This is a genomic window from Streptomyces sp. 35G-GA-8 (assembly GCF_023534745.1).
Classification (GTDB): Bacteria; Actinomycetota; Actinomycetes; order Streptomycetales; family Streptomycetaceae; genus Streptomyces.
Window position 1 is genome coordinate 57,672 of the sequence record NZ_JAMHJQ010000013.1, and the last position, 115,343, is coordinate 173,014.

The following is a 115,343-nucleotide window of genomic DNA, read 5'->3' on the forward strand; positions in this document are numbered from 1 at the left end:
CTGCTGGCCAGTCCATGGGGCGAGCCCGGTGGCGCGGCCGGGGCACCGGGACCGGGAGGCGCGGCTGGGGCACCGGGACCGGGAGGCGTGGGCGGGGCGCAGCCGCTCTTCCGGGTGCCGCTGCTGGTGGAGGACCGTGACGCGGCGATCGCCGCGCTCGCCGCGCACCGCGTCACCACCGGCTATCTCTACGATCCGCCGCTCGACGACTACGCGGGCGAGGTCTTCACCGATCCGTCGCCCGCGCCGGAACCGGCCGCCTGGTTCGCGCGGCACGCCCTGCCCGTCGACCCGTGCGGGGCGGATCAGGTGATCGCCGTACTCGACGCGCTGGGCGCCCGGCCCGCGCGCCGGGCGGAAAGCGGCGTGGGGCACGGCGGCGGTGGCTGACACCGCCCGGTTGCACGGGCCCGCCACCACCGGCCCAGGCAAGGCCGACGGCGACTCCCTGTTCCGTAACGCCTATGCCCTGATGCTCTCCACCGGTGTCTCCGCCGCCCTGGGCCTGGGCTTCTGGCTGGTCGCCGCGCGCTACTACACCGAGGAGGCGGTCGGCCAGGGCTCGGCCGCCATCGCCGCGATGCGGCTGCTCGCCTCGCTCACCGCCACCACCATGATCGGCGCGGTGGTGCGTTACGTACCGCGCGCGGGCCGCGCCACCGGCGCGTTGGTGTGGCGCGCGTACGCGGTCAGTTCGCTGGTGGTCTGCGCCGCCTGCGTGGTGTTCCTCGCGACGCTCGATCTGTGGGGTCCCTCGTACGCGCCGCTCGACGGGGTCATGGCCGGAGTCGTGTTCACCTCGGCCTGTGTCGCCTGGGCGCTGCTCACCCTCCAGGACGGGGTGCTGACCGGGCTGCGCAAGGCGTTCTGGGTGCCCGTCGGCAACGCCGCGTTCTCCCTCGGCAAGCTGCTGCTGCTCGCCGCGTTCGCCACGGCGATGCCGGTCCTCGGGGTCTTCGTCTCCTGGGCGGCGGCCATCGCCCTGTCCGTCCTGCCGCTCGGCTGGCTGATCTTCCGCAGACTGATCCCGCGTCAGGCCGCCGCCGACCACGACCGGGAGCCGCCCGGGGCGCGCGACATCGGGCGGTTCCTGGCAGGGGACTCGGTCGGGGCGCTGTTCAGTCTGGCGATGATCAATCTGCTGCCGGTGCTGGTCGCGGTCCGCTTCGACGCCGCGCACAACGCCTTCTTCTACACCGCCTACACCGTCGGCGGCACGATGGAGTTCATGGCCATCAACATGGCCTCCTCGCTCACCGCCCACGCCTCGCACAGCCCGGACCGGCTCGCCGAAGGGGTGCGGGGGGCGCTGCGCCGGATGACGGTGCTGCTCGTGCCGGTGGTGCTGGTGCTGGTGGTCTTCGCACCGCAGGTCCTCGCGCCGTTCGGCGCGGACTACGCCCGGCACGGCTCCACGGTCCTGCGGCTGCTCGCCGCCGCCGCGCTCCCCCGGGTCGTCGTGGAGCTGTACATCGGGGTGCTGCGGGTCCAGGGGCGTACGGGCATGCTGGCCGCGCTCCAGGGTGCCATGTGTGTGCTCGTACTCGGCAGCGCCCTGTTCCTGCTCGGTCCGGCGGGGATCTCCGGCGCGGGACTGGCGATGCTGCTGTCCATGACGGTGATGGCGCTGATCGCGGCGCCGGGGCTGCGCGCGGCTCTGCGGAAGCGCGCGCCACGACAACGGGCGATACGGCGACAGCCGATACGGACACGGGCGCCACGGACACAGGCGCCACGGACACAGGCGATACGCACGAAGGGCGCCGACGCGTACGGGACCAGTTGGGCCCGGGAGGCCGCGCGCCTCCGCGCGGAGGCCGCCGCCGCCCCGGCGCATCACCTGCCCTTGTCCGCGAACTCCCCGGCCTCCGCCGCCTACACCGTGGACGAGAGCCGGGTCATCACCGTGCTCTGGCTGCTTCTCGGACTGGCGGCCGGGCTGTTCTGGCCGCCGCTCGTCCGCCTCGGGGACATCGGCCGCGATCAGCTCACCGGCGGCCAACTGCTCTCCGTACTGCCTCCGTTGACCCTTGTCGGGGGCATCCTGCTGATCGTCGTGCAGTGCGCCGCCGTCTCCCTCGTACGGCCGGGCCCGGCGCTGCTCACGCTCGGGCCGCCGGCGACCTTCGCCGCGCTGCACAGCGCGCCCGTGCTGCTGGGCGTACGGCCCGACCGGATGTCCGGGCCCTGGCACGAGCCGGTCGCCGGCCTGCTCACCGACTTCCTGAACGGTGTCTCGGGCGGTGTCTCGGGCGGCGCCTGGGACACGGACGGTGTCCTGCGGGCGCTGCCCGTGGTCCTGCAACTGCTCGGGCTGGGGCTCGCCGCCGTCACCCTGTGGGCCCTGGGGACGGACGGACGGGTCACGTCGGGGGCGGTGTGGGTGCTCGCGGTGGCGGGCTGGGCGGCACAGAAGCAGTTCGCGGCGATGGCGCTGCCCGTGTCCCTGGGGGTGTGCGCGGGGGCGGCGATCGCGCTGGTGGTGCTGGTCGTACGGCGGCGTCACCGCGCCGGGACGGATGCGCCGCCGGGCGCCCTCCGTACCGGTCATCGGTCGTGAACGGCGCCGCGTTCGACGTGTTCGACGTGTTCGCCGCGTTCTGCGTGCCGCGCGCGCTTGCTTCGCTTGGTTCGCCTGGGACGACGCTCCACCGCCCCACGGGTCACGGCGGGCAGCGGCAGGGCGGGCAGCGGTGCCACGACCGTGCAGAAGGCCGCGAGCGACACCAGGAACACCGTGGCCGAGAATCCCCGCACCAGAAAGAGCGCGGTGGCGGTCAGCGTCGCGAGGGACAGGCTCAGCGGCGCGGCCAGCGCCAGCGCCTCCAGCCGGGCGGCGGGCCGCGGATCGCGCGGCAGCGGGAGGAGCAGCGCGCAGCCGGGGCCGAGGAGGACGAAGAGCAGGACGGGTATCCAGCGCGGCGGCACGCCATCGGGCAGCTCCGTCGCGGCGAGCGCGAGCCAGCCGGAGAGCGCGAGGGCGCCTCTGAGCCAGGGTTGGGCCGGTGGCTTGGCGTGGCTCACGGCGCTGCCGTTCACCTTGCTGCCGTTCACCTTGCTCCCGTTCACCTTGCTGTCGTTCACCGCGCCGTCGTTCGCTGCGCTGCCGCTCACCGTGGCTTCTCCTCCGTGCGCGTGTCTCGCGGTACGTGTTCCAGTTCGAGCCCGTGCTCGCTCTCCTCCACGACCCGGAAGTACGGCGAGCGCTTCAGCGCCTCGCTCATCCGGTCGTAGCCGCCGGGCGGCAGATACCCCTCGCCGGTGGTGGCCTCCTCCTGGGAAGGGGTGAGGATCACGAACGCGGGGCGTCCGTCCGGGATGCCCGCGTCCAGGTACCCGGCCGGATCCCGGAGCATCTTCAGGTTCTCCGGCACTTCCTGTTCGGTGAAGAACCAGCGCTCGTAGTGGTCGTAGCGGTAGTACGCGCCGGGGAACGACCCGGTGGTGGCGAGGATCAGCGCCCCGTCCGGCGCACGGTCGTAGGCCCGTTTCACGAACGCGGTCTCGGCGGGCGGCGCGTACTGCATGCCCTCCTTGCCGTAGTACGACGGCAGGAAGCCCGCCAGCAGGGCGATCAGCGCCACGGGCAGCGCGACCACCGACATGCCTCGCGCCGCCCTCCGCGCCCTTCCGGTACCGGCGACGGTGGGGACGAGCGCGGCGGCGGCGAAGAAGGCCGTCCCCGGCAGCCCGAACAGATAGACGCGGAACAGCATTTCGCCGCCGTAGTCGTTGACGGCGAACAGCGGGACGGGCGCGGCGGCGGCCAGCAGCAGCGGCAGGGCGCTCCGTACGAGCCGGCGTCTCAGCAGCACGGCCGCGCCCGCGAGCACGGCCAGGATCAGCACCATCAGGATGTTGGCGCGCCCCACCAGCTCCGGTCCCGGGCCGCTCGGTTCACCGGCGAATCCGGCACGGGAGTTGTTCAGCAGATCGCCCGCCGAGTCGCGCAGGGTGCTCAGGGTGTCCAGGAACAGCACCCGCCCCATCGTCAGATCCCAGACGAGCATCAGCACGCCGGTGACCACGAGCAGCCCGAGATTGCGGTACCGGCGGGTCAGACAGAGGGCCAGCAGAGTCATGCAGAGCATCACCGGGGTCAGCTGGTGCGAGGCGTTGACGGCCGCGATGAGCGGCGCCAGTATCGCCACCCCGGCCGCCCGCTGGCGCGTGGTGGTGGGCGGCGGTACGGACGCGGCGGCCGGGTCGAGCAGGGACCGGTCGCGCAGCCGCCCGGCGGATCCCGGCCGTACGAAATGCCGTACGACCACGGCGAACACGGTCAGGAAGAGCAGATAGGCGAAGGCCTGCGGGGACAGATAGTCCTGGCCCACCCAGTTGGCGAGCTGGAAGATCCAGACGGCGGCCCACACAAGCCGCCAGTCGTCGGTGAATGTGCGGTAGATCAGCATCAGGACCGGCAGCGTCAGCAGTCCGAACAGGACCGGCGCCCAGTTGATGAACGAGGCGGCGCCCGGCACCCCGAAGGCCCGGATCAGGGCCGCGTTGAGGGAGAAGAAGCCCGGCCACTGGTCGTACGCGGACATGCCGCCGGACAGTTCGGCGCCCGGGTACACGGTCCCCTCGGCCAGCAGCCTGGCGATCACGGCGTCGTGCTTGGACGCCCAGGCGTAGCGGACGGAGTCGTAGAGGAGGGCGGGCGGCGCCTTGAGCGCCACCAGCATCGCGACACAGTGGGCGAGCGGCCACCAGGGGGCGGTGCCCGCCCGGCGCAGGCTCAGCAGAAAGCCGATCGAGAGCACGATCAGCGAGGCATAGAACGCGATGGGGAAACGGTCGAGGAGACCGAAGTCCCCGATGTCCCGGAACCCGATCCTCGGCAACGACCAGGTCCACAGCGCCGCCGCGACCGCCAACGGAAACCAGGGCAGCAGCCGCTGGGGCCGGAGCACGGCCGATGGGCGGGAGGGGGCGGCGGACGTACGGGAGGGGACCGCGGACGGCCGGGGCGGGGCGGCGGACGGGCGGGGCTCCCCTGTCATGTCCCCCCTATCCGGCGAACTCGGGCCCGCGCACGCGGGCGCGCGCGGTTCGGTACAGCCGCCAGCCCAGCGTGGCCGCCGAGTCGGAGAAGGGAGCGACCTCGACCCGCTCGCCGCGCGCTCCCTCGCCCGCCATCCAGGACTCGATGTCCGCCACGGTGTGGGTACGGCGGACGATGAGCCGGGCGATGCGGTACGGCTCGTCGCGCGCCGAGCTGAGCGCGTGGCGGACGGCGACGGCGGAGGCGTACCCGGCGGCCTCGGCGGCCCGCCGGACCGCGCGGCTGTTGTAGCCGTGCGGATAGGCCAGATGCGCCACCTCATGGCCGAGGGCGTCCTCCAACGCGCTTTTGGACTCACGCAGTTCACGGTGGAGCGCGGGGGCGCGGAGCGTGTCCAGCTGGGGATGGGTGACGGTGTGGGCGCCCACCTCGATGCCGTATCCCTCCAGTGCGGTCGCCTGGGCGAGCGTCATCATCGGGGCGGGCGGCAGCAGGCAGCCGGAGTCGGAGTCGGATCCGGACACGCGTGTGCGCGTGCGCGTGTCCGTGCGCGTGAGGGCGCCGGTGGTCAGAAAAGCGGTGGCGGGCAGCGCGCGGGCGGCGAGCGCCTCGGCCGTGGGGCCGGGCAGATCGGCGAAGCCGTCGTCGAAGGTGAGGACGACGGGCCGGGGCGGCAGGGGCGTGCGGCGGACGAGATGACCGGCCAGCACGCCGACCGGGACCGGCGTACGGCCGCAGGCGACGACCGCGTCCAGCTGGGCCGCGAAGTCCCTTGGGGTGACGGTGAATTCGGCGATCCAGTCGGGCGGGTCGTCCATGACGGCGTGGTAGAGCAGTACGGGGACACGGGCGGCGGCGGGCAGGACCTTCACGCCTGGCTCCTGTCCCTGGCTGTCCGTCTGCGGGCCCTCGCGTAGCCGAGGGGGCCGTAGAGCATGCCTCGGCGTTCCAGCCGGGAGAGGGAGCGCGGCCAGGGGTGGTGCCGGGTGCCGTGCGCGCCGGGTACGCCGAGCACGCCGGGCACGCCGGGCACACTGGGCACCTCTGACACCGACGCCTCTTCGTGCGAGCGGTGGGCGGTGATCGCGCGGGCATGGGCCAGACCGCGCGGCAGCCTCGCCAGCAGGGCGGGCAGCAGCGCGGGACGGCGCACCAGGATCGCGGTCAGATACGCGGTGAGGCCGGCGCCGTATCCGTACGCCTGGTTCTCCAGGTCCTGCCAGGTCTCGCGGTGGTGGTGCCAGACGAGCGCCGATGGCATGTAGCGCAGCCGGTGGCCCGCGGACAGGATCCGGACGAAGGCGTAGAGGTCGTCGCCGCCCCGGGCCGGGGTGCCGGTGCCGGTGGCCGGGTCGAATCCCCCGACGGCCCGCAGCGCGTCGGCGCGGAAGGCCATATTGGCGCCGGAGCCGAAGCTGCCTGCGGCGAACGGGAAGAGCGGTTCGTCGGCGGGCGGCCGGGCCGGGTCGTACACACGCGGCTCGAAACCCTTGGCGAAGCCTCCATGGCTCTCCAGCAGGATCTGGGCGGGGGTGGTGAGCCGGGCGGGCAGGATCAGGCCGGTGACACACCCGAGGCCGGGGTCCGCCGCGAAGGGCGTCGTGAGCGCGGTGAGCCAGTGCGGGTCGGCGATCACGTCGTCATCGGTGAAGGCGACGACCGCGCCGTCCGTGTCGTCGAGACCGCGGTTGTGGGCGAGGGCCAGCCCGGGGCGCGGTTCGTGTACGTAGTCGACGCGGCCCGCGTAGCGGGATGTCACGAGGTCACGGGTGGCGGACGTGACGGGCGCGTTGTCGACGACGAGGACGCGGAAGTCCGGGTGGTCCTGTGCGAGGAGCGAGTCGAGGGCGCGGGCGAGCTGTCCCGCGCGCTCACGGGTCGCGACGACGACGGTGGTGCGGGGCGGGGCGTACGGCTCGCCGGCGGGCGCCGGCTCGCATCGGCCCGGATCCTTCCGCTCGGTCCGGTCTCTCCCGTCGGTTCGGTCTCTCCCTTCAGTCCGGTCGGTCCGGCCCTTCCGCGCGCGGAATGCGGCCGTAAGCACCTCGGCGGGGTCCTCCCCCGTCCCGACCCGGCCGAGCACGGTGGCGGCGGGGCGGCCCCTGAGCCGTACGAGCGCGTAGACATACCCCTCGCCGAGGGGCGACCCGCCGGGCGCGGGGGCGAGGGAGAGGACCGGGCCGCCGGGGCCGTCGAGATCGAGTTCGGCGACGGCGACGGACGCGAACGCGGCTGACGCGAACGCCGCTGTGGATGGATACGTCATCTGCTCCCCCGTGGGTCCTGCCCGCCCTGCCGGTCGCCCCGGCCTGCCATCCAGCCCGTCATCCAGCGCGTCGTCCAGCGCGTCGTCCGGTCCGTTGTCCGGCCCGCAGCCGGCCCAGCCGCTTCAGCGTCCGCTGCGCGTATCCCGCCAGCCTCGGCCTGCTCCGTACGAAGCTGTGCGCCCTGCGGGAGGGCTCCCTGCCCAGCCAGGAGAGCGCCGCCCGCGCGCCCCGGCGCGCCGCGGAACCCTCGTACACCCGTAGCCCGCCCGTCTTCAGCGCGTCCTTGTACTCCGCCGCGCCACGCCCCAGATCCAGCATGCCGATGCCCGCCGCCGCGGCGGCCTCGGCCATGCGCAGATGCAGGATCAGCCCCGGCGAGAACCTGGCGAACTCGGGGTCGTAGGCCGGGAACCAGCAGGACAGCACCGTGCGCGAGCGCAGTCCGAAGTGCGCGGCGACGGGCCGGCCGGCGGCGTACAGCACGGAGAGCACCCCGGAGCAGCCGGGCGTACGGGTGTCCGCGAGCAGCCGTACCAGCCCGCTGATCCACTCCTGGGCGAACCGGTCGCGACGGCCTGTCCTGCGGTACTGCGCCGACTTCCACGCCATGAGCGCGCGCAGGGCGGCCGGATCGCGTTCGTCGAAGACGAAGCGGACCTCGCCCGCCTGCCGGCCGAGCCTGCGCTCCTTCGCGGTGGTCGTACGGAGGAACGTGGGCGACCGCGCGCGCAGACCCGCCTCGTACGCGGCGTACCCCTCCCCGACCTCGATCACCGGCGACTCGAACCCCTCGGCGGCCGACGGCACGAACAGCCCCTGCCCCGCTTCCAGGTTGTCGAACTCCCAGGCCGCGAGCGAGCAGCCGCCGAGCAGTTCGCGCGCGGTCAGCGGCAGACCGGTACGGAGCACCGCGCCCTGGCAGTCGGAGACCCCGAGACCGATCGCCCGCCCGTATCCCAACGGGCCCTTCTCGTAAGGGAAGAAGCCGACGGGCCCGCCGTCCCCCTGTCGCTCCCGCAGGACCGCTACGCGCGACGCCGGTCGCACACGGCCCACCGCGCGGGTGAACTCCGGTTCCATGAACGGGTTGGCAGGCGCGCCGGACGCGGCGCGTAACGCACGCCAGGCCCTGATGTCCGGGTCGGTCAGCTCCCCCGGCGCCACCACCTCGATCTCGACCCGCGTGCGCGCGGCATCACGTAGATCGCTCACTTCGACCCCCCGGTCGCGTCCCCGCCCCGAAAGGACGGTACCCGCCCAAATCACTCCGGGACAACGGGCGGGAACAGGCAGTAACAGGCCGGAAGACGGTGGGAAGAGGCCGGAACAGCTCCTGTGCCGGGCCCCCCGGTCCCTCATAGGATCGGATCGACCCGTGCCGGGAGGGAGTGTCCGATGACCGCGTCATATACGCCACAGCCCGCGTCGCACTCCCCGCACTCGACACACTCCACGCACTCCACGCCCCACCGGATGGACTCGTCCGGCGGCTGCCCGCACGCCGCCAACGCCACGCTGCTGGCGAAGGGCGCCGCGGCCGAGGTGCTGCTCCCCGGGGACGTACCGGCGGCAGCGGTGCTCGGGCACGAAGCGCTCAAAGAGTTCATCGGCCACCCGGACGTCGCCAAGAACGCCCGGCACTTCACCGCGCTGCGCGAGGGGCGGATTCCGGACGGCTGGCCGCTGCGGACCTTCGCGACCGTTCAGGGCATGGTCACCTCGGACGGCGACGACCACCGGCGGCTGCGTTCACTGGTGAGCAAGGCGTTCACGGCCCGGCGGGTGGAGGCGCTGCGACCCGGCATCGAGCGGCTGACCGACGAGCTGCTGGACGGGGTGGAGGCTGCGGCGGCCGGAGCGGATCGCGACGGTGCGGGTAGTGATGGTGCGGACGGCGCCGTGGACGGCGCAGTAGATCTGAGGGCGCTCTTCGCGCTGCCGCTGCCCATGCGCGTCATCAGTGAACTGCTCGGCGTGGACGAGGAGTTCCGGGACCGGCTGCATGTGCTCTCGAACCAGGTGGTCGCGACCGACATCGGCCCCGAGGAAGCGGTGGCCGCGAACCGCGAGATGGTGGCGGTGCTGTCCGCCGTGGCGGCTTCGCGCAAGGCCCGTCCGGGGGATGACCTCACCAGCGCACTGATCGCCACGCGCGAGGAGGACGGCGACCGGCTCGGTGAGGCCGAACTCATCGGCACGATGATCGTGATGATCATCGCCGGTCATGAGACCACGCTCAATCTGATCACCAACGCGGTGCGCGCACTCTGCGCCCACCGGGACCAGTTGGAGCTGATCAGGGCCGGTGGCGCCGACTGGACGGACGCGGTCGAGGAGACGCTGCGCTGGGACAGTCCGGTCAGTTTCTTCCCGTTCCGTTATCCGACCCGGGACCTGACGGTGGACGGCACGCTGATTCCGGCGGGCACTCCTGTGCTGGCCGGCTTCTCCGCCGCCGGCCGTGATCCCGCCGCCCACGGCCCGGACGCGGACCGTTTCGACATCGGGCGCCGTACGCGCTCCACCACGCGACATCTCTCTCTGGGCCACGGTGCGCACTACTGTCTGGGCGCACCGCTGGCGAGGATGGAGACGACGATCGCGCTGCGGCGGTTGTTCAGTCGCTTCCCGGACCTGAGGGTCGCGGTCCCGGAGGAAGAGCTTCCGCGTCATAGGAGCTTTGTGGGCAACAGCGTGCGGGAACTGCCGGTGGTGCTGAGGTAGTTGAGCCCGCCGCAGCCGTGATCGGCGACGAGACGCCTTAAAGGCGCAGCCCGACGGCCAGGGCGATGGTGATCCCCAGCGTGCAGACCGCGACGACGAACCACGCCTGGTGCTTCGCTTCCGGAGTCATGTTCGGTGTCGCCCTTCACGTTCGTGCAAGTAGTCCATGAACGTGCGGCACATACGGGCCAGGGCTCGCATGTGGACCCAGTTCGCCATGGCGCCGTCGCCGGGCCCGCTGCCGGTCAGGTCGTACCAGTCCTTCAGCGCGCCCTTCGCCCGGACCGTGTGCTCGGTCTCGGGGATCCGCTCCACGAACCCGACGAGCAACGCCCCATGGTTGACCAGCCGGTTGGTGAGATCGGTGATCTCCACAGGCGGCGGCATCAGGCGGTGCGGGGCGAGCGCGCGGTCGACGTTCAAGGCTATGACATCGAAGGCGATATCGTCATATGCCAATGCCTTCCTATGAGCGTTTTCCTCTGTGCCTCCGGCTCTGCGGTCTGTCACTGTGGTCACCTTGGCCCCCCGCTCTCTTCGTGTGTTCGGCGTCTACTTGAAGAGAAAACCGCGTTATTACCCTCCCCGGGTACCGTGGAGGGCAGGTCCGAGAATGAAAGCCATGAACGCTTGGGGGAGTTAAAGGCATGGCGAGTAACTCACGTCACTCACGCACACCCAATGCAGGGTTGGCCTCCCTGCTTGAGCAGGCGAAATGGTCCCGTGCGCAGTTCGCGCAGATAGTCAATCGCATCGGCGCGGAAGCCGGGCTCCAGCTGCGCTACGACCAGTCCGCGGTCTCCCACTGGGTCGCGGGCACCACCCCGAAGGAGCAGGTCAGACCACTGATCGTGGAGGCGTTCGCGCGTAAGCTCGGACGTCCGGTCACCCATGCGGAGGCCGGACTGCCGGTCGCCGCCTCCGGGCACCTCCCGGCGGGCTCCGGCCTGCCCGGCTCCTACGGGTACGGCCCCACCGGCACTTCCGGCACTTCCGGCACTTCCGGCGTCAACACGTTCGAAGAACTGGTCGACATGGGAAGGGCCGACATGGACCCGTCGCGTCGCAGTTTGATTGCCGCTGGACTGTTCTCGGCCGCGATCGTGGTGCCGCTGTTCCCGGATTTGGCGCACGCCGCTTCCGCGCCGTCGGCGCCCCCCGGCAAACGGACGGCCCGGATCGGCGCGCCGCAAGTACAGGCCGTACGTACGATGACCGATCGAATAGCGGACATTCTCGATGAACTCGGCGGGGGGCACGCGCGTCCGATGGCGGCCGCGTTTCTGGTGAACACGGTCATGCCGTGGCTCAAGGCCGAGGCCCCGGAGGGCGTTCGGAGCGACATGTTGTCGGCGGCCTCCGATCTGGTCTATCTGACCGGGTGGATGGCGATGTACGAGCGGGCGCACGGACTCGGCCAGCAGTACTACCTCAGGGCACTGGAGCTGGCGGGCGCCGCCGAGGACCACACGACCTACTGCCGCACGCTGCGCGGTATGTCCCTCCAGGCGTCCAATCTCGGGTACGGCAAGCGCGCGCTGGAGCTGGCCGACTCGGCCGCCGAGGCGTCCCCGAAGGCCGGGCCGCGGCTGCGGGCCTTCCTCTCCGGGCAGCAGGCACACTCGGCGGCGATGGTCGGCGACAAGCGGCAGGCGTTCACCCGGCTCCGGGAGACCGAGACGGCGCTGACGAAGGCGGACAACCGGCGTGAGTCGGTCGGCGGCTACGACACGACGGCGTATCTGTTCCACACGTCCCATGTGCTGTACGAGTTCAAGGATCTGCCGGGGTCGATATCCGCGCTCCAGCAGTCCCTGAAGGCGCAGCAGAAGAACGAGCGGCAGGGCAGGGTCCACTTCCTCGCGGTGCTGGCGCAGCGCCAGCTGGAGCTGGGGCATCTGGAGGCCGCGTGCGGGAGTTGGTGGCAGTTCCTGGAGGACTACGAGCATGTCTCGTCGGCACGGGGTGACGAGCACTTCGAGACGATGCGGCGCAGGCTGAAGCCGTACGCGAAGACGCAGGCGGTACGGAGGCTGCGGGCGAAGATCGACGAGGTCGCCGTACTGAAGGGGTAGCGGCGCGGCGGGCCGCCGGGCCGCGAGGGGAGCGGCCCGGCCACGGCGGAGCCTGCTTCGACCGCCCCTGGCTCAGTGGACCCGCTCGCCGGCCCGCCAGACCCCCGTGACCAGGGGGACCCCCGGCCGGTAGGCCAGATGCACATGACTCGGGGCGTCGAGGAGGGCGAGGTCGGCGCGGGCGCCCGGGGTGAGGCGGCCGATGTCCTGGCGGCGCAGGGCCGCCGCACCGCCCGCGGTGGCCGACCAGACCGCCTCGTCCGGGGTCATGCCCATGTCGCGTACGGCGAGGGCGATACAGAACGGCATGGACGAGGTGAACGACGAGCCGGGATTGCAGTCGGTGGAGAGGGCGACGGTCGCGCCCGCGTCGAGGAGGCGGCGGGCGTCGGGCCAGGCGGCGCGGGTGGAGAACTCGGCGCCGGGGAGCAGCGTGGCCACGGTCGCGCCCTGGGCGAGGGCGTCCACGTCCGCGTCGGTCAGATGTGTGCAGTGGTCGGCGGACGCGGCGTCGAGTTCGACGGCGAGCTGGACGCCGGGACCGTACGAGAGCTGGTTGGCGTGGACGCGGGGGTGCAGGCCCTTCGCGGCACCGGCGGTGAGGATCGCGCGGGCCTGGTCGCCGTCGAAGGCGCCCTTCTCGCAGAAGACATCGATCCAACGGGCGTACGGGGCACAGGCGTCCAGCATCTCGCCGGTGACGAGGGCGACATACGCGGCGGGATCGTCGGCGTGGTCGGGCGGGACGATATGCGCGCCGAGGTAGGTGACCTCGTCGGTCTGCGCGCGGGCGATACGGAGGCCGCGGGCCTCGTCCTCGACGGTCAGTCCGTAACCGGACTTGGTCTCCTGGGTGGTGGTGCCCTGGCGGAGCGCCTCGGCCAGATAGCGCGCGACATTGGCGCTCAGCTCGGTGTCGGTGGCGGCGCGGGTCGCGGCGACGGTGGTGCGGATGCCGCCGGCCGAGTAGGCGCGTCCGGACATCCGGGCGTTGAACTCCTGAGTGCGGTCACCCGCGAAGACCAGATGGGAGTGGGAGTCCACGAAGCCCGGGATCACGGCCCGGCCACCGGCGTCGACGGCATTGTCAGTGGCGGGTGCTTTGCTTGATTCACCGACCCAGACCACGCGGTCGCCGTCGATGACGACGGCCGCGTCCTGGATCAGACCGATGGGGGTTCCGTCACCGAGGGAGGGGTCGTTGGTGACCAGACTGGCGATGTTGGTGAGGGCGGTGGTGCCCGCCGTGGTGGTGCTCGTCATCGTGACGCTGTTCTCCTTCGGCGGCGTCCGCGGCGTCAGCCGCGCAGGGCTGCGATCGAATCGGCGAGGGCCTTGGGCACATCCGGTACGAGAGCGTGGACACCGTCCCGTACGATCCGGCGACCGCCGACCACGGTGTGGCGTACATCCGCCGCGGAGGCGGCGAATACGGCTGTCTCCGCTCCGAGCCGGGTGAGCGTGCCGGCTGTTCTGACCGAGTCCAGGGCGATGGTGGTGAGATCGGCGAGCGCGCCTCGCTCGATCCTGCCCGCCTCGTGCCAGCCGAGGGCCGCGTGGCCGTCGGCGGTCGCGGCGCGCAGGAGGGCGGCGGCCGCCCAGTGACCGCGGGTGCGGGTGCGCAGCCGTTCGTCGAGTTCCATCGCGCGGGCCTCTTCGAGGATGTCGATGACGGCGTGGCTGTCGCTGCCGAGCGACAGCGGCGAGCCCGCGCGCTGGAGGCGGGCGGCGGGGCCGATGCCGTCGGCCAGATCGCGTTCCGTGGTGGGGCACATGCAGGTGCCGGTACGGGCGCCGCCCAGCAGGGCGATGTCCTCGTCGGTGAGATGGGTGTTGTGCACGCCGGTGGTACGGGCGCCGAGGACGCCGTGATCGGCGAGCAGACGCGTGGGGGTGCGGCCGTGCGCATCGAGGCAGGCGTCGTTCTCCGCGGTCTGCTCGGAGAGATGCACATGCAGCGGGGCCCGGTGGGCCTCGGCCCAGTCGGCGACGGTGGAGAGCTGTTCGGCGGGTACGGCGCGTACGGAGTGGATCGCCGCGCCGATCCGGGCGTGGGCGCTGTCCTTGTGGGCCGAGGCGAGGTCCGAGGCGCGCTCGGCCCAGTCGGTGGCCGTTCCGTCGGAGAAGCGGAGCTGATGGTGGTCCAGGGGCGCGCCGCCGGGCCGCTTCGTGATGCCGGAGGAGAGATAGGCGGTGTCCAGCAGCGTGATCCGGATCCCGGCCTCGGCCGCCGCCGCGATCAGTGCCTCCCCCATCGCGTTCGGCCGGTCGTACGGAGTGCCGTCCGGGGTGTGGTGGAGGTAGTGGAATTCACCGACGGCGGTGATCCCGGCGAGCGCCATCTCGGCGTACACGGCGCGGGCGAGCGCGTAATAGGAGTCGGGGGTGAGCTTGGCGGCGATCGCGTACATGATCTCGCGCCAGGTCCAGAAGGTGCCGGAGCCGACCTGGACGGTGCCGCGCAGGGCGCGGTGGAAGGCGTGGGAGTGGGCGTTGGCCAGCCCGGGGAGGGTCAGTCCGCGCAGGACCGTGGCCCCGGGCGGCGGGGTCATGACGCCGGTACGGACGTCGGTGATCCGGCCGTCCGTGACGCCGACGGCGACCCCCGGCTCGACGTGCGTGCCGAGCCAGGCGTGCTCCAGCCAGTAGACGAGCTCGGCGGGCGCGCCCGGCACGGCCCGGCCCGGTGCCGCTGTGGGGTGCGTCATGCGTACAGGAGTCCTTCCAGTACGTCGGCGAGTGCCAGGACCCCGGCCACGCAGTCGTCCTCGGCCGCGGATTCGGCCGGGGAGTGGGAGACCCCGGTGGGGTTGCGTACGAACAGCATGGCGGTAGGGATGGAGCCGGACAGAATACCCGCGTCATGCCCGGCGCCGGTGCCGAGGACGGGTACGGGTGCGCCGCCGCCGGGGCGCTGCCCGAGGATCTTGCCCAGCTCGTCCCGCAGTGCGTGCTCGAACTCGACCACGGGGGTGAAGGACTCCCGTACGACAGACAGCTCGATACCGGCCCGGTCCGCGCAGGCGCGGGCGGCGGCCTCGATACCGGCGACCACGGTGTCCAGCGCGGACTGGTCGGCGGCGCGGGAATCCAGCCAGCCGCGGACGAGGGAGGGGATGGCGTTGACGCCGTTGGGCTCGACGGAGATCTTGCCGAACGTGGCGAGGGCTCCGGCGAGTTCGGCCTCGCGGCGGGCGGCGAGCACCGTCTCGGCGTAGGTCAGCATCGGGTCGCGACGGTCGGCGAGACGGGTGGTGCCCGCGTGGTTGGCCTCTCCCCGGAAGTCGAAGCGCCAGCGGCCGTGCGGCCAGATCGCCGAGGCGATCCCGACGGGGTCGCCGGAGAGGTCGAGGGCGCGGCCCTGCTCGACATGCAGCTCGATGAACGCGCCGATCCGGGCGAGGCGTTCGGGGTCGGGTCCGAGGGTGGCCGGGTCGTGGCCGGCGGCCTCCATCGCCCGGGGCAGCGTGATGCCGTCCCCGTCGCGCAGCTCATGGGCCTGCTCGACGGTGAGCTGTCCGGCGGTGAGCCGGGAGCCGACGCAGGCGAGACCGAAGCGGGCGCCTTCCTCGTCACCGAAGTTGGTGATGGCGAGGGGTCTGCCGAACCGCGCGCCTCTGGCGCGGAGTTCATCGAGTGCGGCGAAGGAGGAGACCACACCGAGCGGCCCGTCGAAGGCGCCGCCGTCGGGTACGGAGTCCAGATGCGACCCCGTCACGACGGCGTCCCCGGCGAGCGGATCGCCGAGCCAGGCCCACTGGTTGCCGTTGCGGTCGAGTTCGTAGGCCAGCCCCCGGGCCTCGGCCTGTGCGCGGAACCAGGCGCGGCACTCGGCATCGGCGCCGGTCCAGGCGTATCGCCGGTAGCCGCCGCTGCCGGAGTCACGTCCGAGCGGCGCGAGCTCGCGCCACATCTCCTGGAAGGAGGGGGGTCGGCGGGCGTCACCCGGGGCGCGCCCGACGTCACCGGGGGCGCGCTCGGCGTGCCCCGGCTCGGGAGGGAGCGACGCGGTCACTCGCCCTCCCGCATCGGGACGCGGACGTGACGCTCGTCGGCGACCTCTTCCGCGAGGTCGTAGCCCGCGTCGACATGGCGGATGACGCCCATGCCCGGGTCGTTGGTCAGGACGCGGCGGATCTTCTCGCCCGCGAGCTCGGTGCCGTCGGCCACCGAGACCTGGCCGGCGTGGATGGAGCGGCCCATGCCGACGCCGCCGCCGTGGTGGATGGAGACCCAGGAGGCACCGGAGGCGACATTGACCATGGCGTTGAGGAGCGGCCAGTCGGCGATGGCGTCGGAGCCGTCGAGCATGGCCTCCGTCTCGCGGTACGGGGAGGCGACCGAGCCGCAGTCCAGATGGTCGCGCCCGATGACCAGCGGGGCGGCCAGCTCACCGGAGGCGACCATGTCGTTGAAGCGCTCGCCCGCCTTGTCGCGCTCGCCGTAGCCGAGCCAGCAGATCCGGGCCGGCAGCCCCTGGAAGTGGACGCGCTCGCCGGCCATCTTGATCCAGCGGTGCAGGGATTCGTTCTCCGGGAAGAGGTCGAGGATCGCCTTGTCCGTCTTGTGGATGTCGGACGCCTCGCCGGAGAGCGCGGCCCAGCGGAACGGCCCCTTGCCCTCGCAGAACAGCGGCCGGATATAGGCGGGCACGAAGCCGGGGAAGGCGAAGGCCCTGTCGTATCCGGCGAGTTGGGCCTCGCCGCGGATGGAGTTGCCGTAGTCGAAGACCTCGGCGCCCGCGTCCATGAAGCCGACCATCGCCTCGACGTGCCGGGCCATGGACTCCCGGGCGCGCTGGGTGAAGTCGGCGGGCTTCTCGGCGGCGTACGAGGCCATCTCGTCGAAGTCGACGCCGAGCGGCAGATAGGCCAGCGGGTCATGGGCAGAGGTCTGGTCCGTGACGATGTCGATGGGGGCGCCCTCGGCGAGCATCCGGGGCAGCAGCTCCGCCGCGTTGCCGAGCAGGCCGATGGAGAGCGGACGGCGCGCGTCGCGTGCCTCGGTCGCCAGCTGGAGCGCGTGCTCCAGGCTCTCGGCCCGTACATCGAGATAGCGGTGCTCGATGCGGCGCTCGATGGCGCGCGGGTCGCAGTCGATACAGATCGCGACGCCGTCGTTCATGGTGACGGCCAGCGGCTGGGCGCCGCCCATGCCGCCCAGACCGGCGGTGAGGGTGATGGTCCCGGCGAGCGTCCCGCCGAACCTCTTCGCGGCGACGGCGGCGAACGTCTCGTAGGTGCCCTGGAGGATGCCCTGCGTGCCGATATAGATCCAGGATCCGGCCGTCATCTGCCCGTACATGGTGAGGCCCAGGGCCTCCAGGCGCCGGAACTCCTCCCAGTTCGCCCAGTCGCCGACCAGATTGGAGTTGGCGAGCAGGACGCGCGGCGCCCACTCATGGGTCTGCATCACCCCGACCGGGCGGCCGGACTGAACGAGCATCGTCTCGTCCTGCTTGAGGGTGCGGAGCGTACGCACCATCGCGTCGAAGGAGCGCCAGTCACGGGCGGCCTTGCCGGTGCCGCCGTAGACGACGAGCTTGTCCGGGTGCTCGGCGACCTCCGGGTCCAGGTTGTTCTGGAGCATGCGGAGGGCGGCTTCCTGCTGCCATCCCAGGGCGCTCAGTTCCGTACCGCGCGGAGCCCGTACGGGTCGGGGTCCTGACATGGCGATGCCTCCTCCGTGGTGAATCCGCCGGCTGGTCCGCCGACCGATCTGTTGGCCAATCTATTCACATCCTCGTCGGATGAATACTTGTAGTCAACAGCTGCGTGAGCGGTCGGCGGATGATTGGCTGGCACTCATGGCTTCGGTTCAGCACAACGGTGGCACTACCCCGCACGGCACGGACGGCACCCATGGCTCCGCGGACGGCGGTACGGACGCCGCCCCCGGGGTGACCCCCGTCGTGACCCCCGGAGCAGCCCACGACGTGGCCTCCGACGCGCCCCTCGGTACGGCGGCCCGCCGGGACCTCGCCGTACGGGCCGCCGTGACGCAGGGTCTCATCAGCGAGGCCGAGCCCGTCGTCGCTCTGCTCGACGTGGCCGGAATCCGCGCCTCCGCCGCCGCTCTCCGTGCCGCCTTCGACGAGGTCACCGCCCCCGGCACCGCCGTCCTGCACGCCTTCGCGGTGAAGGCCGCGCCCCTGGTGGCCGTGGTGCGCCTGCTCGGCGAGGAGGGCATCGGCGCCGAGGTCGCGAGCCCCGGCGAGCTGGCCCTCGCCCGGGCGGCGGGCATACGGCCCGGCCACACCGTCCTCGACTCCCCCGCCAAGACCACCGCCGAGCTGCGCGAAGCGCTCGCGCTCGGCATCGCGGTCAACGCCGACAACCCCCAGGAGCTGGCGCGGATCGACGCACTGATCGGCTCCGGCGCGGGCCGGGGCCCAGGTCCGGGCTCCGGACCCGGCTCGGGCCCCCTCGCCTCCCCCCTCGGACTGCGGATCAACGCGCAGGTCGGCGGCGGATCCATCGGCGCCCTGTCCACCGCCACCGCCACCTCCAAGTTCGGGATCGCGCTGCGCGACGAGGGCGCCCGCGCCTGGGTCGTCCAGGCGTATCTGGACCGCCCCTGGCTGACCCGGCTGCACACCCACTCCGGCTCGCAGGGCGTCCCGCTGGAGCGCATGACCGAGGGCGTACGGACGGTGTACGAACTGGCCGAGGAGATCAACGCGGCGGCCGGCCACCGGCAGATCGACACCCTCGACATCGGCGGCGGCCTCCCGGTCAACTTCGGCTCGGACGAGGAGACACCGACGTACGCGGACTACGCCCGGCTGCTGAGCGAGACCGTCCCCGGACTGCTCGACGGCCGCTACGGACTGGTCACCGAATTCGGCCGTTCTCTGCTCGCCAAGCACGGCACGGTCCTCGCGCGCGTCGAATACGCCAAGTCCGCCGGTGGCCGCCCGATCGCGGTGACGCACGCGGGTGCACAGGTCGCCACCCGTACCGTCTACGACCCCGCCTCCTGGCCGCTGCGCATCGCCGCGTACGACGCCGGGGGACGGCCCAAGACAGGCCCCGCCGTGGCCCAGGACATCGCGGGCCCGGCCTGTTTCGCGGGCGATCTGCTCGCCGAGAACCGGCCGGTGCCCCTGCTTGAGCAGGGCGATCTGGTGGCCGCCCTCGACACCGGCGCGTACTACTTCTCCAACCACTACGCGTACAACAGCCTGGCCAGGCCGGGCGTCCACGGTTTCGTGACGACTCCGGGCGCGGCCGGTGGCGGGGTGCGCTTCGCGACCGTGCGGGCCGCGCAGACGGTCGCGGAGATCGTCGGCGAGTCGGGCGGCGGATACGCCGACGCGCTCCTCCTCGACGACTGAGCCACGGCCGGGACAGCCGAGACGGCCGAGAACCACCGGATACGACCGAAGACGGCGGAAGGCGACCGGCGGCGACCGGGGCGGCCGGAAGTGGCCGGTCCCCGGCGGCCCGGCACGCATGTTCCGATGGAAAATGCCAGAACCTCCTCCCCCCGCACCGACGTTGCGTAATCTCACGGTCACTGCCGCACGACAGTGCGCCCGCACGCCCGGCTGGGAGGGGAGTCCGCGTGCCCGGAATCGACGCGTGCCTACAGGAGGCCATGAACCTGCCGGGAGCGCGCGGCGCCGCGATCGTGGACTGGACGAGTGGTCTCGCGCTCGGCACGGCGGGCGAATCACCCAACGGCGACCATGAGGCGACGGCCGCCGAGACGGCCGAACTGGCCAGAGCCGCCGCGGAGTACACGGCCTTCGCGCCCGCCGCCGCGGCCGGCCACAAGGGCCCGCCCGTCGAAGACCTCATCGTCACCACCCGCACCGGCTATCACCTGCTGACCTTCGTCGAGACGACGTTCGACAGCAGCGTCTTCCTCCATCTCTGGCTCGACCGCGACACCGGAAACCTCGCCCTGGCCCGGTTACGGCTGGGGCAGTTGGCGGAACGGCTGGTACTGGGATGACGGCGGCGCCCACGCACTCCACGCACTCCACGGTCTCCCCGATGCTCGTCCGGCTGGCCGGCGAACGCGCCACCGGAGCGCTCCTGCGCGACCACGGCACGCTCTATCTCGCCGACGGCCGTGTCGTACACGCCGAGAGCCCCGCCGCCCCCGGGGTCGACGTCCTGCTCACCGCCGGCGGCCGACTGCCGCGCGCGGGCTGGGAGGAGGCGGTCGACCGGGCCGGCGCCCGCCGCGAGGTGGGCCGTTTCCTGGTCGACAGCGGCCGCATCGGCGGCGGAGAGCTGGAGATCTGCCATCTGGGCGCGCTGTTCGACGCCGCCTACTTCGCGCTCGCCCCCGGCAGCGGGCCCACCCGCTTCCGTTACGGCGTGGCGCACTGGATCGGTCCCGTACGGCCCGTCACCGCCTCCGCCGTCGAGCGCGAGACCCGGCGCAGACGCGAACTCCTCGACCAGGTCTGGCCGTACGCGGCCGTGGACACCGCGCCCGTACGGACGCGCGAGGCGGCGCCGGGCCAGGCGGTCACCCGCCGTCAACGGGCGCTGCTGGAGCTGGCGGACGGGGTACGGACTCCCCTGGCCATCGCCTGGGCACTGGGCAGACCCGCGTTCCACACCCTGCTGGACATCCGCCGGCTGGCCGCGGCCGGACTGGTCGAGACACCCGCGGAACCGGCGGCGGCCACGCCCTCGGCGGTCCCCTCCTGGGTGGCGACGGTCTCGGCCGATCCGGACATCGACCTGTTACGCCGGCTCCGCGACGCCCTGGAGGCAAGCCTGTGACTCCCCGTTCCATCCACCGGGCCAGGACGCGCGCGTCCGATGTCGTGCCGGACCACGCCACGCCGTCATGAGGCGCGCGCTGCGGGCACGTGCCGAGAGGAGACAGCTGATGACGGCGGAAGCCGAGGTACTGGGCGAGCTGAGGCGCCTGCGGGCCCGCCTCCCGCAGCTCACCGGCGCGCTCGCGGCCAGTACCGACGGTCTGGTGCTCGCCCAGGACACGGCCGAGGTGGAGGCGGAGGGCGTGGCCGCGCTCACCGCCGCGGCGCTGGGCGTCGCGCTGCGCCTCACGGACACCACCGGCCAGGGCGGATTCCGGGAACTGCTGATCCGGGGCGAGCTGGGGTACGTCGCGACCTACGCGGCGGGCGCCTCGGCGGTGCTGACGCTGCTGGCGGAGCCCACGATCAATGTGGGCCGGCTCCATCTGGAGGCGCGGCGGTCCAGCACCCGGATCGGCGAACTGGTCGACGGCGCTCTGGAACGCCTGGAGAACGCCTGACCCATGCCAGCCCCCACCTCACGCGGAACACGCGTCACCCGGGCCCCGGGGACCTCCCGGACCACCCGTACCGGACGGAAAGGAAGTGCGACACTCATGGCCAACACCGAAGCCGCCCTCAAGCAGGCCACCACCGTGATCGAAGGCGCCCTCGGAGCCGCCCTCGTCGACTACTCCAGCGGAATGGCTCTCGGCACGGTCGGCGGCGGCAAGGACCTCGATCTGACGGTGGCCGCGGCCGGCAACACCGATGTGGTCCGGGCCAAGTTCCGCACCATGGAAATGCTCGGCATGAAGGACGAGATCGAGGACATACTGATCACCCTCGGCAACCAGTACCACCTGATACGGCTGCTCAAGGGGCGTGGCAACAGCGGTCTGTTCCTCTATCTGGCGCTGGACAAGTCACGGGCGAATCTGGCGATGGCGCGTCATCAGCTGATGAGAATCGAAGCCGAGCTGGAAGTCTGAGAGGCCCGCGCGCGGGACCGCGTCACGCGCGGCCCGCGCCGCCGACCGGCCGCGCCGCTGTTCAGCGGCGGCGCCGTGCCCCGCCGGGCACGGCGTCACCGGCCGCGGTCCCCGTGGTCCGGTAGCCCTTGACCTTCTTGCCCACGGGGTGCCCGGTGCCGACCCAGTCGGTACGCACCCACAGCAGCACATCGTCCCGGCGCTCCCGCCGCCCCAGCCAGCCGGCCTTGAGCCACAGCCCGACACCCACGCCCGCCAGGGCCGGGCCCCCGGCACCGGGCAGCGCGAACGAACTCCCGACCGCGACGAGGAAAGCGGCCAGCAGCCACCAGCGGTTCGCCCGGCGCCAGTTGCGCAGCGTCACGGCACGGTCCTGAAGGAAGTCAAACTTCCCCGCCCGCTCGGCACGGTCCGCCCACTCGGTGTACCGGCGCCGGCGCCCGAACGCGACAACCGCGACGCACACCACGAACAGCGCCGCTCCGGTATAGCCGCCGATCCTGCGCCCGGTCAGTCCGGGAAGCAGGACACCGATCCCGGTGGCGAGAACCCCCAGCCACCACATCGGTACCGCACCGGCCCGTACGATCACGGCCACCCGTGCCAGAGACTGCCCTCCGCGCCCCACGATCCGCCTCCTCAAGCCTGTGTTGTGGCGCGCAGACTAATGAGGTTCTCTGAGCATTTCCTGAGAATCGACGATCTCGGGGCGGCGGCCAGGGGTAGTCGGGGTGGGCCGGAGTCGGTCATGGCGGGTGGGGGCCGCCCCTCAGGTTTCAGTTTCGCGGCTCCGGGTCGGGCGTCAAGGGCGCTCCTTCGTCGCGTCGGCTTCGCCGATTCCGCTTCGCTCCACCCTTGACACCCAACCCTCCACCGCAAGTGCAGCTTTGAGGGGGGCGGCCCGGGGGGAGGGGTCCCGGGGGGCCTGTCTAGTGGACCGGCCCGGTTCCCGGCCTGCGGCCCGGTGGGCCCTGCGGGGCGCGCAGCAGTGGAGTGGGGCGGCCCGGCACCGGCAAAGCGACTGATCCCCGTGGGCGGCGGGGATTCATGCCCCGCTGGTGAGGCTGTGTGGGTGGTGGGGTGGGTGTGACTGATGAGGCGCTGAGTGGGCCGGTCAGAGGCGGTGATGTGTCGTGGGAACGACTTAACCGAACTCAGGACGCATCACCGGCCTGAGAGCCCTGGAACAGCCCGCCAAACTGGGACATAGGGGGTGGGTGGCGGGTCCGTCTGCCTCCGTCGACAGGTGCAGGCGACAACGAGCCCGCACAGCGGGGCATGAGTCTCAACCACCCACTCGCATCAGCTCGCTGAGCCGGGGCCGGGCAACCCCACTCCACTGCCGCGCGCCCCGCAGGGCCCACCCACCCGAAAGCCGGGAGCACACCTTTGGACAAGGGAGCTTCCCCGGGGACCCCTCCCCCCGGGCCGCCCCCCTCAAAGCAGCACTTGCGGTGGAGGGGCGGGAGTCAAGGGTGACCCGAAGCGGAATCGGCGCAGCCGACGCGACGAAGGAGCGCCCTTGACGCCCAACCCGCAACCGCGAAACTGAAACCTAAGGGGCGGCCCCCACCCGCCACCAAACCCCCCGGCCCACCCCGACTACCCCTCGGCCCTGACCCGCACCCACCCAACCACCCACTCACCCAACCCCTACTCCACAAACAACCCCCGCGCCGCCGCCCTCGCGTCGAATTCCTCCAGCCGCGCCTGCGCGTCCGGCAGCCCGTCGCACATCGCCTCCAGCAGCACCCGCCCCAGCAGCATCGGCGCGCATGCCGTGTCGAAGGCGAGACCCGTGCCGACCGCCGCCGGAATCAGCAGGTCGCTGTGTTTGGCCACCGGCGCGAACGCCGAGTCGGCGACCGTCACCACCGTCAGCCCGTTCGACCGGGCGTACGCCAGCGCGTCCACGACCTCCTTCGGGTGGCGCGGCAGCGCGAAGCAGAGCAGCGCGCTCGCGCCCGCGGTCCCGGCCGCGTCGATCCGGTCGGCCAGCATCGTGCCGCCCTCGTCGAGCAGCCGTACGTCCGGATGGACCTTGGCCGCGAAGTAGGCGAAGCCGCGCGCCTGTGAGGAGGCGGCACGCAGGCCGAGGACCGGGAGCGGACGGGAGGCGGCGAGCAGCCGGCCCGCCTGTTCGACCGGGGCCGGATCGGCGAGGAGTTCGGCCAGCTGGCGCAGGTTCTCGATCTCGCCGCGTACGGCCTGCTGGTACTCGTTGTACGTCGACTCGCCCTCTTCCGTGCCGACGGGCGCGACATCGCGCAGATGTCTGCGCAGCGCCGGATAGCCGTCGAAGCCGAGCGCGACCGCGAAGCGGGTGACGGACGGCTGGCTGACCCCCGCCAGCTCCGCCAGCTCGACGCTCGACAGGAAGGGCGCGTCCGCGGGCCGCCGCACCATGCTGTGCGCGATGCGTCGCTGAGTGGGGGTCAGCCGGTGGCCCTCGAAGAGCTGCTGGAGTCGGGCGGCAGGGCTGTCGCTCATGCGATCCCCCTTGTCTGTTCGGTCTGTTCGGTCGGGTCAGTCGGGTCAGTCGGGTCGGTCTGTTCGGTCATCGTCAGGTCGTTCATCGCCAAGCCCATGACCGGATCGGTCATGGCCGGATCGGTCATGACCAGGTCGGTCATGACCAGGTCGGCCACGATCCGCCCGTCGGGGTCCGGCCGGGCGGAGCCGTCGTCGTCGCGTCGTTCGCCGAATCCGTCACCCGGTCCGGCACCCGGTCCGGCACCAGGTCGGTGAACCGGTCGAGCAGCGCGGCGGCGGCTGTCACATCATCGGTCAACGGCCGGTCGGCGGCCTCGTCCTGGAGTACGGTCTCGGCCAGTTCGAAGGCCCTGCCGACCGGAAGCCCCGGATCCGGCCGCAGTCCGCGCTGGCGCAGGGCCCGTACGGCGGCGACCAGTTCACAGCCGACGACCAGCCGGTACGCGCTCCCCAGGCGCAGGGTCTGGCGTGCGGCGAGCGAGGCGAAGCTCGCCTGCTCCTCGACGCCACGGGACAGTACCGCGTGCCCGAGCGAGGCCGGCGCCGAGAACGCCCGCAGATCGCCGAGGGCCGCCCCGGCCGCGTACTCCAGGATCATCACCCCCGAGCTCGCGGGCTCGGCGTCGGCGAGGAAGGGCCGCAGCCGGGTGAAGGCGGGCTCGTTGAGCGCGGAGAGCCGGGAGGTGGAGAGCCGCGCCGTCTGCACCAGCGAGAGCCTCAGGTGGTCGAGCGCCAGCGCGACCTGGGCCAGATAGAAGCCGCCGTGGTGGTACGCGGCGGGGATCGGGTCCGCCTCCGTGCCGGGCCGGATCAGCGGGTTCTCGGCGGCGGCGTTGATCTCGACGGCGAGGGCGTTCTCCAGCGCGTCGGCGGCGTCGCGCGCCGGGCCGTGTATCTGCGGGACACAGCGGAAGCCGTACGGGTCCTGGATCCGGCCGAGCGGCGGTCCCGGCCGTTCGGGGGCGCCGAGGATCGCCCGCATGTTCGCGGCGACGGCGTACGAGCCGGGGTGCGGGCGCGCGGCGTGCACGGGCTCCGCGTACGCCTCGTACGAGCCGTCGACGGCCAGCAGCGAGAGCGCGGCGACCAGTTCGGTGGCGGCGCACAGCCGGCGCAGTTCGTGGAGGGCGAGCGCGGACTGCCCGAGGGTGAGTGCGTTGCTGCTGATCAGGGCGAGGGCGTCGTTGTTGTCGAGGGGCTGCGCCTCGGGCGCCCGGCCGCCCTGCCAGGGGTGTTCACCGGCGAGGGCAAGACCCATCTGGGCGAGGGCCGCGATGTCGCCCGTACCGACCGAGCCGAACTCGTTGACCACGGGGTACGCGCCGGACTCCAGCGCCTCGCAGAGGGCGGTGACGACGGTCGGCCGCAGTCCGGCGCCGCCCGCGAGGAGCTGGTTGGCCCGTATGGCGAGCATGGCGCGGACCTCGCGGGCGGGCAGCGGGTCGCCGATGGCGCCGGCGTGGCTGCGCAGCAGCCGCAGGCCGTGGTCGGCGGCGGCCTCGGTGGGCACGGCCTCGGTGCGGTTGGCGCCGACGCCGGTGGAGCGCCCGTACACCCGGCCGGAGGCGGCCAGCTCGCGCGCGACATGCCAGCTCTGTTCGACACGCTTCATCGCGTCGGTTCCGGGTACCGGACGAGCGGCGCCATCGGCCAGGCGTACGACATCGGTCACCGGGAGGCTCTGTCCGTCCAGTACGACGATGGCCGTGCTCGGGGTGGTGCGTGAGGCCGATGAGTCCATCATGTGGGACGACATCATGCGCGAACGCCTCCTTATCGGACGCTATGTCTTGCCCTGCGGCCATCCGTAACGAGTGATTTACCCGGGGGCATTGACAATCTATTCAGACAACGAGAACTCTGCATGACTATATGCAGCCGGGCAAGGGACGCGGGGCAAGGGACGACTGATGATCAAATTCGACGCGGTGAACAAACGCTTCCCCAACGGCACCACGGCGGTTCACGACCTCACACTGGAGATGCCGGAGGGCGGGATCACCGTCCTGGTCGGCTCCTCGGGCTGCGGCAAGACCACCACCCTCCGCATGATCAACCGGATGGTCGACCCGACGTCCGGGACCATCCGGCTCGGCGGCCGGGATGTGCTCGAACAGGACGCCGCCGAGCTGCGGCGTGGTATCGGCTATGTGATCCAGCAGTCGGGCCTCTTTCCACACCGTACGGTCCTCGACAACATCGCGACCGTGCCGCTGCTGCTGGGCTGGGGACGCAAGAAGGCCCGCGCACGGGCCGCGGAGCTGCTGGAGACGGTCGGGCTGACCGCCGAGGCGGGCAAGCGCTACCCGCACCAGCTCTCGGGCGGCCAGCAGCAGCGCGTGGGGGTGGCCAGGGCGCTGGCGGCCGATCCGCCGGTGCTGCTGATGGACGAGCCGTTCGGCGCGGTCGACCCGGTCGTGAGGACCCAGCTCCAGGACGAGCTGATCCGTCTCCAGCGCGAGCTGAACAAGACCATCGCGTTCGTCACCCACGACATCGACGAGGCGGTACGGCTCGGCGACCGGATCGCCGTCTTCCGGACCGGCGGCCATCTGGTGCAGTGCGCCGCCCCCGCCGAGCTGCTGGCCCGGCCGGCCGACGACTTCGTCGCGGACTTCCTCGGCGCGGAGCGCGAGCTGAAGCTGCTCTCGCTGACGACGCTCGCCGAGGTGCCGCTCCAGCGGGCCACGACGGTACGTGAGGACGCGCCGACGCCCCCGCCCGGTCCGGAACCGCGTCTGGTCGTCTCCGCGAGGAACGAGCCGCTGGGCTGGCTCGACCCGTACGACACGGACGCCGCCCCCGGCGCCCCGCTCACGCCCGTACGGCCGCTGCGCGACACCGACTCCCTGCTCGCCGCGCTGAACGAGTCGATCGCCTCCCCGTCCGGTCTGATAGCCCGGGTCGACGCCGACGGCGTGCTGACCGGTGTCACCTCGCGCGAGGCGATCCATGAGCACGCGGGCCGCAGGCACCAGGAAGCGGCGCGGGCGGCCGTGAGCCTCGCCGAAGCCGCGCCCCTCGCGCCGCTGTCGGAGACCCCGGGCGGGGCCGTATGACCATCGAGTGGGCGTGGATATCCGACCACGCGGGCGATCTCACCTCCCTCACCCTCTCCCATCTCCAGGCCGCCCTGACCGCCGTGCTCCTCGGGCTGCTGATCTCGCTCCCGCTGGCGGTGCTCGCCCATCGCGTCCGGCCGCTGCGCGGCTTCCTCCTCGGGCTCTCCAACGTCCTGTTCACGATCCCGTCCATCGCGGTGTTCGTGCTGCTGCTGCCCGTATCCGGGCTGACCAGGACCACCACCGTCATCGGCCTGACGATCTACACGCTGGTCGTCCTGCTGCGGAACACCGTCGAGGGACTGGACTCCGTCCCGGCCAAGGCGCGCGAGGCCGCCGTCGCCATGGGCACGCGCCCCCTGCGTACGCTCCTCACCGTCGAACTGCCCCTCGCGCTCCCCGTGATCATGGCGGGCGTACGGATCGCCACCGTCATGTCGATCTCACTGGTCAGCGTCGCGACCTATATCGGCGACGGCGGCCTCGGCCAGCTCTTCACCGACGGCTTCCAGCGCAACTTCCCCACCCCGGTGGTCGTCGGCGTCGTGCTGACCCTGCTGCTCGCGCTGGTCGCGGACGCCCTGCTGGTGGCCGTGCAGTACGTGCTCACCCCCTGGACGAGGCAGCGGCAACCGAAGAGTGGGAAGGCCTGACCCGACATGTACGAACTCTTCAAGGACCTCGGCTCCTGGCTGGTGTCGAGCGAGCAGTGGACGGGCCCGGACGGCATCGGGCACCGCCTCGCCGAGCACCTCCAGTACTCGCTGATCGCGACGGTCATCGCCGCGCTGATCGCGCTGCCCCTCGGGCTGCTCATCGGGCACACCGGCCGGGGCGCGTTCCTCGCCATCAACCTCGCCTCGTTCGGCCGCGCCCTGCCCACGGTCGGGCTCGTCGTGCTGGTCTTCCTGGCCAGCGGGCTGTCCATGACGCCGGTGTACGTGGCGCTGGTGGCCCTCGCCATTCCGTCCATCGTGACCAATACGTACGCCGGGATGACCGCGGTCGACCCGGAGGTGAAGGACGCGGCCAAGGGCCAGGGCATGCGCGGCCGTCAGGTGCTGCTCCAGGTCGAGATCCCGCTCGCGCTGCCGCTGATCATGACCGGGCTGCGGCTCGCGCTGATCCAGGTGGTGGCGACGGCGACCATCGCCGCGTACGTCAGTTTCGGCGGGCTCGGCCGGTACGTCTTCGACGGTCTGGCCCAGCGCGACCTGGTCCAGGTCCTGGGCGGAGCCGTGCTGGTCGCGGTCGTCGCCGTGGCCCTCGATCTGGCGCTGTCCGGGCTTCAGCGCGTCCTCTTCCGCCACCGCACCGCCGCCTAGGGAGACCACTCCAGTGACTTCGGACCGACCCACACACACCACCATGAACCGGCGCAGGCTCCTCGGCGGACTCTTCGCCGCGGCCGCCGTCCCCGCGCTCGCCGCGTGCAGCAGCGGGATCACCTCCCTCGACGGCCAGGGCGGCGGCGGGAGCGGCGGCGGCTCCAGCGCCGGCGGCATCACCATCGGCACCGCCAACTTCACCGAGAACCAGATCCTCGGCTACCTCTACGCCGCCGCGCTCGGCTCCGCCGGGGTGAAGACGACGGTCCGCCCCAACCTCGGCACCCGCGAGATCCTGATCCCGGCGCTCAAGGGCGGCGACATCGATCTGCTCCCCGAGTACCAGGGCGCGCTGCTGCACTACCTCGACCCCAAGGCGACCGCCACGGAGGAGGGCGAGATGCAGAACGCCCTCGCCGTCGTCCTCCCCGCGGGCCTCCAGATCCTCCCGTACGGGAAGGCCGAGGACTCCGACGCCTTCGCCGTCACCCGCGAGACCGCCGACAAGTACGGCCTCAGAACGCTGGCGGACCTGAAGAAGCAGAACGGCAAGCTGGTCATCGGCGCGGCGCCCGAGGTGAAGAAGCGGGTCGTGGGCGTCGTCGGGCTCAAGGACGTGTACGGGGTGGAGTTCAAGGAGTTCAAGTCGCTGGACTCCTCGGGACCGCTGGTCAAGGGCGCGTTGAAAAAGGGCGATGTGGATGTCGCCAATCTCTTCACCACGGACACGGACATCGCCGCCGAGGGCTGGGTGGTCCTGACCGACCCCAAGAACCTCGTCCCCGGCCAGCACATCGTCCCGCTGATCGCCGACCGCAAGGCCGACTCCGCCGTGCGCAAGGCGCTGGCGCGGCTGGGCAACGCCCTGACGACCGAGGCCCTGACGGAGCTCAACCGCCAGGTGGACAAGGACAAGAAGGACCCGGAGGACGTCGCGAACGCCTGGGCGGCGGATCACGGTCTGGCGACCGCCTGAGAACGGGCCCCGGGACTCCTCGGGGAAAAACGGGGGCTAGCCCCAATGCGCCGACGACGTCCCGCTCCGTACCGTGGCCGTCATGGAAGCCCGCGACCCTGAGCTCAAGAAGGAGCTCGACGCCACCCTCCAGGCCCGTAACGAGCTGGGGGCGGACTACGAGCCCGCACTGATCGAGTCGTTCCTCGAAAAGGTGGAACAGCGTATGGACGGGATGACCGACCGCCATGTCCGGCGGCGACTCGCCGAGCAGCAGATGGTGGCCGCCCGCGGCGGTGGCCAGCGGCCGGCTGCCGCCGGGTCGGGGTTCGGCGAACGCTTCGGGTTCGGCGTGATCTCGCTGGTCCTCGCCATTCCGCTGACCGCCATAGCCGCGGTGAACACCGGCATCGAGGGGCTGGTCGTCTGCTGGCTGGGCATCGTCGCGGTGAACGCGGTGCACGCCGTCCGGGGCCGGCCCTGGCCGGACCGGAAGCGGCGCGAAGCCTCCGACTGGGAGGAATGACCGGGGGCGAAGCCTCCGGCCGGTGGACATCACCGGGGGCGGTCCCGCCGGGGAAGGTCCACGCGAAAGAGGTATGTCGCGGGGACCGCCGCACCCCCGTTACCGGGGGGCGGGACGACGACGGTCCCCGCGAGGGACACGCTCCGGGTCAGGGCCGGGTTTCGTGTCCGGGCGTCCATGGAGGTCCGGGAGCCGCTCCGGAAGTCCTTGACGCCGACAACAGCCACTCTGTCGGACGCGTGTTAAGCCGGTGCTGCGGTGACGTGTCGCGCTCGTACCACTTTCGCGAACCCGCGCCTTCGCCCGCCCACGGCGCCCCGCCGGACGGTACCCGGCGAGGCTCGCGTCCCTGCCTCCCGCCCTTACTTCACGTCCTTCGAGAGGTACGCCAGCAGATCCTGCCTGCTCACGACGCCTGTCGGCTTGCCCTCCACCAGCACGATCGCGGCGTCGGACCCATTCGAACCGCTCAGCGCCGCCATCAGATCGGCCACCGGCTCGCCGGAGCCCACCTGCGGCAGCGGGGAGGACATGTGCTTCTCCAGCGGGTCACCGAGCGAGGCGCGCCGGGTGAACAGCGCGTCCAGCAGCTCCCGCTCCACGACCGAGCCGATGACCTCCGCGGCCATCACGTCCGGGTGGCCGGCGCCCGGCTTCACGATCGGCATCTGCGAGACGCCGTACTCCCGCAGCACCTCGATGGCCTCGCCGACCGTCTCCTCCGGGTGCATATGGACGAGCGTCGGGATGGCGCCCTCCTTGTGCCGCAGGACGTCACCGACGCTCGCCGCGTCGCCGCCCTGCTCCAGGAAGCCGTAGTCGTTCATCCACTCGTCGTTGAAGATCTTGCTGAGATAGCCCCGGCCGCTGTCCGGCAGCAGGACAACCACGACATCGTCCGGGCCGAGCCCCTCGGCGACCTTGAGCGCGGCCACGACCGCCATGCCGCAGGAGCCGCCGACGAGCAGGCCCTCTTCCTTGGCGAGGCGCCGGGTCATCTGGAAGGAGTCCTTGTCGGACACGGCGACGATCTCGTCCGTGACCGTACGGTCGTACGCCGTCGGCCAGAAGTCCTCGCCGACGCCCTCGACCAGATAGGGCCGGCCGGAACCGCCCGAGTAGACCGACCCCTCGGGGTCCGCGCCCACGATCCGTACGCGCCCGTCGCTCGCCTCCTTGAGGAAGCGTCCGGTCCCGCTGATGGTGCCGCCCGTGCCGACGCCCGCGACGAAATGGGTGATCTTCCCGTCCGTCTGCTTCCACAGCTCGGGACCGGTCGTCTCGTAGTGCGAGCGCGGGTTGTTCGGGTTGCTGTACTGGTCCGGCTTCCAGGCCCCGGGCGTCTCGCGGACCAGCCGGTCGGAGACGTTGTAGTAGGAGTCGGGGTGATCGGGATCGACGGCCGTCGGGCAGACGACGACCTCGGCGCCGTAGGCCCGGAGCACATTGATCTTGTCCGTGGAGACCTTGTCGGGGCAGACGAAGATGCACTTGTAGCCCTTGCGCTGGGCCACGATGGCGAGGCCGACGCCGGTGTTGCCGCTCGTCGGTTCGACGATCGTGCCGCCGGGCTTGAGCTCCCCGCTCTCCTCCGAGGCCTCGATCATGCGCAGGGCGATGCGGTCCTTCACCGAACCGCCGGGGTTGAAGTATTCGACCTTGGCCAGGACTGTCGCCTGAATGCCTTCGGTCACGCTGGTCAGCTTAAGCAGCGGGGTATTGCCAACCAGACTGATCATCGAGTCGTGGAATTGCACCGTAGTCTCCGGGGTCTCCGTGATGGTGCGGCCAGCGTATGCGCACACGCGCGAGATTGGGTGACAGTCCTTACGGGGCAGTTAGCTGGTGTGCGCACACGTACTCGTGCGTACGGCGGCTCGGAGGAGGTGGCTCGGACTGTGTCGAGGGCGAGGGTGGCGCGGCGGATCGCCGCGGGTGCGGCCTACGGAGGCGGCAGCATCGGTCTGCTGGGAGCGGCGGGCGTGGGGCTGCTGCTGGCGGAGGTCCAGTTGGCGAAGCGGTCGGTCGGCGGCGGAGTCGCCCCCGTACCGCCCAGCGGCGACGGCTGGTACGGACTGGCCTACGGGCAGACGGAGCCGCTGCGCATGGGCATGCTCGGCGACTCCACGGCCGCGGGACAGGGCGTACGGCGGGCGGGGCAGACTCCGGGGGCGCTGCTCGCCTCGGGGCTCGCGGCGGTCGCCGAGCGCCCCGTGGATCTGTGGAACGTGGCGCTGCCCGGGGCCAGGTCGGACGATCTGGACCGGCAGGTGACCCTGCTGCTGTCGGACACGGCCCGGGTCCCGGACGTCTGCGTGATCATGATCGGCGCCAATGACGTCACCCATCGGCTGCCCGCGACCCAGTCGGTGCGGTGTCTGGCGGCGGCGGTACGGCGGCTGCGTACGGCCGGGGCGGAGGTGGTCGTCGGCACCTGCCCGGATCTCGGCACGATCGAGCCGGTGTACCAGCCGCTGCGCTGGCTGGCCCGCCGGGTGAGCCGCCAGCTGGCCGCCGCCCAGACGATCGTGGCGGTCGAGCAGGGCGCCCGTACGGTCTCGCTGGGGGATCTGCTGGGCCCGGAGTTCGCGGCGAATCCGCGGGAGCTGTTCGGCCCGGACAACTACCACCCGTCGGCCGAGGGGTACGCGACGGCCGCGATGGCGGTCCTGCCCACGCTGTGCGCGGTCCTCAATCTGTGGCCGGAGACGGACCGGCTCGACGCGACCCGCGACGAGGACATGCTGCCGGTGGCGAAGGCTGCCTCGGCCGCGGCGTCCCAGGCGGGTACCGAGGTCACCGGCGCCCGTGCCCCGTGGGCCCTGCTCAAGCACCGTCGGCGTCGTCGCCTGCCGACAACGGCGGAAGCGACACCGGCGGGGGCCGTCCCGCCGGGAGCCACCCCTCCGGACGTACCCCCGGACGCCGAGGAGTCCCAGCAGGTGGGCCGGGAGGCATAAGCGCCTGAGCAAGCGCTTGGAAAAGAGGTCCGCGTCACATGTCCCGCCCGGTGCCCCAGGCTCTACGTGCGGGTAACTTCCCAGACAGACAACTCCCAGCCCCATGGAGCCGTGATGCCCGAAGCCGTGATCGTCTCTGCCGCCCGTTCCCCCATCGGCCGGGCCTTCAAGGGCTCGCTCAAGGAACTGCGGCCCGACGACCTGACCGCCACGATCATCGAGGCCGCGCTGGCCAAGATCCCGGAGCTCGACCCGCGCGACATCGACGACCTGATGCTCGGCTGCGGCCTGCCGGGCGGCGAGCAGGGCCACAACCTCGGCCGGATCGTCGCCGTACAGCTGGGCATGGACCACCTCCCCGGCTGCACCATCACCCGCTACTGCTCCTCGTCCCTCCAGACCTCCCGGATGGCTCTGCACGCCATCAAGGCGGGCGAGGGCGATGTCTTCATCTCGGCCGGGGTCGAGATGGTCTCGCGCTCGGTGAACGGCTCCTCGGACGGCATGCCGGGCACCCACAACCCGCTCTTCGCGGACGCCGAGGCCCGCACCGCCGAGGTCGCGCAAAGCACGGGCGCCGGCTGGCACGACCCGCGCGAGGACGGCCTGGTCCCGGACGCCTATATCGCGATGGGCCAGACCGCGGAGAACCTGGCCCGCCTCAAGGGCATCACCCGCCAGGACATGGACGAGTTCGGCGTACGGTCCCAGAACCTCGCCGAGGAAGCCATCAAGAACGGCTTCTGGGAGCGCGAGATCACGCCCGTGACGACCCCGGACGGCACGGTCGTGGCGAAGGACGACGGCCCGCGCGCGGGCGTCACGATGGAGGGCGTCCAGGGCCTCAAGCCCGTCTTCCGCCCCGACGGCCTGGTGACGGCCGGCAACTGCTGCCCGCTCAACGACGGCGCGGCGGCGCTCGTGATCATGTCCGACACCAAGGCGCGCGAGCTGGGTCTGACCCCGCTGGCCCGGATCGTCTCCACCGGCGTCACCGCCCTGTCGCCCGAGATCATGGGATACGGCCCGGTCGAGGCGTCCCGCCAGGCGCTCTCGCGCGCCGGGCTGAGCATCGACGACATCGATCTGGTCGAGATCAACGAGGCGTTCGCCGCCCAGGTCATCCCGTCCTACCGGGACCTGGGCGTTCCGCTGGAGAAGCTGAACGTCAACGGCGGCGCCATCGCCGTCGGCCACCCCTTCGGCATGACCGGCGCGCGGATCACCGGCACGCTGATCAACAGCCTCCAGTTCCACGACAAGCAGTTCGGTCTGGAGACGATGTGCGTGGGCGGCGGCCAGGGCATGGCCATGGTCATCGAGCGTCTGAGCTGAGCGAGGACCGGGCCGATTCATAGCGGAGAGTAGTCGCGCGAGTCGGATAAGCGCACCTCAACCCCGTCGATCCCCAGTTGTGACTGAATCTCCCCCAGGATGTGACCTGCGCCCGGGGGAGGTTCGTTTTCCCAGGTCAGGGCCTTATCCGCGGTAAACATAAGGCCCAAAGACCTGTCCAATTCGTGACGTAATGCACTGACGGGCGGCACCCGCCCACGACAAGCTGAGGTAGGAAGTCGGGGGTATCGATCGGAATCGGGAGTAGTCAGTGAGCGCCATGTCTTTTGCCCTGCTGCTGACCACAGCCACCGCCACGGCCGTGGGCGTCGCCGCCCTGCACGCCGCCCACGGGCTGCGCAAGCAGGTCAGCGCGCTGCGCGCCGAACTGTCCGCGTCGGCCCCGGGCGACTTCACCGCTGCCGTACCCCAGGCCAGAAGCGCCACCCACGCCGACGACATACGGACCGCCGTCGCCGAGGCTCTCGCCGAGGAGCGCGAGCGCGAGCTCGCCGAGGCGCGCGCCTTCTGGGCCGCCCAGGAAGCCCGGGACGCCGCCGACACCCCCTCGCTGCTGGGCGGGCTGCCCGGCTTCGGCACCGAGGAGAGCCCGTACTACGTGCCCCGCCAGGTGGACTTCGCCGGGCTGGAGGCGCTGGACCTCGACGCCGCCGACGCGCTCGAAGACTTCGCCGACTACCCGGAGCTGACCGAGGTCAGCGAGGTGAGCGGGGTGGGCGAGGCCGGTGAGTACGCCGAGGACTCCGCCGAGCTGGCCGCCGCCCGTCGCCGGCACCCCTCGCACCCGGACTTCGTACCGGTGCAGGCCCCCGTCGTCACCGACCATGAGCGCACGGTGTCGCGGCTCGGCGAACTCGCCGAGACCGGTACGGCGCTCGCGGACGTACGTCCCGGCCCGCTGGGCACCCTCGACGTCTATGTCTTCGCCGACGGTACGACGCTCTGCATGACCCCGGGCCACCGCGAGACCGCCGAGCGGCTCGCCGGGGCGCTGCGGGAGGGCGAGGCCCCGTTCCTGCTGGGGGGTTCCGGAGTCTCCGGCGCGTACACCCTGACCTTCTCCTGCGGCGGCGAGCACGTGTACATCCTCGCGGACCGCGTCATCGCGTCCCTCTAAGAGCGTCGGCCAAGGGCCTCGCGGACAGGGGCCTCAGAACCCGGCACGCGTCGCCGCTCGCTCCACCGATCTCACGGCCTCGTCCAGCTCCACCACGGACGGGGCCGTTCGCAGTGCCTCCGCCAGATCCCCGGCCGCGACGGTGAGCTGGTCCGCGACCACGAAGACGCCGGAGTCCGGCATGATCCGGGGCTCCTCGCCGGGGGCATCGAGCCGCTGGGCCCGTACGGAGAGTTCCCTGGCCAGAGCCAGCGCCTCGGCGGCGGCTCCGCGCTGGAGCCGGCTGTGCGGGGCGGCCCGCAACCGGTCGGCGAATCGGTCCACTGCGGCCGTCAGAGGCGTTGTATCGAGCACGCCGCGACCTTACGCGAACGGACACGGGCCCCTCCAGGACTGTTGCCAACAGGCGAACGCTCAGGCACGGTGGCGTGAAGGACCAGTACGCGCAAAGCGTCCGGAGGCGCCGATGTCCCTTGTCTTCTCCGAAGAGACCCATCGCAACATGCTCTCCCGCATCCCTCACTGCACCGGCAGAGAGATCTCCGACTGGCTTCGCACGGTCGAGGAAGGTCCGGCCCTCCTCCGCTTCGAGGAGAAGGTCAGCTGGCTGAGGGGCGAGCACAATCTCGCGTACGGACACGCGAAGGCGATCATCCACGAGTACGACCTGCGGCGGGCGGCCCGCCGCCTGCTCTGACCCGACACCCGAGACATCGCATCCAGCACGACACAGCGCGAAGGGGTCCGCGGGCACTGTGCCCGCGGACCCCTTCATGCTGTTCGGCCTACCACTCAGGCCGTGCCGCGTCAGTCGTTGCCTTGCAGGATGGAGAACAGCCGCAGCATCTCCAGGTAGATCCACACCAGCGTCAGCGTGAGACCGAAGGCCGCGAGCCAGGACTCCTCGCGCGGAGCGCCGTACGCGACGCCGTCCTCGACCTGCTTGAAGTCGAGCGCGAGGAAGCAGGCGCCGAGGATGATCCCGACGATGCCGAAGATGATGCCCAGACCGCCGCTGCGGAAGCCGAGGCCGTCACCGCCGCCGAAGACGGTGAAGAGCAGGTTGGCGACCATCAGGAGCACAAAGCCCATGGCGGCGGCCATCACGAAACCGTAGAAGCGCCGGGTGACCCGGATCCAGCGCATCTTGTAGGCGATCAGCACGCCGGCGAAGACCGCCATCGTGCCCAGGACGGCCTGGACGACCACACCGGGCGAGAGGTACGTGCTCACCGCGGAGCTGATCACGCCGAGGAAGACACCCTCGAAGGCGGCGTACGCCAGGATCAGCGCGGGAGCCGGCTTGCGCTTGAAGGACTGGATCAGCGAGAGGACCAGCGCCACGAGCGCGGCACCGATGGCGATGCCGTACGACTTACCGAGGTTGGCGGGGTCCACCGGCAGCAGGACCCACGACAGGACGGCGGTGAGCACGACCGTGCCCAGCGTCATGCCGGTACGGCTCACGACGTCGTCGATCGTCATGACGTCGGGGCGCGCGGGCGCCTGCGGGCCGCCGAGCTGGGTGCCCTGCTGCGGGGCATAGGGGTTGGTGGCGTACGGGTTGGTCGCGTACGGGCTGGTTCCTACAGCGGGGCCCCCGGCCTGCGGCGCCGCGTTGAAGCCCGCGTGGCCGTTGTCGCGGCTGAAGCCCCGTCGCGAGAAGACCGGGTTACTGCTCCTCATCTCACTCCTCCATGGCCGCCCTGCGCGGCCTTGGAACAAGAGTAATGGGAGCGCAAAGCGTACGCCCTAGTGCTCGGGGAGGATCTTTCCAGGATCGTGACGTCCGCTGGGTGCATCTCGTCACACCGGTTGTCATCCCGGCGCTCACTCCGGAGCGCTCCCGAATCATCGGAGCGCTTCCGGCCCGGCGCGTCCACCGGCGCCCGCCGGCCGGCCATCGCCGGTGATGTGCCCGGAGCCGGACTTGAACCGGCACGCCCCCGAGGGGCAGCGAGGTTTAAGCTCGCCGTGTCTGCATTCCACCATCCGGGCAAGGCGCGCGACGCCGCGTTGGCACAGGAGCCTATCGGGGCACACCACTCGAACAGCCGAGCGGCTACCCGATGTTGTCTTATTTTATTGACGTCTGAGGGTGCGTCAGACCACGTAACGAGTCGTCGGCACATGCCCGGCGCGGGTGGTCATCCCCGACCGGGGCGTGCAGGAATGACGAAAAGTCGCCGCCCGGTCACGCATTCGGCATCGTCGCCGCGGACGCGCGGCACGGAGACGGTCTCGAACACGACCGCGAAGCGACTTACGACGGACCCGTCTCAGGGGTCGTGTCATCCCCGAGGAGGAGGGCACGGCACGGCGGTCAGACCCAAGACGGCCCCGGGAACGGTTACCACGGCGGACGACTCGCGCTCCGCCCGCCACGAGGATGGAGACGTCCTCACAGCGCACCGACAGGAGAGTCCTCCCGTGACCACCACCTCGCTCGCCCACCGCGCCACCGCCGTGGCCGCCCGCGCCTCCGATCTGTCGAAGGTCTACGGCCTGGGCGAGACCCAGGTGGTCGCCCTCGACCATGTCTCCGTGGACTTCCGGCAGGGAGAGTTCACCGCGATCATGGGCCCGTCCGGCTCCGGCAAGTCCACGCTGATGCACTGCGTGGCCGGCCTCGACAGCTTCAGCAGCGGTTCCGTACGGCTCGGTGAGACCGAGCTGTCGACCCTCAAGGACAAGCAGCTCACGCAGTTGCGCCGGGACAAGATCGGCTTCATCTTCCAGGCGTTCAACCTGCTGCCGACCCTGACCGCCCTGGAGAACATCACGCTCCCGATGGACATCGCGGGCCGCAAGCCCGACAAGGCGTGGCTGGACCAGGTGATCTCGATGATCGGGCTCGCCGACCGGCTCGGCCACCGGCCCACCCAGCTCTCCGGCGGGCAGCAGCAGCGCGTGGCCGTCGCCCGCGCCCTGGCCTCCCAGCCCGAGATCATCTTCGGTGACGAGCCGACGGGGAACCTGGACTCGCGCTCCGGCGCCGAGGTGCTCGGCTTCCTGCGCAACTCCGTTCGGGAGCTGGGCCAGACCGTCGTCATGGTGACGCACGACCCGGTGGCCGCCTCCTACGCGGACCGGGTCATCTTCCTCGCCGACGGCCGGATCGTCGACGAGATGCTGCACCCGAGCGCCGACGGTGTGCTCGACCGGATGAAGGCCTTCGACGCCAAGGGCCGTACGAGCTGACGCTCCGCCAACTCCGTTCCGGCAACTCCGTTCCGCCCGTACGCCGGCCCCTGGGCCGTCACCGTCCGACCGGCACGACCCGTACGAGCCCGTGCGTGAGCGTTAACCCGTACGGGGCGCTTCTCCCGTGCGTGGCTCTTGACGCGGCCGTTCACCCGGCCGTTCACCCGGCGCCCTTCACCCGGCGCCCCTCACTCGTACGTGGGCCCCACTCGCGCTGACGCTCCGGCAGTCGGCCCCCACATCCGCCCCCTCGGTCCGGTCCGTCGTGTCGGCCCGTCTGTTCGGCCTGCCCTCTCCGCCCACCCTCACCAGGACTTCCACCATGTTCCGTACCGCCTTGCGCACCGTGCTCGCGCACAAGGCCAGGCTGCTGATGACCGTCCTCGCCGTCATGCTCGGCGTCGCCTTCGTCTCCGGCACCCTGGTCTTCACCGACACCCTCGGCAACGCCTTCCAGAACCAGTCGGCCAAGAGCTACAAGGACGTCGCCGTCGGCGTCACCTCGTACGACAAACGCGACTCCGGCAACGCCGACAACGCCACGTTGGACCCCGGGGTCAGCCAGGAGACCGTCGGCAGGATCGGGGCCCTGGACGGGGTCGCCTCCGTCACCGGCCGGGTCAACGGCTTCGCCGGGGTCGCCGACCCCGACGGCAAGCTGATCGGCGACGGCTGGGCCAACAACGGCTCCAACTTCGCGCCGGACAAGAACGGCAAGGACCCCGCCTACACCTTCGTCGAGGGCTCGGGGCCCACCAAGGACAGTGAGATCGCGCTCGACAAGGCGACGGCGACCGAGGGGAAGTACACGGTCGGCAAGCCGGTACGGGTCGCCTCCAACGGGCCGGTGAAGGAGTTCACCCTCGCGGGTGTCTTCACCACCGACGACGGAGAGGTCAACGCGGGCGGCAGCTTGGTCCTCTTCGACACCGCCGTCGCGCAGAAGCTCTATCTGGAGCCCGGCTTCTACAGCGATCTCACCATCACCGCCAAGGCCGGCGCCTCAGAGAGCGCCATCCTCGACCAGGTCAAGCCCCTGCTGCCGGAGAACGCCGAGGCGAAGACCGGTGAGCGGCTCGCCTCCGACCAGGCCAAGCAGATCGAGACGAGCCTGAGCGGCATCAACCAGATGCTGCTGGCCTTCGCCGCCATCGCGCTCTTCGTCGGCATCTTCCTGATCTCCAACACCTTCACCATGCTGGTCGCCCAGCGCACCAAGGAACTGGCGCTGCTGCGCGCCGTCGGCGCCTCCCGCCGCCAGGTCAAGCGCTCGGTGCTGGCCGAGGCCGCGGTGGTCGGCGCGATCGCCTCCACGATCGGATTCGTCCTCGGCATCGGGCTCGCCGTGGCGCTGCGCTCGGCGATGAACATGGCGGGCGCGAAGATGCCCGCGGGCGCGCTGGTCATCTCGCCGACCGCCGTCGGCGCCGCCTTCGGTGTCGGCATCCTGATCACGCTGCTCGCCGCCTGGCTGCCCGCCCGCCGGGCCGCGAAGATCCCGCCTGTGGCCGCGATGAACAGCGTGCACGGCGTGGCCACCACCAAGTCGCTCGTCCTGCGCAACTCCATCGGCGGCGTGCTGGCCCTGCTCGGCTCCGCCGTGATCGTCGCGGGCGCCGCGGCCGGGTCCGACGGGCGGCTGCTCATCGGCGCCGGGGCGTTCCTGACGATGGTCGGTGTGATCGTGCTGATCCCGCTGCTGTCGCGACCGGTCATCGCGCTGGTACGGCCGCTGCTGCGCCGGGTCTTCGGGGTGGCCGGCAAGCTGGCCGGACTGAACGCCGTCCGCAATCCGCGGCGTACCGGCGCCACCGCCTCCGCGCTGGCCATCGGACTCACGCTGGTCACCGGGCTGACGGTGCTCGGTGTCACGATCGGCCAGGCCGTGGACAAGATGACCACGGACAACATCAAGGCCGACTACATGGTGACGATGGCGGGCGGCGGCCGGCTGGACGAGTCCGCGCTCACCGCGCTGGAGAAGGCGCCCGGCGTGAGCGCGGTCTCCCCGCAGCAGGCCTCCTCGCTGGAGGTCAAGGGCCGCTTCCACTCCGCCTCCGCGGTCACCCCCGGGGACATCGAGAAGGTCATCAACATCGCCTCGGTCTCCGGCTCGCTGGACACCCTCGCCCAGGGCGGGATCGCGGTGGCCGAGGACACCGCCAAGTCCAACGGCTGGAAGGTCGGTGACACCCTGTCGGTCACCTACAACGACGGGAAGACCGGCAAGCTGAAGGTCGGCGCCACCTTCGAGAAGAACGAATTCCTCTCACCGGTGCTGATGTCGACCGAGCTGGCCGCGCCGCACGAGTCACGGATGTACACCCCCGAGGTGTGGGTGAAGATGGACGGCGGCGCGAGCGACGCGCACGAGCAGGCGCTGGTGGACTCGCTGGGCAGGAACCCGGCGATCACCATCATGGATCAGCAGGACATCAGGAACCAGTTCGGCGGCCTCATCAACACCGCGCTGAACATCATGTACGGACTGCTGGCCATGGCCCTGGTCATCGCGATCCTGGGGGTCGTCAACACGCTGGCGATGTCGGTCTTCGAGCGTCAGCAGGAGATCGGCATGCTGCGGGCCATCGGCCTCGACCGGGCCAAGGTCAAGCGGATGATCCGGCTGGAGGCCGTGGTGATCTCGCTCTTCGGCGCGTTGATCGGGGTGGGTCTCGGATCCTTTGTGGCCTGGGCGATCGGTGAGACCGTCAAGGACGAGATCCCTGGTTACGCGCTGGTCATTCCGTGGGACCGGGTCGGGCTCTTCCTGGTGCTCGCCGGTGTGGTGGGTGTCCTGGCCGCGCTCTGGCCGGCGCGCAGCGCCGCGAAGCTGAACATGCTGACGGCCATCAAGACCGAGTAGCGCGGGACCGGCGGGAGAGGGCTGGAGAGGGCGGGACCCCAGGGCGGGGGCCCGCCCTCTCCCTTGTCCCGCCCTCTCCCGTGTCCCGCCCTTTCCCGCGTACTCAGGTGCCGGCGCAGTAGCGCATCAGATGATCGTGATTGGCCCTGTACTGGTCGTGGATCGCGCCGTTGTCGATCTTCAGCAGGGTCTCGTCATTGGAACGCAGCGCCTGCCAGGAGTAGTTGTGGCTGCCGGTCCAGACGATCTTCCGGTCGGCGACACCGTCGTACGTACCCTCCACCAGCAGATACTTGGAGTGCAGCCCGATCTTCGGCGCCCCGCTCGTGGGCGGGTCCTCCCAGCACTCCACGCGCTGGGTGAGCTTGCCGGAGACGATGGAGGTGACGGTCCTGCCGAGCGACGGTACGCCGACACCTCCGCCGTTCGGATTGCCGTCGCCCGCCAGATACACCAGACAGCCCGCGTTCTTCATGGCCACGAGCTTGCTCGCGATCTGGTCGCGGTAGAAGAGGTTCGCCGCCATCCGCACCTCGGAGCGGCGCGTCGACGAGCAGGCGACCTTGTCGAGGATGAGCTTGACGGTGTCGGTGGCCGGGTCCTTCCGGTAGTCCGTGCCGGAGGTCTCCCGGCGCGGGAAGAAGTACGTCTTGTACGCGGGATCGGTCGCGCTGGACGGCGTCCGGTAGTACGTCGCGAGACCCGCGCCCGAGGCGCCGTATCTCAGCTGGTCGTCGAAGTACGCCGCGTAGTTGTCGTAGAGACCGGGGTCGGCGATCGTCACGGCGTTGTTGAACAGGTCCGTGCGCTGGACGCCGGTCATATTGGCCGACGTCTGCACGACGACCTTGTCCACGCCTCCCGTACGGGAGAAGAGGAAGAACTTGTTGTGGTTGATCGCCCGGCTGCCGATCGTACGGTTGCCGACGCACGAGCGGGTCGAGGGGCAGGACATCACCCACGACGGCGCGTTCCGGTCGGTGCCGAGGCCCGCCGCGAGGTTCTCGTACTCACCCCCGGCGGTGACCGTCGTGTGCGATTTGTAGTCCAGGATCGCCCGGACGGCGACGCCGCGTTCCTTGGCGGCGATCAGGGCCTCGCGGACGTTGTCGTCGGTGAAGGTGTACAGGGACACGGTGATCGAGCTGCCCGCGGCGGCGCCGCCGACCAGCGAGACGACATGGTTCCTGATCCTGTCCCGCTGGGCGGGGGTGCCCGCGGGGTCGTTGAAGATCGCGCCGGTGGTGACCGGGGCGGCGGGGGCCCCGGCCGATAAGGGAGCCGGCGACGAGGCTTCGGTCTCGGCCTCGGACCCCGACTCGGGGGACTCGGCCTCGGACGGGGCGTGGAACTCGGACCCGTTGTCGCCGCTGTCCCCGTTGGCCCGGTTGTCCCCGTCGGCCCACGCGGCGCCGGGAAGGGCCATGACGGACATCAGGGCGACGGCCAGGCCCAACAGCTTGATTCTGCGGTGGCGACGGCGATGGCTGTGGCGGTGGCGGTGCACACCGGCCTCCTGTTCGGTTTCGGCTCAGGGAGCGCGTGTCGGGAACACGTACCGGGAGCACAGAAAACGGAGCCGCCGGGCAGCGGTCTGCCCGGCGGCTCCGTCATCCAGGCCCGGACGGCAGAACGTACCAATTCCCCCGCCCTCATCCGGGCCCACTCACCTCTTTGTCACCCGCACGATGTCGCGCGTCAGCCGCCCCACACACGCGCTCGCGCCGGCATCCCGGAGGCGCCGCTCTCCGGGGTCTTCACGGCCAGGATCTGGTTGACGCCGATCTTGTTCCGCTCGAAGGAGAGCGCGGACGCCGCCATGTAGAGGCGCCAGACGCGGGCGCGTCCGGCGGAGGTGCTGCGTACGGCCTCGGCCCAGTGGTCCTCCAGATTGGCCACCCAGCGGCGCAGGGTCAGGGCGTAGTGCTCCCGGATCGACTCGACGTCGCGGGCCTCGAAGCCCGCCTCCTCCAGCGTGGCGACCGTCCTGCCGAGCGGCGCGAGCTCGCCGTCCGGGAAGACGTACGCGTCGATGAACTCGTCGATGCGGTACTTGCTCTCGTCCTGCTCGGGCCGGCGGGCGATCTGGTGGTTGAGCAGCCGGCCGCCCGGCTTGAGCAGGGCGTACAGATCGTCGGCGTACTCCCGGTACTTGACCGAGCCCACGTGCTCGGCCATCCCGATGGACGAGATCGCGTCGTACGGTCCGTCCCTGACGTCCCGGTAGTCCTGGACCCGCAGCTCGATCCGGTCGGTGAGGCCCTCCTCGGCGACGCGCTTGCGCCCGTAGGCGGCCTGCTCCCGCGAGAGGGTGACGCCGGTGACGCGAACGCCGTACTCGCGGGCGGCGTGGATGGCCATCGAGCCCCAGCCGCAGCCGACGTCGAGCAGCCGGTCGCCCTCCTTGAGGCCGAGCTTGCGGCAGATCAGATCGAGCTTGTCGCGCTGTGCGTCCTCAAGGGTGAAGCCGTGGCCGCCGGTGTCCCTGCCGGCGTCCCTGTCGGCGTCCCCGTCCCCGTCGCCCCAGTAGGCGCACGAGTAGACCATCGAGGGGCCGAGCACCAGCTCGTAGAAGTCATTGCCCACGTCGTAGTGGTGGCTGATCGCCGCCCTGTCGCGGCGCTTGGTGTGCAGCGCGCCGTGCCGCCGCCGGATCTCCTCGGCGGGCGGGGCGGGCGGCGGCCAGGGTCCCGCGATCTGTACGAGCCCGCGCGCGACGGCCCGCATACGGGGGTCGAGTACGGGGTGCGGCTGGTCCTTGGCGTCGTCGCCGCGCTCCCAGATGAGACCGGCGAGGAGCCCCAGGGCCTCGAAGAGATCGCCCTTCACATCGATCTCACCGGCAACCCAGGCGCGCGCGAGCCCCAGTTCGCCGGGTTTCCACAGGAGGCGGCGGAGGGCACGACGGTTACGGATGATCAGGGTCGGAGCGTCCGGGGGACCCGATTCGCTGCCGTCCCAGGCACGGATACGGACCGGGAGCGGGGCCCCCAGCAACTCTTCGGCAAGAGTGGTCAGCCGCAGTGCGGCGTCGGCCATTGCGTACACCTCCGTCATGAGGAATACCGGAAACGCTCAACACCACGTAAACACCGGTCGGGTGTGGTCGCAGTCCCGGCGACGCGCAATGAGACGGCAAAATACCTGCATCTACCACGCACTTTGGGGTGGATGCGCGCCCTTTGCCCCCTCCCAGGCTCAGGCTTCAGGGGCCGGAGGCCGGGGGTCGGGGGTCGGGGGTCGGGGGTCAGGGGTCGGCCAGTCCGGGGCCGCGCGTGCCCGGGGCCGCACGTGCCCGGGGCACGCGAAAGGGCCGCCCGCACCACGGATGGCGGACGGCCCTTTCGGGGTTCTGCGCGGCGGCGTCAGGAAGCCTTCGCCTTCTCCGGCGCGGACGGCGCCACGGCTGCCGCCGGGGTCGGCTTGGCGGCCTCGTAGAACTCCTCGCGCGGCGTCTCCATGGCGCCGAGCGAGACGACCTCGCGCTTGAGGAACATCGCGAGCGTCCAGTCGGCGAAGACCCGGATCTTGCGGTTCCAGGTCGGCATGGCCATGCCGTGGTAGCTGCGGTGCATGTACCAGGCCAGCCGGCCCTTGAGCTTGATCTTCATCTTGCCCATGACGACCATCGCGACGCCCTTGTGCAGGCCGAGTCCGGCGACCGCACCCTTGTTGGCGTGGCTGTACTCCTTCTGCGGGAAGCCCCGCATACCGGAGATCACGTTGTCGCCGAGGACCTTCGCCTGCCGCAGCGCGTGCTGCGCGTTCGGCGGGCACCAGGCGTTCGGGTTGCCGGCCTTGCGGCCGATGACGTCCGGGACCTGGGCGTTGTCGCCGGCGGCCCAGATGTAGTCGGTGCCCTGCACCTGAAGCTTCTCGCTGGTGTCCACATGGCCCCGGGGGCCGAGCGGCAGACCGTAGCGGGCGAGCGCCGGGTTCGGCTTGACGCCGGCCGTCCACACGATGGTGTTCGAGTCGACCTCAAGGCCGTTGTTGAGCACGACGTGGCCGTCCACGCAGGAGTCCATGCCGGTCTTCAGATAGACCTCGACACCACGGCTCTCCAGGTGCTCCTTGCCCCAGGCACCCAGCTTCGGGCCGACCTCGGGAAGGATCTTGTCGGCAACGTCGACGAGGAGGAAGCGCATGTCCTCGCGCTTCACGTTCGTGTAGTACTTGGCCGCGTCGCGCGCCAGGTCCTCGACCTCACCGATGGTCTCCGCGCCGGCGAAGCCGCCGCCCACGAAGACGAAGGTCAACGCCTTGCGGCGGACCTCTTCGTCGGCGGTCGAGTCGGCCTTGTCGAGCTGCTCAAGTACGTGATTGCGCAGCCCGATGGCCTCCTCGATGCCCTTCATGCCGATGCCCTGCTCGGCGAGGCCGGGGATCGGGAAGGTACGGGAGACGGCGCCGAGCGCGACGACGAGGTAGTCGAAGGGCAGCTCATAGGCCTCGCCGACGAGCGGCGCGACCGTGGCGACCTTGCGGTCCTGGTCGATGGTCGTGACCCGGCCGGTGAGCACCTCAGCCTTGGGCAGCACGCGTCGCAGCGGGACGACGACATGCCGAGGCGAAATGCTGCCGGCGGCGGCTTCGGGGAGGAAGGGCTGGTACGTCATGTACGAGCGAGGGTCGACAACCGTGACGGTCGCCTCCCCGTAGCGCATCTTCTTCAGAATGCGACGAGCTGCGTACAGGCCTACGTACCCACCGCCTACAACGAGGATCCTGGGACGCTCCGTGGTGCTCATGCCATCGAGTATCCACCCCCCTCGGAGGGGGTGCTCGTGAGCCCCTTCACAAGGTAAGGGCCCCCTAGTGCTACACTGCGCGGCCCGCGTGATCGACATCATGGCCCACGGGGGGAACCAGATGGCGGGTTTAGTCGTTGCCCACCCCTCGTGAGCTGGCCCTCAGCGCTTGGGCGGGGGTGAACCGCCCTGCCTTGTTCATACGCGCGTAACGCGCCCGGAACCGCCCGGTATAAGGGCGCAGGGGCCCCTTGGGGCTAACAGACCGCCATCGGGAACAGCCCCACCACTCCACAGGACCGATTTCCTTGTGAAGAAGTTCACGAACTTTCTCGCCGACCTTGATCAGACGCCTGGTCCGATGCCTGGGGATGCCCTGGTCCGATGCCTAGGGGAAATCGGCGCGGGCCTTGTTGACCAGGCGATTCAGGGGTGGCCCGCCGGCCGCCCAGTTGTCGTCGTCGAAGTTGAGCGTGCCTTCGGCACTGGTCACCGATACGACGCGGGGGAAGTCCTCGTTTGCCCAGAACGCGAAGAACGCACTGCCCGAGGCACCGTGGTCGACGCTCGCCGTCTCGGTGTCCATATAGAGGCCGTCGCCTTCCTGGCCGACGATTCCGGGGTTGTCGGCGTCCTCGAACGACACCTTGTCCTGGAAGAACGGCACTTCGTCGTTCCCGAGGTCGTGCGGGTACGACACGTTGAACCAGAACGGCTTGTCGTCCCAGTCGTTGCTGTACTCCCGCGTTCCCATGAAGCCCAGCTGGCCGCCGAGCGGCCGATCGAGCACGAAGACGATGTAGTCCAGCGAGACGCTGATCTCGTCGTCCGGGTTGTCCACCTCCCTGAACCAGTAGGTGCGGGTGGCGTTCGCGACGCCGAAGGGTGCCGCTCCTCGGTTGAACGACGGGGTGAACGCGACCGGGGCGAGGTTGGGGCCCGGCCAGTGCCAGTTCATGACGTGACTGGCCGTCAGCACATGGCGGGGACCGATCAGCGTGCCCGTCCCGATCTTCATCTCGGCCGAACCGGGGGCCACCGGGACCGTGACCCGGCCGACCGTGCTGAACGGATAGGCGAGGCTGTCCATCTCGACCCGCCGGTCGGGCTGGTACACGTTCAGCGGCCGGACCGGCCGGCCCTTGACCGGGCGCAGGCGCGTCGGCCGGTACCGGACGGGCTCGCGGCCCTCCGGCAGCCGGACCAGATCGAGGTGGGCGGGCCGGTAGCCGTCGGCGGCGTGATCGGGGACGTCACGGTCGACGACGTGCAGCCGGTTGACCACGGGTGCGAACGACTGCCGCCTCCCGTTGGCCACCCGGACGTCCACCCGATGCACCTCGCCCGGCCCCGAGTGCTCGTCCAGCGAGGTGACGGACACCTCGACCTCCGGCTTGTCGACCTCGGTGCAGACGTAGAACGAGCTCTGGCACCCAGCTGACAGACCGGGCGGCTTGTCACGGCTCGCGGGCTCGGTCGGTCGCGCACGAAGTTCTTCGATGCTCATGGGCGGTGCCGGCTTGGACATGGCGCGCTCCTTCCCGGATCACCCGTTACTCCCAGTCTGGGCACGGCTGACGGGGCCCGCGACTGGGGCTTTGTTGCATGGGATGCGCATGAAGTGCACGAACGCGATGGATGCTGGGTGGGGGTTCGTGCCGAGGGGTAGTCGGGGTGGGCCGGGACGTGTGGATGCGGGTGGGGGCCGCCCCTAGGTTTGAGTTTCGCGGTTGCGGGTCGGGCGTCAAGGGCGCTCCTTCGTCGCGTCGGCAAGCCGATGGGCTGCGCCCACCCTTGACCCCCAACCCTCCACCGCACGTGCAGCTTTGAGGGGGGCGGCCCGGGGGGAGGGGTCCCCGGGGGGCTGAGTTTGTGGGGCCGGTCCTTTCCCGGCCTGCGGCCCGGTGGGTGGTCTGCGCGGCAGTGGAGTGGGGCGGCCAGGCACCGGCTCAGCGAGCAGGCGTGGGTGGGTAGTTGAGGCTCATGCCCCGCTGTGCGGGCTCGTTGTCGCCTGCACCTGTCGACGGAGGCAGACGGACCACCACCCACCCCCTATGTCCTAGTTTGGCGGGCTGTTCTGGGGCTCCCCGGCCGGTGATGCGTCCTGAGTTCGGTTAAGTCGTTCCCACGACACATCACCGCCTCCGACCCGCCCACTCAGCGCCTCACCAGTCACACCCACCCCACCACCCACACATCCTCACCAGCGGGGCATGAATCCCCGCCGCCCACGGGGATCAGTCGCTGAGCCGGGGCCGGGCCGCCCCACTCCACTCCCGCGCGCCCCGCAGGGCCCACCCACCCGAAAGCCGGGAGCACACCTTTGGACAAGGGAGCTTCCCCGGGGCCCCCTCCCCCCGGGCCGCCCCCCCTCAAAGCTGCACTTGCGGTGGAGGGTTGGGGGTCAAGGGTGGGCGCAGCCCATCGGCTTGCCGACGCGACGAAGGAGCGCCCTTGACACCCGACCCGGAACCGCGAAACTCAAAGATCAGGGGCGGCCCCCACCCGACACCAAACGCACCGGCCCACCCCGACTACCCCTCCCGGCCTCAGATCCACCCGCACTGCCGTGCGACACGGGCGGCCTCGTGCCTGTTGGCCACCTTCAGCTTGACCGTGATGTTCGACAGGTAGTTGCGGGTCGTCCCGGGTGCCAGGACCGCGCGTTGCGCCACCTCGTCTATAGGTGCGCCGTCCGCCGCCAGGGAGAGGATGTCCGCCTCTCGTTTGGTCAGCGGCGATTCGCCCGCCGAGATCGCATCGGCCGCCATCTCCGGATCGATGTACCGGATGCCCTGGTGGACCATTCTGATGATGTCCGCCAGTTCCCTCGCCGATGTCGTCTTCGGTACGAACCCGCGGGCTCCCGCCAGCAGTGCCGGCTTCAGATATCCGGGGGCCGCGTGCGAGGTGACCACTAAGCAACGGATGGAAGGATGAGTTTGCTGTAACTCGCGGATGACGGTAATTCCGTCCTTTCCCGGCATCTGAAGATCCAGTACGCAGATGTCAGGAATCAGCTTTCTGGCCAGTGCGGCTGCTTTGAGGCCGTTCTCGGCCTCCGCGACCACTTCCAGATCCTCCTCCGTCGCCAGCAGTGCGGACAGTGCCCCGAGGATCAGCTTCTCGTCGTCGGCCAATAGGACTCGAATGGTCACAACTCATTCCTTTCCCAGGAGTGGGAGGGTGATGAGGAGCTGATAGACGCCGCGGGTCAGCAGCCCGTGCTCCAGTCGTCCTCCCAGCGGGGTGATGCGCTGTTCCAGTCCGACCAGCCCCGTCCCCTGTTTCGCGGACCGCTCGGATATGGAGTGCACACCGTCGTTGACCACGTGAAGGGTCACTTCCCCCGCATGTGACGGGGTGAGGGTGAAGGTGCAGGCAGTCGCCCTGGGCGCGTGCCGCATGACGTTCGTGGCCGCCTCTCGTACGGCCCAGCCCAGCACCTCGCGCACATCGTCGGGCAGCGTCAGTCCGCGGTTGTTGTCGGTCACGGTGCACTGGACGCCGGAGGCATGCAGCAGTGATCGCGCACCGTCCAGTTCGTCATTGAGAGAAGGGGTGCGAGCGGCGTTGACCACCGCCCGGATCTCGCTCTGCGCCTTCCGCGCCAGCGCCTCCACCTCCGCCAGTTCCTCCACCCTGCCTGTGCGGGTGGCGAGTTCCGACTTGAGGGCGATGATGGCCAGATTCCGGCCGAGGGTGTCGTGCAGATCGCGGGACATCCGCAGCCGTTCCTCGGCCACCGCGAGCAGTGCCGTCACCTCCGCCGCCGCTTCCAGACGCGCCATGACCGACACGGGCCAGAGTGTCGAATGGATGGCGATGATGACGGTGCCGAAGACGACTGCGGCGGCCAGCGCCGCGGGCGCCGGATCGGGAAGAGTGAATACGGCGGCCACGGCGACGCACGCGATCCCCGTACGCAGCCGCACGCGCAGTGCCAGATCGGCCACCGCCACGGCTGCGGGCACCACGGCCACACCGGCGAGCGGTGCGATGTGCGCCTTCTCGAACAGCCCGGCCAGGGGAAGCACCCATAAGCAGGCCAGCCACACCAGAGTGGGTGCCACGAGGACGAGAGGCGACACCCCGGCCGGACGACCGGTCCACACCGACCGGAGCAGCGCTCCCAGGTGAATGACGTAGAGCAGCGATACGAGAACCAACACAGGGTGAGGCGAGGGCAGTTCGACGATGACAAGGAACGCGAGAGGGGGTGCTGCCAGACAGACGGCCAATGCCTGGCGTGCCTGTCTCGCGACCTTCGCGGCGTCACGGCGTGTGGTGTTCATTCGCGCGGGTCCCAGCGAAAGACACGGCGTGTCGCGGCTGCCGTGATCGCCGACCACGCCAGCAGGGTGGCGCATTTCACCAGCACCGATCCGACGGAACCACCTTCCCCGGTCCAGGCGGAGTTGGCGAGATCGACGGCGGGGGTGAGCGGAAAGAAGCGCAGCACCGCTGCCGCCGGATCGGGGAACAGTTCGAGCGGAACGGCCGCCCCGGATGTCAGCAGCAGTACCAGCAGTCCGAGCATCGCCACGCCCTGCGCCGCCTCCGACGTGCGGCACGCGACACTGGAAAAGGCCGCGAGTCCGATACAGATCGGCATGGAGAGCAACAGCGCGAGGACGGCGAGGTGCGGCAGCCCGGGTGCGCCTGTCGAGATGATCGAGAGAGCGACCGCGATCACGGCGAACTGCGCGACAGCGACAGCGAGATAGGGGATCGCGCAGCCGATCAGGATGATCGGATCGGTGACCTCACCCGTGCGCAGCCGCTTGAGCACCGCCTCTTCGCGGCGCACCACATACACGGCCGTCAGGGGCGAGTAGACAACAAGGATGAGGACGACGGCGAGGGAGGTGGAGACCATCATCTGCCCGAGGCTCCGGCCGGTCTCCTCGTTGATGGAGAACTGGGTCACCGTGGCCAGCATTCCGCAGATGATCATCGCGGGGACGACCAGGACGTTGAACAGGTTCATCCGCGAGCGTGCGAACATCGCGAGCTCGGCGCGGCTCAGGCCCTTGAGTTGCCGTACGGCGTCGGCGGCGTAGGAGGGCGCGGGGGCAGCAGGGGCAACGGGGGTGGTCACAGCTGGGGTTCCGTTTCCGAGGCGCGGGCGATGTGCAGGAAGGCCTCTTCCAAGGAGGCGGAGCGGGCGTTGAACTCGTCCAGCCGGATGCGCTGCGCGTTCGCCCAGGAGAGCAGCTGGAAGGTGGTGACCTGTAGGTCCTGTGTATGCAGTTGGACCCGGGAACCGCTGTCGTCCACCGCGGTCGCGTGGAGGGTTTCCGCGGCCGGCAGCTGGTGCGCGGGGACCCCTTGGGGCAGGCGGAAGCTGAGCGTGGAGGGGTGCGCGGCCACGATGCTGCCGACCGTTCCGGTTGCCGCGATCCGTCCCTGGTGCATGATCGCGAGCCGGTCGGCGAGCTGCTCGGCCTCTTCCAGATAGTGCGTCGTGACCACCACGGTGGCACCCTGCTGGTTGAGCTCCTTGATGATCTTCCAGGTGTCGTGGCGGCCCTCCGGGTCCATGCCGGTGGTGGGCTCGTCGAGGAAGATCAGTTCGGGGCGGGAGAGCGTGGTCAACGCGAGGTCGAGGCGGCGCCTCTCGCCGCCGGAGAGGTTCTTGACGGTGACGGCGGCGCGATGGCCGAGGCCGACCATGGACAGGGCCTCGTCGATCGGGCGGGGGTTCGTGGTGCACGCGGACCACATGCGGAGCGTCTCGGTGATCGTCAAATCACGGGAGAACCCGCCCTGCTGAAGCATGATGCCCATCCGGCGGCGGGTGGCACGGCGCTGCCGGTACGGATCCTGGCCGCCGAAGAGGCGGATGCTGCCCTTGGTGGGAGGAGCGAGCCCCTCCAGGAGCTCCAGGGTCGACGTCTTGCCGGCGCCATTGGTACCTAAGAGGGCGAAGACCCGGCCTGCGGGTACGGCGAGGTCGATTCCGCGCACCGCCATATAGCCGTCGGATCCGGTGCCATATCGCCGCCAGAGATCTGTGGCCTCGATCACATTTTTCTGTTGAGTGATGTTCACATCCTCAAGCCTGGCAGCGAATTCACAGGTCAAGGCGTTGGTTGAGTCATGGATTGTTCTGGCAAATGCCATAGGGGGGCCATGACATTTGTCGGGTAATGGAGTGATCACCACTCACTACCGCGCGGCGCGAGCGCGACCGATTCGTTCAATACGACGTCGCCACCGGCTTCGTACCATCGCGGCCATGGAGACCACGGCTTCGGCCTCGCGCCACATCAGCATCCACATCGACCGCCCTGTCAGGGCGGTCTACGACTACGCGTCGAACCCCGCCAACCTGCCCGAATGGGCTCACGGACTGGGGCGCTCCATCACCAAGACCGACGGGCAGTGGATCGCGGAGTCGTCGCCCCTGGGGCGGGTCGTGGTCGCCTTCACGCCGGAGAACGAGCTCGGTGTGCTCGACCACGATGTCACCCTGCCCTCGGGGGAGGTCGTCTACAACCCGGTGCGAGTGATCGCGGACGGCGCCGGGAGCGAGGTGGTGTTCACGCTCCGCCGACAGGCGGGGATGAGTGACGAGGACTTCCAACGCGATACCGATGCGGTGCTGGCCGACCTCACCACACTCAAGCGCGTGCTGGAGCACGCGTAGCGGGGTGGGGTGAGGTGAGGACCGAGGGGTAGTCGGGGTGGGCCGGAGGGTTCGGAGACGGGTGGGGGCCGCCCCTAGGTTTCAGTTTCGCGGTTGCGGGTCGGGCGTCAAGGGCGCTCCTTCGTCGCGTCGGCTGCGCCGATTCCGCTGCGCTTCACCCTTGACACCCGCCCCTCCACCGCAAGTGCAGCTTTGAGGGGGGCGGCCCGGGGGGAGGGGTCCCCGGGGGGGCTGAGTTCATGGGGCCGGTCCTTTCCCGGCCTGCGGGCCGGTGGGCCCTGCGGGGCGCGCGGCAGTGGAGTGGGGAGGCCCGGCCCCGGCTCAGCGAGCAGGCGTGAGTGGGTGGTTGAGACTCATGCCCCGCTGTGCGGGCTCGTTGTCGCCTGCACCTGTCGACGGAGGCGGACGGACCCGCAAGCCACCCCCTATGTCCCAGATTGGCGAGCTATTCGGGGGCTCCCCGGCCGGTCATGCGTCCTGAGTGCAGTTAAGTCGTTCCCACGACGCATCACTGGCTCTGACTGGCCCATTGGTCGCCCCATGGGTCACACCCGCCCCTCTGCTCACGCGCCCTGGGGCGGTGGGGCGGGTGTGGCTGGTGAGGTGCTGATTGGATCGGTCGGAGGGGGTGATGTGTCATGGCGCCCGGTTAACCGAACTCAGGACGCATGACCGGCCGGGGAGCCCCCGAATAGCTCGCCAAACTGGGACATTGGGTGCAGATGCCAGGCCCGTCCGCCTCGACTGACAGGTGTCACCCGACAACGGGCCCGCACAGCGGGGCATGAGTCCCAGCCACTTCCCGACCGTCAGTCGCTTTGCCGGGGCCGGGCCGCCCCACTCCACTGCCGCGCGCCCCGCAGGGCCCACCCACCCGAAAGCCGGGAACCGGCCCCCGGAACAAGGGAGCTTCCCCGGGGACCCCTCCCCCCGGGCCGCCCCCCTCAAAGCTGCACTTGCGGTGGAGGGGCGGGTGTCAAGGGTGACCGGAGGTCATCGGCTTGCCGACGCGACGAAGGAGCGCCCTTGACGCCCGACCCGCAACCGCGAAACTCAAACCCAAGGGGCGGCCCCCACCCGCCACCAAACCCCCCGGCCCACCCCGACTACCCCTCGGTCCTCACCCGCACCCAACAACGCACCACCACCAGCAGGGCATGAAGACAAGCCACCCACCGTCACAGCCGACCCAGCATGAGGGCCACGACAATCACCCACAGGCTCGCGCCGACCGTCACCGCGATGGCGGCGAAACGCGTCATTCACGGTCCCTCGTGCCCGGCGGCGGGCAGCCGAAGATCCGCTCGTACAGAGCCGCTTCGTCCGGCGCCTGGTAGGCGAACAACGCTTCCCAGCGCTTGTACTCCCGGTGGGCACGCCGCCGACGTGGGCTGACCACCCGTACCGCGACAGCGAACGCGCCTGTAACCCAGCGCAAGGCGCGCTTCATACGCCGCCCCTGCTGCTCCACTTGTTGCGCTCCGCCACCCGCGCGCTGAGTTCTTCGGGCGACCCACCGACAGGCTCGTCGCCGCGAGAGGTCCGCCCCTCACCCTCCCCACCCGCCGGCTCCTTCCACACAAGAAGCGCGCCGTCCGCCCCGAACGTGGCGATCAGCAGGGACAGCAGCCGTCGTGCGTCGCTAGTCGTCATCGGACAACCGCCGCATCAGTCCGGCCTCAACTTCCCGCATCAACGCGGGGGTTGCTGTCGCGTATCCGTCGCGCGGCACCCACTCCGGGACGAGTCGCCAGAAGTCCTCGGTCGCGCCTTCGGTCGGATCCACCAGGCCTCACCCTTCTTACGATTAGTTACGAACCGTGTTCAGAGTGCGACGAGTGACGCTACGTTGGGAAGTGCATCACCGTCCGACCTGTGCGTTGGGCGCTCTGGCACGCCTTCAAGTACCTGACCTGCACAAATACGGCGAGTGACCGCGATTCCCAAACCACTGGTCAAGGGGGTTTCGTATGCAAGAGGATCACGGCATTTACAACGCTCCAAGCAATCCGCGCGAGGCATTCGGCAAGGCGCTGCGTGACGCCCGCCGACAGCGACAAGTCGGCAGGCTGTCGCAGACGGACCTGGGAAGGCTGTCGCGTACGTCGAAATCCACGATCAGCCGCATCGAAGGCGGAGTTCCACCAATCGCTGGAGACTTGCCCGAGCTGTTCGATCAGATCTTTGAAACGGACGGGAAGTTCAAGCGGCTGTACGAAGAGGTGGTCAACCAGTCCTTCCCGGCCGTGTTCCGACGCCGCATGGCGCTGGAACGGCAGGCCACATCCATCTGGGAGTGGTCGCCCACCATTATCCCCGGCCTCTTTCAGACCCCCGAGTACGCCCGTGCGCTATTCCGTTCCGGTTACCCACGGGCAACGGAGGGGGAGATCTCAAACTACGTGCGGACACGACTGACTCGGCAGGAGCTTCTACGAAGCGACGCACCCCCGGACGTCCGCCTGGTGGTGTGCGAGTCCGTGATCCGGCGCCGCATCATCAGTCGTGATGCTACGCGCGAGCAACTAGCAGTGCTTATTACCCAAGGCGGACGGCCGACTACACGCGTACAAGTACTGCCGCTCGACGCGGAACCGCATATCTTGATGGATGGGCCCATCACGTTCCTGACAACGCCAAACCATGTACCGGTAGCCTGCGTTGAGGCCTTCCGTACAGCGAACATCCACGAAGATCCCGAACCTGTTCGGGCAGGAATGCGTGCCTACGATGATCTGGCCAGTGAGGCGCTTTCATCACGGGAGAGCGCTGCGTTCATCAGAAAGCAGATGGAGAGACTGTGAACCTCAACCCCGCTCCGAGCGCATGGGTGAAGTCGAGCTACAGCACATACGAAGGCGGCAACTGCGTCGAATGGTCCCCCTCCCACGCCCACGCCTACAACCTCGTCCCCATCCGCGACAGCAAAGCCCCCCACCTCCCCCACCTCACCGTCACCCCCCGCGCCTGGACCGACTTCGTGGCCTTCGCCACCACGCACGCCGACGTCACCCAGTAACTGCGACCGACCCGATGCGGGTGTACACGGTCACGCGTACACTGGAAGTATGGCTGAGAACCCTGTGACCGTTCGCGAAGCCCGCGCGCACCTCGCGGACCACATCAACCGTGCCGAGCAAGGCACGGCGACAGTGATCACCCGCAACGGGGCACCAGTGGCCGCCCTCGTACCGATCGCGGACTTCGAGGCGCTGGAAGAAGCAGCCGACGAGCTGCTCGCGCGTGAGGCCGAAGAGGTCCTGGCCGATGGCGGCCCGACCGTAACAATGGCCGAGTTGCTGGCGGATCTTTTCACCGACCGCAGCGAGCGCATCGAGGGCGCGGCGTGAAGTACGCGCTCCGCTTCACCACCGCCGCACAGCGCCAGCTGCGGGCTATCGACCGGCCTGCGGCTATGCGGATCCTGACCGCTTTGACCGCGCTTGGCGACGACCCCTATAGCGAGAACGCCGACATCAAGAAGCTCACCGGCCCATCGGGCCTCTATCGGCTCCGGGTCGGGAACTATCGCATTGCCTACCAGATCGACGACGGCGAACTCCTCATCCTCGTCGTCAAGATCGGCGACCGCCGCGACGTCTATCGCAACCTCTGACAGGCGCCGCGGCTGTTGTCCGATACCGCCACGACTACTTCGTCGGCCAGTAGCGGATCTCCAGCATCGTGCAGCCCGTCTCCGTCCGGTACGGGCCGTGCGGCATCCCCGGCGGTCGCGACGCGTAGTAACCCGCCCCGAACGTGGCGCCCAGCGTCAGGTCGTGCAGTTCGCCTTCGAGGAGGTAGACCTCCTCGAAGTACTCGTGCCGGATGACCCCCGCCTCGGAGGTGTCCAGCCCCGGCGCCCAGCGCGCGAGGCGAGTCAGCTCCCCCGCGTCCCCCGGGGCCGCGCTGAGCACCCGTTCCGTGACACCGGGGTGCCCGTCGACGTCCTCCCACGGCAGGTCCGCCGCGTTGAGGAATTCATTCATGTCCTTCATCCGGCGGCCTCCGCCGCCGCCCACGCGATCCCGTCCAGGATGTCGTGTTCGCTGACCACGACCTCCTGGGCGCCGGTCCGTTCCATGATCGCGAGGAGTACGAGGGCGCCCGCGCCGATGACGTCCACCCGGCCCGGGTGCATGACGGGGATCGCGGCGCGTTCCGCGTGTGTGGCGTGGAGCAGGCGGGTGGCGATGCGCTGGACCTGGTCGTACGGGATCCGGGAGTGGTGGATCGCGGCGGAGTCGTACTCGGACAGGCCGAGCGCGATCGCGGCGACCGTGGTCACGGAACCGGCCAGGCCGACCAGGGTGCGGGCCTCGCGCAGCGGGACCGTCTGTTCGGCCAGGTCGAGGGCCGCCTCGATGTCGGCGCGGATCGCGGCGATCTCCGTATCCGTGGGCGGGTCGACGGCGACACCGTCCCGTACGAGGTGGCGCTCGGTCAGCCGTACGCAGCCGATGTCCACGGAGCGCGCGGCGCGCACGTGATCGTCGCCGACGACGAACTCGGTCGAGCCGCCGCCGATGTCCACGACCAGGTAGCTGTCCCTGTCGGCCGGGCCCAGTTCCTTCGTCGCGCCGGTGAAGGAGAAGGCCGCCTCCTGGTCGCCGGTGATCACCTCGGGCTCCACGCCCAGGATGTCCAGGACTCCGCTGACGAACTCGTCGCGGTTCTCGGCGTCGCGCGAGGCGGAGGTGGCGACGAAGCGGACGTGCTCGGCGCCGTGTTCCTTGATGAGGGCGGCGTACTCGCGGCAGGCGGCGAAGGTACGTTCCAGCGCCTCGGGGGCGAGCCGGCCCGTCCTGTCCACGCCCTGGCCGAGGCGGACGATCTTCATCCGGCGGTCAAGGTCGACCAGTTCACCCGTCTCGGGGTGCGCGTCCGCGACGAGCAGGCGGATCGAGTTCGTACCGCAGTCGATGGCGGCGACCCTGGTCATTCCGTATCCCCCTCGTCGTCGGACGGACCGCCGGACGGACGGTCGGAAGGACCGCCGGAAGGACCGTCGGAAGGACCGTCGGACGGACGGTCGGAAGGACCGGACACGCACGGCGTCACACACGGGCCCTTCGCCCACCACTCCGGCAGCATCGCGATCGCCTCGTCGCCCAGCGGGTTCACCCCGGGCCCGGCCGCCAGCGAGTGGCCGACCAGGACATGCAGGCACTTCACCCGGTCCGGCATGCCGCCGGCGCTCGGGAAGCCCTCCAGGACCTCGATGGCGTCACGGCGTGCGATGTAGTCCTCGTGGGCCGCGCGGTACGCGGCGGCCAGCTCGGGGTCGGTCGCGAGGCGCTCGGTCATCTCCTTCATGACGCCGTTCGCCTCCAGCGTGCCGATGGCCGAGGCCGCGCGCGGGCAGGTGAGGTAGTACGTCGTCGGGAAGGGGGTGCCGTCGGGGAGCCGCGGTGCGGTCTCGACCACGTCCGGCTGGCCGCAGGGGCAGCGGTGCGCGATGGCGCGCAGGCCGCGCGGCGGGCGGCCGAGCTGTTCTTTGAATGCCGCGACGTCCGCGTCGGTGGGTTCCGTGCGTTCGGTCTGCGGAGGGGGCGTGTCCATGCCTGCCTATGTATGTTCTGCGGTTCTCGGGTGTTCTCAGGTGTCTTGGGTGTTCTCAGGTGCTCTTGGGTGTTCTTGGGTTTTCTTGGATGTTTTTGGGCGTTCTGTCGCACTCGGGTGCTCTGTCGCGGGCTGTCCCCGGCTATCTCTCCCGGCGGTCCGCGTTGTCCACGCCGTCCAGCACATTCGAGTACCAGGGGCGGCCCGTCGCCCCCCGTTCCTCGCGGCGCTGCTCGCGCACCTCCGGGTCGATCACGGTGTAGCCGGTCTCCCCCGGCATCACGTAATGCAGATGCTCCCGGGCCAGCCGCTGGATATACGCGTCGTCCTGGAGCCGCGCCTTCTCGTCGCGCAGCTCCTCGACCCGCAGCTTCGCCTCGCGGGCCAGCCGCTCCTGGTAGGCGATCTCGTTCCGCTGCGACACGTACTGCCGCATCGGATACGCGAGCGCCACCACCAGTGTGCACACGACCAGGGCGAGGAAAGCGGCCCGGCCGGTGAGCCGGGAGCGGCGGTCCTGCCTGCGGTTCTGCGAGCGGTAGACCCGGGCGGCCGTCTGCTCGCCGAGCAGTCGCAGCCTGGTCGCGGTGGAGAACCGGTCCCGGTTCCCGGCCATGGCTCGCCTCCCCTTTTACGTCCCCTGTTGTACGTACGTCCCCGGACACGGTACGGGACCGCGACCGGGGACGTACGGACGACGGGCGGAGCCGCCCCTCGCCCTCGTACCGACAGGATCAGCTCGTACCCACAGGATCAGGAAGAGCGAAAGCGCGGGAACGCGCTGCGGCCCGCGTACACCGCCGCGTCGTCGAGGATCTCCTCGATGCGCAGCAGCTGGTTGTACTTGGCGACGCGCTCGGACCTGGCCGGGGCGCCGGTCTTGATCTGGCCGCAGTTGGTGGCGACGGCGAGGTCGGCGATGGTGACGTCCTCGGTCTCACCGGAGCGGTGGGACATCATGCACTTGAAGCCGTTGCGCTGGGCCAGCTCGACGGCGTCCAGGGTCTCGGTCAGCGAGCCGATCTGGTTGACCTTGACGAGCAGGGCGTTGGCCGAGCCCTCCTCGATGCCGCGGGCGAGGCGCTCCGGGTTGGTGACGAACAGGTCGTCGCCGACGATCTGGACCTTGGAGCCGAGCTTGTCCGTGAGGACCTTCCAGCCGGCCCAGTCGTCCTCGAAGAGCGGGTCCTCGATGGAGACGAGCGGGTACGAGGCGACAAGCTCCTCGTAGTACTCGGTCATCTCGGCGGCCGAGCGCGACTTGCCCTCGAACTCGTACGAGCCGTCCTTGTAGAACTCGGACGCGGCGACGTCGAGCGCGAGCGCGATGTCGCGGCCGGGGACGTAACCGGCCTCCTTGATCGCTTCGAGGATGAGGTCGAGCGCGGCGCGGTTCGACTCCAGGTTCGGCGCGAAGCCGCCCTCGTCGCCGAGGCCGGTGGAGAGGCCCTTCTGCTTCAGGACCTTCTTGAGGGTGTGGTAGACCTCGGCGCCCCAGCGCAGGGCCTCGGAGAAGGACTCCGCGCCGATCGGGGCGATCATGAATTCCTGGATGTCCACGTTGGAGTCGGCGTGCGAGCCGCCGTTCAGGATGTTCATCATCGGAACGGGCAGCAGGTGCGCGTTCGGGCCGCCGAGGTAGCGGAAGAGCGGGAGGTCCGAGGCCTCGGAGGCGGCGTGCGCGACGGCGAGGGAGACGCCGAGGATGGCGTTGGCGCCGAGCGACGACTTGTCCGGGGTGGCGTCCAGGTCGAACATCGCCTGGTCGATCAGGCGCTGCTCGGTGGCGTCGTACCCGACCAGCTCCGGGCCGATCTGCTCGATGACGGCGAGGACGGCCTTCTCGACACCCTTGCCCTGGTAGCGGTTCTGGTCACCGTCGCGGAGCTCAAGGGCCTCGAACGCACCGGTGGAGGCACCGGAGGGGACAGCAGCACGACCCGTGCTGCCGTCGTCGAGGCCGACCTCGACCTCGACCGTGGGGTTGCCTCGGGAGTCGAGGATTTCCCGGGCTACGACGACGTCGATGGACGGCACGAGCATCTCCTTCTGGGATGTGACGCTTGGAGTGCAGGGTCTCATTGGCCTTGCGGCACGAGACTATCCGGCGCGGGGTCATCGGTCGGCCGGTGCCCGCCACCTAAGACGAAATGGGGCCCGATTCCCCCACGTCTCCCCCGCGCCGGAGCCCGCGGGAGCCAGGTCCGCCGGTGGGCGGGGCCAGGGGCGAAACCCCGGCCCGGCGCGTACGGGGGATTACGCGCCGGGCCGGGGCGGTCTCGGGTGGGGACGGTTCCGAGTGGGGGGACGGTTCCGGGGTATCCGGTGGGGACGGTTCCGGGTTGAGCGGTCCCGGGGTCTCCGGTGGGGACGGTTCCGGGTGCGGCCCGGACGAGGCCGGGTGGGTCAGCTCAGGTGGAGCTGTCGGCCCGGGTGGGTCAGCTCAGGTGGAGCTGCTGGCCCGGGTAGATCACGTCGGCGTCGCTGACGATGTCCTTGTTCAGGTCGAACAGCTTCTGCCAGCCGCCCTCGACGTCCTCGGCCTTGGCGATCTTGGAGAGGGAGTCGCCGGGCTTGACCTTGTACTCGCCGTCACCCTTCTTGATCGTGGTGGGACGGCTCTCGCCGCGCGAGGCCGGCTGGGCCGCGCCGCGCGTGGTCTCCTGCTGCTTCGGCTGCGCCTGCTGCTGCGTCGGCTGCGACTTCTTCTGAGTGGGCCGGCTGGGCTGGGTGCTCTGGGCGGCGGAGCCGCCGTCGTACGCGGCCCTGGACAGGCCCACGCCGCAGTTCGGCCACGCGCCCTTGCCCTGGCCGGCGAGGACCTTCTCGGCGACGGCTATCTGCTGGGACTTGCTGGCCAGGTCGGCGCGGGCGGCGTACGCCGTACCGCCGTAGGCGGCCCAGGTGGACGGCGTGAACTGGAGGCCACCGTAGAAGCCGTTCTCCGTGTTGATCGACCAGTTGCCTCCGGACTCGCACTGCGCGACCTTGTCCCACTCGGCGGCGGTCGCGGCGGAGGCCGAGGTCGCACCGATCAGCGGGGCGGCGACGGCGGCACCGGTGACCCCGGCGAGCGTGGCGTAGCGGACGGCCTTCGACGGGCGGCGGTGCTTGCCCTTGCTGGAACGCAGCAGCATGGAACATCTCCCTCACCGACGCCTACGAGGTCAGCTGTCGGGTTCGGGCCAAGTGAGTTGCCCGGCCGTGTGCTCTGTCGCACACGGCTTCACCCCAAGCCGGTCCTCGGCCGTCTCTCGACGGCCGGTGCCCGGCGCGAACCTTTGGGTCCCCCGCTCCTGCCTACGGCGCATGACGCGTCGGTTACTCCCCCCGACCGACGGCAGGATTCGGCGTGACGGTCGACGGGGCCCGCGGTGCGAGCGGTTCAGACCGTAATCACAGGCCCGCCCATTGTTCAAAGGAGAACATCAAGGAAAAATCGCCCTTACCTCCCCCTTGGGCGAACCCATTTACGCAGGTGAGAGACGAAACGACCCAACCGCCGGAGCAAAAGGCCCCAGTTGCGGCGAAGAGACCCTTGTCTCACTTTCGCAGAAGCGGACATAGGGTCTCTAACTGCCTCTACTTCACGCCGAGATCAAGGGTCTGGCCAGGGAAGATCAGGTCGGGATCGGCGCCGACGGTGTCCTTGTTCGCCTCGTAGATCGCGGACCACCCACCGGGCACCTCGCGCTCGTCGGCGATGAGCCAAAGGCAGTCGCCCGCACGGACGGTGTACTCACCATCCACCGCGCCCGCGCCTTCCGTTCCGTCCGTCACACCGTCCGCATTACGTGTCGATCCGTCACCTCGTGAGGCATGACGACCTGATTCACGCTCTTCGCCTGAATTGCCCGATGCGGCATCATCCGCTGCGGCGTCGCCTCGGTGCTTGCCCTTGGCGGCACCGGCGGAGGGACCGGAGGATTCGGCGGGAGCGGGCGTCGCGTCGTCGGACGCGGTCGCGCCCGGCGCGGGCGAGGACGTGTCCGACGGGGCGGTGCTGTCGGCCTCCCCTGCCTTCCCTGCCTTCCCGGTCTTTCCTGACGACTCGGCGGGCTCGGACGACTCGGGGGTCCCGGACGACTCGGGGGTCGCCTCAGATGCCGTCTCCGGCGTCGCCTCCGTCGCCTTCCCCGGCGTCGTACCGGGATCCACGCTCGGTGCGGGACTGCCCTCCGTCAGCCCGGCGATCGCGGCGCAACTGGCCCACGCCCGCGGCCCCTGCGCGTCGAGGATCTTCTCGGCTATCGCGATCTGCTGCGAGCGGCTCGCGAGGTCGGCGCTGGCCGCGTACTCGGCGCCGCCGAAGTCGTCCCAGGTCTCCTGGGAGATCTGGAGTCCGCCGTAGTAGCCGTTGCGGAGGTCCGCGCTCCAGATGCCGCCGCTCTCGCACTCGGCGACACGGTCCCAGGTGGAGGCGTCCGCCGCACTGGCACCGGCGGCACCGAGCAGCGGAATGGCGATCGCCGAGCCGGTCACCCCTGCCGCGACGATCAGGGCGGGGGCCTGGCGAGGTCGACGGTGTCGGCCGTTCCCGGAGCGCATGTGATTGCCTTCCGTGTGACTGATGTTTCGACTGGTGCGTGTGGCGGCTGAGTTTTCGAGAACGTAGCGGTACTCGAACTGCTGTCACAAGTCGATGCAGCGGAGATCACGTGAAAGTCACAGTCTTGACGGTCCGTCAGAAATCTTGGGTCCACCGCACGGTTCGGACAATGGCGTGAACTGCACCGGAAGCGTGCGCAATCCACGCATGATGAGCCCTCCGCGCCAGCGCAAATCGTCAGGATCTCCCGCAAGTCGCACATCGGCCTGGCGGCACAGCCGGCCGTGGCCCGGATCCCCGCTCGCGGTGACGCACCTCCTCTTTGCTGCCGGGTACCGTCGGGTGGTGAGTACCCCGGACATATCTCCCGAACTCTTCTCATGGCAGTTCGCCGCCGACCCGTACCCCGCCTATGCCTGGCTGCGTGAGCACGAACCGGTGCGGCGCACCACGTTGCCCAGCGGTGTCGAGGCGTGGCTCGTCACGCGGTATACGGACGCCAAGCAGGCGCTTGCCGACCCACGGCTTTCGAAGAACCCGGACCATCACGCGGAGGACGCGCACGCCAAGGGGAAGACGGGCATCCCCGGCGAGCGCAAGGCGGAGCTGATGACACATCTGCTCAACATCGATCCGCCCGACCACACCCGGCTGCGCCGGCTCGTGTCCAAGGCCTTCACGCCCCGCCGCGTGGCCGAATTCACGCCGCGCGTTCAGGAATTGACCGACCGGCTCATCGACAACTTCGCCGCGAAGGGCGAAGCGGACCTGATCCATGACTTCGCGTTCCCGCTCCCCATCTACGCGATCTGCGATCTCCTCGGGGTGCCGCACGAGGACCAGGACGACCTCCGCGACTGGGCGGGCATGATGATCCGCCACGGCGGGGGGCCGCGCGGCGGCGTCGCGCGTTCGGTGAAGAAGATTCACGACTATCTCGCCGACCTCATCCACCGGAAGCGAGAGAACCTCGGCGACGACCTGATCTCCGGCCTCATCCGCGCCAGCGACCAAGGCGAGCACCTCACCGAGAACGAGGCTGCCGCGATGTGCTTTGTGCTGTTGTTCGCGGGTTTTGAAACCACCATTAATCTGATCGGAAACGGCACCCATGCCCTTCTACGGCACCCGGCGCAGCGGGCCGCTCTCCAGCGCTCCCTAGAATCCGGAGACCACGGGCTTCTCGAAACGGGCGTGGAGGAGTTGCTGCGCTTCGACGGACCGGTGGAACTGGCGACCTGGCGTTACGCGACGCAGTCTCTGGAGATAGGCGGAGTTCCCATCTCGAAGGGCGACCCGGTATTGGTGGTGCTCGCCGCCGCCGATCGTGATCCGTCCCGTTTCGACACCCCGGACATGCTTGATCTGGCACGCCGTGACAACCCTCATCTTGGGTACGGCCACGGCATCCACTACTGCCTGGGCGCACCCCTGGCCCGGCTGGAAGGCCGGACCGCGCTCGCGACGCTGCTGACCCGGCTCCCGGACATCCGGCTCGCGGCGGAACCCGAAGAGTTGCGGTGGCGCGGCGGGCTGATCATGCGCGGTCTGCGTACCCTGCCGGTGAATTTCACGCCCAGCGCCCCTCCCGGTACTGGTTGACCACGAAAGGAGCCCCCGCTCCGGAGAGAGCGAGGGCCCTTCATGCCCACCCAGCGGGCTCAACGCCATGAGAATGCGACTACGCCCCTGTCCGGATGGGTGACCGCCGGCTGAATCAGAAGAGCCACGACCACTGCTGCTCAAGGCCCCCATTGCAGTCCCACAGGATTACGTTCGTGTTGTCTGCCGTGCCTCCACCGGGCGTCGACAGACACTTGTTGCTGTTTTTCCCGCTGCGAATCTCTCCATTAGTGAGGCGCCAGGTCTGTTCCGGCCCCCCGTTACATGTGTACTGAACTGCCTTGGTTCCGTTCGCCGTGGAGCCGCCGTTGTCGAGGGAAAGGCATTTCTTGCTCTTATAGTTCACGTAGGTGAGGCCGTCGAGCGCCCACAACTGTTCATCCGATCGGTTGCACGTGTAGAGGATGACGGAAACGTTATTGGCAGTCGAACCGCCATTCGCAAGTGAAACGCAGTTATTTCCCTTCAGGTTCGTTATCGTCGCGGAGAGTTGAGCCTCCGCGGAAGCGGTTCCCATGCTGAGGCAGAGAGTAGTTACAGCGGCGATTCCGGTCACGGTCAACGTACGGTTCGACAGGCGCAACGTATTCGTCCTTTCGCGGGAATGTGAACTACGCGAGTGACGATAACATCGCCCAATAGAGCGTGAAAGCTCATTCGCCGATGAATGGCATATAAACGCATCGCCGAGGGAAAACTTCATGAACTCGATGTGACAGGCTGTCAGGTCCACTGGCCGATTCTGTGAGCTGCCGACGGGGCGACGATGACGGAGGACGCCTAAAGACGGGGGCGCCTCAAGGGCTGCCCCCGCCTACTGGATGGATGCATTCAGGCACTCCCATAACGCGGCGAGGCGCCGTAGCTGTGGTACGACCCGTCGGACTCGGCTATCCGGCGTGGCCCTCCGCCGTGCGGATCGCGTCCCTGTATACGCGGGCCGCCGCGCGCAGTGCCGCCTCCGGGTCGACGCCGGCCTCTTCCGCGCGTACCGCCAGGGCCAGCAGTTCGTAGCCGACGCCCTCGGCCTTCGGGAGCGGGACGTCGAGGCCGGCCGTGCGGGTGCGGCCCGCGAGTTTCGCGGCGAGGGCGAGGCCGGGCTGGCCCAGGGGGACTCCGTCGGTGACCGAGTCGCGCTGCTTCTCGACCGCTTTCATCCGGAGCCAGTGGGCCTTGACGTCCTCGGGGGTCTCGGCGGTCTCGTCGCCGAAGACATGGGGGTGGCGGTGCATGAGCTTTTCCACGATCGTGCCGGCGACGTCGTCGATGGAGAACGGCCCGGCGTCCTCCTCCCCCTCCTCCGCCGCGGGACGCTCCTCCGCGATACGGGCGTGGAAGACGACCTGGAGCAGTACGTCCCCCAGCTCCTCGCGCAGCTCGTCGGCGTCGCCCTCCTCGATCGCCTCGACGAGTTCGTACGCCTCTTCGATGGCGTACTTGGCGAGCCCCTGGTGTGTCCGGGTCGACGACCACGGGCACTCGACGCGGATCCGGTCCATGACCTGGACGAGGTCGAGCAGCCGGGCGCCCGGCAGGTCGTACGAGCCGGGCAGCAGTTCCAGGTCGGGCATCCGGACCCTGCCCGAGCCCGCCAGCCGCGCGAGGCCATCGGTGAGCCGGGCGTCGGTGCCGTCGCCCTCGCTGGAGGGGATGACCACGACCGTACGGCCGCCCGCGCAGGCGTCGACCAGCTCCTGCGCGGTGGGCGCGGCCTGCTCGACGGTCACGCCCGCCTCCCGCAGATAGGGCAGCTGCGGATGGCCGGGGTCGGCGCAGAGCACCGCGTCGGCGGCGCGCAGCAGCTGCCAGGCGGGCCAGGAGAGCAGCCCGGGGGCGACCCGGTGGCTGGCGGTCAGCAGGACGATACGGCCGGGGGTGGCGGGAGCTTCGTCTGTCACCTCTCGAACCTACCTCCGGCCGCCGGCCACTCCGCCCGCGGGCCAAGGCCGGCCGAAGCCGGGCTGCTGTCCTGGCCCGCCGTCGGATCAGGCTCCGGCCGGCTGCTCCTGCTCCGGCGCCTCGCTGGTGAGCTGGGTGATCCACGGCGTCTTGGCCTCGCCCAGCCTGACCTGCTTGTTGTCCCAGCTGCCGTAGCGCGGATTGACGTCGATACCGAGCTTCTCGGACGTCTTCGTCAGCTCGGCGAGGACCGTCTGCTGGCCCTGCGGCGTCGTGGTGTTGGCGCCGAGCGCCACGGCCAGCTTGGTCAGCAGCACCTCGCGGCGGATCGCGGACTCGATCTGGTCGGCGGAGAGCGCGCCCTGCTGGAGCAGCATCGCGGCGAACTGCTCCTCACCGCCGGACTGGGCGGCGGCCTGCTGCCGGGTGGTCTGGATCTCCTTGCGGCTGATCGTGACCCCGGCGTTGTCGGCGGCCTTCTCCAGCACCCGGTCGAAGATCATGCTGTTCAGCTTGGCCTGGTTGAGCTGCCCGGTGTTCTTGATCAGCTGCTCGGCCTCCGGCGCGCTCCGCTGCGCTTCCCGTACGTCCCGTACCTGGGCCTGGAGCGCGGACACCTCGATCCGCTGCCCGCCGACGACGGCCGCGGCTCCGGGGTGGGCTTCGTTGCCGCAGGCGGTGAGGAGTGGGGCCGCGGCGAGAAGCGCGACGGAGACGGAGAGCGCGGTGCGACGACGGCGGTGCAAAGGGGGCCTCCCGGCGTGATTGTGCGGCGATGCACAAGGCCTTGCAGAGATCGATGGTAGGCAGTGGACGTGGTCTGGGCCACTGGTTCGACCAACGATTCATGGGCGGATCGGGATGCGCGCGTTGGCGCACGCCGAACCGATCCCTTTCCTCAGATCCCGCTCGTCAGACCCGCGCGCCGCAGCGCGTGGCGTCGATCAGCCGGGCCAGGTCCTCGGGCACGTGGGACGCCAGGTTCCCCACCAGCCTGGCCGACTCCAGTCGCGAGACCAGCCACCGCTTCCTCACAACCCAATGCCCCTCCAAACCGGGGTCAGGCTACCGGAGACCGCAGTGGATCGAAGCGATCCCAATCGAGCGCCCAGAACGCATCAGACCCGCTTCGGCGGACAAAATCCCGCTCAGAGGCGTAGATAGGATAAGCGCCATTTATGATCACAGATTCACTGCCGATCTCCCCATTTTCGGCGAGCCCGAGACGGACCGAATCGAAACTCAATACATCCGGCGGTCCGGCAATGATAATGCTGTTCATGGGCGAGCCCTCAACAAACCCCCTGGAGTGCCCAATAACCTGACCATAACGGAAAGGACACATACCCCACAGCGCACTGACCATTCGAGCGGGAATCATAGCCCATTCAATGTCACCGGAGCGCATCGAAATGCAGAGCTCCCGCCCGGCTGACTGCACATCCCCCACGGAGAGCCCATAAGTAAATCCAGTCACGTATCCCGCCGCAGGGACATCGGTATATGTGGCAGCGAATACCACACCAACCCCCTCCCTCTGCGGCGGGATCTCATGAAGAGTGCCGCGTGCACCCATCAGGGAATCCAGCCTCTCCAGATAGCGCTCCATCCTGCCGCCACTGTAAAGGTCGTTCATTTAGGCACTCCAGCCAGATTCCCGCAACCTGTCAACGACTCAGCCTGACGGGGGGTAGAACCATCCCCTGCTCGCAGGCCACCATTCAGTCCGGTCATGGTCTATATAGGAATTGAATTCGTCGAAGTACTTCGACTCTATCCGCCACTCCGTCGTCCCCTCCGGAAGTCCGTTTGTATTCTCCAAAGGAAACTCATATTTACCGAAACGCTCTCGGAACCCTGGCTTCATGGTGAAGACATGGAATCCGTCATCATGGCCATTTCCAGCATAGTCGGCTGCCCCCTCCGGCTTATTGGAGAGATATGCCGTGGGGTAGTCGCCTTCGTGATTACTGGCACTCAGCCCGTTTCTCTCGCTTGCTCTGTTACCCAAGCCAGGCGAGCGATAGAGCTTAACAGGCTCACAGTTGTGTGCGAGGACCGGCGTGGCACCAGCCAGCACATAGTACGTATGCGCCCTGTCCACGCTCAGGTTGTAGACCGCCGCCTGCTGCGTCCACGCCTGGACCGCCTCGATCTGGACCCAGCTGCCGTTGCCCGACCTGAGCCACTGGCCCGGCTTCAGTTCGCCGGCCTTCTGCCACTTCTTCAGGTCCGGGAGATAGAGGAGGTGGCCCTCCGTCGCCGTGATCGTGTCCGTGGCGTCGCCCTTGGCGCCGTCCGTGTCGACCGTGAGCTTGACCAGGCTCTTCAGGCCCTTGCCCTCGATCGTCGCGGTGACCTCCTGCGCGGAGGTCTTCCCGGTCGTCGGGTCCGTGGCCTTGACCTTGTCGCCGGCCTCCACGTCCTCGATCGGTTTTCTGGTGCCGTCGGCCATCACCACTTCCGTGCCGGGCAGGAAGCTGTTGCCGACCACGTCCGCCGCGAGTTGGGCGCAGGAGACCGCCGTCTGGACCCGGTCGGCCGCTTCCTCGACCCTGCCGATCTTGTCGGCCGCCTTCGCGATATCGTCCGCGTACTTCACGGCCTTCATGCCCATCCGGCCGGCCTTCGCCGCCCGGACCGCGCCCGCGCCCACTCCGCCCAGGGCCAGGCCGCCCACCGTGGCGACGGCCCAGGCGCAGGCCTCCATGTCGCCCTTGGTGACGCAGTTCTTGATGTCGTTGAAGCCGGTGACCTCTCCGACGACATTGCCGACCGTCTTCACGCCCTCCCAGACCGCCGGGGCGATCTCGATCGCGTAGTCCACCGCCGCCGAGACGGACTCGACCACGATGCCGATCTGCTCCACAGCCGCGTCACGGATGGCGTTCGTGACCTTGGCGACGTCCGCGACCACATCGCGGGTGGCCGAGACGATGATCGCCGGGAGGTTGGGGTTGGCCGTGACGATCGCCGTTGCCACCGCCATCAGCGGTTTCGCCGCCGCCACGATGTCCGGGATCGGATTGTGCTTGGCCACATACGCGGCGACCGACTTGGCCTTGCGGGTGACGGCCTCACGGGCCGCCTGGACCTGGGCTCTGGCCTCCGCCGCTTTCTGTCTGGCCCAGTCCGCCGTCGAGGAGGCCGCCGAGCTGATCTTGTTGCCGACCCATCTCGTCGCGTTGACGACGGCGTTGACGGCCGTCTTCAGGCCCGACTTCTCGTACACCCACTTCGCGGCGTTGCCCAGGGCGTTCTTGGCGATCCTCAGTGCGGAGAGCGGATGGCGCACGGTGTAGACCGCCGCCTTCCAGACCGTCTTCGCGGTCTTGACCACGAACTTCGCGGCCTTGCTGTTCTTGACCTTGTTCCAGGTCTTCTTGCACCAGCCGCAGCTGGGCCAGTTGCCGTCGGGGTCCGTGAAGTTCGTCGGTGAACCGGCGCCGTACGTATAGCGGTTGGCGAGGATCGAGGCGCCCGAGGCGTAGGTGTACGCGTCGCGCGAGTCGAAGGTGCCCGTGCCCGGGTCGTACCAGCGCGCGCCCATATTGACCTGGTCGGTCTCCGGGTCGGTGTAGTCCCCCTGGAAGCCCGCGCTGCCCGCCTGGTCGGACGCGCCCGCCGTGCCGGTCGTCGCGCCGAAGGGGTCGTACGCCGTCGAGGACGCCAGGGATGTCTGCGCGCCGTTCGTCGGCGACATGCCGCCGACCACATCGCCGTGCTTGTCGGTCACGGACAGCTGGGCCGCACCGCCCTCGGCGACCGAGAGCAGTTCGTCCGCCGCACCGCGGCCGTAGGTGGCCGAGTTGTCCTTGACCGGGTCGGGGGCGAGACCGGCGTAGGTGAAGTCCACGCCGTTACGGGTGGCCACCCGGTCCAGCCCGTCGTAGGTGTACGCGGTCCCGGACTCGCCCGCCTTCGTCATCCGGTCGAACGCGTCGAAGGTGAACTCCTCCGCCAGTCCCGAGCTGGTACGGGAGGCGAGGGTGCCGCGCGCGGTGTAGTCGTAGGTGTAGTCACCGTCGGACAGCAGCCGGTTGCGTTCGTCGAACGTGGCGGTCTTGGCGCCGTTCTTGACGCGGTTGCCGCTGTCGTCCCAGCCGTACTCGGTCGTCGCGCCGTCGGCGGTCCAGGACGTGAGCCGGCCCGCCTGGTCGTAGCCGTAGGTGTTCTTGCCGGCCTTGGCGGTGCCGGTGGTCGTCTTGCCTGTCAGCTGGTCGTTCGTGTCGTAGTCGTAGTCCGTGGACGCGACGGCCGCGCCCCCGCTGCTCTTGATCGTGTCGGTGTCGAGACGGCCCAGGTTGTCGTAGGTGTACGCGCGCGACTGCCCGGCGCCGTAGTCGACCCGCTCGACCGCGCCCGCGCCGTCGTAGTCGTAGCTCTGCTGGACGCCCGTCAACGGGTCCTTCGCGCCCGCCAGTTGCTGGCGCGCGTAGGTGAAGGTCGCGGTTCCGGCGGCGTCGGTGCGCTCGGTCAGCTGGCCGTCGCCGTTGTAGCTGTACGAGGCGTCGCCCGACGGGCCCTCGGCCTTCAGCAGCAGACCCCGGTCGTTGTACTCGTATCCGTTGTCGCCCTTGGGGGACGACGCCTTGGTGAGCCGGCCGGCCGCGTCGTAGCCGTAGCGCTTCTCCGCCGTGGCGGCCTCGGCACCCGCGCCGCTCTCCCGGATCAGGTTGCCGGCCTTGTCGTACTCCCGCTCGCGCGTGACCCCGCCCGGCGCGGTCACCTTCACGGCCTGGCCGGTCGCGTCGTACGCCGTCGTCCAGGTGCGGTCGGCGGGCGACGGGTCGCGCGCGGTCGACGGCTCGATGACGGACTCGGGCAGCCCGAGGGTGTTGACGGTGTAGATGGTGCTGTTGCCGCGTCCGTCGGTGTAGCGGGTGCGGTTGCCGAGCGCGTCGTAGCCGAAGGACGTGGTGATCGTTTTGGTGTCCGAGACCGGTTCCGTCTGGCTGGTCAGCCGGTCGAGCGCGTCATAGGCGTAGGTCGTGCTGCGGCCCAGCGAGTCGGTCGCGCTGATCAGGTTGCCCGCCAGGTCATAGCCGTAACCGACCTTGCGCAGCTCGCTGTTGGTGGAGTCCAGGTCGGCGTCCCTGACCAGCTGGCCGAGCCCGTCGTACAGCCTCGACGAGGTCCGTCCCTTGCCGTCCGTACGCCGCACCTCGCGCCCGGCGATGTCGTATCCGAACTGGGTGACCACGCCCGCCGCGTCCGTCAGCCGGGTCAGCTGGCCGAGCGCGTCATAGACGAACAGGGTGGCGGCGCCGCTCGGCGCGGTCTGCTTGACCACATTGCCCGCGTCGTCGTAGTCGTTGCGGGTGGTGAAGGAGCCCGGCTGCGGGCTGCGTTCGATCTGGGTGGTGGTGACCGGCCGGTCCATGTCGTCGTACGTCGTCTCGGCCCGCGCCCCGTTCGGGTCGGTGACCGAGAGCACCTCGCCGGTGCGGGTGTACGTGTACGACCAGCGGGCGCGGTCGTCACCGGTACCCGAACCGGTCGGCTCGTCCCTGACGATCAGACGGTTCTGCCGGTCGTACTCGTAGCGCGTCACCCGCCCCAGCGGGTCGGTCGACTCGGTCACATTGCCCAGCGCGTCGTAGGACTGGGTGACGCTCGGGGTGACGGGCGCCCCGGAGCCGGGCGCCGTGTAGGCGGGCGCGGTGGTGGAGACGACCCGGCCGAGCCGGTCGTAGGTGGAGCGGTTGATCCGGCCGAGGGCGTCCACCGACTCGGTCGCCGCGCCGAAGGTGTCATAGCCGGTGTAGGTGACGGGCCGGGTGGTGACGGGCGCGCCGCCGCCGGACTCCGTGCGTACCTCCGGCGCCTTCATGGACTGCGGCCGGCCCAGCTCGTCGTAGGTGTACTCGGTGGTCCTGCCGCCCGGGTCGGTCCGGGAGGTCGTCAGTCCGCGCTGGTCATAGCCGTAGAGCGTGGTGCGCGACGCGGCGCCGTTCTCGATGGTCTCCTTGATCGCGTTGCCCGCGTCGTCGTACTGGTAGGTGACGGTCTCGGCGTTGACGCTCACCGGCCACGGCACATTGGAGGCGAGTCCGCTGGACGCGGAGGTCTTCACATTGCCCGCGAGGTCATAGGTCAGGGTGGTGCGGCGGGCCACCCCGCTCGGGTCGGAGACCGTCGACTTCGTACGGCCCACCTCGTCATAGGTGTACTGCGTGACGAGCTTGCCGTTGCCCGCCGTCTCGGTGAGGACATTGCCGGCGCCGTCGTAGGTGTTCGCCTCGATGACGATGTCGCGCTTGGTGCCGTCGGGGTTGTGGAAGTCCTTGAGGGTGATGGACTTGACCAGATCGTCGCCGAAGTACTCGTAGACGACGGTGCGGCCCATCGAGTCGGTGTTCCTGGCGACCCGGCCGCCCATGTCGTACGCGAACGACTCCAGGACCGTGTAGTCGTCGTCCCCGCCGTCGTCCTCCCAGTCGCGCAGCCGTGTCTCCGCCATCATGTTGCGCGCGGTGTAGAGGTAGTCGAAGTGATTGCCGTTGGCGTCCACCATCGAGGTCTTGTTGCCGAAGACGTCGTAGGTGTACGAGGTCTCGCTGCCCTCGGCGTCGGTGACCGTCTCGGGGCGGCCCCGGTCGTCGAGAGCGAAGGTCATCACCCGCGTCGCGTCGCCGCCGAGCAGATCGCCGACCTCGGTGCGCGTCACATTGCCGTCGGCGTCGTAGCTGGTGGTGGTCTTCTGCTGGTGCTTGGCGCCGTTGTTGACGACGTTGGTCGCGGCCGGGTCGGTGACGGTGGCGACCCGGGAGAGCTTGTCGTAGGTGAAGGTCGTGGTGACCCCGGCCGGCTGGGCGTCCGAGACGGTCGTCTCGGTGAGCTTGCGGCCCAGCGCGTCATAGGTGTACTTCGTGATCTGGCCGGACGGTTCGGTCAGCTGGGCCAGATCGCCGCTCTTGAAGTAGCGGTAGCGGGTGACCTTGCCGAGCGGGTCGGTGGTGGTCAGCGGCAGTCCGGTGGCCGTGTTGCCGCCGTCGACCGCCGGTTCCGCGCCGGTGGTGTACGTATGGCGCACGACCCCGCCGTCGGGCGCCGTCTGGGTGAGCAGCGCCCCCTTGTCGTTGTACTGGTACTGCGTGCGGTAGCGGTTGTCGGTGACACCGGTGGAGCGGCCGTCGCGGGTCTCGGAGGGCTGGTCGGCCCGCAGGTCGAAGTCGCCCGTCGACACCGGATAGGTGGTGTACGTGGTCTGGCAGTCGTCCTTGGCCCGGCAGGTCGTACGGCGGACCACATTGCCGCGGTCGTCGTAGCCGAGCGCGACGGTGTCACCGTTCTCGCTGGTGATCGCGGTCTGGAAGCCCTTGTCGTCGTAGCCGAAGGTACGGATGGCCACGCCGTCCGCGGGGTGCCGGATGAAGTCGGGCTCGCTGCCGCCGTCCCCCGGTGGATTGGTGCAGAAGGCAGGGTCGCCCGGGTCGGGCTTGGTGCAGATCTCGGCCGGCGGCTCCGTCGGCCCCGGTGAGGAGGGGATGGCGGGTTCGCGGGCGCCCAGCGCCATCGGCTCGCCGTAGCGCAGCATCCGCGAGGTCAGACCGTCGTACTCGTAGAAGTAGGGGGCGTCCATCGGGTCGCGGACCTCGACGGTGCGCCGCAGGTCCTTGTCGTTGCCGAAGACCGCGGGCGTGCCGACCTTCCACGTACCGCCGTTGCGGTCGGTGTACTCCTCGACGCGGTCGCGCGAGGTGTCGTACCGCACCTCGGCGGCGGTACGGCCCGAGGGCAGCGTCGTGGAGGTGAGCAGATCGGCGGCCCGGCCGCCCTCGCGGTAGTGGCCCGCGACGGCCGCCGCGCCCAGCGGGTGGTGGTAGACGGAGACATCGTCGATGGTGCCGGCGAACGACTTGGCGGCGGTGGTGCCCCAGCCGGGCCAGGACGCCGGGGTAACCGGACGGGCGGCCCCGATCTGGTTGTACGTCAGGTCGTTCTGGGTGAGCTGGGCGCCGGTGAGGGTGCCGGAGAGCTTGCCGTCCAGATACAGGTTCTGGGTGGAGCCGGAGACGGAGAGCACGGCGTGGTGCCACTTGCCGTCGTTGACGTTCTTGGTGATGTCGGTGATGGGCGCGGCGGTGCCGGTCCAGAACTGGCCGCGCAGTTTGCCGTCCGTACCGACGTAGAGCAGGGGCGCCCCGCTGGTCGGGGCGGTGCCCCAGGCCTTGTTCTGGTAGCCGACGAGCGGACCGCCGACCCCCGACGCGATGGTCTTGAACCACACCTCGACGGCCGCGTCACGGCTCTTCTTGAGCGTGCCGGAGGGCAGGTCGACGCGGGAGGTGGTGCCGTTGAAGGTGGCCGCCGTACCGGGGTCGCCGGTGATCCCGCCGTCCGCGCCCAGCGTCACATCGGTGTAGGTGCCCCGGTCCTTGCCGAGGTTGACCTCGACGGCGCTGTTGGCGGCGGTGCCCTCCGCCTCGCCGAGCCGCCAGTAGGACTCGGGGCGGGAGTCGAGGACGGTGGAGCGGTAGTGGCTGCCCGCGCCGTAGCCGTAGCGCGTACAGCCGGCCTCTGGGTCGCACACCGAGTCGAGACGGTCTCCGGTGTAGGTGTAACTCCAGCTCAGAGCGGCGCCGTTGACCGCGTTGGTGGCCACCTTGGTGACATGCGCGCCGGTCCAGGTGAAGGTGAGGGAGCGGCCGGTGCGGGCGTTGACCGCCGTCGAGATCTTCCCGCCGGAGTAGGTGTAGTTGACGACCGTGGAGAACGGGTCGGTGATCTTCACCAGCAGACCGGACGAGCTGAAGTCGTAAACCGTGCCCGACTTGTCCTGGAGCTTGTACGTACCGGCCGCCGCGTCCGCGGTCAGTTTGGCGAACCGGCCGGGCGGCGGGGCGAACGTACCGTCCGCGTTCTTGCCGAAGCGGACGTCCTGGCCGTCCGGGTAGCGGATGACGACATTGCCCGTGCCGTCGTCGTCGGGGGTCAGCCGCATGTCGTACCGCGTCGACCAGCCCGCGCCGAAGGCGGCGTCACGCCTCGGGTCCAGGCTGTTGTACGTCCGTACGAGCGTGAGGTCCGGGCCCACCCCGGCCACGGAGGCGTCGATCGCGGCGGTGGTGAAGTTGCCGACGTTCGGGTCGAACTCCTTGCCCTGGGCCTCGGCGAGCCGCGAGGTGATCTCGGGCTGCGGAACGGCCGCCACCAGCGCGACCTGCGCGGTCGGCACCTCGTTCGACGCGTCCTTGACGAAGCCGCGCCACAGATAGGTCGTGCCCCACTTCAGCCGCCCGGCGGGCACGGTATAGGCGGAGCCCGACTGGTACGCGGAGGTGGTGCAGCCGGTCGGCTTGCCGTCCTTGTCCGCCTCGCAGATCTCGAACTTGTACTGGAGCGCCGAGCCGGGCGGCGCGTCGATGTCGACGCCGGCCGCCCACAGCTGCGGGGTGAGGGTCTGCGCCTGGTAACCGTTCGGCGGGAACTGCTCCTTGACCACCGGCGCGATGTCGAAGACCTGGAGGACGAGCCGGCCGGGCGGCACCTGTTCGTCGGTGAAGACCTTGCCGCCGGTGCGGACCATCGTGAAGTCGAGCATGTAGGTGCCCGGCGGCAGCGCCTTGATGGTCGCGTCGAAGGTGATGCGCCCGCCGTGGGCGACCTGCCCCGTGACATCGGCCGCGCGCTGCTGGGTGACGAGCTTGCCCTTGGAGTCGTACGCGCGGTAGGCGAGGTAGTAGCCGCCCGCGGTCCAGGTCTCCGCGCCCTTGTTGGTGACGGTGACCTTGACCTTGCCCGCCTGGTTCTGGAGGACGGGCGGTTCGGGCACCGGCTTGGGGAAGGAGTAGGACGCGTTGTACGGGGAGTGCGTGACGAACAGCTTCGGCGGGTTGGCGGTGGTGTCGCCGGTGAACTTCTTGAACCCGAGCGGGTCGGTGGCCGAAGCGCGCAGGGAGAGCCCGTAGTTGGGCTGGCTGCCGTCCACCCAGCGCTGCACCAGGTCACGGCCGCCCTTGCCGAGGTCGAACAGCTCACCGGCGGCGGGGCAGCCGGACTTCGAGGAGCCGACGGCGATATGCCCGTACGCGAAGGACTTGGACGCCAGCGAGCCGCCGACCGAGGGGCCGGGGTACGAGCCGCCGGTCGCGACCGTCCAGGACTGGGTCACCGGATGGACGGAGACGGAACGGGCCTTGCAGGAGGGCGCGTCGAAGTTCACGACCTGGAGCTGCGCGCCGAAGATCTTGTGGTTCTTCAGCTCCGTGTCGAGACCGGGGAAGCCGAGGTAGGAGGCGGTGGAGCCGGCCGTGCCCTTGCCGACATGCAGTTCGTTCGAGCCCGCGACCGCTCCGTTCTCCGTGACGTACATGGAGCGGGAGGACGCGGTGGTGTCGACGGACGGGTCGACCCGGACGGGGAAGGCGCGGGCCGGATCGGCGAGCCAGTCGCGGTCGGCGCTGACCCGGAGGGCCTGGCCGCCGTCCCGCGCGATCAGTTCGTAGCGGACGGCGTGGGAGACCGCGCCGTTGGCGTCCTCCATGAAGCCGGCCGGGATGACGGCCTTCGTGCGTCCCTGGTCGTCGGCGAGGACGACGGAGCCCTCGCCGCCGGAGCCCGCGGTGCCCGGCTTCGCGGTGAGGCCGGTGAGCGCGAGGGGGAAGTCGAAGGTGGTGGGGGCGTCGGTGGAGCGCAGGACAAGCGTCTCCTTGACCCCGCCCGCCCGCGAGTCCAGCCACAGATCGGTCTCGGGCAGGACTTCGCGGTAGCTGACCCGGCTGTCGGCCGCGCCGTTCCCGTCCCCGTTCCCGTCCCGGTCCCCGTCCCCGTTCCCGTTCCCGTCCTCGTCAACGTTCTCCGGCGTGGCGGCTCCCTTGGCGGCGGCGGCGCCGTCCAGTCCGTACGCGAAGGACTCGCCGGAGGGGAAGGTGACGGCCGCGAGCCGGTCCGCGTCCGCCCGGTCGGCGAGCCGTACGCCCACGGAGCCCGCGGCGCCCGCCCAGCCGCCGTCCGACGCGACCAGCGCGGGATCGACCGGCCGCCAGGCGCCCGTGCCGTCGCGGTAGTGGAGCGGGGTGGTGGAGAGCTCGGTCGTCTCGGTGCCGTCGGCGTTGGCGTAGGTACGGCTGTGCGCGGCGCGCTCGGAGACGATCTCCTTGCTGGTCGCGCGGTCGAAGCCGGTGACGGCCTCGGCCGGGGCGGGCGGCGTGGCGACGGAGGCGGTGTTGCGCGCCTCGTCCGGCTTCCGCACCGACGGCGCCCGCAGCGGGTACTTGGCGCGCAGCGACTGTCCGGTGGTGCGGTTGGTCCCGTCGGCGACCAGATGGTCGCGGCCCTCGGCGCTGCCCCAGCGCTGGCCGGGACCCTTGGCGCCGGGCAGCGGCTCGGGGAACAGCGGGAACCCGACACCGGCCACCGCCACGGTGCCGACGGCGACGACGCCGATCACGGCGAGCGCGATCAACTTGGCCCAGCCTGTGCGGCACAGACGGGCCATCAGGTACTTCCGCACGTGTCTCCGGTACGCCGGCACGGTCCCCCCAAGAACCCAAGGAATTGATCTTCACATCATGACCATGACATGAGGGCCACGTCGAGGGCCGCACAAAAACTTCACTCCGCGGCCTCCTTCTCAAGATCGTTGTTCACTTGCGCGCTACCGCAGCGTTCACCCAGCGACGTTTAGCATCCGCCGCATGACTCTCAAATCGCCTTTCAGACAGAGACGTTGGACAGCACTGGCCACCGCGGTGGCTGCTTCTCTGCCCCTGCTCGTAGCGGTGGAGGGCACGGCTCACGCGGCGGAAGCCGCGAGCTGCACCGCCACGGGACCCACCTACGCCGTCAACAAAGCGGGCGAACTGCTCCGGTACGACATGCCCACCCCGCTCACCGGTGGCTCGCTGTCGTCTCCCGGCACCATCGACACCGGCTGGAGCGGATACGGCCGGGTGCTGGCCGGAAAGGGCGCGCAGTTCTTCGGGATCAAGGCCGACGGGCTCTACCTCAGCCACCGGGTGGCGTCGACCGGCACCTGGGACATCCACCACAAGAAGATCAGTGACAGCTTCGGCTGGCTCATCAAGGCCGAGGACCGCGACCAGGTGACCGTGGACCGGGCCGGCCGGCTGTGGGTCGTGGACAACACCGGACAGCTGCGCTCATGGCAGTACGACACCGCCACCAGCAGTTGGACGGCGAACAGCGGAAAGATCCTCGACCAGGGCTGGGAGCGCTACAACCTGATCGTCGCGGCCGACGACGGCGTGCTCTACGGCCGTGCCACGGCCGACGGAAAGCTCTACCGCAGCCGCTATGACTTCACCAGCCAGCGCTGGACCGAGCGGCATGTCGTGGAGAGCCTCGCCGACTGGAACCAGTACACCAAGGGCATCACCTCGATCGGCGGTGACACCCTGCTCGGCATCAACGACGCCGGTCAGGCCAAGTTCTACCGTTTCGACGAGAACATCCGCGACTTCCCTGTGTACAACAAGGAGGTCGGCACCGGTGGTTGGCAGAACTACCCCAACGTCACCGGGGCGCCGGACGCCTGCCGGGTCGTCAACAGCCACACGCCCGCCTCGCCGTCCGTGGCACTGGAAACGTACAGCCGCGCTTCGGTGATGCAGTCGTCGTCGGGCTCGCTGGAGTACGCGTACACCGACAACATCGGGCGTCTGGTGCACGGACGGCAGACCGACCCCTCGGACTTCAACGGCGTCCAGTGGACGACGATCTCGGGCAACGAGGCGTTCTCCGGGCAGCCCTCGCTGGGCGAGCACACGGACGGCCGCGTCGTGGTCACCGGACACAACACCTCGGGCAGCGTCTGGCAGCGCAACCAGGTCGCCAAGTCGTCCGCCGACTGGGGCTCCTGGATCAATCTCGCCGGGGCCATGGCCCAGCACGCCGTCACCGCCAAGACCCCGAGCGGGCTGCTCGTCCAGTTCTCCGTGGACGCGAACGGTGCCCCCTGGTACCGCATCCAGCAGCGCGCCAACGTCGACTTCATGGGATGGATGCCGCTGTCGGGCAGCGGCCTGAGCGGACCGCTCACCGCGGTGACCGTCCGCGACGGCATCCAGATCTTCGGCAAGAACTCCTCGGGCGTCCTCAGCACGGCCCTGTTCAAGGAGGCAGGCACCCTCTCCTCCTGGACAACGCTGGGCGCACAGGCCGTCACCGGCACCCCGGCCGTCGTGGTCTACCCGGGCTACCGCCTCAGGATCTTCGGCACCGATGGCGCCGGCAATGTCGTGACGACCACCCAGGCCACCGAGGGTGGAGCCTACGGCGCTTGGTCCACGATCGACGGTGTGAAGGCGCAGGGCTCGCCCAGCGCCGTGATCAGCCCTCAGACCGGTATCACCGAAATCGTGGTGCGCGGCACCGACGGCACCATCCACAACACGGGTGAGACGGTGCAGGGCTCCGGCACCTGGCGGGCCTGGCAGCAGCCGAGCGAGGAAGCCGCCGCGACCGAGCCGACCGCGTTCACCTTCACGAACGCGTCCGGCCCGACCTGGGCGTACTCGTTCCGCACCGCGGACAACCAGACCCGGGTGTACCGCGTGGACCTGGGCTTCTCGCGTATGGCGCGGAGCGCTCAGGGCGCGGCCGACTCCCCGGTCGACGCGCCGGCCTTCACCGGCCGGACCCTGCCGGCCCCGCCGGCGAAGTGACGGAGGGGGCGTCGGCCACGGCCACGTGGTCGGCGCCCTCCCGGGGGCCCGGCGGTGACTGGGCAGCGCCCGTCCGCGGGCTCGCCGGTGACTGGGCGCCCTTCCGCGGGCGGGGGTCCGGGCGGAGCATGATGGCGCGGGAGACGACGAAGGTGATCGGGATGGCCCCGGCCGCCGCGATCAGCGGCGCGTACCGGCTGCCGAAGTGCATGACGTCCACCAGCAGATAGACCCCGACGGTGGTGATGATGAAGTTCGCCGCGTTGGTGAGCGGGAACAGCAGGAACTTCCGCCAGGTGGGGCGCGTCCGGTAGGTGAACCAGCTGTTCAGGAAGAACGACCCGATCATGCTCAGCACGGACGCGACGACATGCGCGGCCACATACGGCATCCGGCTCAGCAGCAGCAGGTAGAAGGCGTAGTACGTACCCGTATTCGCCACGCCGACCAGCGCGAACCTGACCATCTGGATCCGGACCGTCATGTGCGTGCGCGCTCCCCCTGATTACGGCTCCGGCGGAGGCCGCTTCACTCCAGGAGAACAGAAACCCGGGAGAATGTCGCGGAAGGACATTCCGTACGACCTACGGGCAACCGTTCGATGAACGAAGTGAATTGAGACCTGTTTTCCCGCTTTGTACTGGCATATTCACGCTTCATGCCAGCCCTGGACAACTTACGCGGCCGGAGCACCGCGTCCGCCGCGGGGGCCCTGCCGGCCCACCTCCCACCTCGGGCTTTTCGCGGCACCATTGAACGGCTCCCAAACCACCGTGGACTGTTCATTTCGTCCCCCGGATTGCGTTTGGGCTCGATGGTGGCGGGCTCGGCCCTGATCATGCTGGTCAGCGTGGCTTTCCTCACTGCCGCGCGCCGTCGCGCCATGCCCGCGTCGCCCCCGCGACACCAACCCTTCATCTATTGAGCACTGGAGTGTGGCCCGCCGCGCCCACGTCTGAGCGTAGTTTCCGCGCATGGCTTCTCTTTTGAGCAACCGGCTGGCGAAGCGCATTCTGCGGCCGGCCGCCGGTATGGTTGACCGGCGCATCAAGCATTCGCCCCTGCGTACTGATCTGGATGACCTCAAGCGTGAAGTCGCCGACTTGCGCGCTCAGCAGTACGCGTTCGGCCTGTTGTTCGACAGGACGGGGCGCAGCGGTCACCGGGTGCCCACGCCCGGGCAGATCAACACGCTCGTCAAGCAGATCGCCGAGGTCACGGGCGAGGACGGCGCGCACGCCCGGCGCAACGTGACGATCGCGTTCCGCAATGTGATCGCCCTGGAGGCGCTGGCCGTGGGCCGGCTCGCCGGCTCCACCTCGAACGTGTGCGGCAAGCTCGCCACCGTGCCGCTGCTCGCCCCGCCGAACAGTGACGTCCTGGAGATCGGCACGCTGTACGGCCTGTTCTCGGCGACGATGATGCGCATGCTGCACCGGGCCGGTACGGAGGCGCGGCTCACGATCGTCGACCCGCTGGTCGGCAGTCAGCTCCAGCCCGGCACGAAGCAGTCCGCTGATCCCACCGGCACGCCGGTGCGCATAGACGTCCTGCGCGCCAACCTCGCGCTGGGCGGGCGGTCCGGCGCAGAGGCCCGTATACAGCAGGGCTTCTCCGGGGACCCCGAGGTGCGGGCCGCGGTCTCCGACCGTGAGTACGGCGTGATCGTGGTGGACGGCGACCACTCCGCGGAAGGCGTCATGGCCGACCTGGAGTGGGTCGAGGAGATCGTGGCACCCGGCGGGATCGTCGTTCTCGACGACTACGGCGACGGCCACTGGCCGGGCGTCCAGGAGGCCACGGACAAGCACCTGGCGAACGGTACGACGCGACTGGAGATGCTGGGACGCGTCTCGACGTCGGCGTTCCTGCGGGCGAAGCCCGCGTAGGGCACCTCACCGAAGTCATACCGCCCGGGCGGGTCGGCGGTCTCGCCGCACCCGCCACGCGCGAAGTCCTCGGCCCACCGCACGGGGGGCCGAGGGACGGGGGCGGCCGGGGACCTGGTCAGCCGCCGCACTGCTGGAGCATCGTCCGCTTGTCCGCCGCGGTCACGGGCATCTCGTACTTGAGCGCGACCTGACCGAAGCGGACCGCGTACGAGCACCGGATCGCCTTGTCCGGCGGAAGCCAGGACGCCGGACCGGAGTCGCGCTTGGCCGAGTTGGCACGGCCCTCCACCGGCAGCAGATTCAGCACGTCGTTCGCCAACTGGCGGCGCTTCTCCTCGGACCAGCGGGCAGAGCCGAGCTGCCAGCTGTAGGACAGCGGCACCACATGGTCTATCTGCACCTCGCTCGCCCGCTGCTTGCTCCACTCGATCGTCCTGCCGGTGTAGGGGTCGTGCAGCGTCATGGACGCGACCACACAGTCGGAGCCGGAGCGGAAGCGCAGCTCCTGGCCGTCGCGGCGCAGGAGATCGTTGCGGGTGTCGCAGCCGTTCCGCGCCAGCGGCACCCCGTCCGCCGTGTCTGTCCAGGCGGAGCCGAACTCGTCCCGGTCATAACCGGTCTTGGGCCCCCGCCCCGCGGTTCGTACCCGTTCGATGAGCTGCCGCGCGCTCTCCCGGTCGGCCTCGGAACCGATCGCCGCGAGCCCCGGCTTCGTCCCGTCGGGATTCCCGAGCGGCCCGGCACCGTGCCCGCCACCGCTCGGCGCCGACGCGGACACCGAGGCGGACGCCGACGCATCGGGATCGGCGGCCGGCTCTCCCGTACACCCCGTCAGCACCACCGCGGACACCAGGGACACCACGGGAAGGGCAAGAGCCCTTCCCTCACGACACGTTCGCGTTATTCGTTCCTCAAGACTGCTCACCGCCGCACTCTAGTGCGGGTCGGCGCATCGGCGCGGCGGTGACCACCGGATCGCGGCCGGTCGGCTACGAGCCCAGGATCGTCGCCAGGAACTCGCCCGTCCACGCGAGCAGTTCGCGTCCCACGACCGGCTTGCCGCCGATCTTCCCGCTCGTCGGGCGCGGTACCAGGATCTGGTGCGCCGGCGCCTTGATGACCGTACGGGGATAGAGCCGCTTCAGGCGCAGTTCCTGCGACTCCCGCAGCTCCACCGGCGCGAAACGGATGTTCGCGCCCTGGAGCACGATCTCGCCCACGCCGCACGCCCGCGAGAGCATCCGCAGCCCCGCCACCAGCAGCAGATTCTCCACCGGCTCCGGGAGCTTGCCGTAGCGGTCGGTCAGCTCCTCGCGGACCGCCGCGATGTCCGCCTCCGTGTTGGCCGAGGCGATCGCGCGGTACGCCTGGAGCCGCAGCCGCTCGCCCGGCGCGTACTCGTGCGGGACATGCGCGTCGACCGGCAGCTCGATCTTGACCTCCAGCGGCGGCGCCTCCTCCACCCCGCCCTCGATGGAGGCGCGGTAGTCGGCGACCGCCTCGCCCACCATCCGTACATACAGATCGAATCCGACCCCCGCGATATGACCGGACTGCTCGCCGCCGAGCAGATTGCCCGCGCCGCGGATCTCCAGGTCCTTCATCGCGACATACATGCCCGCGCCCATCTCCGTGTGCTGGGCGATCGTCGCGAGGCGCTCATGGGCGGTCTCCGTCAGCGGCTTCTCCGGCGGGTAGAGGAAGTACGCGTAGCCGCGCTCCCGGCCACGCCCCACCCGGCCCCGCAGCTGGTGCAGCTGCGAGAGGCCGAAGTTGTCGCCGCGCTCCACGATCAGGGTGTTGGCGTTGGAGATGTCGATCCCGGACTCGACGATCGTCGTGGAGACCAGGACGTCGAATCTCTTCTCCCAGAAGTCGACCACGACCTGCTCCAGCGCGCTCTCGCCCATCTGGCCGTGCGCCGTCGCGATCCGCGCCTCGGGGACGATCTCGCGCAGCCGCGCCGCCGCCCGGTCGATCGACTCCACGCGGTTGTGGATATAGAAGACCTGGCCCTCGCGCAGCAGTTCACGCCGGACGGCCGCGCCGATCTGCTTCTGCTCGTAGGGGCCGACGAAGGTCAGCACCGGATGGCGCTCCTCCGGCGGCGTGGTGATCGTCGACATCTCGCGGATGCCCGTGACGGCCATTTCGAGCGTACGGGGGATGGGTGTCGCGGACATGGTGAGGACATCGACATTGGCGCGCAGCTTCTTCAGCTGTTCCTTGTGCTCCACGCCGAACCGCTGCTCCTCGTCCACGATGACAAGCCCCAGGTCCTTGAACCTGGTCTCGGACGAGAAGAGCCGGTGCGTACCGATGACGATGTCGACCGCGCCCTCCCGCAGTCCCTGGAGCGTCGCCTTCGCCTCCGCGTCCGACTGGAAGCGGGACAGCGCCTTCACGGCGACCGGGAACTGCGAGTACCGCTCGGAGAAGGTGCCGAAGTGCTGCTGCACCAGCAGCGTCGTGGGGACGAGGACCGCGACCTGCTTGCCGTCCTGGACCGCCTTGAAGGCCGCCCGTACGGCGATCTCCGTCTTGCCGTAGCCGACGTCGCCACAGATCAGCCGGTCCATCGGGACCGTCTTCTCCATGTCCTCCTTGACCTCGGCGATGGTGGAGAGCTGGTCGGGCGTCTCCACATACGGGAACGCGTCCTCCAGCTCCCGCTGCCAGGGGGTGTCGGGGCCGAAGGCATGGCCGGGGGCCGCCATCCGCGCCGAGTAGAGCTTGATCAGGTCGGCGGCGATCTCCTTGACCGCCTTCTTGGCGCGCGCCTTGGTCTTCGTCCAGTCCGCGCCGCCGAGACGGTGCAGCGTCGGAGCCTCGCCACCCACGTACTTGGTGACCTGTTCCAGCTGGTCGGTGGGGATGTAGAGGCGGTCGCCCGGCTGGCCGCGCTTGGCCGGGGCGTACTCGACGAGCAGATACTCCCGGGTCGCGCCCTGCACCGTGCGCTGCACCATCTCGACATAGCGGCCGACGCCGTGCTGCTCGTGGACGATGTAGTCGCCCGTCTCCAGCGTGAGCGGATCGATGGTCTTGCGGCGCTTGGCCGGCATCCGGGCGCCGTCCTTGCCCGCCGCCTTCTGGCCGGAGAGATCGGTCTCGGTGAGCACGGCGAGCTTGAGGTCCGGGTCCACGAAGCCGTAGTCGATCGAGCCGCACGCGACATGGACGACGGACGGGCCGATCTCCTCCAGACCGCGGGCGGTGCGGGCCCCGGGGGTGTCGAGCCTGGCCGGGATGCCCTCGCCGCCCAGGACCTCGACCGTACGGGCGGCCGTGCCGTGCCCCTCCGTGACGAAGACCGTACGCCAGCCGTCCGCCAGCCAGCCCTTGGTGTCGGCGAGCGCGCGTGCGGTGTCGCCGCGGTACGACTCCGGGGCGTGCATCCCCAGCGTGATGGCCTCGCCCGAGGCGTCCTCCAGCTCCTCGTCCACGGCGAACGGGGAGACCGACCACCACATCATGCCCAGCTCACGGGCGTGCTCCCGGATGTCCGCGATGCCCCGCAGCGAGGCCGCGCCGACATCGATCGGGGCCTCGCCGCCGTCGGCGCTCGCCGCCCAGGACGCCTGGAGGAACTCCTGGCTCGTCGCCACCAGGTCCGCCGCCCGGGTCCGTACCCGCTCGGGATCGCAGACCAGCGCCATCGAACCGGCGGGCAGGACGTCGAGCAGGAGCTCCATGTCGTCGACGAGGACCGGCGCCAGGGACTCCATGCCCTCGACCGCGATCCCCTCCGCGATCTTGCCCAGCAGCTCGCCCAGCTCCGGATGCAGCTCCGCGAGCGCGGCGGCCCGCTCCCGTACCTCGGGGGTGAGCAGCAGCTCCCGGCAGGGCGGCGCCCACAGTCCGTGTTCGGCCACCTCCAGGGAGCGCTGGTCGGCCACCTTGAAGTAACGGATCTCCTCGACGTCGTCGCCCCAGAACTCCACCCGCAGGGGGTGCTCCTCGGTGGGCGGGAAAACATCCAGGATGCCGCCGCGCACGGCGAACTCGCCGCGCTTCTCGACCAGCTCCACCCTGGCGTACGCGGCGGCGGCCAGCGCTTCCGTGATCCCGTTCAGATCGGCGCTCTCGCCGCTGCGCAGCGCGACGGGCTCCAGCTCGCCGAGCCCCTTGACCTGCGGCTGGAGTACGGAGCGTACGGGCGCGACCACCACGCTGACCGGGCCGGCCGTGGGGTCGTCCTTCGCCGGGTGCGCGAGCCGGCGCAGCACGGCGAGCCTGCGGCCCACGGTGTCGGAGCGGGGCGAGAGCCGCTCGTGCGGCAGGGTCTCCCACGACGGGTACTCGACGACGGTGTCCGGGTCGAGCAGCGAGCGCAGGGCCGCCGCCAGGTCCTCGGCCTCCCGCCCGGTGGCGGTCACGGCCAGCACGGGCCGCCCGGCCTCGCGCGCCAGCGCGGCCACCGCGAAGGGCCGCGCCGCGGGCGGTCCGACGAGGTCGATGTGCGGGCGGTGACCCTCGGTGGCGGCCTTCACCGCTTCGGCGAGCGCCGGGTCACGTACGACGGCGTCCAGCAGACCGTGCAGGCTCATGAAGGGGGGTTCCATCCAGATCCGAGATCGAGCGGGCGAACAGTGCGGGCAACGCAAGGGACCCGACACGTCTCACGGGCCGGGGGTTCTCCAGCGTACGACGCCGGTGTGACACCCGGGACCGGAAGCCGACCGGAGCGGGGCCGGCGACGGGAACCAGGAATGCTCGAACCCGTACGTTCATTGAAGGAAGCACGGGACGCGGGCCGTGACCGGCGCGCGTCCGACGCCGGATTCCGACGATGGGATGGGGTCAACATGCCTCTTGAGGGTGAGTACGAGCCCAGCACGCTGCCGATGGCACGCGAGCAGGTCGAGTTGTACGAGGGCTCGGGCGGTAAGAAGGGGACGACACTGAACGGCCTGCCGGTCATCGTCCTCACCACCCGGGGCGCGAAGAGCGGCAAGATCCGCAAGAGCCCGCTGATGCGGGTGGAGCACGAGGGTGTGTACGCGGCGGTCGGGTCCATGGGCGGCGCCCCCAAGCACCCGGTCTGGTACCACAACCTCGTGGCCGACCCCCGGGCGGAGCTCCAGGACGGCCCGGAGCGCCAGGACATGATCGCCCGCGAGGTCACCGGGGACGAGAAGACCCTGTGGTGGAAGCGCGCGGTCGAGGCGTTCCCGCCGTACGCCGAGTACCAGACGAAGACGGACCGTGAGATACCCGTCTTCCTCCTGGAGCCGTCACCCACGCCCCACTGACCGGCCGCCCCCACTGACCGGCCGCCCCCGGTGCCCCGGGCCCGCCCCGGGGCACCGGGATGTCCCGAAACCCCACGGATGAGTGATCCGAGAGGAAACGATACCGTCGCACGCACGTCGGCGATATCATTTCAGTCTCACGCGTGGAGTCTCACGCGCGGAGGGAAGGCAGAGGGAAGAAGGAGAGGCCATGTCTCGCACCGTTATCGATCTCGACGACGAGATCGTCGAGGAAGCCATGCGGCTGTACGACACCAAGACCAAAGCGGCAGCCGTACGCGCCGCCATGGAGGATGCCGTGAAACGGCGTCTGCGTCAGGAGTTCGCCGATGCCGTGAAGTCCGGGGAACTCGACTTCAGCGAGATCATCGAGAACACCGGCCCGGCCGGCTCTCGCCCCCGGGACCGGAAGACCGCCGCGTGAGCGTCTTCCTCGCGGACAAGTCGGCCCTGGCCCGCTGGGGACAGCCCGCGGTGAGCGAGGTGCTGGACGACCTGAATGACCGTGGCCTCCTGACGACCTGCGCGGTCGTCGAGTACGAGATGGTCTACAGCGCGCGCACCAAACAGGACGCCTCCCGCATCCACCTCAGCCTCCGCGGATTCGACTACTCACCCTGCAACGACGAGGAGCACGAGCGTGCCCTGTGGCTCCAGCGCGAGGCCCTGCGCCGGGGCTTCCATCGGGCGCTCTCCCTCTCCGACGTGCTGATCGCCGCCGTGGCGGAACGGCGCGGCCTGACGGTGCTGCACTATGACGGCGACTTCGACATGATCCGTGAGATCACCGGCCAGACCATGCGCTGGGTGGTCGATCCCGGGACCGCGGACCGGTAGGCGCCCCTGTCCGAGGCAAACAGTCCTCCGCCCGCCCGAAGTACCGCGCGGCATATTCCGGCGACGCGAGACTCCACCGGCTGCCGCTCCCGGGCTGGATCACCTCGGCCCCTCCGCCCTCGTGGGCGAGGCCCCAGGCGGCGGCCACCGCGTCCGCGTCCTTGGTACCGGCACGGTACTCGACAACGACGGCGAAGAGCCGGGGCGCGGTGTCGCGTACGAGTTCGTACACTTCCTGATCGAAATCGACCGGCTCCAGGGCAGGGTCCTGCGGCGATACGGTCGGCATGGAATTCCCCTTGTCTGTACGGAGGGTGCACCTGTGGGCAGCACGGCCGGCTGATGTAGCGTGCTGCCCACCGCACCCTCATCGCCAGGACTCCGTGAGTCGGCGGACCTGTCCGCAACTCAGGCCGGTGCACTTCATGGCACCTCTCAACCGCGCGTCAGCAGCATCGAGTCGGGAAGCTACGCGGTGAGCGCGGACCGGGTCCGGGCGATGGCCCGTAGCTACACCTGCTCGGACGAGGCACTGATCGAAGCACTCGCGGAGATGACAGGGGGACGGACGCGCGGCTGGTGGGACGAGTACCGCGACATCCTTCCGTCCGACACCCTCGATCTGGCGGAGCTGGAACACCACGCGACGGCGATGCGCACCACATCCGTGATCCAACGGACCACGGCGCCGGATTCCTTGATAATCAGCCGCAGTTGGTGAAAAACCGGACCTTTCTGGACCGCATGGAGAGCTGTAGCCTCACAGCAGCGGAGTCACAGGATCTGATCCGCCAGGTCGCAGAAGACATCCGAGAAAGGTAAGCGCGTGTCCGCCCTCAACTGGCAGAAGTCCTCTTTCAGCGGCGAAGCGAACGGCTGCGTCCACATCGCCGCAGCTGACGACGGTTCCATCAAGCTCCACGAGAGCGACGCCCCGGACGTCATCGTCACCACCACCCCCGAAAAGCTCCGCGCCTTCATCCTCGGCGTCAAAGCAGGCGAGTTCGACCACTTCGCCGACGACCCCGGCACCGACGCCTGAACGAGCACAACGTGACCACGGGCGCCCGGACCATCGGGCCGTGGCTCGACACCACGCCCTGGGCCCTGTTCAGGAAGTCGCGGCAGTCCGACGTGGCAGCGGCCGGCCCAGATAGACGGTGAGCGGGTCGTCGGCGTAGTAGCCGAAGGCGGGGACCTCGGTGTAGCCGCAGGCGCGGTACAGACCGATCGCCGCGGGGTGGCGCTGATTCGTCTCCAGGACGATCGTGAACGCGCCCGCACCCGCGGCCGAGTCCTCAGCCACTCCAGGACGGACCGGGAGTGTCCTCTCCCCCGCCGCTCGTCGACGACGTACATACGCTTGAGTTCCGCGCGCCCGTCCTCACGGAACCGCCAGCCGCCCATCGCGACGGGTACGGCGTTCTCGTACCCCACGGCGAACTCCCCACGGGGCGCCGAGAATTGCCCGGGTTCGACGGGACTGTCGTCCGGAGACCCGTAGATCCGCACGTACTCGGTCTGAAGGCGTGCGACCAAGGAGGAGACATGCGGATGTTCGTAGGGGCGGGAAACGATCTCCATGTCATCAACCTCCATGACCTTGGCTCATATCCGTCAGTCTTCCTCACACGAGACTGGACACCGATAGAGCACCGCTGTGCAATGGCACGCAATCGACCTAGCACGGGGAGGACACCATGCAACTTCGGTTCGTAGGGATCGACCCGGACACGGGTACGTCCAACTCGCCAACGGTGTGGGTGCGGGAGGCGGCTGAGGAGCTGGTCTTTCAGGGATGGAAGGCTGACGCCGAACTGGAAGGGGAGTGCGCGGCGTTCCATGTGCCCGGCCACGCCGTGGGCATCCCCTCGGATGAGACTGTGGTCCGGATCCCCTTCCGGATGATTCCGATCTTGAGGGAGGCATGTGATGCGGCAGAGCGAGCAGCCCAGCTTCGAGGAGCTGATGACGGCGGCGACACGCACAGCTGTGCATCTGGAGATGCGTGACGCCTACGGGGTGAGCGACGAAGCCGAGGACTTCCGGCACTGGAAGCGAACCGGTGAACGTGACACCGACCCGTCCTCGGCGTACTGGGGGCCGTGGGTGGAGTTGGTACAAGACGCGGTCCGCAGGGGCGTCGAGGTCCGCCGTGTCCGTATCGTCTCCGAGCCGGTCTCCGAGTACATCAAGTACGAGCACGCGGGCAGTGTGGTCAATATCAAGGCCGGCGAAAGCGTGCGGTGGCTGCCGCGCCGACAGACATCCGGCCTGGCTCTGCCGGGCAACGATTTCTGGCTCTTTGACGAGAAGACAGTCCTCTTCAACCACTTCTCTGGTGACGGCGAGGCGTCTCCCGAAGGGCGGGAACTCCGTACTGATCCAGAAGTGGCAGAGCTGGCGACGCGGGCCTTCGACGCCGCCTGGACCCTCGCCACTCCCCACGACCAGTACAAGATCTGAGCACGATCGCAGGACAGCCGAGTCATGTCTCACCCCATTTCGCTCAGCAGCGTCGAGGAAGCCCGCAGAGCCCTGGCGGGCCGACTGGGAGATATCCGAAAGGATGCTGGACTCACCGGACTTGAGTTGGCTGCCCTGTGCGGCTGGCATCCCTCGAAGCGGTCCCGGATCGAGAACGCTCGCACACGCCCGTCAGAGGAGGACATACGGTCCTGGTGCCGCGCCTGCGGCGCCGAGGACCGGATCGCTGACCTCATCGCTTCCTCCCGTGATGCCGACACCATGTACCGGGAGTGGAAGCGGATTCACACCGGCGGACTCACAAGGGCGCAGAACTCTGTTGTACCCCTGTACCAGCGCACCCGGCACATGCGGGTGTACTGCTCGAATGTCATCCCTGGCCTGGTGCAGACAGTTGGGTACGCCAGCGCGCTCCTCAGCTCCATTGCCGAGTTCGAGAACGTCATGAACGACGCGGAAGAAGCCGCTATCGCACGGGTCGCGCGCTCAGAGGTCATCTACGACGCGGGCCGACGCTTCGCGATGCTCGTTGAGGAAGACGTCCTGTACTTCCGCTTCGGAGACTCGGAGGTCATGTCCCGACAGCTCACCTATCTGCTCTCGATCCTGGCGTTGCCCAACGTGTCCTTCGGGATCATTCCCAGGGCCGCCATTCGGAAGATGTGGACGCTCGAAGGCTTCGTCATCTACGACGATGCACAAGTACAGGTCGAGACGTTGTCGGCGGACATGAACATCACGCGGCCTGGTGAGATCACCGTGTATCTGCGCGCCTTCCGTGAGCTGTCCGGGATGGCCGTCCACGGCAGCGCCGCGAGGACCCTGATCCAGGAAGCGATCGACAGTCTGGGCTGACATCCAAGGCTGGATTTCTGCAATCCCATGCAATCTCATTGCTTGGGCAGCGTGCGGCTACCTACCTTCGAGACACGACCCGGCTCAACCTCGTGGAGGTATGCATGAGCACAGCAGTCCAGTTGAGGACCCGTGATCCGCGGGTCATCCTCAACGCGTTACAAGACCGCGTTCCGCATCTCGTCCCGGATGTCGGCGTGGAAGACCTCTGGGAACGTGAGGTCCGGCTTCTGCTCCGGGACAGCGTGGCCGTCCGCAGCCTGGCCGAACGCATCCTCGGCCAGGGAGTCGCGTATCTCGTGACTGCCATGGAACTGTGGTCGGTCGATGCCTCCGACTGCTCACCGTGCGACGACAAGGTTCCGGACAGTCACTGACGTGGCCGTACCGGGTTGGTCTCCGCCCTCGTAGGAGGGTGGAGACCAATCCCCGCCACCCCCCATTCAAAGGAAGCGCGCGTTGCCCGCACACCACAACATCGACCACGAGCGTGAACTCTGGGACGCCTATGCCCGGAGCACCAAGGACAGCGTGTTCGACGCTGACCCCGTTTTCTGCTGGACGCAGTACGCCGGTCACGGGCCGGGACCTGAACTGCTGGGCTCCCCCGGGACAGCTCTGGAGATCGGGTGCGGCACAGGGAGGGCCTTGGCCCACCTCGCTCAGCGAGGCGTCAAGACGACTGGCGTCGACCTCTCCCCGGTCATGATCGAGCAGATCACCGAGCGCTGGGGTCCGGGAGGTTCCCGGTTCGTCTGCGCTGAGGTGATCGAACACCTGCGAAGCGATACGGAGACCTACGACGCCATCTATTCCGTCTTCGGGGCGGTCTGGTTCACGGACCCGGAGGAACTGCTTCCGCTGATCGCCCGGCGGCTCAACCCCGGCGGTGTCCTGGTCTTCTCCCATCCACCGGCCATCCCCGGCACATCCGGAGCTCAGGGCATGTACAAGGGAGGCTTCGCGGGCAAGGCGTTGTACACGTACCGCTACAGCCACACGCCCGCCGCGTGGAAAGCGCTGCTGCTCAGCGCCGGGTTCGCCGAAGTGGACGCACAGGTACTCGACGCGCCGACCCCCGGTCACATCGGGACGCTGATCGTCCGCGCCGCCGTCCCTCGACTCCCATAAGCGGAGAGCGGACGTTCAGGGGCTCGCTGGGGAAAGCGCGGCTGGCCCGAGCGGGGCTCCGGCCAGCGTGGGGCGTTCAGTTGGGGGACGGTTCAGTTGAGGACGACGACGTCCGTGCGGATACGGAGCGGGCTGTTCCAGGCGATATTGATTTTGACCGTCACGATTCCGGAGCCGGGGGCGATCCCCGTCACCGTGACGGGCGCGGCGCCGATGAACCGGACGCCGTTGGCGTCGACCTCGGAGGCCGTGACGATGACCGTCGAGTTCGGATTGATGACGTTCCAGGTGATGGGGAAGTTGACCCAGCCGTTGTACGCGCCCCAGACGACCCAGCCTCGCCACAGATCGGCGACATTGCCGCCGGTCACCGCGAGTCCGTCGGTCTGGGCAGCCACCTCTGCGTTGGTCTCCGGTGCGTTGAGTGTGGACACAGCGGTCCCCTCTTTCTGAGCGGGCCCGGGAAATCGATCGGATCGTCCGACCGAGAGGGTCCGTCGCTCTCAGTGTCCGGTCGACTACATACTGCTACAACCCCTCGTATGGGTGAACTCGCCGACCCGGGCGCTTTCCGACGGACAGCAACCGCCGCGCGGTGATAAAGGACATCGGCCCCGATGGACGTTGGAGGAACGCCCACCGAGGCCGGAGCCCCCACCGTACCGTTCTACTCGGTGGCGATCGCGTTCAGCACGTTCATCCGACCGGCCCGGAAGGCCGGCACCAGGGCGGCGAAGAGTCCGACGAAAGCCGAGGCCACGAAGACCGTCAGGATCGTCGGCCACGGTATCTCCAGGACGCCGAGACCCTCCAGGGCCAGCAGCTTCTGGGCCGAGGTGCCCCAGCCCATGCCGAGCCCGAGTCCGAGCAGGGCACCGAAGAGGGCGATGACCACCGACTCCAGCCGTATCATGCGGCGCAGTTGGCGGCGGGAGAGCCCGATCGCCCGCAGCAGACCGATCTCGCGGGTCCGCTCCACCACCGACAGCGCCAGGGTGTTCACCACTCCCAGCACCGCGACGATGATCGCGAGCGCCAGCAGCCCGTAGACGATATTGAGGAGTTGGCCTATCTGGTCCCTCAAGTCCTGCTTGAAGTCGGTCTGGTCCTGAACCCTGTACTGCGGGTAGGCCGCGAGCGAGTCCTTGAGGGCGGCGTACGCCTCCTTCTCCTTGCCGTCCTCGGCCGCCGCGAACATGATCATGTTCTTGGGCATCTTGTCGGCCGGCACATACCGCTGGGCTGTCGTGATGTTCGTGTACATCGCGCCCTTGTCGATGGTCGCCTCGTCCGAGGTGATCGCCGCGACCGTCAGTCCGGCACTCTTCCCGCCCGGGAAGACGACCTTCATCCGATCACCGACCTTGACGCCGTGCTCCTTCGCGTAGGTATCGCCCACCGACATCGCGTCCTTGCCGTACGCGGCGGACAGCTCACCCGCGACAGTCTCGCGGCGCAGATCCTGGGCGTAGGTCGGATCGGCGGCGACGATGCCGTCGGACTCCGTCTTTCCGTCCGGGGCGGTCAGCTTGACGTCGACCCACTTGTACTCGGTGACATGCGCGATGTCCGGCGCCTTCTCCAGCGCCGCCTGGGCCCCCGGCATGATCGGCTGGCCGTTGTCGGACTGGACGATGAAATCCGCGCCGACCGACTTGTCCAGCTCGTCGGTCGCGGAGGCGACCATCGAGGAGCCGACCACCGACAGACAGGCCACCAGCGCCAGCCCGATCATCAGCGCGGCGCCCGTCGCTCCCGTACGCCGCGGATTGCGCAGCGCGTTGCGCTCGGCCATCCGGCCGACCGGGCCGAACATCCGCAGCACGACCGCGCCGAGCGCCCGGACCAGACCGCCGGCCAGCAGCGGACCGATCACAACGAAGCCGATCAGCGTGCAGACCACGCCCGCCCCGAGGAAGACCGAACCCTCACTCGCCTCGTCAGCCCGTGTCGACAGGAAGAGCGCGGCACCGCCGGCCCCGGTCAGCACCAGACCGATGGCCGCCCTGACCCATCCGGCCCGGCCGTCGGCGGGGGTACCCGCGTCACGCAGGGCCGCCATCGGCGAGATCTTCGCGGCCCGACGGGCGGGAACGTACGCGGAGACGACGGTGACGACGACACCGAGCACCAGCCCGATCGCCGGAGTCGTCCACTTCACCGTCAGATCCTGGGTGGACAGATCCATGCCCATGGAGGACATGAGCTTCATCAGCCCGATGGCCAGCCCCACCCCGGCGGCGACCCCGGCGATCGAGCCGAAGATCCCGAGCAGCACCGCCTCCAGCAGCACCGAGCGGTTGACCTGCTTACGGCTGGAGCCGAGGGCCCGCATCAGACCGATCTCGCGGGTCCGCTGCGCGACCAGCATCGAGAACGTGTTGACGATCAGGAAGATGCCGACGAGGAAGGCGATCCCGGCGAAGCCGAGCATCGCGTACTTCATCACGTCGAGGAAGGAGCCGACATCCGCGCGGTTCGCGTCCGCGGCTTCCTTCTGCGTCTGGAGCTTGTACGGGCCGCCGCCGAGCGAGGCCGCCACATCCTGCTTCAGCTCGCTGTTGCTGACGCCCTCGGCCGCCGTGACATTGACATGGGTGAACCGGCCGGTGTCCCCCAGCAGTTCACGCTGGGCGGTCGCCGTGTCGAAGAAGATGACCGCCGCACCGGGGTTGGTGACGGTGAACGTGGCGATACCCGAGATCTTCGCCCGGAAGTCACCCGTGACCGCGATGGTGCGCAGCTCGTCACCGATCGCGAGGTGGTGCTTCTCGGCGGTGTCGGCGTCGACCATCACATCGGTGGGCCCACGCGGCGCGTGGCCCGAGGTGATCTCCATCGAACGGAGGTCGTTACGCGTCCAGTTGCCCGCGATCGTCGGCGCGCCGCTGCTCGCGCCCACGTTCTTGTTGTCGGCGTTCACCACCGTCACGCTCATGCTGCTGACAGCGCCCTCGGCGGACTTCACTCCGTCCGCCGTCCGCACCGTCTCGACGATCGAGGCGGGCAGCGACTCGGGCTTGCCGGTCTGGGAGGTCTCGTCCGCTCCCTTGGCCGCCTTGGGGCTGACCGTGACATCCGAGGACGTCGCGGCGAAGAGCTTGTCGAACGTCGTGTTCATCGTGTCCGTGAACACCAGGGTGCCGCTGACGAACGCCACCGACAGCAGGACGGCGACGGCGGAGAGCGCCATCCGCCCCTTGTGCGCGAAGAAGTTGCGCATGGAGGTTCTGAACACCGTCATGACGTACGCCCCCGGGCGTCGAAGTCCTTCATGCGGTCGAGCACGGCGTCGGCCGTCGGACGGAACATCTCGTCCACGATCCGGCCGTCCGCGAGATACAGCACCCGGTCCGCGTACGACGCGGCGACCGGGTCGTGCGTGACCATCACGATCGTCTGGCCCAGCTCATCGACCGACCGGCGCAGGAAGCCGAGCACCTCGGCGCCCGCGCGCGAGTCCAGGTTCCCGGTCGGCTCGTCGCCGAAGATGATCTCCGGGCGGGCGGCGAGCGCCCTGGCCACCGCGACCCGCTGCTGCTGACCGCCCGACAGCTGGGTCGGCCGGTGCGAGAGCCGGTCGGCCAGGCCCACCGTCTCCACGACCCGGCGGAGCCACGGAGCGTCCGGCTTACGGCCCGCGATGTCCATGGGCAGCGTGATGTTCTCCAGCGCGTTGAGCGTCGGCAGCAGATTGAACGCCTGGAAGATAAAGCCGATCCGGTCCCGGCGCAGCTGGGTGAGCTTCTTGTCCTTCAGCTTCGTGATCTCGGTCTCGTCCAGAAAGATCTCGCCCGCGGTCACCGTGTCCAGACCCGCGAGGCAGTGCATCAGCGTCGACTTGCCCGAGCCGGACGGGCCCATGATCGCGGTGAACTGCCCGCGGTCGATGTCCACATCGACATGATCGAGCGCCACGACCCGGGTCTCCCCCACGCCGTACGCCTTGACGACCTGCCGCGCTCGCGCCGCGACGGCCGTACGCCCTCCAGTACCCCCGTGCCTGGGAATGGTCACAGCCGTTGTCACGGTAAGTCTCCTATTTCGCTTGATACACCGAGTGTTCGTCGGGCGGTGTGCTGAGTCTGCTGGTTTCGGGGGCCCCGGCGCGCTGGTGCACAGCGCAGTCTTCACCTGGGGTTTTCCCCACCCCTCTGCTGCGGTGAGCCCCCTTCACGGGCTCTCGCCGCCGTAGGAGCACGTAGGACCAACATAAAGAACCAGCCACCGCCGCCTCGTCCTCCGCCGGGACGAACGACCCCTGGCCGGAAGTGAGGAGGAGCCCCTAGGGGACCGCGCCCCGGCCCCTCCCCCCGCGCTGTGCCCTGTCCGGCCCTGGGCCCGGGTGAGAGGGTGTTCCCCTGGAGATACATGCATAGGGAAGGGATCCCGTGAGCGGCGGCGGCGGAAGTACCGAGGACTCCGGACGTACGGAAGCGATACCCGAACCCCGGGCCACGGCCCCGCCACCCGGCACGGCGCGTGGTCGCGGCCCCGTCGTCGCCGCCCTGATGCTCGGCATGGCACTCGCCGCGCTCGACGGCACCATCGTCTCCACGGCCGTCCCGCAGATCGTCGGCGACCTCGGCGGATTCTCCGTCTTCTCCTGGCTGTTCTCCGGCTATCTGCTCGCCGTGACCGTCACCCTGCCCGTGTACGGAAAGCTCTCCGACACCTTCGGCCGCAAGCCCGTCCTGATCGCGGGCATCATCCTCTTCCTCATCGGCTCACTGCTCTGCGCCGCCGCCTGGAACATGGCCTCACTGATCGCCTTCCGTGTCGTCCAGGGGCTCGGCGGCGGCGCGCTCCAGGGCACGGTGCAGGTCATCGCCGCCGACCTCTACCCCCTCAAGGAACGTCCCAGGATCCAGGCCAAACTGTCGACGGTCTGGGCCACCTCGTCCGTCGCCGGCCCGGCCCTCGGCGGACTGCTCGCCGGATACGCGGACTGGCGCTGGATCTTCCTGATCAATCTGCCGGTGGGCGCGCTCGCGCTCTGGCTGGTGGTCAGATATCTGCACGAACCGAACCGGACCACTGCCAAAACCACCACTGCCACCACTGCCACCACTGCCACGAAGGGTGCCAAGGGGGCCAAGGGGGCCGACGCGGCCTTGGACCGGGCGCCGCGCCACCGCGTCGACTGGGCGGGCGCGCTGGCCGTCTTCGCCACCGGCGCGCTGCTCCTCACCGCCCTCGTCCAGGGCGGCGTCGCCTGGCCCTGGATCTCCGCGCCCTCGTTCGCCTTCCTCGGCGGCAGCGCGGTTCTCGCCGCCGTCACCGTCGTCATCGAACGCCGCGCCACGGACCCGATCATCCCGGGCTGGGTCTGGCGCCGCCGTACCATCGCGGCCGTCAATCTCGCCCTCGGCGCGCTCGGCCTGCTGATGATCGCCCCGACCGTCTTCCTGCCCACGTACGCGCAGTCCGTGCTCGGACTCGGCCCGATAGCCGCCGGCTTCGTCCTCTCCGCCATGACGCTGAGCTGGCCCGTCAGCGCGGCGTTCTCCAACCGCCTCTACAACCGCATCGGCTTCCGGCTGACCGCCGTCATCGGGATCTCCCTCGCCATGCTGGTGCTGCTCGCCTTCCCGCTCCTCCCCTATCCCGGCCAGGCCTGGCAACCCGCGCTGATCATGCTGCTGCTCGGCGCCGCGCTCGGGATCTTCCAACTGCCCCTGATCATCGGGGTCCAGTCGACCGTGGGCTGGTCGGAACGGGGAACGGCCACGGCGTCCATACTGTTCTGCCGCCAGGTCGGCCAGAGCGTGGGCGCCGCCCTCTTCGGTGCGGTGGCCAACGGCGTACTGGCCGCCCGCCTCAGCAACGCCCCCACCCCCGGACTCCCCGACGACCTCGACTCCGTCTCCAAAGCCCTGGAGAACCCGGCCACGCTCACCGCCGAGGCCGCGGACTATCTGCGCCGGGCGATGGACAGCGCGGTGGAGTACGTCTACGTGGGTGCCGCGGGGGCGGCGGCCATCTCCCTGCTGGTGCTCATATTCGTGGCCCCCCGCCGGTTCCCCGTCCTCAAGGATCCCGAATAGGCACTCAAGGACCGTACCCGGAAGGGGTAATGAACGACCCCGAACCGCCCGCGTTACTCCTCCGCCGGCGCACGACCTGTGAGCGCCGCCAGAGTGGTCCGTACATGGGCCATGTGCGCCCGCATTTCCTCGCACGCCGCCGTGTGCTCCCGCAGCAGCCGCTCCGTATCGCGCGCGACGCCCTCCGCGTCCGCGCGCGCCCGCGCGAGCAGTTCCTCCGCCCGCGCCGCCGCGTCCTCCTGGCCATGGCGGGCCTGTTCGCCCGCCTCCGAGAAGGCGCGCTGTGCCGCCACCAACTGGAGCTGGGCGTACGCCGTGAGTTCGTCGTGCTGGACCCGCGACGCGGCTTCCCGGTCGGCGAATTCGCGCTCCGCCGTCGCCAGCTCGTCACCCTGCTGCTGCTCCTGCTCGTCGATCACATGCTGAGTGCGCCGGCGCACCTCCTTGAGCGCGGCAAGCGATTCCGAACGGAGCGCCGTGACCTCGCGCCGCGCCTCGGCCCTCGCAGCCTCGGCCGCCCCCGTGGCGGCGCGCAGCACCTGACCGGCGTACGCCTCCGCCTCCGCCCGTACGGCGTCGGCCCGTTGACGCGCTGCCTCGCGCAGCTGATCAGCCGCCGTACGCGCCGTGTCGATGACCGCCTGGGACTCCTCGCGCGCCTCGGTCCGTACCGTCTCGTCCTCCTGCTTCGCCAGGGCCAGGATCTGCTGGGCGCGCCGGCCGAGCTTCTCGTACGTCTGCGGCGGCAGCGCCGCCACCCGCTCCCGGAGCCGCCCCGCCTCGCCCTCCATCTCCTTGGCGAGGACGGTGAGCCGCGCCACGCGTTCCCAGGCGTCGTCACGGTCCCGGAACAGCGCCGTGACCTCCCGCTCGACCTGCTCGGGGCGGTAGCCACGGCCACGTACGGGCGCGAAGCCATGAGCCGACAACGGTGCGGCAGCCATCCTTGAAGCCCTTCTCCGACACGACACAGAACGCCATCCGGCACAATCCTGCTGGAGCGAGCCGAAGCGCCCATACCACGACACTCCGCCCAACCACCCCGGTCAAGGATGCGGCATCAACCCCGAAAAGGTGGAAACGTGGAAAATAGGAAAAATAAAACGGCCGGGGCGCCCACCGCGAAGTGCGGCGGGCGCCCCGGCCGTCCCTGAGGCCACGCGTCGTCAGAGCGTCAGAGCATCACAGCAGTCCGTCCCACATCTGCTCCAGCAGCACCGACCACCAGTTCTCCGGCGACGACAGCGCCGCCGGGTCCAGCGCCGAGAGCTGCGCCTGGAAGTCGACGGTCCAACGGCCCGCCTGCTCCGGATTGAGCCCGAACCTCAGCCGCCACATCCGGCCGAGCAGCGCCAGCGAGCGCGTGAACTCCGGCAGCCCGGTGTTCACGAACTGCGGAGGCACCGACTGCCCGCCCGGCCCCGCCTCGACCGGTACGGCCATGATGTGCGCCGTGCCGTACTGGACGCACAGCGCGCGGCCGAAGTCCGTGCCCATCACCAGATACGAACCGGCGTCGGGGGCCGGGCGCACCTGCCGCTGCGCGGCCAGTTCGGCCAGAGTCGGCACCACCGGCTGAGCGGGCTGCGCCCAGAAGAACGGCCCGACATCGGACGGCAGCCCCGCCCACACGAGGGTGCGCGCCACGATCTCCGGCACCCCCTGACGGGACACTGCCCGCTGGTCGAACCGGCAGATGCCCTGCGGACCGAACGCGGCCACCAGTTCCTGCGCGACCCCCTCGGGAGGGATCGGCGGCGCGGGCGGCATCTGCGGCAGCGGCGCACGTACCGGCGCGGGCCGGGCGGGACCGTCCGCGACCTGGTGCAACTCACCCTGGTGGGTGAGCAGATGCTGCATGCCCTGCTGCCTGCTGGCGTGGTCCTGGCCGTACGGGGCGACGCTGGTGATCCGTACCTGCGGCCAGGTCTCCCTGATCATCCGCGCGCAGTAGCCACCGGGCAGCTCGCACGACTCCAGCTCCGTGTGCAGTTCGAGCACCTGCTGCGGCGGCACGTTCATGGCGCGCAGTTCGTGCAGGAACTGCCACTCCGGGTGCGGGGTGCCGGGCGCGGAGCGGCGGATGAGCTGGGCCTCGGAGCCATCGGGCGCGCGGTAGCGCAGCACGGCCTGATAGCCGGGGCCGACGGTCGGCTGACCGGCCGGCTGCTGCGGATAGCCGTACGCCGGGGGCTGGGCGCCCGGGGCCGACGGCGGTACGGGACCACCGGGACCGGCCGGGCCGGGGCCCCCTGGCGGCATGCCGGGAGGCGCACTCGGCGGACCGGCGGGCGCGCCCGGCGGACCCGGCGGGGTGGGCGGACCCGGCGGGGTGGGCGGACCCGGCGGGGTGGGCGGACCCGGCGGGGTGGGCGGACCCGGCGGGGTGGGCGGCTGCGGTCCCGTCTGTCCCGTGCCCGCGAGCATGGTCGGCGCGTGATGCCCCCCGCCCGAGGACGCACCGGGCGGAGTGGGAGGACCAGGCGGGCCGGGAGGACCCGGCGGACCCGGAGGCTGCGGAGCGCCCGGTGGCCGTGGTGGCCCCGGCGGCCGGCCGGCCTGGTCCGGGTCCGCGAACATCGTCGCCGCGTGGTGCACCCCGCCCGGAGGCGTACCCGGAACCCCGGGCGGACCGGGAGGCTGCGGAATGCCGGGCGCACCAGGGGCACCAGGGGCGCCCGGAGGGCCGGGCGGGCCAGGAGGCCGCGGTGCGTTGGAGCCGGCACCGCCGAGGCTCGGGGACAGCTGCGTCGGCAGATAGCCGCCCGCCGGAACACCGGGCGTGCCGGGGCCCGACGGCGGCGGAGTCGCACCCGGCGGACGCGCGCCGGGAACACCGGGCGCGCCCGGCGGCGGCGGAGTGGTCGCACCGCCACCGCGCGTACCACGCGGGGGCACGGCCGCCTTGCTGGTCGCGGCATCGGCGATATCGCCCGCCCCCGGCTCCTGTCCCGCCACTCCCCGAGCGACCGACGTACGAGGCAACTGGCTGCCGCCCGACATCAGCGCGGTAGGCGCCTCGGCGGCCACGACCGGTGGCGGCGTGTCCTCGTCGTCCGCCCCCGAGAGCGGGGGCGCGAAGACCGTCGCGGGCAGCGGTACGGAACCGTCCTCCGACGTGGCCGACAAGCCGTTGGTGTCGGTCCCGGTCCAGGGCGTGGCCCCGGTCGGCGCGCCCGGCGTCGCGGCGGGCACCCCGTCGTTGGAGGTGGGCTCGTACCCGTCCGACCAGGCGGAGCTGCCCTGCGAGGCGTTGCCGCCACCGGGCGACCCGCCGGTACCCGAACCGGCCGGAGCGGAAGGGGAAGAGGGAGGAGAGGGAGGAGAGGGAGAAGGGGAAGCGGAAGGAGAAGGCTCCGCCGTCCGCCCGTCCGGAATCCCGAGCTTGTCCGCCGCGTCCTGGAGCCATTCCGGCGGGGTCAACAGGAACGACGTCTGGTTCAGATCGATACGCTGCGGCGCCTCCGGAGCGGTCGGCGCCGTCTCCGGCATCCCGTACTCCTCCTCGTACCGGCGGATCACCTCCCCCACCGGCAGCCCCGGCCACAGCGTCGCCTCACCGCTGTCCCTGGCGATCACCAGCCGCTGCCGCCCGCCGTCCGACGTCGGACCGCCCTCGCGGTCCTCCGCCCACACCACGAAGCCCAGCTCGAACTCCCGCACCCGCACCTCACGGTGCTGGTAACCGGGCAGATCGGCGTTGACCCACTCTTCCGCGCGCTCCTGCGCCTGCGCGAAGGTCACCATCGCGCTCACCCCTCCACCGGGACGGCGCGCGCGAAGCCGCCGTCCACCATCAGGTTCGCCACGGTCTCCAGCTCCGGCGGATTGCCCGCCAGCCGCAGCAGGAAGGCGTCGAAGTCGTCACCACAGGGGAGCAACAGCCGCTCCACCCGCTCCCCCACGCTCCAGCCGTCCTGGTCCCTGGCGTCGTCGTACGCGCAGAACCAGACGGAACCGACCCGGTCGCCCTTGACCTTGACCGCCAGAATGCCGCCCTGGACGAACCCGACGGCCAGATAGTCCTTGGTCAGATGGTCCCGCAGACACTTGTTCGCGTAGACCAGGTCGTTGACAGCGGCCACGTCCCGCACGGTGAAGAACGGCTGGTCCACCAGCAGCCCCAGCTCCGCGTCGAGCGCCGCGCCCACCGGCGCACAGCCGCCCGCCGCCTTCAGGAACGAGCGGTACGCGCCGGGCAGCCGGTAACCGAGATCCTCCTCCACCCCCAGCAGTTGCTGCTCGCTGACCGACAACGCGGCCTTCGGCAGCCCGAAATGGGCCGGCCGGGTCTCCTGGAGAGGACGCGTCCCCCGCTTGCCGTGATCCACCCGTGTCGTCGCCAGACCACCGTGATGACGCAGCAGCGCCTTCACCTCCACCGGCACCAGCACCATCCGGCGCGAGGCCCGCAGATGGTGCCACGTCCAGCCGTGCGGTGTGGCCACCGACGGGACCGTGTCCCACAGTTCATGGCCCGCGGCGGCCAGCGCGGCATTGGCCGACACATAGTCCGTGAGCCGCAGCTCGTCCACGCCGAACCCCGCCGGGGGCTCGGCTATCTCCGCGGCGGCGCGCGCGTACGGCGAGAAGTCCGGATAGCCGTCGTCATCCACCCGTACACCTCTGGGGTGACGGGAGGCCCGGACCGGATCCGGGAAATGCACGACCTGCCCGGCGTAGGCCGCGTTCGGTGGCGCGGCTTGCTGCCCGAGCCGACCTGTCGTCATGGCGGTTGCCCCCTGCTGCGCTTCCGGCTGGTTCCACAGCCCTGGTTGCAGGACAGCCTATGCGGTGGTGCAAGAGGGGATCGGACGCTCCTCCCCCGGCCGTATCCCCCACCCCGCAACCCGTCCCGCAACCCGTCCCGCAACCCTGTCCGGGACTTCCCCCGCCCTTCCCCCGTGCTTCCCCCGCGCTTCCCGCACCCTTCCACTGCCCTGTGTCCTTCACGCGCCCTCACCCGTGTCGCCGTCCCTCTCCGCTAGGCCGATCGGGCGTACTCCGAGAAGACGGGCCCGGCCCCGTGACGGGCGGTTACGCAGGCGTGACCCAACGCCGACGCCACGCCACGATCCACGCCCCAGCTTCCCGAGGACCCGCCGCATTTGGCAGGCTGTGCAGGCAAACAGGGGCGTGACAGCAGGAATACGGGGGCGTGAACGAGCGGCTGCCCGGCCGCCGGCACCGGGAGGGGACAGCACATGCACACCGCACCAACCGACGCGTCCGGGGACCCACGCCTCAGCTGGAGCAGCACCGAACCACACCGTCCACCGGTGCTCCACCGGCGCAGGGACGGCATCCTGCCCGCCGTCGCCGCCGCGCTCTCCGTCCGCGGCCAGACCCTCACCTGCACCGCCGGCAAGGCCGACCAGCCACCCGTACTCCACCCCCTCGTACAGGACTTCCTCGACACCCTCACCAGCGGCCAGCGCGAACGGTTCACCGGCCGCTGCCCCGAGGCGATCCTCCTCTCCCGCCAGTTGACCGCCGCCGAGGCCGGACGCTCCAAACGGGCCAGACGAAAACCCTTGTCCCACAGCGAGGCACGCCGCTCCCTCAAACACGCCAAGCTGACCGCCCGTCGCATCCGCGAGGACGGCGACCCGCTGCACGGCAGCTACGCCCCGCCCTGTCGCTCCTGCGCGCCGCTCCTCGCCCACTTCGGCGTACGGCCCGTCGACCCCACCGAGAACGGCTGAGCATGCGCGACCCGCACACCACCCGCTTCCCCGTCCCCGTCGACGCCGCGCTGCGCGAGGCCGGCTGGCAGCCGGGACGCTGGGACATACGGCAGGCCGAGGAGTGGGCCGACGCGCTGCGCGCGCACACCACACCCGCCGGCCACCGGCATGCCGTCTTCCCCGCCGCCGTCGAGGCCTGGGCGGAGTTCGGCGGACTGCGCGTCATCGCCCCCGGTCCCGGCCGGCAGATCGCCCCGGCCGTCGTACGGATCGACCCGATGGCGGGCATCCACCTCGCCCGTACGCTCGCCGACCTCGGCCGCTCCCTGGACACGGAGATCAGCCCGCTCGGCGAAGAGGGCGACGGACAAGCCATCCTCGCGATCGACCTCACGGGCCGCGTCTTCAGCATCGACCACACCGGGGACTGGTACCTGGGCCCGGACCTCGACCGGGCGCTCGGCACCCTGCTCACGGGCCTGGAACCGGCACGCCTCACCTCCAGCTGAGAGCGGCGGGCTGACGGCCGGAGCCGAGACACGCCTCACATCCGCGGGGCGGACGTCAGGCGGCCCGGCGGCCGAGCAGCCCGACCGCGGAGCGGCGTCAGGCGGCCCGGCGATGCGGCAGCACCGCCGACACGCGGAAACCTCCCGCGTCCGTCTCACCCGAGACGAACACCCCGCCCAGCGCGGTCACCCGCTCCCGCATCCCCACCAGACCATTACCGCCACTCGGCAGCCGTACATCCTGCGCGCCACCGTCCGAAGGCCCGTTCTCGACCTGCATCGCGACCTCCTCGTCACGGTGCGCCAGCCGGACCATCACCTTCGCGCCCGCCGCGTGCTTCAGCACGTTCGTCAGCGCCTCCTGCACCACGCGGTACGCCGTCTGCTCCACCTCGGGCGCGTACGTACGGGACTCGCCCTGCACCGTCAGCTCGACGACCATCCCCGTGTCCCGTGACTCCCCGACCAGCGCCTCGATGTCCCCCATGCCCGGACCGTCCGCCGCCGCGGCAGCCGCGGCGGCGGCGGCTGCCGCGCCCACGGCGGCCAGCGGCACCGCCGCCGGAGCGTTCGCCGGCACCGCGTCCGACGCCTGGCGTGCCGCCACCTGCTCCCCGGCCCGCAGCACCCCGAGCATCTCCCGCAGCTCCGTCAGCGCCTGCCGTCCCATGTCGCCCACCAGCGCCGCGTTCTTCACCGCCTTCGGCGGATCCTTCAACGCGACCGCCTGGAGCGCCGCCGCGTGCACCACCATCAGACTCACCCGGTGCGCCACGACGTCATGCATCTCACGGGCGATCCGCGTCCGCTCCTCCGTACGCGCCCACTCCGCGCGCTGCTCGGCCCGGTCGGCCAGCAGCGACAGCTCCTGCTCCAGACTGTCGGCCCGCTCGCGCAGGCTCTCCATCAGCCGCCGCCGCGCCCCGACGTAGAGCCCGAACAGCACCGGCGGCGCCGTCAGCCCCAGCGACATCAGAACCGCGACCAGGGGCACGTACCACCCGGCCGCGTCGAACCCCGAGACGGACACGTTCTGTCGCATCCGTACGTATGTGACGATCAGGCTGCCGACGAGCGACATGCCGGTCAGCGCGCCGAGGATCCGGCGCGGGGCCTCCGAGGCGGCGAGCGTGTACAGCCCGACCACCCCCATCAGATAACCCATCTCCGCCGGGATGATCGCGATCGAGACGAGCACCACGGCGAACGGCCACCGCCGCCGCACCAGCAGCACCGCACCGGCGATCAGCCCGAAGACCACCCCCAGCGGCACGGGCAGCCCGGCCACGTCCGCGAATCTGCTCCCCTCGAGCCCGCACTCCAGCGCCGACACCAGCGCCAGCCCCACGTCCAGTACGGCACTGCGCCGTCGTCCCCACCACCACCAGCCGCGGGCGTTCGCTCCCGCGGCGTCCTGGTGTGCCCCCGTTGTGGTCATGTCTCCCACCCTACGGGCGCCCGCACCCCAATTTCCGGCGACCACCGCAGACGGGACGGGACACGCGGGGAAGAGGAATGTTGGCGCCGACTATCGCGGGTGCTTCGTCGTTCGCGCGTTGCAAAGCGCCGATATGTACCGTCGCATCGAGGGCTGGTGGTACGGCATAGTAGGGGCTGCGCTCGCCCCCGATCCAACAAATCGGGCATAGACGGCAAACCATCCCGGGTCGTCTAAAGGCAGGACAAATGGTTTTGGTCCATTGAATGAGGGTTCGATTCCTTCCCCGGGAGCTGCGCAGTTCGGGTCCTGACCTCGCCGGTCGGGGCCCGTCCTCGTTTCCGTCCCGAAACCCACCGGTATCCTGCGGTTGTCCATCACCCGAAGCCGAAGGGCATTCCCGTGAGCGCCAACCGTCCCCAAGTTCTCGGCTCCGCTCGAACAGGGGAGACCCCACTGGCCGCGGCCATCGTTCTCGCGGCGGGTGAGGGAACCCGTATGAAGTCGAAGACCCCCAAGGTTCTGCACGAGGTCTGCGGGCGCTCGCTCGTCGGGCATGTCGTGTCCGCCGCCCGTGAGCTCGGCCCCGAGCAGCTCGTGGTGGTCGTCGGACACGCCCGGGAGCGGGTCGAGGCGCATCTCTCCGCCGAGTACGCCGGCGTCCGCACCGCCTACCAGGCCGAGCAGCACGGCACCGGGCATGCCGTGCGGATCGCCCTCCAGGAGCTGGGGGCCACGCCGCACGGGACCGTGATCGTCGCCTGTGGTGACACCCCGCTGCTCTCCGGCGAGACCCTCACCGCGCTGGCCGCGACGCATGCCGCCGACGGCAACGCGGTGACGGTGCTGACCGCCGAGGTCCCGGATTCGACGGGGTACGGGCGGATCGTCCGGGACGGGGCGAGCGGCGCGGTCACGGCGATCGTGGAGCACAAGGACGCCACCGACGCGCAGCGCGCGATCCGCGAGATCAACTCGGGTGTCTTCGCGTTCGACGGGCCGTTGCTGGCGGACGCGCTGGGCAAGGTGCGTACGGACAACAGCCAGGGTGAGGAGTACCTCACCGATGTGCTCGGGATTCTGCGGGAGGCGGGGCACCGCGTCGGCGCCTCGGTCGCCGTCGATCACCGCGAGATCCTGGGCATCAACAACCGCGTGCAGCTGGCGGAGGCACGCCGGCTGCTGAACGCGCGGCTGCTGGAGCGGGCGATGCTGGCGGGGGTGACGGTGGTGGATCCGGCGTCGGTCTTCGTCGATGTGTCGGTCACGTTCGAGCAGGACGCGGTGGTTCATCCCGGTACGCAGCTGCTGGGCGCCACGCATCTGGGCGAGGGTGCCGAGGTGGGGCCGAATTCGCGGCTCAAGGACACGGTGGTGGGCGCGGGCGCGCGGGTGGACAACACGGTGGCGGACGGCGCGGAGATCGGCGAGGCCGCTTCGGTGGGGCCGTACGCATATCTGCGGCCGGGTACGCGGCTGGGCCTGAAGGCGAAGGCCGGTACGTACGTGGAGATGAAGAACGCGACGATCGGTGAGGGTACGAAGGTGCCGCATCTGTCGTATGTGGGGGATGCGACGATCGGTGAGTACACGAATATCGGCGCCGCGAGCGTGTTCGTGAACTACGACGGTGAGTCGAAGCACCACACGACGGTCGGCTCACATTGCAAGACGGGCTCGGACAACATGTTTGTGGCGCCCGTCACGGTGGGGGACGGCGCGTACACGGCGGCCGGGTCGGTCATCACGAAGGACGTACCGCCCGGTTCGTTGGCCGTGGCCCGGGGCCAGCAAAGGAATATCGAGGGCTGGGTGGCCAGAAAGCGGCCGGGAAGTGCCTCCGCGCAGGCGGCTCAGGCGGCCGGGGTCACCTCGGTCGGCGGCGAGAACGAAAGCTGACCGGAAAGAGACGCGCCGATCACGGCGTACCGTGATAACTGCACGATTCGGCTGGCTCGCAGGGACGCGCGGGTGCAGCGGCCATCAACACGTCTGAGGAGACAGTGCTGTGACCGGGATCAAGACGACCGGCGAGAAGAAGTTGATGCTCTTCTCCGGCCGCGCCCACCCCGAGCTGGCCGAGGAGGTCGCGCAACAGCTGGGTGTCGGGATTGTGCCGACCAAGGCATTCGATTTCGCCAACGGTGAGATCTATGTGCGCTATCAGGAGTCGGCCCGTGGCGCGGACTGCTTCCTGATCCAGAGCCACACCGCTCCGATCAATAAGTGGATCATGGAGCAGCTGATCATGATCGATGCGCTGAAGCGGGCCTCGGCCCGGAGCATCACCGTGATCGTGCCGTTCTACGGCTATGCCAGGCAGGACAAGAAGCACCGTGGCCGGGAGCCGATTTCGGCCCGGCTGGTCGCTGATCTGATGAAGACCGCGGGGGCCGACCGGATCCTGACGGTCGATCTGCACACGGACCAGATCCAGGGCTTCTTCGACGGTCCGGTGGACCATCTCTTCGCGCTGCCGGTGCTGGCGGACTATGTGGCCGGGAAGGTGGACCGGTCGAAGCTGACGGTCGTCTCGCCGGACGCGGGCCGGGTGCGGGTCGCGGACCGCTGGTGCGACCGGCTGGGGGCGCCGCTGGCGATCGTGCACAAGCGGCGGGACAAGGATGTCGCCAATCAGGTGACCGTCCACGAGGTCGTCGGCAATGTGAACGGCCGGGTCTGTGTTCTGGTGGACGACATGATCGACACCGGTGGCACGATCTGCGCGGCGGCTGACGCGCTCTTCGCGCACGGCGCCGAGGACGTGATAGTGACGGCCACGCACGGCGTGCTGTCGGGTCCGGCCGCCGACCGGCTGAAGAACTCGAAGGTCAGTGAGTTCGTCTTCACGAATTCGCTGCCCGACCCGGGCAATCTCGATCTCGACAAGATCACGGTTCTGTCGATCGCGCCGACGATCGCCCGTGCGGTGCGTGAGGTGTTCGAGGACGGTTCGGTGACCAGCCTCTTCGAGGAGCAGGCCTAGGCGAGGAGCAGGCCTAGGCACGGAAGGGTTCCGGAAGATCGATTTCTGAGGCGGCCTCCCCGCCGGGTAGACTCACCGAGTTGCTCGGCGAGGGAGGCCGCACTCATGTGCGGCGGTCCGTTATCGACGCGCTCTTCGTAGCAGGCCTGTCGTGGCCGGGTGACGGCCGATTTCCTGTCATCTACGAGGAGTGCCGCCATGGCTGAAGTGAAGATCAGCGCCGAGGTCCGTTCCGAGTTCGGCAAGGGCGCCGCCCGCCGTACCCGTCGTGCCAGCAAGGTCCCCGCCGTCATCTACGGCCACGGTGCCGACCCCGTCCACGTGACCCTGCCGGGCCACGACCTGATGATGGCGCTGAAGACGGCGAACGCGCTGATCTCGCTGGACATCGAGGGCCGCAAGGAACTGGTCATCCCGAAGGCCGTCCAGCGCAACGCGCTCAAGGGTGACATCGAGCATGTCGACCTGCTCGCGGTGAAGCGCGGCGAGAAGGTCACCGTCGAGGTCGCGGTGCACACCGAGGGCGACCTGGCCCCGGGCGCCAACCTGCTGGAGAACGTGCTCAACACCCTGACCGTCGAGGCCGAGGCCACCCACATCCCGGAGTCCGTCACGGTCTCCGTCGCGGGTCTGGACGCCGGAGACTCCATCCTCGCCAAGAACGTCCCGCTGCCGTCCGGCACCACGCTGGTCACGGACGAGGACGCGGTCGTCATCCAGGTCCTGGCCGCGCAGGCCGAGGAGCCCGCCGCCGAGGAGGCCGAGGCGGCCGAGGGCGCCGAGGGCTGATCCGTACGCTGTGCCCCACGGGGTGGCGGGCCTCGGCCCGCCACCCCGTTCGCCTGTCCGTACCCCGATTCATCCGATCCAGAGGAGACGCAGCGCGGATGACCACGGATGCCAACGCCCCCTGGCTGATCGTCGGGCTGGGTAATCCCGGGCCCGGTTACGCGGCCAATCGGCACAATGTCGGGTTCATGGTGGCCGATCTGCTGGCGGAGCGTATCGGCGGCTCCTTCAAGCGGGCGCAGAAGGCGCAGGCCCAGGTGATCGAGGGCCGGATCGGGCCGCCGGGTCCCGGCAACCGCCGGGTCGTGCTGGCCAAGCCGGCCTCGTACATGAACCTGTCCGGTGGTCCGGTCACCGGGCTGCGTGATTTCTACAAGGTGCCGACGGCGAACATCGTCGCGGTCCATGACGAGCTGGACATCGACTACGGCGTGCTGCGGCTGAAGCTGGGCGGCGGGGACAACGGCCACAACGGTCTGAAGTCGATGACGAAGGCGATGGGCCCCGATTACCACCGGGTACGGTTCGGGATCGGCCGGCCGCCGGGCCGGATGCAGGTCGCGGACTTCGTCCTGAAGGATTTCTCGTCGGTGGAGCGCAAGGAGCTGGGGTACTTCGTGGACCGTGCGGCGGACGCGGTGGAGGCGCTGGTGATCGAGGGGCTTGAGCGCGCGCAGAGTACGTACAACTCCTGACAGGAGTTGACCGGGCGCATGCCTATGGCCAAAGATCCCGCCCTATGGGACGGACGACAGCGCGGACGCGGCGGAAGCGGAACTCCTCCGGCCGCGTGCTCTCCTTCGGCCGACGGGCGGCGATGGGCTGCGTGGCCGCGCTGCTGCTCGTCGCGGCGGTCTGGACCTCCTGGGACACCGCGCACCATGTGGTGCTCGGCAAGGGCCGTGAGCACGGCACGCTCACGGTGGCCGGCTGCGCGGACGGGACCTGCACCGGGCCGTACGATCCCGACGGCCCTGACGGTCCCCGCGCGGGGATGACCATCGGGCAGTCGGTCGCCGCCAAGAAGGGTGAGCGGTTCCCGGTGGTGGTGAAGCCGGGCACCGATGAGCTGGTCCGTACCGACGCGGCGGGGCAGCTGTACGCGTGGGTGCCGCTGGGCGGGGCGCTGCTGCTGGCCTCGCTCGTCATCGGTGGCGGTCTGCGGATGACCCGGACGGCCTGGGGGACGGCGCTGGCGGGCGCCGCGCTGCTGCTGGCCACGTTCTTCGCGCTCTGAAGCGCCCTGAAACGCACTGACGCTGACGCGCCCTGAAACGCTCCGACGCCGGTACGACACCGCCCCCGGCCCGGAAACCCGGGCCGGGGGCGGTGTCGTGGTGCCGCTCCGTACGAACCGCGATCAGCCGGTGTTGCGCAGCCCCGCCGCGACCCCGTTGACGGTCAGCAGCAGCGCCCGCGCCAGCAGCGGATCGGGCGCCTCCTGCCGCTCCGCCGCCGCGCGCTGGCGCGCGAGCAGCGAGACCTGGAGGTAGGAGATCGGGTCGAGGTAGGCGTCCCGGATCGCGAACGTCTGCTGGAGCACCGGGTTGGAGTCGAGAAGCTTCTCGCCGCCGGTGATCCGCAGCACCTCCTGGACGGTGAGCGCGTGCTCGGCCTCGATGGTGGCGAAGACATGCTTCAGCTCGTCGGGCACGAGGGTGTCCACGTAGTGGCGTGCGATGCGCAGGTCCGTCTTGGCGAGCGTCATCTCGACGTTCGAGAGGAAGTTCCGGAAGAAGTGCCAGTGCTCGTACATCTCGTCGAGCACGGTGTCCGGTCCGGCCTCGCGCAGTGCCTTCAGGCCGGAGCCGACCCCGTACCAGCCGGGCACGATCTGCCGTGACTGCGTCCAGCCGAAGACCCAGGGGATGGCGCGCAGTCCGTCCAGACCCGCGCCGGAGTCGGGCCGCCGGGAGGGCCGGGAGCCGAGGTGGAGGTCGGCGAGCTGGTCGACGGGGGTGGAGACGAAGAAGTACGCGGGCAGGTCGGGGTCCTCGACCAGCGCGCGGTAGGCGGCGTGGGCGGCGTCCGAGACGGTGTCCATCGCCGAGTCCCAGCGGGCCAGCGCCTCGTCGGACTGGCGCGGCGCGGTGTGCAGGGCCGAGGCCTGGAGCGTGGCGGCGACGGTCAGTTCCAGGTTCTCCCTGGCCAGGGAGGGGATCAGATACTTGTCGGAGATGACCTCGCCCTGCTCGGTCACCTTGATCTCGCCCTCCAGCGTGCCCCAGGGCTGGGCGAGGATCGCGTCGTGCGAGGGGCCGCCGCCGCGGCCGACGGTGCCGCCGCGGCCGTGGAAGAGGCGCAGTCGTACGCCGTGCCGGTGGGCGACGTCGCGCAGCCGGCGCTGTGCGCGGTGGATCTCCCACTGGGAGGTGGTGATGCCGCCGAACTTGGACGAGTCGGAGTAGCCGAGCATGACCTCCTGGACATCGCCGCGCAGGGAGACGAGCCGCCGGTAGGAGGGGTCGGCGAGCATGTCGTCGAGGATGACGTCGGCGGCGCGCAGCTCGTCCGTGGTCTCCAGCAGCGGCACGATGCCGATCTTGGCCCAGCCGCCGTGCAGGTCGAGGAGTCCGGCCTCGCGGGCCAGTACGGCCGCGGCGAAGACATCGTCCGCGCCCTGGCACATGGAGATGATGTACGACTCGATGACCTCGGGCCCGAACCGTTCGAAGGCCTGGCGGACGGTGTGGAAGACGCCGAGGGTCTTCTCGCCTGCGGCGTCGAGCGGCGCGGGGGTGGGCGCGAGCGGCCGGCGGGAGCGCAGTTCCTTGGCGAGGAGCTTCTGCCGGTATTCGCGGGGCATGTCGGTGTAGCGCCAGGATTCCTCGCCGAGCCGGTCGAAGAGCTGTCCGAGCGCGTGGTGGTGGGCGTCGGCGTGTTCGCGTACGTCCATGGTGGCGAGCTGGAGGCCGAAGGCGGCGAGCGTACGGATCGTACGGTCCATGCGGCCGTCGGCGAAGAGGCCGCCGCGGTGCTGGCGCAGCGAGGTCTGGATCAGGGTGAGGTCGTCGAGGAGTTCGGCGGTGCCGAGGAAGTCGCGGCCGGGCTCGTGCGGGGTGCCCTTGGCGAGGCGTTCGCGGGTGTTGACTAGCTTCTGGCGGATGCAGGTGGCCTTGAGGCGGTAGGGCTCTTCGGCGTTGAGCCGCTTGTAGCGGGGGCTGATCTCCGGGAGGCGGGCCAGATCGGTCTGGAGGGAGTCGAGGAGTTCGTCCGTGGCGCCGGTGTAGCGGATGGAGTTGGAGAGCAGGCCGCGCAGATAGTCGATGAGTTCGAGCGCGTCGGTGATGCCGTGTTCGTGCTGGAGGATCAGTACTTCGCGGGTGACCTCGGGGGTGACGTTGGGGTTGCCGTCGCGGTCGCCGCCGATCCAGGTGCCGAAGGTGAGCGGCCGGGTGCCGGGGGGCAGCTCGACGCCGACGCGGTCGAGTTCGGCGACGAGGTCTTCGAGTACGTCACCGACGGCGCCGACGTGCAGTTCGTCGAGGTAGTAGATGGCGTTGCGTGCCTCGTCGGCCGGTTCGGGCCGTACGACGCGCAGTTCGTCGGTCTGCCAGATCAGGTCGATGGACTCGGCGAGCCGCAGATCGTGGCGGCGCCGGTCGGAGGCGATGACGGGGGCTTCGAGGAGTTCGGCGATGCGGCGGAGCTTGTTGAGTACGGAGCGGCGCGCGGCTTCGGTGGGGTGCGCGGTGAACACGGGCCGTACGTTCAGGTTCTTGACGGTTTCGCGCAGATGCTCGGGGTCCGCGTCCTTGAGCCGGTCCGCGGTGCGGGCGAGCAGCCCGCCCTCGGCGGCGCGGCGTTCGCGCATCTCCCTGCCGCGGTGGACCTGTTCGGTGACATTGGCCAGATGGAAGTAGGTGGAGAAGGCGCGCACCAGCTTGGCGGCGGTCTCCAGGTCGGTGTCACCGAGAAGCTCGGCGGCGGCTTCGCCGTTCTCGCGCGTCAACGCGCGTACCCGCTCGACGAGGTCGAGAAGTTCCGGGCCTTCCTGGCGTACGAGGGTCTCGCCCAGGAGGTCACCGAGACGGCGGATGTCGGAGCGCAGCTCCGCGCTGGCGGATGGGGTCTGGTCGGCACTGCTCACAGGTGCGGCTCCTTGCAGTGTTGAAGCACGTCTGGAGGGTTCTGGAGGCGTCAGACCTTCCGGGGGAAGGTCTCGCGGACCGCGCTGTCCGACGACAACAAGGATAGGTGTCCTTCGCTTGGTGTTATCCACAGGCCTCTTGCCGCGCCGTATGGCGCTGCCATACTTACGATGCCGTAGGTTACGCACCCGTATCCAACCTTCTGCCCTATTCGTACTTCTGGCCTATTACTCACCCCAGGGGACCCCCTCATGCCCACACCCCCCGACCTGATCGACGATCCCTCCACTCCCCCCACCCCTTCGGGCGCCGACGGCACCCCCCTTCCTTCCGCCACGCTCGGCGGGGACAGCAAGGGGTCCATCGAGCAGATCGCCCTGCTGCTCTTCATCGTCGTGCCCTTCGCGGCCCTGCTCGCGGCGGTGCCGCTGGCGTGGGCCTGGGGTGGCGTGAGCTGGCTCGATCTGGGTCTGATGGTGGCGATGTACTACATCGGCTGCCATGGCGTCACCATCGGTTTCCACCGCTACTTCACCCATGGCTCCTTCAAGGCGAAGCGCCCGCTGCGGATCCTGCTCGCCGTGGCGGGTTCGCTCGCCGTGGAGGGCCCGCTGGTCCGCTGGGTGGCGGACCACCGCAAGCACCACAAGTACTCGGACGCGGAGGGCGACCCGCACTCCCCGTGGCGGTTCGGCGAGACGCTTCCCGCGCTGATGAAGGGCTTGTGGTGGGCCCACATCGGCTGGCTCTTCGACGAGGAGCAGACGCCGCAGCACAAATACGCGCCCGACCTGATCAAGGACCCGGCGATCCGCGCGGTCTCGCGCCAGTTCGCGCTGTGGACGGTCGTCTCGCTGGCGATCCCGCCGCTGGTGGGCGGGCTCGTGACGATGTCCTGGTGGGGCGCGTTCACGGCGTTCTTCTGGGGCTCGCTGGTACGGGTGGCGCTGCTGCACCATGTCACGTGGTCGATCAACTCCATCTGTCACGCGGTCGGCAAGCGACCCTTCAAGTCCC

99 protein-coding genes, 2 tRNA genes, 3 pseudogenes and 1 riboswitch (2 of these 105 cut by a window edge) are annotated in these 115,343 nt (G+C 69.9%); of the genes and pseudogenes, 49 read left to right on the plus strand and 55 right to left on the minus strand.

Features of this window, described 5'->3' with window-relative positions:
* Both M1203_RS27885 and M1203_RS27890 read left to right on the plus strand, forming a co-directional pair.
* Positions 1 to 390, plus strand: partial view of a DegT/DnrJ/EryC1/StrS family aminotransferase gene (locus M1203_RS27885; RefSeq protein WP_374404157.1) — the 3' portion only. 891 nt of this gene lie to the left of the window's left edge; 390 of the gene's 1,281 nt are visible here — the last part of the coding sequence; its start codon lies off the left edge, out of view; it ends in the stop codon at positions 388 to 390.
* A gap of 82 nt (positions 391 to 472) precedes the next feature.
* Positions 473 to 2,560, plus strand: a complete 2,088-nt coding sequence (locus tag M1203_RS27890; protein WP_249952725.1) for a lipopolysaccharide biosynthesis protein — start codon at positions 473 to 475, stop codon at positions 2,558 to 2,560.
* Here M1203_RS27890 and M1203_RS27895 read toward each other — a convergent pair.
* From M1203_RS27895 to M1203_RS27915, 5 genes are read right to left on the minus strand one after another with little or no spacing between them, the layout of a single operon-like run.
* Positions 2,548 to 3,114, minus strand: a complete 567-nt coding sequence (locus M1203_RS27895) for a hypothetical protein (protein ID WP_249952571.1) — start codon at positions 3,112 to 3,114, stop codon at positions 2,548 to 2,550. The two genes, M1203_RS27890 and M1203_RS27895, sit on opposite strands and share 13 nt — an antisense overlap.
* Complete coding sequence (locus tag M1203_RS27900; RefSeq protein WP_249952572.1) at positions 3,111 to 5,003, minus strand: hypothetical protein; 1,893 nt, start codon at positions 5,001 to 5,003, stop codon at positions 3,111 to 3,113. The genes M1203_RS27895 and M1203_RS27900 overlap by 4 nt, the downstream gene beginning before the upstream one ends.
* 7 nt (positions 5,004 to 5,010) lie before the next feature.
* Positions 5,011 to 5,823 (minus strand): polysaccharide deacetylase family protein, encoded by an 813-nt coding sequence (locus M1203_RS27905; RefSeq protein ID WP_249952726.1) that lies wholly within the window; start codon positions 5,821 to 5,823, stop codon positions 5,011 to 5,013.
* A gap of 50 nt (positions 5,824 to 5,873) precedes the next feature.
* Entirely contained in the window at positions 5,874 to 7,271 is a 1,398-nt protein-coding gene (locus M1203_RS27910; protein WP_249952573.1) for a glycosyltransferase family 2 protein, read from the minus strand.
* Positions 7,272 to 7,329: 58 nt separating this feature from the next.
* Positions 7,330 to 8,484, minus strand: coding sequence for a GNAT family N-acetyltransferase (locus tag M1203_RS27915; protein ID WP_249952574.1), 1,155 nt, complete (start codon positions 8,482 to 8,484; stop codon positions 7,330 to 7,332).
* A 261-nt stretch (positions 8,485 to 8,745) separates the two neighbouring features.
* Between M1203_RS27915 and M1203_RS27920 the strand changes: the two genes are divergently transcribed.
* Entirely contained in the window at positions 8,746 to 9,996 is a 1,251-nt protein-coding gene (locus tag M1203_RS27920) for a cytochrome P450 (protein ID WP_249952727.1), read from the plus strand.
* 126 nt (positions 9,997 to 10,122) lie between these two features.
* On the opposite strand, the gene M1203_RS27925 is transcribed toward M1203_RS27920, so the two are convergent.
* Positions 10,123 to 10,455, minus strand: a complete 333-nt coding sequence (locus M1203_RS27925; protein WP_249952575.1) for a DUF6415 family natural product biosynthesis protein — start codon at positions 10,453 to 10,455, stop codon at positions 10,123 to 10,125.
* A 188-nt stretch (positions 10,456 to 10,643) separates the two neighbouring features.
* Between M1203_RS27925 and M1203_RS27930 the strand changes: the two genes are divergently transcribed.
* Complete coding sequence (locus M1203_RS27930; protein WP_249952576.1) at positions 10,644 to 12,071, plus strand: hypothetical protein; 1,428 nt, start codon at positions 10,644 to 10,646, stop codon at positions 12,069 to 12,071.
* A gap of 72 nt (positions 12,072 to 12,143) precedes the next feature.
* Here M1203_RS27930 and hutI read toward each other — a convergent pair whose 3' ends face one another.
* From hutI to hutU, 4 genes are all read right to left on the minus strand, one after another.
* On the minus strand, positions 12,144 to 13,334 hold the full coding sequence (gene hutI, locus M1203_RS27935; protein WP_249952577.1) for an imidazolonepropionase: 1,191 nt from the start codon (positions 13,332 to 13,334) through the stop codon (positions 12,144 to 12,146).
* Positions 13,335 to 13,369: 35 nt separating this feature from the next.
* The gene (locus M1203_RS27940; RefSeq protein WP_249952578.1) at positions 13,370 to 14,779 is read right to left on the minus strand and encodes a formimidoylglutamate deiminase; all 1,410 of its coding nucleotides are present in this window, start codon (positions 14,777 to 14,779) and stop codon (positions 13,370 to 13,372) included.
* On the minus strand, positions 14,776 to 15,984 hold the full coding sequence (locus M1203_RS27945; RefSeq protein WP_249952728.1) for an allantoate amidohydrolase: 1,209 nt from the start codon (positions 15,982 to 15,984) through the stop codon (positions 14,776 to 14,778). The genes M1203_RS27940 and M1203_RS27945 overlap by 4 nt, the downstream gene beginning before the upstream one ends.
* Positions 15,985 to 16,082: 98 nt before the next feature.
* Positions 16,083 to 17,741 (minus strand): urocanate hydratase, encoded by a 1,659-nt coding sequence (hutU, locus tag M1203_RS27950; protein ID WP_249952579.1) that lies wholly within the window; start codon positions 17,739 to 17,741, stop codon positions 16,083 to 16,085.
* 136 nt (positions 17,742 to 17,877) lie between these two features.
* On the opposite strand from hutU, the gene M1203_RS27955 reads away from it, so the two are divergent.
* The 5 genes from M1203_RS27955 to M1203_RS27975 all read left to right on the plus strand — a co-directional run bounded on the left by M1203_RS27955 (position 17,878) and on the right by M1203_RS27975 (position 21,788).
* The gene (locus tag M1203_RS27955) at positions 17,878 to 19,407 is read left to right on the plus strand and encodes a diaminopimelate decarboxylase (protein WP_249952580.1); all 1,530 of its coding nucleotides are present in this window, start codon (positions 17,878 to 17,880) and stop codon (positions 19,405 to 19,407) included.
* A 230-nt stretch (positions 19,408 to 19,637) separates the two neighbouring features.
* On the plus strand, positions 19,638 to 20,030 hold the full coding sequence (locus M1203_RS27960) for a hypothetical protein (protein ID WP_249952581.1): 393 nt from the start codon (positions 19,638 to 19,640) through the stop codon (positions 20,028 to 20,030).
* Complete coding sequence (locus M1203_RS27965) at positions 20,027 to 20,815, plus strand: transcriptional regulator (RefSeq protein WP_249952582.1); 789 nt, start codon at positions 20,027 to 20,029, stop codon at positions 20,813 to 20,815. The genes M1203_RS27960 and M1203_RS27965 overlap by 4 nt, the downstream gene beginning before the upstream one ends.
* A gap of 67 nt (positions 20,816 to 20,882) precedes the next feature.
* Positions 20,883 to 21,317 (plus strand): roadblock/LC7 domain-containing protein, encoded by a 435-nt coding sequence (locus M1203_RS27970; protein WP_249952583.1) that lies wholly within the window; start codon positions 20,883 to 20,885, stop codon positions 21,315 to 21,317.
* A gap of 96 nt (positions 21,318 to 21,413) precedes the next feature.
* On the plus strand, positions 21,414 to 21,788 hold the full coding sequence (locus M1203_RS27975; protein WP_249952584.1) for a hypothetical protein: 375 nt from the start codon (positions 21,414 to 21,416) through the stop codon (positions 21,786 to 21,788).
* A gap of 61 nt (positions 21,789 to 21,849) precedes the next feature.
* Here the strand turns inward: M1203_RS27975 and M1203_RS27980 are convergent, their stop codons facing one another.
* The 4 genes from M1203_RS27980 to M1203_RS27995 form a co-directional block, all read right to left on the minus strand.
* Complete coding sequence (locus M1203_RS27980) at positions 21,850 to 22,416, minus strand: hypothetical protein (RefSeq protein WP_249952585.1); 567 nt, start codon at positions 22,414 to 22,416, stop codon at positions 21,850 to 21,852.
* 1,025 nt (positions 22,417 to 23,441) lie between these two features.
* Positions 23,442 to 24,278, minus strand: coding sequence for a MurR/RpiR family transcriptional regulator (locus M1203_RS27985; RefSeq protein WP_249952586.1), 837 nt, complete (start codon positions 24,276 to 24,278; stop codon positions 23,442 to 23,444).
* Complete coding sequence (locus tag M1203_RS27990) at positions 24,275 to 24,436, minus strand: hypothetical protein (RefSeq protein ID WP_249952587.1); 162 nt, start codon at positions 24,434 to 24,436, stop codon at positions 24,275 to 24,277. The genes M1203_RS27985 and M1203_RS27990 overlap by 4 nt, the downstream gene beginning before the upstream one ends.
* Positions 24,418 to 26,037, minus strand: coding sequence for an aromatic amino acid ammonia-lyase (locus M1203_RS27995; protein ID WP_249952729.1), 1,620 nt, complete (start codon positions 26,035 to 26,037; stop codon positions 24,418 to 24,420). Before M1203_RS27995 ends, M1203_RS27990 begins: the two co-directional genes overlap by 19 nt.
* A gap of 154 nt (positions 26,038 to 26,191) precedes the next feature.
* Between M1203_RS27995 and M1203_RS28000 the strand changes: the two genes are divergently transcribed.
* From M1203_RS28000 to M1203_RS28020, 5 genes are all read left to right on the plus strand, one after another.
* Positions 26,192 to 27,340, plus strand: a complete 1,149-nt coding sequence (locus M1203_RS28000; protein WP_249952588.1) for an ABC transporter ATP-binding protein — start codon at positions 26,192 to 26,194, stop codon at positions 27,338 to 27,340.
* The gene (locus tag M1203_RS28005; protein WP_249952589.1) at positions 27,337 to 27,996 is read left to right on the plus strand and encodes an ABC transporter permease; all 660 of its coding nucleotides are present in this window, start codon (positions 27,337 to 27,339) and stop codon (positions 27,994 to 27,996) included. The genes M1203_RS28000 and M1203_RS28005 overlap by 4 nt, the downstream gene beginning before the upstream one ends.
* 6 nt (positions 27,997 to 28,002) lie before the next feature.
* Positions 28,003 to 28,668, plus strand: a complete 666-nt coding sequence (locus M1203_RS28010) for an ABC transporter permease (RefSeq protein ID WP_249952590.1) — start codon at positions 28,003 to 28,005, stop codon at positions 28,666 to 28,668.
* Between the two features lie 43 nt (positions 28,669 to 28,711).
* On the plus strand, positions 28,712 to 29,647 hold the full coding sequence (locus M1203_RS28015; RefSeq protein ID WP_249952730.1) for an ABC transporter substrate-binding protein: 936 nt from the start codon (positions 28,712 to 28,714) through the stop codon (positions 29,645 to 29,647).
* An 82-nt stretch (positions 29,648 to 29,729) separates the two neighbouring features.
* Positions 29,730 to 30,152, plus strand: a complete 423-nt coding sequence (locus M1203_RS28020; protein ID WP_249952591.1) for a hypothetical protein — start codon at positions 29,730 to 29,732, stop codon at positions 30,150 to 30,152.
* A 362-nt stretch (positions 30,153 to 30,514) separates the two neighbouring features.
* On the opposite strand, the gene M1203_RS28025 is transcribed toward M1203_RS28020, so the two are convergent.
* Positions 30,515 to 31,909, minus strand: a complete 1,395-nt coding sequence (locus M1203_RS28025; RefSeq protein WP_249952592.1) for a cystathionine beta-synthase — start codon at positions 31,907 to 31,909, stop codon at positions 30,515 to 30,517.
* A gap of 156 nt (positions 31,910 to 32,065) precedes the next feature.
* Between M1203_RS28025 and M1203_RS28030 the strand changes: the two genes are divergently transcribed.
* From M1203_RS28030 to M1203_RS28040, 3 genes are all read left to right on the plus strand, one after another.
* Positions 32,066 to 33,112, plus strand: a complete 1,047-nt coding sequence (locus M1203_RS28030) for an SGNH/GDSL hydrolase family protein (RefSeq protein WP_249952731.1) — start codon at positions 32,066 to 32,068, stop codon at positions 33,110 to 33,112.
* Between the two features lie 114 nt (positions 33,113 to 33,226).
* Complete coding sequence (locus M1203_RS28035; RefSeq protein ID WP_249952593.1) at positions 33,227 to 34,447, plus strand: acetyl-CoA C-acetyltransferase; 1,221 nt, start codon at positions 33,227 to 33,229, stop codon at positions 34,445 to 34,447.
* 280 nt (positions 34,448 to 34,727) lie between these two features.
* Positions 34,728 to 35,585 carry a hypothetical protein gene (locus M1203_RS28040; protein WP_249952732.1) on the plus strand — a complete coding sequence of 286 codons (858 nt, stop codon included), beginning with the start codon at positions 34,728 to 34,730 and terminating at the stop codon, positions 35,583 to 35,585.
* 33 nt (positions 35,586 to 35,618) lie between these two features.
* Here the strand turns inward: M1203_RS28040 and M1203_RS28045 are convergent, their stop codons facing one another.
* Positions 35,619 to 35,939: a hypothetical protein gene (locus M1203_RS28045; protein WP_249952594.1), complete on the minus strand. Its 321-nt coding sequence runs from the start codon at positions 35,937 to 35,939 to the stop codon at positions 35,619 to 35,621.
* Between the two features lie 112 nt (positions 35,940 to 36,051).
* On the opposite strand from M1203_RS28045, the gene M1203_RS28050 reads away from it, so the two are divergent.
* Positions 36,052 to 36,282 (plus strand): DUF4287 domain-containing protein, encoded by a 231-nt coding sequence (locus M1203_RS28050; RefSeq protein ID WP_249952595.1) that lies wholly within the window; start codon positions 36,052 to 36,054, stop codon positions 36,280 to 36,282.
* A 110-nt stretch (positions 36,283 to 36,392) separates the two neighbouring features.
* Here M1203_RS28050 and M1203_RS28055 read toward each other — a convergent pair whose 3' ends face one another.
* Positions 36,393 to 37,271, minus strand: a complete 879-nt coding sequence (locus tag M1203_RS28055) for a Bax inhibitor-1/YccA family protein (RefSeq protein ID WP_249952596.1) — start codon at positions 37,269 to 37,271, stop codon at positions 36,393 to 36,395.
* 229 nt (positions 37,272 to 37,500) lie between these two features.
* Positions 37,501 to 37,583 (minus strand) — tRNA-Leu (locus M1203_RS28060).
* Positions 37,584 to 38,015: 432 nt separating this feature from the next.
* Here M1203_RS28060 and M1203_RS28065 point away from each other — a divergent pair.
* Positions 38,016 to 38,786: an ABC transporter ATP-binding protein gene (locus M1203_RS28065; protein ID WP_249952597.1), complete on the plus strand. Its 771-nt coding sequence runs from the start codon at positions 38,016 to 38,018 to the stop codon at positions 38,784 to 38,786.
* Between the two features lie 325 nt (positions 38,787 to 39,111).
* Entirely contained in the window at positions 39,112 to 41,655 is a 2,544-nt protein-coding gene (locus M1203_RS28070; RefSeq protein WP_249952598.1) for an ABC transporter permease, read from the plus strand.
* Positions 41,656 to 41,758: 103 nt separating this feature from the next.
* Here M1203_RS28070 and M1203_RS28075 read toward each other — a convergent pair whose 3' ends face one another.
* The 8 genes from M1203_RS28075 to M1203_RS28110 all read right to left on the minus strand — a co-directional run bounded on the left by M1203_RS28075 (position 41,759) and on the right by M1203_RS28110 (position 52,436).
* Positions 41,759 to 43,162 carry a phospholipase D-like domain-containing protein gene (locus M1203_RS28075; RefSeq protein WP_249952599.1) on the minus strand — a complete coding sequence of 468 codons (1,404 nt, stop codon included), beginning with the start codon at positions 43,160 to 43,162 and terminating at the stop codon, positions 41,759 to 41,761.
* A 191-nt stretch (positions 43,163 to 43,353) separates the two neighbouring features.
* Positions 43,354 to 44,694, minus strand: coding sequence for a cyclopropane-fatty-acyl-phospholipid synthase family protein (locus M1203_RS28080; RefSeq protein ID WP_249952600.1), 1,341 nt, complete (start codon positions 44,692 to 44,694; stop codon positions 43,354 to 43,356).
* 326 nt (positions 44,695 to 45,020) lie between these two features.
* Positions 45,021 to 46,406, minus strand: coding sequence for an NAD(P)/FAD-dependent oxidoreductase (locus M1203_RS28085; protein WP_249952601.1), 1,386 nt, complete (start codon positions 46,404 to 46,406; stop codon positions 45,021 to 45,023).
* A gap of 388 nt (positions 46,407 to 46,794) precedes the next feature.
* Positions 46,795 to 47,934, minus strand: coding sequence for a serine protease (locus M1203_RS28090; protein ID WP_249952602.1), 1,140 nt, complete (start codon positions 47,932 to 47,934; stop codon positions 46,795 to 46,797).
* A 1,021-nt stretch (positions 47,935 to 48,955) separates the two neighbouring features.
* A complete protein-coding gene (locus M1203_RS28095; RefSeq protein WP_249952603.1) occupies positions 48,956 to 49,564 on the minus strand; it encodes a response regulator transcription factor in 609 nt (202 codons plus the stop codon).
* A gap of 3 nt (positions 49,565 to 49,567) precedes the next feature.
* On the minus strand, positions 49,568 to 50,701 hold the full coding sequence (locus M1203_RS28100; protein WP_249952604.1) for a sensor histidine kinase: 1,134 nt from the start codon (positions 50,699 to 50,701) through the stop codon (positions 49,568 to 49,570).
* The gene (locus tag M1203_RS28105) at positions 50,698 to 51,507 is read right to left on the minus strand and encodes an ABC transporter permease (RefSeq protein WP_249952605.1); all 810 of its coding nucleotides are present in this window, start codon (positions 51,505 to 51,507) and stop codon (positions 50,698 to 50,700) included. The genes M1203_RS28100 and M1203_RS28105 overlap by 4 nt, the downstream gene beginning before the upstream one ends.
* Positions 51,504 to 52,436, minus strand: coding sequence for an ABC transporter ATP-binding protein (locus M1203_RS28110; protein ID WP_249952606.1), 933 nt, complete (start codon positions 52,434 to 52,436; stop codon positions 51,504 to 51,506). The genes M1203_RS28105 and M1203_RS28110 overlap by 4 nt, the downstream gene beginning before the upstream one ends.
* A gap of 211 nt (positions 52,437 to 52,647) precedes the next feature.
* Here M1203_RS28110 and M1203_RS28115 point away from each other — a divergent pair, with 211 nt between their 5' ends.
* Positions 52,648 to 53,058 carry an SRPBCC family protein gene (locus tag M1203_RS28115; RefSeq protein ID WP_249952607.1) on the plus strand — a complete coding sequence of 137 codons (411 nt, stop codon included), beginning with the start codon at positions 52,648 to 52,650 and terminating at the stop codon, positions 53,056 to 53,058.
* Positions 53,059 to 54,316: 1,258 nt separating this feature from the next.
* Here the strand turns inward: M1203_RS28115 and M1203_RS28120 are convergent.
* The 3 genes from M1203_RS28120 to M1203_RS28130 are packed head-to-tail and all read right to left on the minus strand — an operon-like array spanning position 54,317 to position 54,844.
* Positions 54,317 to 54,508, minus strand: a complete 192-nt coding sequence (locus tag M1203_RS28120) for a hypothetical protein (protein ID WP_249952608.1) — start codon at positions 54,506 to 54,508, stop codon at positions 54,317 to 54,319.
* On the minus strand, positions 54,505 to 54,711 hold the full coding sequence (locus M1203_RS28125) for a hypothetical protein (RefSeq protein WP_249952609.1): 207 nt from the start codon (positions 54,709 to 54,711) through the stop codon (positions 54,505 to 54,507). Before M1203_RS28125 ends, M1203_RS28120 begins: the two co-directional genes overlap by 4 nt.
* Positions 54,701 to 54,844 (minus strand): hypothetical protein, encoded by a 144-nt coding sequence (locus M1203_RS28130; protein WP_249952610.1) that lies wholly within the window; start codon positions 54,842 to 54,844, stop codon positions 54,701 to 54,703. Before M1203_RS28130 ends, M1203_RS28125 begins: the two co-directional genes overlap by 11 nt.
* Positions 54,845 to 55,028: 184 nt before the next feature.
* On the opposite strand from M1203_RS28130, the gene M1203_RS28135 reads away from it, so the two are divergent.
* From M1203_RS28135 to M1203_RS28150, 4 genes are read left to right on the plus strand one after another with little or no spacing between them, the layout of a single operon-like run.
* Positions 55,029 to 55,862, plus strand: a complete 834-nt coding sequence (locus M1203_RS28135) for a helix-turn-helix transcriptional regulator (RefSeq protein ID WP_249952611.1) — start codon at positions 55,029 to 55,031, stop codon at positions 55,860 to 55,862.
* Positions 55,859 to 56,077 (plus strand): DUF397 domain-containing protein, encoded by a 219-nt coding sequence (locus M1203_RS28140; RefSeq protein ID WP_249952612.1) that lies wholly within the window; start codon positions 55,859 to 55,861, stop codon positions 56,075 to 56,077. Before M1203_RS28135 ends, M1203_RS28140 begins: the two co-directional genes overlap by 4 nt.
* Positions 56,078 to 56,126: 49 nt before the next feature.
* Positions 56,127 to 56,408 carry a type II toxin-antitoxin system Phd/YefM family antitoxin gene (locus M1203_RS28145; RefSeq protein WP_249952613.1) on the plus strand — a complete coding sequence of 94 codons (282 nt, stop codon included), beginning with the start codon at positions 56,127 to 56,129 and terminating at the stop codon, positions 56,406 to 56,408.
* Entirely contained in the window at positions 56,405 to 56,674 is a 270-nt protein-coding gene (locus tag M1203_RS28150; RefSeq protein ID WP_249952614.1) for a type II toxin-antitoxin system RelE/ParE family toxin, read from the plus strand. Before M1203_RS28145 ends, M1203_RS28150 begins: the two co-directional genes overlap by 4 nt.
* A gap of 34 nt (positions 56,675 to 56,708) precedes the next feature.
* Here M1203_RS28150 and M1203_RS28155 read toward each other — a convergent pair whose 3' ends face one another.
* The 8 genes and pseudogenes from M1203_RS28155 to M1203_RS28190 form a co-directional block, all read right to left on the minus strand.
* Positions 56,709 to 57,056, minus strand: coding sequence for a cupin domain-containing protein (locus tag M1203_RS28155; protein WP_308404917.1), 348 nt, complete (start codon positions 57,054 to 57,056; stop codon positions 56,709 to 56,711).
* Entirely contained in the window at positions 57,053 to 58,000 is a 948-nt protein-coding gene (locus M1203_RS28160) for a Ppx/GppA phosphatase family protein (protein WP_249952615.1), read from the minus strand. The genes M1203_RS28155 and M1203_RS28160 overlap by 4 nt, the downstream gene beginning before the upstream one ends.
* Entirely contained in the window at positions 57,997 to 58,620 is a 624-nt protein-coding gene (locus M1203_RS28165; RefSeq protein ID WP_249952616.1) for a DUF501 domain-containing protein, read from the minus strand. The genes M1203_RS28160 and M1203_RS28165 overlap by 4 nt, the downstream gene beginning before the upstream one ends.
* A gap of 142 nt (positions 58,621 to 58,762) precedes the next feature.
* Positions 58,763 to 59,236 carry a septum formation initiator family protein gene (locus tag M1203_RS28170; protein ID WP_249952617.1) on the minus strand — a complete coding sequence of 158 codons (474 nt, stop codon included), beginning with the start codon at positions 59,234 to 59,236 and terminating at the stop codon, positions 58,763 to 58,765.
* Positions 59,237 to 59,373: 137 nt separating this feature from the next.
* The gene (gene eno / locus M1203_RS28175) at positions 59,374 to 60,657 is read right to left on the minus strand and encodes a phosphopyruvate hydratase (RefSeq protein ID WP_249952618.1); all 1,284 of its coding nucleotides are present in this window, start codon (positions 60,655 to 60,657) and stop codon (positions 59,374 to 59,376) included.
* Positions 60,658 to 61,058: 401 nt separating this feature from the next.
* The gene (locus M1203_RS28180) at positions 61,059 to 61,757 is read right to left on the minus strand and encodes a transglycosylase family protein (RefSeq protein ID WP_374404175.1); all 699 of its coding nucleotides are present in this window, start codon (positions 61,755 to 61,757) and stop codon (positions 61,059 to 61,061) included.
* Between the two features lie 4 nt (positions 61,758 to 61,761).
* A riboswitch (cyclic di-AMP (ydaO/yuaA leader) is annotated at positions 61,762 to 61,938 on the minus strand.
* 264 nt (positions 61,939 to 62,202) lie between these two features.
* Positions 62,203 to 63,168, minus strand: coding sequence for a transglycosylase family protein (locus M1203_RS28185; RefSeq protein WP_249952619.1), 966 nt, complete (start codon positions 63,166 to 63,168; stop codon positions 62,203 to 62,205).
* Positions 63,169 to 63,285: 117 nt separating this feature from the next.
* Positions 63,286 to 63,447 (minus strand): annotated as a pseudogene (locus tag M1203_RS28190) (cytochrome P450); the annotation flags it as partial.
* A gap of 28 nt (positions 63,448 to 63,475) precedes the next feature.
* On the opposite strand from M1203_RS28190, the gene M1203_RS28195 reads away from it, so the two are divergent.
* Positions 63,476 to 64,771: a cytochrome P450 gene (locus M1203_RS28195; protein ID WP_249952620.1), complete on the plus strand. Its 1,296-nt coding sequence runs from the start codon at positions 63,476 to 63,478 to the stop codon at positions 64,769 to 64,771.
* A gap of 115 nt (positions 64,772 to 64,886) precedes the next feature.
* On the opposite strand, the gene M1203_RS28200 is transcribed toward M1203_RS28195, so the two are convergent.
* The 6 genes from M1203_RS28200 to M1203_RS28220 all read right to left on the minus strand — a co-directional run bounded on the left by M1203_RS28200 (position 64,887) and on the right by M1203_RS28220 (position 78,149).
* The gene (locus M1203_RS28200; RefSeq protein WP_249952621.1) at positions 64,887 to 65,375 is read right to left on the minus strand and encodes an RICIN domain-containing protein; all 489 of its coding nucleotides are present in this window, start codon (positions 65,373 to 65,375) and stop codon (positions 64,887 to 64,889) included.
* A gap of 307 nt (positions 65,376 to 65,682) precedes the next feature.
* The gene (locus M1203_RS28205) at positions 65,683 to 66,690 is read right to left on the minus strand and encodes a nucleoside triphosphate pyrophosphohydrolase (RefSeq protein WP_249952622.1); all 1,008 of its coding nucleotides are present in this window, start codon (positions 66,688 to 66,690) and stop codon (positions 65,683 to 65,685) included.
* Between the two features lie 87 nt (positions 66,691 to 66,777).
* The gene (locus tag M1203_RS28210) at positions 66,778 to 67,437 is read right to left on the minus strand and encodes a SurA N-terminal domain-containing protein (RefSeq protein ID WP_249952623.1); all 660 of its coding nucleotides are present in this window, start codon (positions 67,435 to 67,437) and stop codon (positions 66,778 to 66,780) included.
* A 166-nt stretch (positions 67,438 to 67,603) separates the two neighbouring features.
* Complete coding sequence (locus tag M1203_RS38825; protein ID WP_283959110.1) at positions 67,604 to 67,726, minus strand: hypothetical protein; 123 nt, start codon at positions 67,724 to 67,726, stop codon at positions 67,604 to 67,606.
* 25 nt (positions 67,727 to 67,751) lie between these two features.
* Positions 67,752 to 68,327 carry a suppressor of fused domain protein gene (locus M1203_RS28215; protein WP_249952624.1) on the minus strand — a complete coding sequence of 192 codons (576 nt, stop codon included), beginning with the start codon at positions 68,325 to 68,327 and terminating at the stop codon, positions 67,752 to 67,754.
* Between the two features lie 39 nt (positions 68,328 to 68,366).
* Positions 68,367 to 78,149: a LamG-like jellyroll fold domain-containing protein gene (locus tag M1203_RS28220; RefSeq protein WP_249952625.1), complete on the minus strand. Its 9,783-nt coding sequence runs from the start codon at positions 78,147 to 78,149 to the stop codon at positions 68,367 to 68,369.
* A gap of 238 nt (positions 78,150 to 78,387) precedes the next feature.
* Here M1203_RS28220 and M1203_RS28225 point away from each other — a divergent pair, with 238 nt between their 5' ends.
* Positions 78,388 to 80,322, plus strand: a complete 1,935-nt coding sequence (locus M1203_RS28225; RefSeq protein ID WP_249952626.1) for a tachylectin-related carbohydrate-binding protein — start codon at positions 78,388 to 78,390, stop codon at positions 80,320 to 80,322.
* A gap of 82 nt (positions 80,323 to 80,404) precedes the next feature.
* On the opposite strand, the pseudogene M1203_RS28230 reads toward M1203_RS28225, so the two are convergent.
* A pseudogene (locus M1203_RS28230) lies at positions 80,405 to 80,806 on the minus strand (GtrA family protein); the annotation flags it as partial.
* A 490-nt stretch (positions 80,807 to 81,296) separates the two neighbouring features.
* Here M1203_RS28230 and M1203_RS28235 point away from each other — a divergent pair.
* On the plus strand, positions 81,297 to 82,211 hold the full coding sequence (locus M1203_RS28235) for a class I SAM-dependent methyltransferase (protein ID WP_249952627.1): 915 nt from the start codon (positions 81,297 to 81,299) through the stop codon (positions 82,209 to 82,211).
* A gap of 118 nt (positions 82,212 to 82,329) precedes the next feature.
* Here the strand turns inward: M1203_RS28235 and M1203_RS28240 are convergent, their stop codons facing one another.
* Both M1203_RS28240 and mfd read right to left on the minus strand, forming a co-directional pair.
* Positions 82,330 to 83,073 (minus strand): HNH endonuclease family protein, encoded by a 744-nt coding sequence (locus M1203_RS28240; RefSeq protein WP_374404180.1) that lies wholly within the window; start codon positions 83,071 to 83,073, stop codon positions 82,330 to 82,332.
* Between the two features lie 130 nt (positions 83,074 to 83,203).
* Entirely contained in the window at positions 83,204 to 86,764 is a 3,561-nt protein-coding gene (gene mfd, locus M1203_RS28245; RefSeq protein WP_249952628.1) for a transcription-repair coupling factor, read from the minus strand.
* A 258-nt stretch (positions 86,765 to 87,022) separates the two neighbouring features.
* Between mfd and M1203_RS28250 the strand changes: the two genes are divergently transcribed.
* The 5 genes from M1203_RS28250 to M1203_RS28270 all read left to right on the plus strand — a co-directional run bounded on the left by M1203_RS28250 (position 87,023) and on the right by M1203_RS28270 (position 89,348).
* A complete protein-coding gene (locus tag M1203_RS28250) occupies positions 87,023 to 87,469 on the plus strand; it encodes a nitroreductase family deazaflavin-dependent oxidoreductase (protein WP_249952629.1) in 447 nt (148 codons plus the stop codon).
* 190 nt (positions 87,470 to 87,659) lie between these two features.
* On the plus strand, positions 87,660 to 87,893 hold the full coding sequence (locus M1203_RS28255; protein WP_129769361.1) for a type II toxin-antitoxin system VapB family antitoxin: 234 nt from the start codon (positions 87,660 to 87,662) through the stop codon (positions 87,891 to 87,893).
* A complete protein-coding gene (locus M1203_RS28260; protein ID WP_249952630.1) occupies positions 87,890 to 88,306 on the plus strand; it encodes a PIN domain nuclease in 417 nt (138 codons plus the stop codon). Before M1203_RS28255 ends, M1203_RS28260 begins: the two co-directional genes overlap by 4 nt.
* 349 nt (positions 88,307 to 88,655) lie before the next feature.
* On the plus strand, positions 88,656 to 89,027 hold the full coding sequence (locus tag M1203_RS28265) for a helix-turn-helix domain-containing protein (protein ID WP_374404183.1): 372 nt from the start codon (positions 88,656 to 88,658) through the stop codon (positions 89,025 to 89,027).
* Positions 89,028 to 89,132: 105 nt separating this feature from the next.
* Positions 89,133 to 89,348: a DUF397 domain-containing protein gene (locus tag M1203_RS28270; protein WP_249952631.1), complete on the plus strand. Its 216-nt coding sequence runs from the start codon at positions 89,133 to 89,135 to the stop codon at positions 89,346 to 89,348.
* A 69-nt stretch (positions 89,349 to 89,417) separates the two neighbouring features.
* On the opposite strand, the gene M1203_RS28275 is transcribed toward M1203_RS28270, so the two are convergent.
* A complete protein-coding gene (locus tag M1203_RS28275; protein WP_249952632.1) occupies positions 89,418 to 89,612 on the minus strand; it encodes a hypothetical protein in 195 nt (64 codons plus the stop codon).
* 394 nt (positions 89,613 to 90,006) lie between these two features.
* On the opposite strand from M1203_RS28275, the gene M1203_RS28280 reads away from it, so the two are divergent.
* The 6 genes and pseudogenes from M1203_RS28280 (at position 90,007) to M1203_RS28300 (ending at position 92,779) form a co-directional block, all read left to right on the plus strand.
* Entirely contained in the window at positions 90,007 to 90,318 is a 312-nt protein-coding gene (locus tag M1203_RS28280) for a hypothetical protein (protein WP_249952633.1), read from the plus strand.
* Positions 90,239 to 90,772, plus strand: a complete 534-nt coding sequence (locus M1203_RS28285; protein WP_249952634.1) for a DUF6879 family protein — start codon at positions 90,239 to 90,241, stop codon at positions 90,770 to 90,772. Before M1203_RS28280 ends, M1203_RS28285 begins: the two co-directional genes overlap by 80 nt.
* A 24-nt stretch (positions 90,773 to 90,796) precedes the next feature.
* Positions 90,797 to 91,000: pseudogene (locus tag M1203_RS39110) on the plus strand (helix-turn-helix domain-containing protein); the annotation flags it as partial.
* 54 nt (positions 91,001 to 91,054) lie between these two features.
* Complete coding sequence (locus M1203_RS28290) at positions 91,055 to 91,648, plus strand: DUF5753 domain-containing protein (protein WP_308404921.1); 594 nt, start codon at positions 91,055 to 91,057, stop codon at positions 91,646 to 91,648.
* Positions 91,649 to 91,752: 104 nt separating this feature from the next.
* Positions 91,753 to 92,025, plus strand: a complete 273-nt coding sequence (locus M1203_RS28295; RefSeq protein WP_249952636.1) for a hypothetical protein — start codon at positions 91,753 to 91,755, stop codon at positions 92,023 to 92,025.
* A gap of 82 nt (positions 92,026 to 92,107) precedes the next feature.
* Complete coding sequence (locus tag M1203_RS28300) at positions 92,108 to 92,779, plus strand: class I SAM-dependent methyltransferase (protein WP_249952637.1); 672 nt, start codon at positions 92,108 to 92,110, stop codon at positions 92,777 to 92,779.
* A gap of 92 nt (positions 92,780 to 92,871) precedes the next feature.
* Here the strand turns inward: M1203_RS28300 and M1203_RS28305 are convergent, their stop codons facing one another.
* From M1203_RS28305 to M1203_RS28315, 3 genes are all read right to left on the minus strand, one after another.
* Complete coding sequence (locus M1203_RS28305) at positions 92,872 to 93,213, minus strand: hypothetical protein (RefSeq protein ID WP_249952638.1); 342 nt, start codon at positions 93,211 to 93,213, stop codon at positions 92,872 to 92,874.
* Positions 93,214 to 93,446: 233 nt separating this feature from the next.
* Positions 93,447 to 96,023 carry an ABC transporter permease gene (locus M1203_RS28310; protein WP_249952639.1) on the minus strand — a complete coding sequence of 859 codons (2,577 nt, stop codon included), beginning with the start codon at positions 96,021 to 96,023 and terminating at the stop codon, positions 93,447 to 93,449.
* Entirely contained in the window at positions 96,020 to 96,808 is a 789-nt protein-coding gene (locus tag M1203_RS28315) for an ABC transporter ATP-binding protein (protein ID WP_249952640.1), read from the minus strand. The genes M1203_RS28310 and M1203_RS28315 overlap by 4 nt, the downstream gene beginning before the upstream one ends.
* A 362-nt stretch (positions 96,809 to 97,170) precedes the next feature.
* On the opposite strand from M1203_RS28315, the gene M1203_RS28320 reads away from it, so the two are divergent.
* The gene (locus M1203_RS28320) at positions 97,171 to 98,826 is read left to right on the plus strand and encodes an MFS transporter (RefSeq protein WP_374404187.1); all 1,656 of its coding nucleotides are present in this window, start codon (positions 97,171 to 97,173) and stop codon (positions 98,824 to 98,826) included.
* Positions 98,827 to 98,879: 53 nt separating this feature from the next.
* Here M1203_RS28320 and M1203_RS28325 read toward each other — a convergent pair whose 3' ends face one another.
* The 3 genes from M1203_RS28325 to M1203_RS28335 all read right to left on the minus strand — a co-directional run bounded on the left by M1203_RS28325 (position 98,880) and on the right by M1203_RS28335 (position 103,556).
* Positions 98,880 to 99,770, minus strand: a complete 891-nt coding sequence (locus M1203_RS28325) for a cellulose-binding protein (protein ID WP_249952641.1) — start codon at positions 99,768 to 99,770, stop codon at positions 98,880 to 98,882.
* 238 nt (positions 99,771 to 100,008) lie between these two features.
* On the minus strand, positions 100,009 to 102,573 hold the full coding sequence (locus tag M1203_RS28330; protein ID WP_249952737.1) for an SUKH-4 family immunity protein: 2,565 nt from the start codon (positions 102,571 to 102,573) through the stop codon (positions 100,009 to 100,011).
* Positions 102,574 to 102,578: 5 nt separating this feature from the next.
* A complete protein-coding gene (locus tag M1203_RS28335; protein WP_249952642.1) occupies positions 102,579 to 103,556 on the minus strand; it encodes an SMI1/KNR4 family protein in 978 nt (325 codons plus the stop codon).
* A 474-nt stretch (positions 103,557 to 104,030) separates the two neighbouring features.
* Here M1203_RS28335 and M1203_RS28340 point away from each other — a divergent pair, with 474 nt between their 5' ends.
* The gene (locus tag M1203_RS28340; protein WP_249952643.1) at positions 104,031 to 104,531 is read left to right on the plus strand and encodes a YwqJ-related putative deaminase; all 501 of its coding nucleotides are present in this window, start codon (positions 104,031 to 104,033) and stop codon (positions 104,529 to 104,531) included.
* Positions 104,532 to 104,533: 2 nt separating this feature from the next.
* Complete coding sequence (locus M1203_RS28345) at positions 104,534 to 105,022, plus strand: SUKH-3 domain-containing protein (RefSeq protein ID WP_249952644.1); 489 nt, start codon at positions 104,534 to 104,536, stop codon at positions 105,020 to 105,022.
* Positions 105,023 to 105,119: 97 nt separating this feature from the next.
* Here the strand turns inward: M1203_RS28345 and M1203_RS28350 are convergent, their stop codons facing one another.
* Positions 105,120 to 106,460 carry a sensor histidine kinase gene (locus tag M1203_RS28350; RefSeq protein WP_249952645.1) on the minus strand — a complete coding sequence of 447 codons (1,341 nt, stop codon included), beginning with the start codon at positions 106,458 to 106,460 and terminating at the stop codon, positions 105,120 to 105,122.
* A gap of 222 nt (positions 106,461 to 106,682) precedes the next feature.
* Between M1203_RS28350 and M1203_RS28355 the strand changes: the two genes are divergently transcribed.
* The 6 genes from M1203_RS28355 to M1203_RS28380 all read left to right on the plus strand — a co-directional run bounded on the left by M1203_RS28355 (position 106,683) and on the right by M1203_RS28380 (position 111,472).
* Positions 106,683 to 106,753: transfer RNA gene (locus tag M1203_RS28355), tRNA-Gln, on the plus strand.
* Positions 106,754 to 106,862: 109 nt separating this feature from the next.
* A complete protein-coding gene (gene glmU, locus M1203_RS28360; protein WP_374404191.1) occupies positions 106,863 to 108,359 on the plus strand; it encodes a bifunctional UDP-N-acetylglucosamine diphosphorylase/glucosamine-1-phosphate N-acetyltransferase GlmU in 1,497 nt (498 codons plus the stop codon).
* Between the two features lie 109 nt (positions 108,360 to 108,468).
* Positions 108,469 to 109,446, plus strand: a complete 978-nt coding sequence (locus tag M1203_RS28365; protein ID WP_249952647.1) for a ribose-phosphate diphosphokinase — start codon at positions 108,469 to 108,471, stop codon at positions 109,444 to 109,446.
* Between the two features lie 198 nt (positions 109,447 to 109,644).
* Positions 109,645 to 110,235 (plus strand): 50S ribosomal protein L25/general stress protein Ctc, encoded by a 591-nt coding sequence (locus tag M1203_RS28370; RefSeq protein ID WP_249952648.1) that lies wholly within the window; start codon positions 109,645 to 109,647, stop codon positions 110,233 to 110,235.
* A 98-nt stretch (positions 110,236 to 110,333) separates the two neighbouring features.
* The gene (gene pth, locus M1203_RS28375; RefSeq protein WP_249952649.1) at positions 110,334 to 110,930 is read left to right on the plus strand and encodes an aminoacyl-tRNA hydrolase; all 597 of its coding nucleotides are present in this window, start codon (positions 110,334 to 110,336) and stop codon (positions 110,928 to 110,930) included.
* 44 nt (positions 110,931 to 110,974) lie between these two features.
* Positions 110,975 to 111,472, plus strand: coding sequence for a hypothetical protein (locus M1203_RS28380; RefSeq protein WP_249952650.1), 498 nt, complete (start codon positions 110,975 to 110,977; stop codon positions 111,470 to 111,472).
* Positions 111,473 to 111,595: 123 nt separating this feature from the next.
* Here the strand turns inward: M1203_RS28380 and ppc are convergent, their stop codons facing one another.
* A complete protein-coding gene (gene ppc, locus M1203_RS28385) occupies positions 111,596 to 114,325 on the minus strand; it encodes a phosphoenolpyruvate carboxylase (protein ID WP_249952651.1) in 2,730 nt (909 codons plus the stop codon).
* A gap of 252 nt (positions 114,326 to 114,577) precedes the next feature.
* Here ppc and M1203_RS28390 point away from each other — a divergent pair, with 252 nt between their 5' ends.
* On the plus strand, positions 114,578 to 115,343 hold the 5' portion of the coding sequence (locus M1203_RS28390; protein ID WP_249952652.1) for a fatty acid desaturase. It continues 233 nt past the right edge of the window; only the first 766 of its 999 coding nucleotides appear in the window; it begins with the start codon at positions 114,578 to 114,580; its stop codon lies beyond the right edge, outside the window.

Bases quoted from the DNA above. Each gene is read 5' to 3' on its own strand.
- M1203_RS27910 (WP_249952573.1), bottom strand. From the start codon at position 7,271: ATGACGTATCCATCCACAGCGGCGTTCGCGTCAGCCGCGTTCGCGTCC.
- M1203_RS28000 (WP_249952588.1), top strand. From the start codon at position 26,192: ATGATCAAATTCGACGCGGTGAACAAACGCTTCCCCAACGGCACCACG.
- M1203_RS27985 (WP_249952586.1), bottom strand. From the start codon at position 24,278: ATGAGCGACAGCCCTGCCGCCCGACTCCAGCAGCTCTTCGAGGGCCAC.
- M1203_RS28330 (WP_249952737.1), bottom strand. From the start codon at position 102,573: ATGGTGACCTTCGCGCAGGCGCAGGAGCGCGCGGAAGAGTGGGTCAAC.
- M1203_RS27945 (WP_249952728.1), bottom strand. From the start codon at position 15,984: ATGTGGCGCGAGCTCGCGCCGCTCGGACGTGACTCCGGCAGCGGCGGC.
- M1203_RS28005 (WP_249952589.1), top strand. From the start codon at position 27,337: ATGACCATCGAGTGGGCGTGGATATCCGACCACGCGGGCGATCTCACC.
- M1203_RS27965 (WP_249952582.1), top strand. From the start codon at position 20,027: ATGACGGCGGCGCCCACGCACTCCACGCACTCCACGGTCTCCCCGATG.
- M1203_RS28180 (WP_374404175.1), bottom strand. From the start codon at position 61,757: ATGCTGCTGCGTTCCAGCAAGGGCAAGCACCGCCGCCCGTCGAAGGCC.
- M1203_RS28290 (WP_308404921.1), top strand. From the start codon at position 91,055: ATGTACCGGGAGTGGAAGCGGATTCACACCGGCGGACTCACAAGGGCG.
- M1203_RS28080 (WP_249952600.1), bottom strand. From the start codon at position 44,694: ATGGCCGACGCCGCACTGCGGCTGACCACTCTTGCCGAAGAGTTGCTG.
- M1203_RS27975 (WP_249952584.1), top strand. From the start codon at position 21,414: ATGGCCAACACCGAAGCCGCCCTCAAGCAGGCCACCACCGTGATCGAA.
- M1203_RS28350 (WP_249952645.1), bottom strand. From the start codon at position 106,460: ATGACCACAACGGGGGCACACCAGGACGCCGCGGGAGCGAACGCCCGC.
- M1203_RS28035 (WP_249952593.1), top strand. From the start codon at position 33,227: ATGCCCGAAGCCGTGATCGTCTCTGCCGCCCGTTCCCCCATCGGCCGG.
- M1203_RS28340 (WP_249952643.1), top strand. From the start codon at position 104,031: ATGCACACCGCACCAACCGACGCGTCCGGGGACCCACGCCTCAGCTGG.
- M1203_RS28165 (WP_249952616.1), bottom strand. From the start codon at position 58,620: ATGGACACGCCCCCTCCGCAGACCGAACGCACGGAACCCACCGACGCG.
- M1203_RS27890 (WP_249952725.1), top strand. From the start codon at position 473: ATGCTCTCCACCGGTGTCTCCGCCGCCCTGGGCCTGGGCTTCTGGCTG.
- M1203_RS27940 (WP_249952578.1), bottom strand. From the start codon at position 14,779: ATGACGCACCCCACAGCGGCACCGGGCCGGGCCGTGCCGGGCGCGCCC.
- M1203_RS28345 (WP_249952644.1), top strand. From the start codon at position 104,534: ATGCGCGACCCGCACACCACCCGCTTCCCCGTCCCCGTCGACGCCGCG.
- hutI (WP_249952577.1), bottom strand. From the start codon at position 13,334: ATGACGAGCACCACCACGGCGGGCACCACCGCCCTCACCAACATCGCC.
- M1203_RS28380 (WP_249952650.1), top strand. From the start codon at position 110,975: ATGGGACGGACGACAGCGCGGACGCGGCGGAAGCGGAACTCCTCCGGC.
- M1203_RS28170 (WP_249952617.1), bottom strand. From the start codon at position 59,236: ATGGCCGGGAACCGGGACCGGTTCTCCACCGCGACCAGGCTGCGACTG.
- M1203_RS28090 (WP_249952602.1), bottom strand. From the start codon at position 47,934: ATGTCCAAGCCGGCACCGCCCATGAGCATCGAAGAACTTCGTGCGCGA.
- M1203_RS28280 (WP_249952633.1), top strand. From the start codon at position 90,007: ATGCAACTTCGGTTCGTAGGGATCGACCCGGACACGGGTACGTCCAAC.
- M1203_RS28310 (WP_249952639.1), bottom strand. From the start codon at position 96,023: ATGACGGTGTTCAGAACCTCCATGCGCAACTTCTTCGCGCACAAGGGG.
- M1203_RS28145 (WP_249952613.1), top strand. From the start codon at position 56,127: ATGGCTGAGAACCCTGTGACCGTTCGCGAAGCCCGCGCGCACCTCGCG.
- M1203_RS28120 (WP_249952608.1), bottom strand. From the start codon at position 54,508: ATGAAGCGCGCCTTGCGCTGGGTTACAGGCGCGTTCGCTGTCGCGGTA.
- M1203_RS28055 (WP_249952596.1), bottom strand. From the start codon at position 37,271: ATGAGGAGCAGTAACCCGGTCTTCTCGCGACGGGGCTTCAGCCGCGAC.
- M1203_RS27920 (WP_249952727.1), top strand. From the start codon at position 8,746: ATGGACTCGTCCGGCGGCTGCCCGCACGCCGCCAACGCCACGCTGCTG.
- M1203_RS28040 (WP_249952732.1), top strand. From the start codon at position 34,728: ATGTCTTTTGCCCTGCTGCTGACCACAGCCACCGCCACGGCCGTGGGC.
- M1203_RS28255 (WP_129769361.1), top strand. From the start codon at position 87,660: ATGTCTCGCACCGTTATCGATCTCGACGACGAGATCGTCGAGGAAGCC.
- M1203_RS28250 (WP_249952629.1), top strand. From the start codon at position 87,023: ATGCCTCTTGAGGGTGAGTACGAGCCCAGCACGCTGCCGATGGCACGC.
- M1203_RS28335 (WP_249952642.1), bottom strand. From the start codon at position 103,556: ATGACGACAGGTCGGCTCGGGCAGCAAGCCGCGCCACCGAACGCGGCC.
- M1203_RS27995 (WP_249952729.1), bottom strand. From the start codon at position 26,037: ATGTCGTCCCACATGATGGACTCATCGGCCTCACGCACCACCCCGAGC.
- M1203_RS28370 (WP_249952648.1), top strand. From the start codon at position 109,645: ATGGCTGAAGTGAAGATCAGCGCCGAGGTCCGTTCCGAGTTCGGCAAG.
- M1203_RS28155 (WP_308404917.1), bottom strand. From the start codon at position 57,056: ATGAAGGACATGAATGAATTCCTCAACGCGGCGGACCTGCCGTGGGAG.
- M1203_RS28325 (WP_249952641.1), bottom strand. From the start codon at position 99,770: ATGGCTGCCGCACCGTTGTCGGCTCATGGCTTCGCGCCCGTACGTGGC.
- M1203_RS28070 (WP_249952598.1), top strand. From the start codon at position 39,112: ATGTTCCGTACCGCCTTGCGCACCGTGCTCGCGCACAAGGCCAGGCTG.
- M1203_RS28160 (WP_249952615.1), bottom strand. From the start codon at position 58,000: ATGACCAGGGTCGCCGCCATCGACTGCGGTACGAACTCGATCCGCCTG.
- M1203_RS28100 (WP_249952604.1), bottom strand. From the start codon at position 50,701: ATGAACACCACACGCCGTGACGCCGCGAAGGTCGCGAGACAGGCACGC.
- M1203_RS28135 (WP_249952611.1), top strand. From the start codon at position 55,029: ATGCAAGAGGATCACGGCATTTACAACGCTCCAAGCAATCCGCGCGAG.
- M1203_RS28050 (WP_249952595.1), top strand. From the start codon at position 36,052: ATGTCCCTTGTCTTCTCCGAAGAGACCCATCGCAACATGCTCTCCCGC.
- M1203_RS28015 (WP_249952730.1), top strand. From the start codon at position 28,712: ATGAACCGGCGCAGGCTCCTCGGCGGACTCTTCGCCGCGGCCGCCGTC.
- M1203_RS27970 (WP_249952583.1), top strand. From the start codon at position 20,883: ATGAGGCGCGCGCTGCGGGCACGTGCCGAGAGGAGACAGCTGATGACG.
- M1203_RS27905 (WP_249952726.1), bottom strand. From the start codon at position 5,823: ATGGACGACCCGCCCGACTGGATCGCCGAATTCACCGTCACCCCAAGG.
- M1203_RS28020 (WP_249952591.1), top strand. From the start codon at position 29,730: ATGGAAGCCCGCGACCCTGAGCTCAAGAAGGAGCTCGACGCCACCCTC.
- M1203_RS27955 (WP_249952580.1), top strand. From the start codon at position 17,878: ATGGCTTCGGTTCAGCACAACGGTGGCACTACCCCGCACGGCACGGAC.
- M1203_RS28010 (WP_249952590.1), top strand. From the start codon at position 28,003: ATGTACGAACTCTTCAAGGACCTCGGCTCCTGGCTGGTGTCGAGCGAG.
- M1203_RS27900 (WP_249952572.1), bottom strand. From the start codon at position 5,003: ATGACAGGGGAGCCCCGCCCGTCCGCCGCCCCGCCCCGGCCGTCCGCG.
- M1203_RS28185 (WP_249952619.1), bottom strand. From the start codon at position 63,168: ATGCGCTCCGGGAACGGCCGACACCGTCGACCTCGCCAGGCCCCCGCC.
- pth (WP_249952649.1), top strand. From the start codon at position 110,334: ATGACCACGGATGCCAACGCCCCCTGGCTGATCGTCGGGCTGGGTAAT.
- M1203_RS28085 (WP_249952601.1), bottom strand. From the start codon at position 46,406: ATGAGCACCACGGAGCGTCCCAGGATCCTCGTTGTAGGCGGTGGGTAC.
- M1203_RS28115 (WP_249952607.1), top strand. From the start codon at position 52,648: ATGGAGACCACGGCTTCGGCCTCGCGCCACATCAGCATCCACATCGAC.
- M1203_RS28295 (WP_249952636.1), top strand. From the start codon at position 91,753: ATGAGCACAGCAGTCCAGTTGAGGACCCGTGATCCGCGGGTCATCCTC.
- M1203_RS28235 (WP_249952627.1), top strand. From the start codon at position 81,297: ATGGCTTCTCTTTTGAGCAACCGGCTGGCGAAGCGCATTCTGCGGCCG.
- M1203_RS28215 (WP_249952624.1), bottom strand. From the start codon at position 68,327: ATGAACGACCTTTACAGTGGCGGCAGGATGGAGCGCTATCTGGAGAGG.
- hutU (WP_249952579.1), bottom strand. From the start codon at position 17,741: ATGTCAGGACCCCGACCCGTACGGGCTCCGCGCGGTACGGAACTGAGC.
- M1203_RS27930 (WP_249952576.1), top strand. From the start codon at position 10,644: ATGGCGAGTAACTCACGTCACTCACGCACACCCAATGCAGGGTTGGCC.
- M1203_RS28125 (WP_249952609.1), bottom strand. From the start codon at position 54,711: ATGACGACTAGCGACGCACGACGGCTGCTGTCCCTGCTGATCGCCACG.
- M1203_RS28285 (WP_249952634.1), top strand. From the start codon at position 90,239: ATGCGGCAGAGCGAGCAGCCCAGCTTCGAGGAGCTGATGACGGCGGCG.
- mfd (WP_249952628.1), bottom strand. From the start codon at position 86,764: ATGAGCCTGCACGGTCTGCTGGACGCCGTCGTACGTGACCCGGCGCTC.